The 95,905-nt window shown below is 34.6% G+C and carries 89 protein-coding genes (1 of these 89 cut by a window edge); 31 read left to right on the plus strand and 58 right to left on the minus strand.

The features are described from left to right. The 7 genes from BCR23_RS10755 to BCR23_RS10785 all read right to left on the minus strand — a co-directional run. Positions 1-830, minus strand: partial view of an ABC transporter ATP-binding protein gene (locus BCR23_RS10755; RefSeq protein ID WP_069635487.1) — the 5' portion only. Its footprint begins 736 nt before the window's first position; the window shows 830 of its 1,566 coding nt (coding positions 1-830); the start codon lies at positions 828-830; its stop codon lies beyond the left edge, outside the window. Positions 831-1,046: 216 nt separating this feature from the next. Further along, on the minus strand, positions 1,047-2,144 hold the full coding sequence (locus BCR23_RS10760) for a BMP family lipoprotein (RefSeq protein ID WP_069635488.1): 1,098 nt from the start codon (positions 2,142-2,144) through the stop codon (positions 1,047-1,049). A gap of 292 nt (positions 2,145-2,436) precedes the next feature. After that, positions 2,437-2,832: a cytidine deaminase gene (locus BCR23_RS10765; RefSeq protein WP_069635489.1), complete on the minus strand. Its 396-nt coding sequence runs from the start codon at positions 2,830-2,832 to the stop codon at positions 2,437-2,439. Between the two features lie 24 nt (positions 2,833-2,856). Then, positions 2,857-3,519, minus strand: coding sequence for a deoxyribose-phosphate aldolase (deoC, locus tag BCR23_RS10770; protein WP_069635490.1), 663 nt, complete (start codon positions 3,517-3,519; stop codon positions 2,857-2,859). Between the two features lie 17 nt (positions 3,520-3,536). After that, the gene (locus tag BCR23_RS10775) at positions 3,537-4,838 is read right to left on the minus strand and encodes a pyrimidine-nucleoside phosphorylase (protein ID WP_069635491.1); all 1,302 of its coding nucleotides are present in this window, start codon (positions 4,836-4,838) and stop codon (positions 3,537-3,539) included. 122 nt (positions 4,839-4,960) lie between these two features. Beyond that, positions 4,961-5,989, minus strand: coding sequence for a LacI family DNA-binding transcriptional regulator (locus BCR23_RS10780; protein WP_069635492.1), 1,029 nt, complete (start codon positions 5,987-5,989; stop codon positions 4,961-4,963). Between the two features lie 214 nt (positions 5,990-6,203). Next, positions 6,204-6,689: an AmiS/UreI family transporter gene (locus tag BCR23_RS10785; RefSeq protein WP_069635493.1), complete on the minus strand. Its 486-nt coding sequence runs from the start codon at positions 6,687-6,689 to the stop codon at positions 6,204-6,206. A gap of 172 nt (positions 6,690-6,861) precedes the next feature. Between BCR23_RS10785 and add the strand changes: the two genes are divergently transcribed. After that, entirely contained in the window at positions 6,862-7,878 is a 1,017-nt protein-coding gene (add, locus tag BCR23_RS10790) for an adenosine deaminase (RefSeq protein ID WP_141706737.1), read from the plus strand. Positions 7,879-8,005: 127 nt separating this feature from the next. Here add and BCR23_RS10795 read toward each other — a convergent pair whose 3' ends face one another. From BCR23_RS10795 to BCR23_RS10815, 5 genes are all read right to left on the minus strand, one after another. Next, positions 8,006-10,756 (minus strand): endo-beta-N-acetylglucosaminidase, encoded by a 2,751-nt coding sequence (locus BCR23_RS10795; RefSeq protein WP_069635495.1) that lies wholly within the window; start codon positions 10,754-10,756, stop codon positions 8,006-8,008. A gap of 193 nt (positions 10,757-10,949) precedes the next feature. After that, complete coding sequence (locus tag BCR23_RS10800; RefSeq protein WP_069635496.1) at positions 10,950-12,248, minus strand: family 20 glycosylhydrolase; 1,299 nt, start codon at positions 12,246-12,248, stop codon at positions 10,950-10,952. After that, positions 12,245-13,114 (minus strand): ROK family protein, encoded by an 870-nt coding sequence (locus BCR23_RS10805; RefSeq protein WP_069635497.1) that lies wholly within the window; start codon positions 13,112-13,114, stop codon positions 12,245-12,247. Before BCR23_RS10805 ends, BCR23_RS10800 begins: the two co-directional genes overlap by 4 nt. 13 nt (positions 13,115-13,127) lie before the next feature. Next, positions 13,128-15,818 (minus strand): alpha-mannosidase, encoded by a 2,691-nt coding sequence (locus BCR23_RS10810; protein WP_069635498.1) that lies wholly within the window; start codon positions 15,816-15,818, stop codon positions 13,128-13,130. Between the two features lie 24 nt (positions 15,819-15,842). Continuing rightward, on the minus strand, positions 15,843-17,132 hold the full coding sequence (locus tag BCR23_RS10815) for a glycoside hydrolase family 125 protein (protein WP_069635499.1): 1,290 nt from the start codon (positions 17,130-17,132) through the stop codon (positions 15,843-15,845). A 161-nt stretch (positions 17,133-17,293) separates the two neighbouring features. Here BCR23_RS10815 and BCR23_RS10820 point away from each other — a divergent pair, with 161 nt between their 5' ends. Both BCR23_RS10820 and BCR23_RS10825 read left to right on the plus strand, forming a co-directional pair. Then, positions 17,294-18,328 carry a GntR family transcriptional regulator gene (locus BCR23_RS10820; RefSeq protein ID WP_069635500.1) on the plus strand — a complete coding sequence of 345 codons (1,035 nt, stop codon included), beginning with the start codon at positions 17,294-17,296 and terminating at the stop codon, positions 18,326-18,328. Between the two features lie 3 nt (positions 18,329-18,331). Further along, positions 18,332-20,473: a GH92 family glycosyl hydrolase gene (locus BCR23_RS10825; RefSeq protein WP_069635501.1), complete on the plus strand. Its 2,142-nt coding sequence runs from the start codon at positions 18,332-18,334 to the stop codon at positions 20,471-20,473. Positions 20,474-20,543: 70 nt separating this feature from the next. Here the strand turns inward: BCR23_RS10825 and BCR23_RS10830 are convergent, their stop codons facing one another. The 9 genes from BCR23_RS10830 to BCR23_RS10870 all read right to left on the minus strand — a co-directional run bounded on the left by BCR23_RS10830 (position 20,544) and on the right by BCR23_RS10870 (position 33,242). After that, a complete protein-coding gene (locus BCR23_RS10830; protein WP_069635502.1) occupies positions 20,544-22,040 on the minus strand; it encodes a response regulator transcription factor in 1,497 nt (498 codons plus the stop codon). A 64-nt stretch (positions 22,041-22,104) separates the two neighbouring features. After that, positions 22,105-23,856, minus strand: a complete 1,752-nt coding sequence (locus tag BCR23_RS10835) for a sensor histidine kinase (RefSeq protein ID WP_240482551.1) — start codon at positions 23,854-23,856, stop codon at positions 22,105-22,107. Next, positions 23,828-24,442 carry a YesL family protein gene (locus BCR23_RS10840; protein ID WP_069635504.1) on the minus strand — a complete coding sequence of 205 codons (615 nt, stop codon included), beginning with the start codon at positions 24,440-24,442 and terminating at the stop codon, positions 23,828-23,830. The genes BCR23_RS10835 and BCR23_RS10840 overlap by 29 nt, the downstream gene beginning before the upstream one ends. Before the next feature lie 178 nt (positions 24,443-24,620). Then, positions 24,621-26,087 (minus strand): ABC transporter substrate-binding protein, encoded by a 1,467-nt coding sequence (locus BCR23_RS10845; RefSeq protein WP_069635505.1) that lies wholly within the window; start codon positions 26,085-26,087, stop codon positions 24,621-24,623. A 44-nt stretch (positions 26,088-26,131) separates the two neighbouring features. Continuing rightward, complete coding sequence (locus BCR23_RS10850; RefSeq protein WP_069635506.1) at positions 26,132-27,052, minus strand: carbohydrate ABC transporter permease; 921 nt, start codon at positions 27,050-27,052, stop codon at positions 26,132-26,134. 15 nt (positions 27,053-27,067) lie between these two features. Further along, positions 27,068-28,015: an ABC transporter permease gene (locus BCR23_RS10855; RefSeq protein WP_069635507.1), complete on the minus strand. Its 948-nt coding sequence runs from the start codon at positions 28,013-28,015 to the stop codon at positions 27,068-27,070. Between the two features lie 267 nt (positions 28,016-28,282). Further along, entirely contained in the window at positions 28,283-29,305 is a 1,023-nt protein-coding gene (locus tag BCR23_RS10860) for a WxLIP family cell surface protein (RefSeq protein ID WP_069635508.1), read from the minus strand. Positions 29,306-29,416: 111 nt separating this feature from the next. Further along, a complete protein-coding gene (locus BCR23_RS10865; RefSeq protein WP_069635509.1) occupies positions 29,417-30,046 on the minus strand; it encodes a WxL domain-containing protein in 630 nt (209 codons plus the stop codon). Positions 30,047-30,146: 100 nt separating this feature from the next. Next, the gene (locus tag BCR23_RS10870; protein WP_069635510.1) at positions 30,147-33,242 is read right to left on the minus strand and encodes a hypothetical protein; all 3,096 of its coding nucleotides are present in this window, start codon (positions 33,240-33,242) and stop codon (positions 30,147-30,149) included. A 166-nt stretch (positions 33,243-33,408) separates the two neighbouring features. On the opposite strand from BCR23_RS10870, the gene BCR23_RS10875 reads away from it, so the two are divergent. Beyond that, positions 33,409-34,848 carry a helix-turn-helix domain-containing protein gene (locus tag BCR23_RS10875; protein WP_069635511.1) on the plus strand — a complete coding sequence of 480 codons (1,440 nt, stop codon included), beginning with the start codon at positions 33,409-33,411 and terminating at the stop codon, positions 34,846-34,848. Positions 34,849-34,944: 96 nt separating this feature from the next. On the opposite strand, the gene BCR23_RS10880 is transcribed toward BCR23_RS10875, so the two are convergent. The 8 genes from BCR23_RS10880 to BCR23_RS10915 form a co-directional block, all read right to left on the minus strand. After that, positions 34,945-35,877, minus strand: a complete 933-nt coding sequence (locus BCR23_RS10880) for a D-ribose ABC transporter substrate-binding protein (protein ID WP_069635512.1) — start codon at positions 35,875-35,877, stop codon at positions 34,945-34,947. A gap of 20 nt (positions 35,878-35,897) precedes the next feature. Next, positions 35,898-36,842: an ABC transporter permease gene (locus tag BCR23_RS10885; protein WP_069635513.1), complete on the minus strand. Its 945-nt coding sequence runs from the start codon at positions 36,840-36,842 to the stop codon at positions 35,898-35,900. 2 nt (positions 36,843-36,844) lie between these two features. Then, positions 36,845-38,326, minus strand: coding sequence for a sugar ABC transporter ATP-binding protein (locus BCR23_RS10890; RefSeq protein WP_069635514.1), 1,482 nt, complete (start codon positions 38,324-38,326; stop codon positions 36,845-36,847). A 20-nt stretch (positions 38,327-38,346) separates the two neighbouring features. Further along, positions 38,347-38,736 (minus strand): D-ribose pyranase, encoded by a 390-nt coding sequence (gene rbsD, locus BCR23_RS10895; protein ID WP_069635515.1) that lies wholly within the window; start codon positions 38,734-38,736, stop codon positions 38,347-38,349. After that, on the minus strand, positions 38,733-39,614 hold the full coding sequence (gene rbsK / locus BCR23_RS10900; RefSeq protein ID WP_069635516.1) for a ribokinase: 882 nt from the start codon (positions 39,612-39,614) through the stop codon (positions 38,733-38,735). Before rbsK ends, rbsD begins: the two co-directional genes overlap by 4 nt. 79 nt (positions 39,615-39,693) lie before the next feature. After that, the gene (locus BCR23_RS10905; protein ID WP_069635517.1) at positions 39,694-40,653 is read right to left on the minus strand and encodes a LacI family DNA-binding transcriptional regulator; all 960 of its coding nucleotides are present in this window, start codon (positions 40,651-40,653) and stop codon (positions 39,694-39,696) included. Between the two features lie 145 nt (positions 40,654-40,798). Beyond that, the gene (locus BCR23_RS10910; RefSeq protein ID WP_069635518.1) at positions 40,799-41,404 is read right to left on the minus strand and encodes a class I SAM-dependent methyltransferase; all 606 of its coding nucleotides are present in this window, start codon (positions 41,402-41,404) and stop codon (positions 40,799-40,801) included. Positions 41,405-41,414: 10 nt separating this feature from the next. Continuing rightward, positions 41,415-42,005 (minus strand): SGNH/GDSL hydrolase family protein, encoded by a 591-nt coding sequence (locus tag BCR23_RS10915; protein ID WP_069635519.1) that lies wholly within the window; start codon positions 42,003-42,005, stop codon positions 41,415-41,417. A 285-nt stretch (positions 42,006-42,290) separates the two neighbouring features. On the opposite strand from BCR23_RS10915, the gene BCR23_RS10920 reads away from it, so the two are divergent. The 4 genes from BCR23_RS10920 (at position 42,291) to guaA (ending at position 47,001) form a co-directional block, all read left to right on the plus strand. Further along, positions 42,291-42,968 carry a YiiX/YebB-like N1pC/P60 family cysteine hydrolase gene (locus BCR23_RS10920; protein WP_083241948.1) on the plus strand — a complete coding sequence of 226 codons (678 nt, stop codon included), beginning with the start codon at positions 42,291-42,293 and terminating at the stop codon, positions 42,966-42,968. A gap of 2 nt (positions 42,969-42,970) precedes the next feature. After that, positions 42,971-44,062, plus strand: a complete 1,092-nt coding sequence (locus BCR23_RS10925; protein WP_069635520.1) for a hypothetical protein — start codon at positions 42,971-42,973, stop codon at positions 44,060-44,062. Between the two features lie 106 nt (positions 44,063-44,168). After that, a complete protein-coding gene (coaA, locus tag BCR23_RS10930; protein ID WP_069635521.1) occupies positions 44,169-45,092 on the plus strand; it encodes a type I pantothenate kinase in 924 nt (307 codons plus the stop codon). A gap of 352 nt (positions 45,093-45,444) precedes the next feature. Next, positions 45,445-47,001: a glutamine-hydrolyzing GMP synthase gene (gene guaA / locus BCR23_RS10935; RefSeq protein WP_069635522.1), complete on the plus strand. Its 1,557-nt coding sequence runs from the start codon at positions 45,445-45,447 to the stop codon at positions 46,999-47,001. 79 nt (positions 47,002-47,080) lie between these two features. Here the strand turns inward: guaA and BCR23_RS10940 are convergent, their stop codons facing one another. After that, positions 47,081-48,442, minus strand: a complete 1,362-nt coding sequence (locus BCR23_RS10940; RefSeq protein ID WP_069635523.1) for an SIR2 family protein — start codon at positions 48,440-48,442, stop codon at positions 47,081-47,083. 616 nt (positions 48,443-49,058) lie between these two features. Here BCR23_RS10940 and BCR23_RS10945 point away from each other — a divergent pair. The 3 genes from BCR23_RS10945 to BCR23_RS10955 all read left to right on the plus strand — a co-directional run bounded on the left by BCR23_RS10945 (position 49,059) and on the right by BCR23_RS10955 (position 53,891). Further along, on the plus strand, positions 49,059-50,219 hold the full coding sequence (locus BCR23_RS10945) for a Hachiman antiphage defense system protein HamA (protein WP_069635524.1): 1,161 nt from the start codon (positions 49,059-49,061) through the stop codon (positions 50,217-50,219). After that, positions 50,212-52,263 (plus strand): DEAD/DEAH box helicase, encoded by a 2,052-nt coding sequence (locus BCR23_RS10950; protein ID WP_069635525.1) that lies wholly within the window; start codon positions 50,212-50,214, stop codon positions 52,261-52,263. The genes BCR23_RS10945 and BCR23_RS10950 overlap by 8 nt, the downstream gene beginning before the upstream one ends. 356 nt (positions 52,264-52,619) lie before the next feature. Then, a complete protein-coding gene (locus tag BCR23_RS10955) occupies positions 52,620-53,891 on the plus strand; it encodes a TerB N-terminal domain-containing protein (RefSeq protein WP_069635526.1) in 1,272 nt (423 codons plus the stop codon). 329 nt (positions 53,892-54,220) lie between these two features. Here the strand turns inward: BCR23_RS10955 and BCR23_RS10960 are convergent, their stop codons facing one another. Next, on the minus strand, positions 54,221-54,451 hold the full coding sequence (locus tag BCR23_RS10960; protein WP_069635527.1) for a helix-turn-helix domain-containing protein: 231 nt from the start codon (positions 54,449-54,451) through the stop codon (positions 54,221-54,223). Positions 54,452-54,607: 156 nt separating this feature from the next. Here BCR23_RS10960 and BCR23_RS10965 point away from each other — a divergent pair, with 156 nt between their 5' ends. Further along, positions 54,608-54,835, plus strand: a complete 228-nt coding sequence (locus BCR23_RS10965) for a hypothetical protein (protein ID WP_069635528.1) — start codon at positions 54,608-54,610, stop codon at positions 54,833-54,835. 337 nt (positions 54,836-55,172) lie between these two features. Here BCR23_RS10965 and BCR23_RS10970 read toward each other — a convergent pair whose 3' ends face one another. Together BCR23_RS10970 and BCR23_RS10975 are read right to left on the minus strand one after the other, a co-directional pair. Further along, a complete protein-coding gene (locus tag BCR23_RS10970) occupies positions 55,173-56,162 on the minus strand; it encodes a trypsin-like serine peptidase (RefSeq protein WP_069635529.1) in 990 nt (329 codons plus the stop codon). 11 nt (positions 56,163-56,173) lie between these two features. Beyond that, a complete protein-coding gene (locus BCR23_RS10975; RefSeq protein WP_069635530.1) occupies positions 56,174-56,557 on the minus strand; it encodes a hypothetical protein in 384 nt (127 codons plus the stop codon). A 616-nt stretch (positions 56,558-57,173) separates the two neighbouring features. Between BCR23_RS10975 and BCR23_RS10980 the strand changes: the two genes are divergently transcribed. The 8 genes from BCR23_RS10980 to BCR23_RS11015 all read left to right on the plus strand — a co-directional run bounded on the left by BCR23_RS10980 (position 57,174) and on the right by BCR23_RS11015 (position 62,059). Continuing rightward, the gene (locus tag BCR23_RS10980; RefSeq protein WP_141706738.1) at positions 57,174-57,500 is read left to right on the plus strand and encodes a C40 family peptidase; all 327 of its coding nucleotides are present in this window, start codon (positions 57,174-57,176) and stop codon (positions 57,498-57,500) included. Between the two features lie 808 nt (positions 57,501-58,308). Then, complete coding sequence (locus BCR23_RS10985; protein ID WP_069635531.1) at positions 58,309-58,704, plus strand: hypothetical protein; 396 nt, start codon at positions 58,309-58,311, stop codon at positions 58,702-58,704. A gap of 114 nt (positions 58,705-58,818) precedes the next feature. Then, positions 58,819-59,232, plus strand: a complete 414-nt coding sequence (locus tag BCR23_RS10990) for a hypothetical protein (RefSeq protein WP_069635532.1) — start codon at positions 58,819-58,821, stop codon at positions 59,230-59,232. A 2-nt stretch (positions 59,233-59,234) separates the two neighbouring features. After that, positions 59,235-59,474, plus strand: a complete 240-nt coding sequence (locus tag BCR23_RS10995) for a hypothetical protein (protein WP_069635533.1) — start codon at positions 59,235-59,237, stop codon at positions 59,472-59,474. Between the two features lie 370 nt (positions 59,475-59,844). Next, positions 59,845-60,240, plus strand: a complete 396-nt coding sequence (locus tag BCR23_RS11000; RefSeq protein WP_069635534.1) for a hypothetical protein — start codon at positions 59,845-59,847, stop codon at positions 60,238-60,240. Beyond that, a complete protein-coding gene (locus tag BCR23_RS11005) occupies positions 60,240-61,454 on the plus strand; it encodes a hypothetical protein (protein ID WP_069635535.1) in 1,215 nt (404 codons plus the stop codon). Before BCR23_RS11000 ends, BCR23_RS11005 begins: the two co-directional genes overlap by 1 nt. Before the next feature lie 14 nt (positions 61,455-61,468). Further along, positions 61,469-61,777 carry a hypothetical protein gene (locus tag BCR23_RS11010; RefSeq protein WP_069635536.1) on the plus strand — a complete coding sequence of 103 codons (309 nt, stop codon included), beginning with the start codon at positions 61,469-61,471 and terminating at the stop codon, positions 61,775-61,777. Between the two features lie 12 nt (positions 61,778-61,789). Further along, the gene (locus BCR23_RS11015) at positions 61,790-62,059 is read left to right on the plus strand and encodes a hypothetical protein (protein WP_069635537.1); all 270 of its coding nucleotides are present in this window, start codon (positions 61,790-61,792) and stop codon (positions 62,057-62,059) included. Between the two features lie 520 nt (positions 62,060-62,579). Here the strand turns inward: BCR23_RS11015 and BCR23_RS11020 are convergent. Then, positions 62,580-63,116 (minus strand): ClbS/DfsB family four-helix bundle protein, encoded by a 537-nt coding sequence (locus BCR23_RS11020; RefSeq protein WP_069635538.1) that lies wholly within the window; start codon positions 63,114-63,116, stop codon positions 62,580-62,582. A gap of 38 nt (positions 63,117-63,154) precedes the next feature. Continuing rightward, entirely contained in the window at positions 63,155-63,535 is a 381-nt protein-coding gene (locus tag BCR23_RS11025; RefSeq protein WP_069635539.1) for a hypothetical protein, read from the minus strand. Positions 63,536-63,666: 131 nt separating this feature from the next. Between BCR23_RS11025 and BCR23_RS11030 the strand changes: the two genes are divergently transcribed. Next, positions 63,667-64,482: a MerR family transcriptional regulator gene (locus tag BCR23_RS11030; RefSeq protein ID WP_069635540.1), complete on the plus strand. Its 816-nt coding sequence runs from the start codon at positions 63,667-63,669 to the stop codon at positions 64,480-64,482. 104 nt (positions 64,483-64,586) lie between these two features. Here BCR23_RS11030 and BCR23_RS11035 read toward each other — a convergent pair whose 3' ends face one another. The 5 genes from BCR23_RS11035 to BCR23_RS11055 all read right to left on the minus strand — a co-directional run bounded on the left by BCR23_RS11035 (position 64,587) and on the right by BCR23_RS11055 (position 67,859). Then, positions 64,587-64,904, minus strand: coding sequence for a helix-turn-helix domain-containing protein (locus BCR23_RS11035; RefSeq protein WP_069635541.1), 318 nt, complete (start codon positions 64,902-64,904; stop codon positions 64,587-64,589). 240 nt (positions 64,905-65,144) lie between these two features. Then, on the minus strand, positions 65,145-66,401 hold the full coding sequence (locus BCR23_RS11040) for a hypothetical protein (protein ID WP_069635542.1): 1,257 nt from the start codon (positions 66,399-66,401) through the stop codon (positions 65,145-65,147). Next, a complete protein-coding gene (locus tag BCR23_RS11045; RefSeq protein ID WP_069635543.1) occupies positions 66,385-66,801 on the minus strand; it encodes a hypothetical protein in 417 nt (138 codons plus the stop codon). The genes BCR23_RS11040 and BCR23_RS11045 overlap by 17 nt, the downstream gene beginning before the upstream one ends. Positions 66,802-67,287: 486 nt before the next feature. After that, a complete protein-coding gene (locus BCR23_RS11050; RefSeq protein ID WP_069635544.1) occupies positions 67,288-67,530 on the minus strand; it encodes a helix-turn-helix domain-containing protein in 243 nt (80 codons plus the stop codon). 86 nt (positions 67,531-67,616) lie between these two features. Further along, the gene (locus BCR23_RS11055) at positions 67,617-67,859 is read right to left on the minus strand and encodes a helix-turn-helix domain-containing protein (RefSeq protein WP_069635545.1); all 243 of its coding nucleotides are present in this window, start codon (positions 67,857-67,859) and stop codon (positions 67,617-67,619) included. A 141-nt stretch (positions 67,860-68,000) separates the two neighbouring features. Here BCR23_RS11055 and BCR23_RS11060 point away from each other — a divergent pair, with 141 nt between their 5' ends. From BCR23_RS11060 to BCR23_RS11080, 5 genes are all read left to right on the plus strand, one after another. Then, positions 68,001-68,228: a hypothetical protein gene (locus BCR23_RS11060; RefSeq protein ID WP_069635546.1), complete on the plus strand. Its 228-nt coding sequence runs from the start codon at positions 68,001-68,003 to the stop codon at positions 68,226-68,228. A 158-nt stretch (positions 68,229-68,386) separates the two neighbouring features. Next, positions 68,387-68,599 carry a hypothetical protein gene (locus BCR23_RS11065; RefSeq protein ID WP_069635547.1) on the plus strand — a complete coding sequence of 71 codons (213 nt, stop codon included), beginning with the start codon at positions 68,387-68,389 and terminating at the stop codon, positions 68,597-68,599. 3 nt (positions 68,600-68,602) lie between these two features. Next, positions 68,603-69,202, plus strand: coding sequence for a Fic/DOC family protein (locus BCR23_RS11070; RefSeq protein ID WP_069635548.1), 600 nt, complete (start codon positions 68,603-68,605; stop codon positions 69,200-69,202). A gap of 178 nt (positions 69,203-69,380) precedes the next feature. Beyond that, on the plus strand, positions 69,381-70,154 hold the full coding sequence (locus BCR23_RS11075) for a helix-turn-helix domain-containing protein (RefSeq protein WP_069635549.1): 774 nt from the start codon (positions 69,381-69,383) through the stop codon (positions 70,152-70,154). Positions 70,155-70,218: 64 nt separating this feature from the next. Further along, positions 70,219-70,575, plus strand: coding sequence for a VOC family protein (locus tag BCR23_RS11080; protein WP_069635550.1), 357 nt, complete (start codon positions 70,219-70,221; stop codon positions 70,573-70,575). Positions 70,576-70,889: 314 nt separating this feature from the next. Here BCR23_RS11080 and BCR23_RS11085 read toward each other — a convergent pair whose 3' ends face one another. From BCR23_RS11085 to BCR23_RS11115, 7 genes are all read right to left on the minus strand, one after another. Further along, entirely contained in the window at positions 70,890-71,897 is a 1,008-nt protein-coding gene (locus BCR23_RS11085) for an alpha/beta hydrolase family protein (protein WP_211273116.1), read from the minus strand. After that, entirely contained in the window at positions 71,885-72,481 is a 597-nt protein-coding gene (locus BCR23_RS11090) for a GNAT family N-acetyltransferase (RefSeq protein ID WP_069635552.1), read from the minus strand. Before BCR23_RS11090 ends, BCR23_RS11085 begins: the two co-directional genes overlap by 13 nt. Then, entirely contained in the window at positions 72,478-73,212 is a 735-nt protein-coding gene (locus tag BCR23_RS11095) for a MerR family transcriptional regulator (RefSeq protein ID WP_069635553.1), read from the minus strand. The genes BCR23_RS11090 and BCR23_RS11095 overlap by 4 nt, the downstream gene beginning before the upstream one ends. A 294-nt stretch (positions 73,213-73,506) precedes the next feature. Then, positions 73,507-74,979, minus strand: coding sequence for a glycoside hydrolase family 1 protein (locus BCR23_RS11100; protein WP_069635554.1), 1,473 nt, complete (start codon positions 74,977-74,979; stop codon positions 73,507-73,509). Between the two features lie 15 nt (positions 74,980-74,994). Further along, positions 74,995-76,860 carry a beta-glucoside-specific PTS transporter subunit IIABC gene (locus BCR23_RS11105; protein ID WP_069635555.1) on the minus strand — a complete coding sequence of 622 codons (1,866 nt, stop codon included), beginning with the start codon at positions 76,858-76,860 and terminating at the stop codon, positions 74,995-74,997. Positions 76,861-77,096: 236 nt separating this feature from the next. Continuing rightward, the gene (licT, locus tag BCR23_RS11110) at positions 77,097-77,951 is read right to left on the minus strand and encodes a BglG family transcription antiterminator LicT (protein WP_069635556.1); all 855 of its coding nucleotides are present in this window, start codon (positions 77,949-77,951) and stop codon (positions 77,097-77,099) included. Positions 77,952-78,662: 711 nt separating this feature from the next. Then, entirely contained in the window at positions 78,663-80,171 is a 1,509-nt protein-coding gene (locus BCR23_RS11115; RefSeq protein WP_069635557.1) for a DUF1846 domain-containing protein, read from the minus strand. An 824-nt stretch (positions 80,172-80,995) separates the two neighbouring features. Between BCR23_RS11115 and BCR23_RS11120 the strand changes: the two genes are divergently transcribed. The 3 genes from BCR23_RS11120 (at position 80,996) to BCR23_RS11130 (ending at position 82,522) form a co-directional block, all read left to right on the plus strand. Next, a complete protein-coding gene (locus tag BCR23_RS11120; RefSeq protein WP_069635558.1) occupies positions 80,996-81,322 on the plus strand; it encodes a winged helix-turn-helix transcriptional regulator in 327 nt (108 codons plus the stop codon). 91 nt (positions 81,323-81,413) lie between these two features. After that, positions 81,414-82,022, plus strand: coding sequence for a hypothetical protein (locus BCR23_RS11125; RefSeq protein ID WP_069635559.1), 609 nt, complete (start codon positions 81,414-81,416; stop codon positions 82,020-82,022). 113 nt (positions 82,023-82,135) lie between these two features. Beyond that, entirely contained in the window at positions 82,136-82,522 is a 387-nt protein-coding gene (locus BCR23_RS11130; RefSeq protein WP_069635560.1) for a VOC family protein, read from the plus strand. A 134-nt stretch (positions 82,523-82,656) separates the two neighbouring features. Here BCR23_RS11130 and BCR23_RS11135 read toward each other — a convergent pair whose 3' ends face one another. Further along, entirely contained in the window at positions 82,657-84,591 is a 1,935-nt protein-coding gene (locus tag BCR23_RS11135) for a collagen binding domain-containing protein (RefSeq protein WP_083241951.1), read from the minus strand. 492 nt (positions 84,592-85,083) lie between these two features. Between BCR23_RS11135 and BCR23_RS11140 the strand changes: the two genes are divergently transcribed. Further along, the gene (locus tag BCR23_RS11140; protein ID WP_069635562.1) at positions 85,084-86,079 is read left to right on the plus strand and encodes a linear amide C-N hydrolase; all 996 of its coding nucleotides are present in this window, start codon (positions 85,084-85,086) and stop codon (positions 86,077-86,079) included. A gap of 212 nt (positions 86,080-86,291) precedes the next feature. Then, positions 86,292-88,748, plus strand: coding sequence for an FAD-dependent oxidoreductase (locus tag BCR23_RS11145; RefSeq protein ID WP_069635563.1), 2,457 nt, complete (start codon positions 86,292-86,294; stop codon positions 88,746-88,748). A 57-nt stretch (positions 88,749-88,805) separates the two neighbouring features. Here BCR23_RS11145 and BCR23_RS11150 read toward each other — a convergent pair whose 3' ends face one another. The 10 genes from BCR23_RS11150 to BCR23_RS11195 form a co-directional block, all read right to left on the minus strand. Continuing rightward, the gene (locus BCR23_RS11150; protein WP_069635564.1) at positions 88,806-89,543 is read right to left on the minus strand and encodes a helix-turn-helix domain-containing protein; all 738 of its coding nucleotides are present in this window, start codon (positions 89,541-89,543) and stop codon (positions 88,806-88,808) included. Between the two features lie 248 nt (positions 89,544-89,791). Continuing rightward, positions 89,792-90,643, minus strand: a complete 852-nt coding sequence (locus tag BCR23_RS11155) for an aldo/keto reductase (protein WP_069635565.1) — start codon at positions 90,641-90,643, stop codon at positions 89,792-89,794. Positions 90,644-90,737: 94 nt separating this feature from the next. Then, positions 90,738-91,151: a MerR family transcriptional regulator gene (locus BCR23_RS11160; protein ID WP_069635566.1), complete on the minus strand. Its 414-nt coding sequence runs from the start codon at positions 91,149-91,151 to the stop codon at positions 90,738-90,740. 22 nt (positions 91,152-91,173) lie between these two features. Next, positions 91,174-91,752, minus strand: a complete 579-nt coding sequence (locus BCR23_RS11165) for a histidine phosphatase family protein (RefSeq protein ID WP_069635567.1) — start codon at positions 91,750-91,752, stop codon at positions 91,174-91,176. Positions 91,753-91,850: 98 nt separating this feature from the next. Then, positions 91,851-92,768 carry a helix-turn-helix transcriptional regulator gene (locus BCR23_RS11170; protein ID WP_069635568.1) on the minus strand — a complete coding sequence of 306 codons (918 nt, stop codon included), beginning with the start codon at positions 92,766-92,768 and terminating at the stop codon, positions 91,851-91,853. A 94-nt stretch (positions 92,769-92,862) separates the two neighbouring features. After that, positions 92,863-93,357 (minus strand): YehS family protein, encoded by a 495-nt coding sequence (locus BCR23_RS11175; RefSeq protein WP_069635569.1) that lies wholly within the window; start codon positions 93,355-93,357, stop codon positions 92,863-92,865. Positions 93,358-93,759: 402 nt separating this feature from the next. Next, on the minus strand, positions 93,760-94,107 hold the full coding sequence (locus tag BCR23_RS11180; protein WP_069635570.1) for a dihydroorotate dehydrogenase (quinone): 348 nt from the start codon (positions 94,105-94,107) through the stop codon (positions 93,760-93,762). A 15-nt stretch (positions 94,108-94,122) separates the two neighbouring features. Then, positions 94,123-94,809 (minus strand): hypothetical protein, encoded by a 687-nt coding sequence (locus BCR23_RS14835; RefSeq protein ID WP_069635571.1) that lies wholly within the window; start codon positions 94,807-94,809, stop codon positions 94,123-94,125. A 245-nt stretch (positions 94,810-95,054) separates the two neighbouring features. After that, positions 95,055-95,363, minus strand: a complete 309-nt coding sequence (locus BCR23_RS14915) for a hypothetical protein (RefSeq protein WP_069635572.1) — start codon at positions 95,361-95,363, stop codon at positions 95,055-95,057. Between the two features lie 19 nt (positions 95,364-95,382). Continuing rightward, positions 95,383-95,905, minus strand: a 523-nt coding sequence (locus BCR23_RS11195; RefSeq protein WP_240482552.1) for an EndoU domain-containing protein, incomplete at its 5' end; no start/stop codon positions are given.

A 95,905-nucleotide genomic window follows, 5' to 3' on the forward strand; every position in this document is an offset into this window, starting at 1 on the left:
TTGACAGCATCCAATCCACGGCTTTCCTTCACAACTAAATCCTTAATCGAAAGAACGACTTCCTTAGGCTCAGATGCTTTCTTCTCTGTTTTAAATGAAACAGAGCGACCAACCATCATATCTGCTAATTGTTGTGAAGATACCTCTTTTACATTAACTGTGTCGATACTTTTCCCACGACGAATCACGGTACAGCGATCGGCCACTTTTTTGATTTCATCTAATTTGTGAGTAATCAAAATAATTGATTTTCCTTCATCCACAAGTCCACGCATGATTTCCATCAACTCATCAATTTCCTGCGGGGTCAAAACAGCCGTTGGTTCATCGAAAATTAACACATCCGCTCCTCGGTACAAGGTTTTTAATATTTCTACACGTTGTTGTGCGCCAACAGAGATATCACGAATATACGCTCCTGGATCTACTGACAGTCCATACTGTTCAGATACTCGTTCGATTTCGGCAGTGGCTTTTTTCCGATCCAATACACCAGCATTTGTAGGCTCACTTCCTAAAATGATGTTTTCTGTTACAGTGAATGCGTCTACCAACATAAAGTGTTGGTGAACCATCCCAATTCCTAATCGATTTGCCGCAGTTGGTCCATTAATTGATACTTTTGACCCATTCATAAATATTTCTCCAGACGTAGGTTCTAACAAACCGGATAAGATATTCATCAAGGTCGATTTTCCTGCGCCATTTTCTCCAAGCAAAGCATGAATTTCTCCCGGCCGGACAGTTAAGTTGATATTGTCATTGGCTTTGAAGGTTCCAAACTGCTTAGTGATATTACGCATCTCAATTACATAATTTTCTTGAGCCACATTTTTCACATCCTAACAATTTAATCATTGCATCCTCTGTTAACACAGTACTTCTCAAAAAATAAATAAAGTAGCTTTTAGGCTCTTAAAGAAAGAAAATGACTAGCTTACTATTTCGTTTTCCTTCTTTAAAAGGCTTAAGAAACGATTGATAAGATTAGGAACAAAAGAGTTTAGCTTTCTTTTGTTCCTAAAAATTCTCATCAAAGGTAACTATTATTCTTTTACTTCTTTAGGAGACTCTGGCACAGTGATTTCGCCAGCAATGATTTTCTCTTTTACTGTTTTAATTGCAGCTTCTGTATCATCTGTTAAATAACCTTTTGTTAAATCTACACCGCCATCTTTCAGACCGTAAACCAAGTGTTCACCACCAGGGAATTTGTCTTCTAATGCACGATTAGAAATATCTTGCACTGCAGCACCTACACCTTTAAGTGTTGATGTTAGTGTGAAATTGTCTTCTTTTCCGTCTTTTGTTTTATAAGCGCCCTCTTTATCTTGGTCGCTATCCACACCGATAACCCAAACTTTGTCTTTTGAACCAGTTTCATTCAAATCTTTTGCTTCTTGGAAAACACCTTGACCTGTACCGCCTGCAGCGTGATAAATAATATCAGCACCTTTTTGGTACATAGATGCAGCTAGAGCTTTTCCTTTTGCAGGATCGCCGAATGAAGCAGCGTATTCGACTTCAACTTTGATATCTTTTTTCAATTCTTTTGCCGTATCAATGACACCTTGATGGAATCCAGCCTCAAAGCGGTCAATAACAGCTCCTTCTTCACCACCGATAAAACCTACAGTGTTCGTCTTTGTTGTACGAGCTGCTGCTACACCCGCTAAGTATGAAGCTTCTTGGTCTTTAAATGTTGCAGATACAACATTATCTTTTCCTTCAATGACACTATCAATAATACCGAATTGTGTATCTGGATTTGCATCCGCTGCCGTACTGATAGAATCAGCTAGTAAGTATCCAATACCAAAAACTGTTTTAAAACCATTAGAAATTGCTGTATCAATATTTGTTACGTATTCCGAAGCATCGTTTGATTGAATATAATCAAACCCATCTGCTCCTTTTTTCAAATCGTGCTCTTTCCCCCATGCTTGTAAACCTTCCCAAGCTGATTGGTTGAACGAACGGTCATCTACACCGCCAATATCAGTAATTACTACTACGCTATGGTCTTTGCCATTGCCTTTTGAATCTCCACCTGTTGAATCTTTTTTACCTCCGCTACACGCTGCTAACACAACTGTTAATCCAAGTACAGCTAAGCTAAAACCAAATATTTTTGCTTTTTTCATCTCTGTAAAGCCCCCTAAAATAGTTTTATATTTTCAACAGCCGGATTGACTGAATGAAACAAGATAATAATTGAAACAACTCTCTTTTCGTCCACCTTGTACTTTTCAAACATCAACTTACTATGTTCTTTGCATTCCTAAGCAAGGCGGTACGAACTGCTTAGACCTCGAACAAATCAGCAAAATGATAGAAAGCTACTTTTCATCTTCCTAGTATTTTGTCTATTTGTTAAGAGGGTTTGGTTCATGTAGCTAGATCTTACAAAGTCACATGCAAGAGAATAATACAATGTTATAAATCTTTACCACTAAATGAATATGGCAGTAATTCTCCTACAGTCATTTCTTTTGTTACACCATGTTCTCCAACTAATGTAACCGGCATATCAGGCTCGCAAAATTCAGCCATCACTTGTCGACAAGCGCCACATGGAGAGATCGGCTCTGGTGTTTTCCCTGTAATAATTAAATGTTGGAACTCTCGTTCACCTTCTGAAACGGCTTTGAAAATTGCTGTTCGTTCAGCACAGTTAGTCAAGCCATAAGAAGCATTTTCGATATTGACACCTTGATAAGTTTTCCCTTCTTTAGTCACGAGACATGCTCCGACTGAAAAATGAGAATAAGGTACATACGTTTTGGTCAACGCATCCTGTGCGATTGTTAGCCATTCTTGTTTTGCTGTCATTTGCCCACTGCTTTCTTTTTTTATTTAATACCCTGTGCCTGTAGAACCTTCCACAATCGCAACCCCTGCGCTTGTTCCGATTCTTGTAGCCCCAGCTTCAATCATATTTCTAGCTTGTTCCTCATTATGAATGCCACCGGATGCTTTCACGCCCATATCAGGTCCTACTGTTGCACGCATTAATTTAATATCTGCCACTGTTGCACCCCCTGTTGAAAAACCAGTAGATGTCTTCACGAAATCAGCACCTGCTTCTTTAGCTAATTCGCAAACTTTAACTTTTTCTTCGTCTGTTAATAAAGCTGTCTCAATAATCACTTTAACTAACGCTTTACCTCTTGTTGCATCGACAACTGCTTGAATATCTTTTAGCACTTTTTTGTATTGCTTTGATTTCAACGCACCAATGTTAATGACCATATCGACTTCTGTTGCACCATTGTTGATTGCATCTGTTGTTTCGTACGCTTTAACTTCTGATGTATTCGCACCTAACGGAAAACCAATTACCGTACAAACAGCAACAGAGGTTTCAGTTAAGTGTTCATTTGCTAAGGCAACCCAGCATGGATTGATACAAACTGAGAAAAATTTGTATGTTTTGGCTTCTTCAACAATTCGTAAAATGTCCTCTTCCTTGGCATCTGCTTTTAAAATAGTGTGATCAATCATTTGATTTAATTCCATTATTTTCGACACATCCTTTATGCTGTTATTATATCATGAATCAGTGCAGGTTCTGTTCCAGAACTGCCGATTTCGATATTTTTATACAAGAGTTCTTTTACATCATTAATTGAGTCAGAGTTGGAATAAATAGTTAGTAATGACTCACCTGATTCGACAGGCATGCCGACTTTTTTATGCAATTTGATTCCTACTGCATAATCAATTTGGTCCTCTTTAGTCGCTCTTCCTGCACCTAAAAGCATCGCTGCGATACCGATTTCATTAGCAACGATTTTTTTCACAACACCTGACGTTTTTGCCGGTAATTCTATTTGATATTTTGCTGTTAACAGTTGTTCTGGATGATCAATGATCTTATCGTCTCCACCTTGATTACGAATCATTTCTCGGAATTTATTTAAAGCTTTGCCAGATTCTAACGCTTCTTCTAACATAGCTCTAGCTTCTTCTAATGTATCAGCTTTTTTCGCTAGAACTACCATCTGACTGCCTAATATATAACACATTTCAAGTAAATCTTCTGGGCCTTTCCCTTGAAGTGTTTCAATTGCTTCAACAACTTCCAAGCTATTGCCGATGGCTTCACCTAAAGGCTGGGACATATCTGAAATAACCGCCATAGTCTGACGATTCGCCAAACGGCCAATCCGAACCATTGTTTCTGCTAAACGGCGTGCTTCATCAATGTTCTTCATAAAAGCACCTTCACCAGTCGTTACATCTAGTACAATTGCATCCGCTCCAGCTGCGATTTTCTTACTCATGATGGAACTTGCAATCAATGGAATTGAATCCACGGTGGCTGTCACATCTCTTAAAGCATATAATTTTTTATCGGCTGGCGCTAAATCACCTGATTGACCGACAACTGCAACGTGGCTTTCATTTACTAAACGGACAAATTTTTCATCTGGTAATTCCACACGAAAGCCCGGTATCGCTTCTAATTTATCGATTGTGCCCCCTGTGTAACCAAGACCTCTTCCGGACATTTTAGCAACACTAACACCCACGCTAGCAACTAACGGGGCTAAAATCAAGGTTGTTGTATCACCAACACCTCCAGTAGAATGCTTATCTACTTTGATTCCTTGAATTGATGAAAGATCAATCATTTCTCCCGAGTTAGCCATAGCCAATGTCAGAGTGGTGATTTCTTCATCCGTCATATCTTTGTAAAAGATGGTCATTAAAAATGCACTCATTTGATAATCCGGAATATCTCCTTTAGTGTAACCAGAAATAATGAATTGAATCTCTTGATCTGTTAAAGCTTGTCCCTCACGTTTTTTCTCAATCAAATCTACCATTCTCATGCTTTTTTCCTCCGAATCAATCCCCAAGGATGTATTATACACTAAAATTGTTCTGGTTAAAACCTTTTAGTAAAACAGTTTACTAACGCTTTCATAAAATGTAAACGCTTATAACACGAACATTAAAGCAAAACATCTTGCTTGTCAATCGATTTAGTACTATTTCTTAAAATAAATGTTGTATCAAAAATTTTATTTGGTATTTTTCCCTCAGGATGATTGATTGCTTCCACTAAATATTGTGCAGCATAAAAACCAATATCAAAACTAGGCTGATAAACGGTAGTCAGTCCAGGTACCAAGTATTCTGAAATTTCCAATCCATCAAAACCGATAACAGAGATATCATCAGGAATTTTCTTGCCGCAACTCTCAATCGCTTGATATGCTCCCATGGCCATTTCATCGTTCCCACAAAAAATCGCTGTGATCTTCTGATTTTTCAACACATTTTTAGCTGCTGTATAACCGCCACCTAAATTCAAATCACCACTACACATATATTCTTCTCTAAGAGGAATACCATTGTCTTTTAGCGCATGTTGATAAGCAGTCACTCTTTCCGTCAATTGATAGTAACCATCATTTTCTTTTAACATGCCAATATGCCTATGTCCTTGCTTAATCAAGTAGCACACCGCTTGGTAAACGCCTTCATATTCTTTCACAATAAGCCGTCCAGTTTCACGAGGATTTATGCCGCGATCAACAAGAATGACCGGCACTTTACGTTGAGTTTTGTTTCGTAAAATGTGATTCGTCGGTAAAATATTAGGTGTTGCAAAAATAATCCCATCCACTGATCGATGAACCAACTCTGTCACGTATTGAGTCGCTTTTTCTTCATCGTGTTTTGAGTTGCATAATAAAATCATGTATCCTAAGGAATTCAGATACGTTTCCACACCTTCAATCACTTTAGCAAAGAAAAAATCAGTCACATCAGGTACCACCATGCCAATCGTTTTTGAATGCCGAGTAATTATATTAGAAGCAAAATAATCCGGTTTATAATCATATTCTTCAACAACAGCTAATACTTTCTTTCTGGTTTGCTCACTAAAACGACTCCCTTTATTATTTAGAATCTGAGACACCGTTGTTACCGACACACCGGACATATCTGCTATTTCTTTAATGGTCAACTTCATAATCCACTCTCCCTTTTATCGACAAACCCTACCAAATTTGTCAACGTTTTCAAAATACTTACTGAATGTTTCTATTTTATCAGAATTTGATGAAATAAAGTAGCTTAAGCGAATATAAAAAAAGACAACAAAAAAGGACTCTATCCAAAGAGCCCCTAAAAAAGAATACAGGTTTAGTAGTAAGCGCTACTTTTTGCTTTATACTAAAGTAGTACTACCAATTGTTAGTCAACATTAAAAGTCCTGGAATCCAACAAGTGACAATTCCTTCAAAAATAGCAAAATATAAGACAGGCTTTCCAATTTCTTTTTTCAAGACATATTCAATAAAACCAGTCAGCCATAAAATTCCCCAAGATAACCAAATCAAAGCAAAACGCCAGTCACCTTCTATGGTGTAAGATATGTACGCCGCTGGAATTGTATTTACTGCAACAAACAAAGCAAATATCCCATAAATACGCATATCTAAGTGAAAAACATAAATCACTCCAACCATCAAATATGTAAAGGCAAATAAATAACCTGTTCCAGCATCATAATATGCTCCTCGCCACAAGTAAATCGTATTGATAATAAACGAGAGGCTTCCTGTAAATAAATTCATCACACCTGTAGATTTTTTATCCACTCCAGCTAATCCGCAATAACCGTTACTAATCAATGTAATTGCTACAAACAATAGCCCTACTCCTAACAAAAAAATCCCTCCAATAGCTAATCGTTTTTCCACTGGACTATTTTACTTTAAATGACGCAAAAAAACTACTCTTATTGACAGCAGATGCTCCCCATGTTAAAGTCTTCAAAATACTTATCGAATGAACCTTGCTTATTGCAAAATAATTTTACAAAGAAGAAAGGATGATACGGTGAAACGTGAACTTGTCAAAAAACTACCTAAAATTGAGCTACATTGTCATTTAGATGGATCTATCCGTCCTGAGACCTTAAGAAAAATAGCAGAGCAACAAGATATTTCTTTGCCTACAGATGATGGCCAATTAAAACAACTATTGGTTGCACCTAAAGATTGTCAAGATTTAAATGACTACTTAAAACGATTTGAATTAGTTTTAACTTGTCTGCAAACAGAAACGGCTTTACAAACAGCAGCCTTTGACATTATCAGCCAAGCAGCTGAAGAAAATATTCAATATATTGAAGTTCGCTTTGCACCATCTCTTCACACTGAAAAAGGTCTTTCTTTACCGAAAATAGTCACCGCTGTTTTGGCTGGTCTTAATCAAGGTCAACAACAATTCGGTGTAAAAAGTAACGCACTTTTATGTGGCATGCGCCATGAAGCGTTAACAGAAATTGAAAAAATTGTCCACTTAGCTGAAGAATTCAAAGAAAGTGGTGTGGTAGGATTCGATCTTGCAGGAAATGAAGTAGATTTCCCACCGTATACCTTTGAGGAAACATTAGCATTAGCCAACCAATTAAACATCCCTTTAACACTTCATGCAGGTGAATGCGGTTGTGGAAAAAATGTTGCCGATGCTGTTTATTTAGGCGCTAAACGAATTGGGCATGGTATCGCCTTAAAAGACACGCCAGAATATTTTTCACTAATAAAAGAAAAAGATATTTTGATCGAAATGTGTCCCACAAGTAATTTCCAAACAAAAACAGTCACTGACTTAGCGGACTACCCTTTTCAATTGTTTCTTGATTCTGGTATCAAGGTTTGTATCAATACAGATAATCGTACAGTATCTGATACAACCTTGACTGATGAATTCATGAAACTGCATGAATGGTACGATATCACTTATACAGATATGGAACAATTGAATCGAAATGCCATCGAGGGGGCTTTTATCTCTAATAACGAGAAACAAGCACTTCACGAGCAATTGACGACTGGTTACCAATTAGATTAAAAACTCTATTACGAAAAAGCGTAATGAATCTTTATTAGATTTGTTACGTCTTTTTTACTGTAAATCCAAAAGACACTTTCCAACATCTGGAAAGTGCCTCTAACTATAGATTTACAGCATTTAACATCTACCCTCCAACAATCCCCATTTGATTAACACCAATAATTTGCCAATCATAAATTCTTGCTGTCTTTCCATTTTGCTCAGCTTTCTCTAAGGAAAGTTTCACGTATCTGGCTTCGACTAGCTTAATAGCATCTTTACTACTATCTTCCGTATTATTTCTACGTTGAACAACGGTCATCCAGTTGTTCCCATCACTACTTACTGAAATATCGTAATCTCTAGTATTCCACTCTGAACTTTCACCGCCTGCACCAGCGTGGAACAGTTCAAAACCAGCAATCGTTTTTTGCGCCCCTAGATCAGCAATCATCCAAGGTTTATCACTGCCATTATCACACCACTTTGTGTTTAAATGCCCATCTAAAGCAAAAGGATAACTTTCACGCTCATTTGTATACCCAGAACCTTGCGTAGCAGTTGTTGTTGGTAATACTGATAGATTTTCTATTTTAATTCCACTATTTTGATCATAGACATGCAAATAGTTTTCTTTAATAATCTCGGTCTCACCTGATGCATTGACTGCCGTTGCTTTTACTGTATAAATACCCGCCTTAGCAAAGCTCAAAGAGACTTCCGTACCAGACGTTTCTTGCGGCGTAGCTCCAAGCACTTCCCAGTTAACTGTTTCTGTTGATTTAGAAACAGTTGCTGATAAAGTAATGGTTTCTCCCACTGAAATCAGTGTACTGCTAGCATTGATCCCTATCTCTGGTTTTTTTAGTGATTCAAAAGTGTAAACTGCAGAAGCTCCCTTAGTTCTATCTTCCCGACCGTAATAATCAACTGGAATAACTTGATAATTTGCTATATCTCCTGTTCGTTTTTGATTTAATAATGTATACGCATTATTTGCTGTTTCACCTTCAAATTGTAATTGACCATCAACTTCTCGATAAATGCGATAAGAAACTGTATTTTTCCCTTTCGTGTCCCAACTCATGCGAATACTTTCTGTTAAATCATCAACGATTGTTTTACCAGTAAAACGAACACCACTAACACTGCTGACAGAAGTTGCTTTTTCTTTACCAATCATCATTTGACCTAAATGAATCGTCGCTGGTCCCGTCTGAGTGTTTTTCAAACTCAAACCAATCGTTGTAATGGTCTGACAAACAGCTGGTTTTAATGAATACGTGGTTTTCACCCAACCGTTCTCTAACATTTGCTGATTCCCTTTGATAACTAAAGGCTTGTCTTTTCCTTTCATTTCTATAACTAAAGAAGCCTCATCTACACCTTTTGTTACAACAGATGCCGTTTCAGAAGTACTAACTTTCACTTGAGAGGCATATAGTTTGATAGAGCTTGTTTTCTCTGCCGTCATCGGACCCGACAATTTGATAGAAGAACCCCCATTAAATGCGTCTTCATAACTGATTGTCGCGCCAAGTTGATTACCGGCATCATTATCAATGACCCAGCGATAGGTTGGCATAACATCTTGAATACTGCGATTATTGAACGTTCCGTCTTTGACTTTTGTTCCATTCTGATAAAAAGCATCCCCATTACCGACATTGAAATTCGTTAAAAACGGTGTACTTGTTATTGGTGATTTTTCAACAAAATAGCGAGAAACACCTTGCCATTCATTTTTAGTACTAGCTACTGAACGAGGGTCACCTTGCGGGTTGATCCACAGTAATTTTTCGTTCTCCCAGTATCGGTCAATATCATATTGTCCGCCATCCCGCAACGTCCAATCTGGAGCATAGAGTCCTAGAGAAACAAACGGTTGCCCATTGCTTCCTAAAATACTACTTGGTTTGCGCCAACTATTTACACCATTTGCTTGAACATCGATTCCAGCGAAAAGATCATATGGATCACGTTTTAATTCTGCCGCTTTTGTTCTAGACTCTTCCAATCCACGCCAACGAAAATCAATAAATAGTTTATCAGATACACGTTTTTTACCGTCTTGAAAATAGCCCTGATTTTGTTCATTCAGCGCACCTTGCCATGCGACGTTACCACTAGGGATCATGGAATCATACCAAATAACTTGTTGATTTTTCGGCTTACGCGCTTGCATATAACTTAAAAACTCTTTCATGGCACTAGCTGTTTGTGCATCAACATTGGTTTCTTGGTTGATGAACCACCCATCGAAACCATACGCTTTCGACATTTCCAAAAGCTTATCCGCCATCGGAAAATTGCCTTTGCGGTCTTTTTGTACAAGTTGTTCTACCCACTCACTTTTACCGCCATAAGCTTCTGGTGGAAAAAAGACTGTTCCAACTACAGGTACACCATTTCTATGAGCAGAATCAGTCACATCTCCGCTTGGCGGAACAATGATCCCTTCACCTGAAGAACCTGCCCAGGCAACTAGGGTATCCACATATTGCCAATTGGTAAAATTATAGATAGCTTTGTCTGTTCCTCCTTGTGATGGTGTTCCTTTTGTATGTCGATTCACTATTGCAATTGACAAAACTTTTGCATCGGTACTCTGATCAACATTGATTTTTTCCCCTTTAACCCGAGTTCTTAAAGGTACTTTAGAAACATTAAACAGCCCATCAGCATCAGTTTTAAAACTCCAATTTAACAATGTCTCGGGAAATAGTGCAGTCGATTCAGGCGTTCGATCGACTATAGGAATGCCCGTTTCTTGACCAATCCTAGTTTCAGATGCTTCCCCATAAACAGTTGACGCGAGCAGCACATTCGTTCCCAAGGCAAGTGCAATAGCTGCTGCTGAGTAACAAAACACATTTTTCCAATTTTTTTGTTTCAATGAATGAACCTCCTTTTGGTTATTTGCCTAAGTTTCAACATTATTCATTCTTACACAAAATGATAGCGCTTTCCAACCGAGTTATAAATAGACAAACTATAGTATTATTATCAAAAAGTATAGGTGTCATTTGATTTTAAAAAAACAATCGCTGAACTAACGAGTACTAAACTCCTTATTTCAGCGATTGCCGTTACTCCATCTTATAAAAATGATGAGAAATACCTTCCATTAGTTTGATAAGATCACTTAAGATTTCTTTTTCATTTTTAGCATCTGGTCTATCACACCAGACAGCTAAAGTTGCACCTTTAACTTGCATTCGATCCCTGGAAGAAACCCATTGATCTGACGCAAACATATTGGGGTGCCAATCGTCTTTTATTTTCTCAGACACAGGATAAGTATATCCAGCATTTTCACCAAGTACGTAATAAAGATAGTTATCATTGAAATTAATCACTGAATACCCTTTATCTAAAAACATTTGTACAGGTGCCATCTCCTTTTGCCATTTGGTCCAGTAGGTAATTTCAGCAGCTTTTGTCAATGAAGAAGATCCTTCATTTCTAAAAAAGGCATCGTTCCAGACTCTTGGTATAAATCCATGATCACTAACAAACGTTGCAACCTTATTAACATAGGCTTCAAATTTTTCCAAGCCATTATCAGCTAACGCCGGGTACTGCTCAAGTTGTTCAAAATCAACAAACTCATCTCCGCCAATATGAAAATAACGACTATCAGCAAACAAGTCCATATATTCTTGATACAACGAAAGTACAAAAGATACCCCTTGTTCATTTGTAATATCTAACGCTGACGGCACTTTTTGATACTCACCCTGTTTCGTTATCATGGTCAACTGCCACTCAGGATGCTTTTTCAGCAAGTGTTCCATATGCCCTGGTGTATCAAAATCAGGTATTATTTCAATGGATAGATAAGAAGCATATTGGATGAGCTCTTCTATCTCTGCAACGGTCAAAAACTCAGCCGAAACAACTTCTGGGTAATGCACGGACTCAATCCGAAAACCTGTATTTTCTGAAAAATGCAGTTGTAGATAATTAAACCCATATAATGACATTTGTTCTAACATCTGATGCAAAATTTCTGGAGAAAAATATTTCCTACCGATATCCAACATCACGATTCGTTCCGCTAAGCTCTCCTGCATTTTTCCTGACTCGATTTTAGCACCATTTTTTAATTGATTGGCTAAATGCATCATCCCTCGAAAAGCGGTTAAGGGATTTCCTGCTAGGATCATCAAAGAATCAGCGGCGTCTATAACAAAAGAATCCTCCATCTTCGATGAAAACAAAACGGTAACTTCCGCCTCTTCAATCGTATCAACAAAAGAGATTTTTTTATTTAATAACTGCTTATATAGATGGCTAACTCTATTTTTTTCTCCAGCAAACCTCGAATCTATAAAAAAATGAATCGTCTGCGCCTCATACAAAAGAGTAGACTTGTTTCCTTTCACTTTAGACTCTCCTGTTCTTTCGCCAACAATAAACATCCCATCGTCCCGCTATTATCACCTAGATCACAGCCGACAATGTATTCCTCTAAATCAGGCAACTCAACATAACCACCTAATTGTTTTACAAGAGATTCACGAATTTTGGGAAAGAGGTGCTGTTGTTTCATTACACCACCGCCCAAAATAATTTTCTCAGGCGATAGTATCAACGTGTAGTTCATTAAAGCTTGAGCTAGATAAAACGCTTCTATCGCCCAAACATCATGAGTCCCTTCCAACAATTGACCTTTCACGCCTGTTCTTTTTTCCAAAGCCGGACCAGCAGCTAACCCTTCTAGACAATGAGAATGATAAGGACAAGTACTTTCTAATGTATCATCTGGATGACGCGCAACAGAAATATGTCCCATCTCTGGATGACTAAACCCTTGCAATACATCGCCATTCACAACAGCACCACCACCAACTCCTGTTCCAACCGTCAAGTAGATGCAGCTTTGTGTATTTTTCCCAGCGCCTAAATGCATTTCGCCGTAAGCCGCTGCGTTAACATCTGTCGTCCAAGCAATTGGTATATCATAACGTTTTTTTAATGCGCCTAAGAAATCAACATTTTTCCACCCTAACTTTGGTGTAGATGTAATATAACCGTACGTACTTGATTGACGATTGACATCAATGGGGCCAAAAGACCCCACACCAAGAGCTTTTAATTGATAGGCATCAAAAAAAGCAAAGACTTGCGCTAGTGTTTCTTCTGGCAAAGTAGTTGGCAAACTGATTCGCTCAACAATCTGTAAGTCTTCATCCGCTACAGCGCAGACAAATTTAGTCCCGCCAGCTTCAATAGATCCATAGTATTCCATCTAAATCCTCTCCTTATCGATCAAACCCAATCGTACGAATTTCATATGGCTCCACTCTTGAGTCAACTACTTCATTTTGTCTTTCTTCCAACAAATTCAGTAAAGCATCCTCTTTTTTACCATTTTTCTCTATAATTACATCTTCTGCTTCTTCACTCATATTAAATCCTCTGACAACTAGACATTGATTGTTTTCGCTATTTTTCACCGCTGTTATCGCAAATGTATTTCCTTCAACCGTCAAATAAGCATCTTGTGCTTTCAGCTGACCTGAATGTCTTGTTGTTTGTTTGATACTAAAAGGAATTTGGGCAGCATATGCTCGTTGATAGGTAGCATAACGTTCTACGCCTGCTCCATGAAAATCAATTCCATAATTAAACGTATGCTCACCTAAACATTGCGCTTCAGGCGTTGGGAAATACCCCCAGTCACCCATCTCGCCAACTGATCGTAAAAGTGTCAAAGCAATCGTATTACTCTCAGGTAAAATTTCATATTCATTCAAACCAAAATTGGATACCGTTATTCCGCCTTTTTCATCGTGAATATTAACAAAAGCATGCTGATGTTGGGGATTTGTTGGATTCTCCCAACTTTGACTTACTTGATTTGGTCGTTTTACCACTTCATAAATACTGTCAGCTTCGTGGGTATCGGCTTGTAGCCCTGTAGGAAAAAGCATTCTCAGACGATGATCTTTCATTTGATTATCAAGAGTCGTTTCAAACTTCAAACCAGTAGAATTTTTTTCCATCGTTACAAGGGTTTCGACTGTTAATTCTTTCATTATTGCCGAGCGTCCCGCTTTTCGGTAGCGGAAATCAACAACAGCTTTTTGTTCTTGCTCTAATAACTCATCAGCGGATTTTGGAATCCTCATGCGTTGAATGATTTTTATTTGGGTCATAAAAGGTTCATCTTTTACAACAGAGATTTCCGCTGGATGACCACTTGATAAGATAGGCATTTCTCCTTCTGGCTGTTTAAAAATGTATTCATTTCCGATATCTCCCGTATCTTCAAGAGTTAGTAAATGATCATAGGTTTTTCCTGAATTTTTATCTATTACCTTCAAGGTGCCATCTTCATTGATTGTTACATGCAAGTAACTATTTTCCAGTATATGTTTCTCTGTATTTTTGAGCATAGATGTCGACTCTAGCTCTTTGACTTTCGTTTCTTGTAAGGCAAATGTTTTCCATGAGAATGCTGGCAGATCATCTATTGGTAATTGAATTTCCACATATTTAGCCATATAAGGTACTCTAAAACGATCTTTTGGCAACTCATAATCAAAACAAACTTCTGGTTGTGATATCGTTGCTGGTATTCTTTGACCTTGACTATCAACTACCTCAAAAATAGGTGTAACGCTATCTGCTAATTCTTGCCATAATTCATTTGGTACGCCTTCTTTAAAAAGTTTTCTAGCTATTTCTACTTTTATTTTTACAATTTCTGATTTCTGATAACCTGAAGTATTAAATACAACAAATGGGTAACTTGTTTCGGAGAATTCTTCTGTATTGACTGACTGTGTTAATTTTGACAACGCTTCTTCTGCCAAATATTTACCAACCTCATTCGCTTTTTCAAATCTCGGAACCATTTCCCGATGCACTTCATCCACTGAACAACCACAAATGCTGTCATGGGGGTGATTTTGCAACAATAGTTTCCAAGCGTACTCTAGCTGATCATGAGGATAATTCTGAGTTAAATCATACGCCATAGCTGCCAATGGTTCTGTTACATTTTCCAATTGTCGCTCTACTTTTGTATTCCATTGCTTTAAATAAACCCTTGCAGAAGCCGTATTGGCTAAGGTAAACCACCCATCTGTTTCTTGGCTAGTCAGCTCCCCATAAACGGTTCCAACTGTTTGTGGCAACTCTTGACGAACTTGCTTTAAGTACTCATCAAAATTTGAATGGACAAACTCATAGTCTGGGAATAATTCATTAGCTAAAGCAATTGCTTTGGTAATATCTTTTTGGACTGGCTGATGATCCACACCATTCATCATCAATAAATGATCAGTGGAAGCAAATTTTTCAGCATCTCCTAATTTTTCCGTCCAGAATGCTAATGCCTCTTCTTTTTCAGCAGGAATCTCATTCCCATTACTATACCAATTAGCAAATAGCAAACCTAAGACAGTACTGCCATCTGGTCCTTGCCACCACATTTCTGAATACTGAGACGTATAGTTTTCGTCATCTAAAACTTCATTGTTAAAGCCAACGGGTTTTACACCTCTACCAAAAGCCGCCGCATCCAAACCTGCTTGTTTCATCATTTGCGGCGTTTGCCCCATATTCCCAAATGTATCTGGGAAGTAGCCTAACTTCACAGGCGCTCCCCATTTTTCACTGTCCTTTTTACCAATCAGCATATTACGGACATTGGATTCAGAACTAATTAGAAAATCATCCTGTAAAATGTAAAATGGTCCTATTCGTAATTTCCCATCTGTGATTGCTTTTTGAACAGCAGATTTTCGTTCTGGTCTCACTTGCAAGTAATCATCTAAAATGATCGTCTGCCCATCTAAATGAAAACTTTCAAAAGCTGGATCAGATTCGATGAGTTCTAATACATCGTCCATCAACTCCACTAAACGCATATGGTGTTGTTCGTAAGGCATGTACCATTCACGATCCCAGTGAGAATGAGAGATAATATATACTTTTTTCTTCATGATTTCACGCTCCATTTTATTTTTTTATCGTTCAACACGAATATCGAAATAATCCATCACCAGCTCACAAAACATCATGTTCGCCCAAGAAAACCATTCACGTGTATAGTTTGAGGGATTATCTACGTCAAATCCTTCATGCATTAAATGTGTACCGCCATCATTTGCAACTAAAGAATTCAATATTCGTTCTTTCTCAGCTTTATCCTCTGTCGTCATGCCTTCCATCGCTAGAGCAATCGGCCAGATATAATTTTCTGGCGTGTGAGAACTCCCAATTCCTTTAGCGTATTTCCCTTCATAAAAATAAGGATTTTCGTCGCTCAAAATCGTTTTTCTTGTCGCTTGATAGGTGGGCTGATCGACCGATGTATAACCCAAATAAGGTGCTGAAAGTAAATTAGGAATATTGCTGTCATCCATAATACTGGCATTGCCTAAACCATCTACTTCATAAGCATACACAGATTCGCCTGCTTGGTTTTCTGTTTGACCAAATTTTTGGATTCCTGACTCGATTTCTTCTCTCAATTTTAACGCTTGCTTCACCACTTTTGGATCTGACAAGATTTCTGTAAAAATTTCTTCAATGTAACCTAAGATTACTACTGCAAACATATTTGAGGGGACTAAATACCCATAACGGCAAGCATCGTCACTAGGACGGAACCCTGACCATGTCATACCTGTTGGTTTGATTTGTGTCCCTCGTCCATTATTGGGAAGAGTATCTTCTAAGCGAGTAGTATCCCTCTCAAAGGTGTATGGCGAATGTTGATGATCTTGCTCCGTAGTGAATACAGTTAAAATCTTTTTCACTCCTTCAACAAAATTTTCATCAAATTGCGCTTTGCAACCAGTATTTTTAAATAATAAGTAGGCTAATTGCACGGGATAACAAAGTGAATCGATTTCATATTTTCTTTCCCATATCCATGGATTCATCTGTGTATGATCTGTTTGATGTCCGGCTTCGTTAGGTGCTTCGTTAAAAGCGTTCGCATAAGGATCGATAGTGATATAGAAAAATTGGCGTTGGACTAACCCACAAATCATCTCCGTTAATTCCTCATCTTCTTTTGCAACTACCAAATAAGGACGAACTTGAGCTGTTGAATCTCTTAACCACATCGCTGGAATATCTCCTGTGAGTAAAAATGTCGTACCGTCCGTTTGTTTTTTTACCGTTGTCGTTAATGTATTTGCAAAAGCGGCATTGAAATTTTCAGCCCAGCCAGCATGTTTTTCGCCACATAACTGAGTGATCCTATCCATAAAACCTTGAACTGAGTCTGGTATTTTTTGATAAGTCATAATTGCCTCCTAGTTAATTGATATATCATTTCACAACGAAAGTATATGCTAATGAAAGCGTTTTGTCTAGTGTTTATTCTGATGTTTTTAAATTGAACTCTTTTTCCATCTATGTTAAACTAACGATAATGATATATCATTTCACATTTAGGAGAACAACTATGTCAAAACCTTTATATAAAAAAATTATTGATGATTTATTGAAATCTATCGAGATTGGGGAATTACCAGAAAACGCACAACTCCCGACAGAAAAAGAACTATCTCAAAAATATGATGTCAGTCGGATCACATCTAAAAGAGCTCTTACAGAACTAGAAAATCAAGGGTTAATCTACCGAATTCAAGGCAAAGGTAGTTATGTCCAAAAACGTAAACCAATGAAGAAAAAAGTAGCTCGTATTTTATTTTTAATCCCATTTGTTAATGACCTTTCGTTGGGAAATTTCAATGAAGGTCTTGCACCCGTGACAAATGAACATCACTACGAAGTGATTATGTCTTCAGCAGAGTTCTTAATCAATAAACAAGCATCAGATATCATCGAAAATTTTGATGGAATGATTTACTACGCTCATAACACCGAGGACTTTCTGGATACTTTATTTGAGTTATCTATCCAGCAATTCCCCGTAATTATCTTAGATAAGAAAATTCATGATCTGCCTTATCCCACTGTTCAGTCAGATAACTTTTCAGGTGGTGAAATGGCAACAAACTATTTAGCCGCACAAGGCCATCAACGAATCGCCTATATTTTTGGCGAATCCACATTACCTCAATCTGTTAGACAGCGTTATTTGGGGTATATCCATGGAACGAAAGAACAAGATTTAACTTTCCACACAGCATTAACAGATAAACAAGCATGTTTAAATGATAATGTAATTGCCTATCTGCGTGAAAATGCCATTACAGGTGTTGTGTGTGAAAATGACTTAGTTGCGATTTCTTTGATGAATCAAGCCAAACGAGTAGGCCTTGATATACCAAATCAGTTGTCAGTCATTGGATTCGATAATATCCAAGCAGCTGCCTTAGTTGATCCATCACTAACAACTATTGCACAAGATTTCAAAGGAATGGGACAACTTGCTGGTAAGATGCTAATTGAGTGGATTGAAAAGCAAGTAATCCCTACAGATCAACAAGTCCCAGTCAAACAAATCATTCGACACTCAACAAAGGAGAACTAAAGAATGAAACAAACATTAATTGATACTAGGCATGGAACAGACAATCAACACTCTTTTTCAAATGGTAATTGTTTACCTTATACAGGTGTCCCTTGGGGCATGAATTATTTTGCCCCACAAACCAATGGAGAAAATGGCAGTTGGTGGTTCAACCCTCGTGATCGGGTCTTTCAAGGGTTTCGCTTAACTCATCAACCTAGCCCTTGGATGGGGGATTTTAGCTATTTCGTTATGCTACCTTTTAACGGCTCTCTAAAAGAGAAGACTGTATTTCATGCGCAGTCTTCTTACCGACCAGATGAAAGCGTTTTTAAACCTAGTTATTTAGAAATTACGGAGCAACGCTACCAGTTGACCACTCGCTTAATCCCTAGTATGTATGGCGGTGTCTTAACAGCAACATACACACAGCTAGCCGCAGGACTTTTACTTTCATTACCTGGAAAATATCAACTTACTATTGAGGATGCTCATACTGTTTCTGGCTCTATAATAAATTACGCAGGTTGCGAAGATTCCGATTTTTCTTTTTATTTTACTCTTCATTTTCAACAGCCATTATTTTGGGAAGAACCTATAGAAAAAGCGGGAGAAGATGACTGCATTACTTTTTCTTTTGGAGATATTAAAGAACAAGTCATCCAATTTGGCACCTCTTTTATCAGCTTAGAGCAAGCAAAGTTGAACTTATCTCGGGAGTCTCATTGGCAGCCTGAAGATTATCTTAAAAGTTCTCAGGAACAATGGGCACAATATTTGAATAAAATCGACATTCAAGATAAAAATCAGCAACGTCGCTCAACCTTTTATCATAATCTTTATCGAACACTTCTGTTTCCCCAAACGTTCTATGAAAAAGATTCAGAGGATAAAATTATCCACTATGATACTTTAGCTAAAAAGGTAAAACCTGGTTTTCTTTATACTAATAATGGTTTTTGGGACACTTACAAAACAGTTTATCCTTTATATTCATTGATTGCTCAGGAAAAATATGCAGAGATGCTAGAAGGCTTTTTAAACAGTTATCGAGAAAGCGGCTATTTACCTAAATGGTTATCGCCAGATGAACGAGGATTAATGCCTGGAACTTTAATTGATGCCGTGATCGCTGATGCTGCAGTGAAAAAAATCCGTCCTGATTTAATGCCAGAATTTTTGTCAGCTATGATTAAAGGCGCTACCGTTCAAAGTGAAAACCCTAATTATGGTCGTCAAGGAACGAAGGATTACTTGACCTATGGCTATGTTCCGGCAGATTACCATGAGTCAGTCAACCACACGCTGGATTACTGTTACAGCGACTTTTGTATTAGCCAAGTAGCCTCTTCTCTAAAGGACGACGAAGTAAGAGAACATTATAAAAAACAAGCAAAAAATTACTTAGCTATTTTTGATGAGAAAACAGGTTTTATGCGGGCGAAACAAACAGACGGGACATTCAAAAAAACTTTTAACAGTCATCGCTGGGGTGGAGATTACGCAGAAGGAAGTGCGTGGCAAAGTAGTTTTGCGGTATACCATGACTTTAAGGGACTAATCACAGCGTTTGGCGGAAATGAACGATTCCAAGAAAAATTAATTAATCTCTGTAATCAAGAACCCACATTCAATGTTGATGGCTATGGATTTGAAATTCACGAAATGAGTGAAATGGCTGCTACAGATTTCGGTCAATTGGCCATTTCAAACCAGCCAAGTTTTCATTTTCCGTATTTATTTAGTTATATAGGAAAACCAGAATTTGCTCAGCCTTTATTAAAGCAACTGATGGTTCAGGAATTTAATGATAGTCCTACTGGCTACCCAGGCGATGAAGACAATGGCAGTATGGCTGGTTGGTATATTTTCAGTTCATTAGGCTTTTACCCTGTGTGTCCTGGCTCAGGTGAGTATGTCATTGGAATGCCTTTATTTGATAAAGCGGTCATTCATTTATCTAATGGTGAAACATTAACCATCACCGCCAGTCCCAATAAAGAACAACAGCAATTCGTGGATCATATTTGTTCTAACGGAAAGATTCATGAAGAACTATTCTTCACTCATGAACAATTGATGCATGGCGGAACTATCGACTTTACTCTAGGAATCGTTCCTAGACCAAGAATGATTTCACAAACCCAACTTCCATTTAGTATGTAAGCCTAAAAAAACTGAATGAAAGGCTCTTAGATTTGAGCCTTTCCATTCAGTTCTTTCTGTCGATTCTCTGCTATTCTTCCCCAACAGAATGATAGCGATGTTTATACTTTTCCCGAAATTCTTTTGGCGTCAGATCATTCATCTTTTTAAACATCTGAGAAAAATACGTACTGTTGTTAAAGCCGATTTTGTCAGCGATCTCACTTACATTATCATCTGAATATAACAGTAAGTTTTGGGCTTTTTTCATACGATATTGATTCAAGTATTGAGAAAAGCTTTTTTTCGTTTCCTTCTTAAATAATTGACCCAAATACATCACATTTAAATGCAATGACTGAGCTACACATTTCAGTGTCAATTCACTGGCATATTCACAACGAATTTTATCAATCACGTTTTGAACATTTTCCGAATAGTCGTACGCCAACTTTTCACGAGTGATTTGTTTAATCGTAGTGGATAAAATCTCCCGAAGTTTATCTACATTTGATGAATGATTAATATCATCTAAAACTTGCTGATACTCCCCTTCATCTAAATGATTAAACCGACGATAAATATCCATAAATAGCATAAACGTTATATGACGGACATCTTCTGGACGAGCACCGATTTTTTGTGTCTTAGTATAGATGTCAGCGATCGTCGTTTCGATTGTTGTAAAATCACCGACCATCAATGTTTTATTAAAATTAATAATATCCGTAGAAAGATCAAAGTCATCTGAAAAAACGGAATACAGCAAGTTCCCCCCACTTGCTTCATAAAACTTATAGCGCTGCAAGGTTTGGCTTGCTTTTTCAAAACTATCTGGAACATCTTCCCAATCACTCACAGTCTCACCTACACTAATCAGCCAATTGTCGCCTTCATCCCCTTGTAAAGGATTAATTGCTAACAATTGATTCAACTGATACTTCCCGCCTTTAAAAATATGTACAAGTAGGCTTTTATCTCCTAAATTCCTTGAAAAAAACAGTGACTGTTGCTGTTCTTCTAACCATTTAACAACTTTAAGCTTTTGCTCACGAGCTATTTCAATCAACAAGACCGTCCAATCGGCTTTCTCTGAGGTATTGACTAATTGATCCAACTCTTGATAATTATCTATATCAATCTCACCATTGACCCATTGAGACAATAGAATTTCGCTATATAAGCCATCTCTGGTCTCTTGTTGATTACGACTATCCAATCGATTTTTCGCCTTTTTTACACTTTTCAGAAGCTCTAATTTATCTACTGGCTTCATCAAATAATTAATGGCTCCTAGCTGTAACCCTCCTTTTAAAAAATCAAATTCTTGGTAGCCAGACAGAATCATAAATTCAAATTGCCGTGCCTCTTTTTGAGCAGCTTCAATAAACTCTAAACCAGTCATTTCAGGCATTGTAATATCCGTGATCACTAAATCAATAGCTTCTGTTTCCATTATCGTCAAAGCTTCTTTAGCATTCCTCGACGTTCCTTTAATCGAGAAACCTTCCTCTTCCCAAGGTATAATTTTTTTCAAACCGTTAACAATCATATATTCATCATCGACTAGTAAAACATTATATGTCATTGTCTCACTCCTTTGCTGTACAACACAGCGGGTTCGTTATCGCCTAATTTTGTCTAAATCAGATTTAACTTGAAGAACTACAATCATTGAATGACAGTAAAATAGTAATTCCCTTTATCTCATTTGGCGTGATCGTCATCAAAAATGTAGGCCCAAAATACGCACGAAGTCGTTCATTTACATTTTGCAATCCAATCGAATCATGTAATTCTATTTGTTGACTCTCCAACTTTCTTCGGATAAGCATCAACTTTTGTTCTGATATCCCTTTGCCGTTATCACGAATCAAGATATTCACTTGTCCATCAATCAACTGAGCTTTCACACTGATAGCATTGTCGTTTCTTGAAAAATCAATCCCATGGACAAAGTAATTTTCAATCAAAGGTTGTATCGAAAATTTCGGTAAAATTAGCTCTTTTAATCCCTCATCGATCTCAAAGTGATAGGCCACTCGGTCAGGATATCTCATCTGATACAAATAGACATACTTTTCGCAAAAACTTAATTCTTTTTCTAACGTTGTTGTTTTAGCTTGATCCGTATTATTCCTTAACAAGGTTGAAAATGCGTAAACAACATCAGCAAGCTCTTCACTGCCTTCGCTTAATGCATACATTCGGATATATTCCAACGTGTTATATAAAAAATGTGGGCTAATTTGAGACTGTAACGCTCTCATATGTGCATCTTGCTGCTTGATTTCCAGCTTGTATATATCAGCAATATATCGCTCAATATTGTCCAACATCGTATTGATGCCGTTTGACAGCTCTCTTAATTCAAACTGAGTTGTCTCTTCATCGATTCGCGTATTCAACTCCCCTTTAGTGACTAATGCCATCGATTCCATAATAATATCAACCTGATGTGAATACTTCGTAAACGTTCGATACAGCAAATACAACAGGACTAAAATTAAAACCAATCCGCCTAACATTAAAATACGCAAGTCAAAAAAAACAGTGGTAATAATCTTTGACTTAGATATCGTAACCAAGATGTCAAAACCACTCGTTGTTTTCAAATGCTCCAACAAATTTTTCTCAGCCAACTTTTGAATCGGCAACATAGACGTTTCCTTCATATTTTGTTGGATTAACTGCCGGTCTGAGCTGTCATTTTTTTCCGTATACGTCAATAGTTGATACCCTGTATTGGAAAAGACATATGCGGACAATCCGTCAAAAGTAGTTAAATGAGTCAAACTATCAATAATATCTTTTTGAGAAAATTCAACGTAAAAACTTCCTAAAACTTCTAAGGTCACCGGATTGATAATCGGATAAGCTAAATAAAATTTATTATTTAAATGAGGTGTACCATTATTTTTTCCCCCACCTTTATCTTTAACTGTGGAAAGATAGTAACCATCATAATTATTCAAAACTATAATGACTGATTCAATATTGTCATACATGGTATAAAAATTTTTCACCTGACTAGGTAAAAATAAATAATTGCCTGTTTCTAGCTGCTGATCGTAGGAATAATTCAAATAATCCGGAATGGAAGAATCCATATAACGATTTAAGTTATTGATCTTCTCTTGATTATCCGTCAGTCCATTTAGCATTGTTTTCCCTTGCAAATTTTTATCACTGATAGATCGACCAATCATATCGACTGCTTCTTGTGCGGTCATTCTCCCTCTTCCCATCGATTGCCAATAAGTATTCATACCGATACTGAACATACCGATCAAAATCAAAGACACCAGAATCAAGGCATAATTTTTCAGCAGTCGGTTCAACAATGTTTTTTTGCTAAAGGAAGAAGGCAACTTTTTACGCATGAAGACCCAATCGTTGATCAATTGTTTGTCGCCAAGCCTTGGTTGCAGTATAACTCCAAATTTGCATCATAGAAAAAGTTCCAAATAAAATCAACCCTTTGAATTTCCAAGTAATAAACAAAATCAGACTGACTCCAATGGCAATTTTTAATAAATTCATAAAATTAGATAACGTCGAAATAAAAGCCAGCTTCAGCAAGTTTTTTAAACCGATTTCATAATAGCTGTCTAACAATAACCCATATTGAAATGTAACAAGACCATAAATCATAGCGAAAACTAAAAGAAAGTCAATCGCCAAAAATAGTAGTCCTTGAATTTGAACAGATAAAAATAAATTATACGCTAAAGCTGCTAACAACAATACCGTACCATAAAAGAGTAGATTTCCTCTAACAAAATTTTGCTTAAAATAATGCCAACCTTCCTTTAAAGTGATGTCCTTGTAATTAAATTCATGGCTGACAAATAAATCGTTGACTGTTTTCAAGGCTGGTCCAACGCCTGCTACAATCAATCCGCAACAACTAAACAACCAAAAGAATAAATTCAATTTTACAATGACCCAAATCTTGATAAATAACGTTTCCAACGCTTTTCCAATCATCTAACTCTTCCTTTCCAGTACTCTATTAGTATAATAAATAACTCTGGCGTATATTCCAAGTATAAAAGCTCCCTACTAAAAATATACTACGCAATTAATCTTGATTCTTATTTTTATAAAAGAACCAAGCAAAAACGATGAATCATCGAGTCACTTGGTTCTGGTTATTATTCATGTTCTATTTTTTCAAAAAGTCATCATATTGTTTTTGCATTTCAGTCAAGACTTTCTCGTAACCAGCATTATCAAGAGCTTCTTTCAATTTAGGTACTGTCACCTCTGGATCCACTGTTCCTGTATTTAAGCCATCCAGATATTGACTCATAACGTTTGCGATGTTACTTAGCTCTGTTTTTACATTAGATGTGACAAAGTTAAACCCTAAAATCGGTGATGTTTCTGCTTTAGCGATTGATTCATCACGCTCTTTGATCATATCATCCGTGATCGTATCTTGTGTGTATAAAATTTTGTTATTTCCAGTGTTCCAAGCAGGTAAATGTGTATTTGGTTTATATCCATCTAGTAATTTGATCTTATCTTTTTTATCAGGGATTTTTTCCCAAGCTTCTCCTTCAATTCCCCAAACTAAACCATTTAACAGTTCTGGGTCACTATTGATTTGCCCTAAAACTTCGACTGCTTTTTCTTTGTTTTTAGACGTATTTGAGACAACAAAGTTTGCCATTTGAGCTTGTGCTGTTGATTTCAATGGCGTTGTAAATGCTTTAGATACTAAAGTTTGACCAGCAGCATTACTTAAAATTGTATCACCATAATCGTAAGGTCCTTGTGTTTCTTGACGAATGAACCAAGTATTTCCTTCTAAAGGAAATTCAGTATTGCTTGTTGCAGCATCCGATGGAATGTAGCCAGCTTTATACCATTTATGCATTGTTTTTAAAACATCCATAAAATCTTTGTTTTCATATTGATTGACGATTTTTTTCGAGTCGCCATTTAAATCAATAGCGAATGGATAATTATTGCCAATCGGAAAATCAAAGTTCCCTTGTGCTTTAAATCCTTGACCAATCGCAAACGCTGCAATATTAGGTTCTTTTTCGTGGAAGGTTTTAAGCACGCTTTCTGCGTCTTTATATGACTTAATATCATCAATCGATAAGTTGTATTTATCCAAATATTGCTTATTGAAGGTCAACACTTGTTGAGAATACACATTACCGTTGACTGGAAAGGCATATAATTTTCCATCCACTAAGTTTCCTTTGATGTACGCTTCATCCAATTGATCATATGCATCTTTCGCAAATTTCGGTGCTAATTCTGTTAAATCCGCAAAAGCCCCTTTTTGTGCATTCGGCACATAATTATCTGCAAAGGCAATATCATAATTTTCGCCTGAAGATACGATGACGCTCATTTTTTTCTCGTAATCTCCCCAACCGATGTATTGGATATTTAATTTAACTCCTGTTTTTTCTTCGATTCTCTTGTTAGCAACTTCCATCAATGCATCATAATTATCTGGTTTATCACCAATTTGATACATCAATAACGTGTTCTCGTTCGCTTTTTTACTACTACCATCCGTCTGTTCTTTACTTCCACTACCACATGCTGTTAAAACACCTAAGAGAACTACTGCTGTACTTAAACCGGCTATTTTTTTCCAAGTCTTCATCTTTGTTCCTCCCTAATTTTAAAAGCTTTATGAGTTTTGTTATTTTACTCCTTAACTCCGCCAATCGTTAATCCTTTGACAAAATACTTTTGGAAAAATGGATAACTAACGGCAATTGGCAACGTGGAAATAACTACGATTGCCATACGGGCTGACTCACCAGGTATCGCCGCCATACCGCCAGATAGTTGACTACTGGCTCCAGCATTTTGTGTCAGATATTGAATATTATTTTGAATCTTCATCAACAAATACTGCAATGGTACTAAACTGTCTTTTTGAATATAAAGTAACGCATTAAACCAGTCATTCCAATAGCCTAATGCTGCAAATAAGCTAATCGTTGCGATTCCCGGCACGGCTAATGGCAACACGATTTGAATAAATATACGCATCTCAGAAGCACCATCGATCCTAGCTGACTCGATAATTGAATCAGATACTGAACGTTTGAAAAATGTCCGCATCACAATAATATTAAACGGACTAACTGCCATTGGCAAAATCAATGCCCAAATCGTATCTTTTAACTGAAGTAAATTCGTCATCACTAAATAATTCGCCACCATCCCAGGTGAAAATAACATAGTAATTAAACAAAATATAGTGAAAAAACGGCGAAAGGGAAAGTTAGATCTTGAGATCACGTAAGCATATAATGACGTTGCCGTGCTATTGATCAAAGTTCCCAGAACAGTAACCAAAACGGTCACAAATAATGCTTGAAAGATTTTTTCATGCATCTGATCAAACAAATAGGTGTACCCGAAAAAACTAAATTCTTTAGGCCAAAAACTATACCCGTGTGCCGCTAAAGCTGTCTCATTAGTAAATGAAATCGCCACAACAAATAAAAACGGCAAAATACAGGATAGTGCAAAAACAGCGATCAACAGGTTGAAAAATAAATTGACTGGTCGATTAAACGAGCGAATTTCTACTTTTGAAACTGACTTTTTCCTCAATGTTTTCACTCCTCCTTAGAATAATGCCGATTCACTGTCAAATCGACGAACAATCCCATTGGTAATCATCAATAAGACAAAACCAACTGTTGATTGATACAAACCAGCCGCTGCCGTCATACCAATATCCCCAGTAGCTGTCAAACCATTAAAGATATAGGTATCCAGAACAGAGGTGACTTGATATAAGGACCCCGAATTCCTAGGAACATTATAAAACAGACCAAAATCCGCTCTAAAAATATTCCCCACAGCCAAAATTGTCAAAATCGTCATCAAAGGTAATAATTGAGGAATCGTCACATTTTTGATTTGTTGCCATTTACTGGCACCATCCACCATTGCTGCCTCGTAATATGTAGGGTCAATCCCCATAACAGAAGCAAAATAAATAATACTATTATAGCCAATCCCTTTCCATGTACCTATGAAGACTAGGATAAACGGCCAAAATTTCGGTTCACTGTACCAATTAATTGGTGTTCCCCCACGACTCGTAATCCATTGATTGAAAATCCCTTTGTCTGGGCTTAAAAAAGCATACACAAAATACCCAATAATTACCCAAGATAAAAAGTAAGGCAACAGAGACATCGTTTGATACACTTTTACCAAACGTTTATTCCGCAACTCACTCATTACGATCGCAAAAAATACAGAAATAATCAGATTCAAAATAATAAACGTCACATTGTACAAGACTGTATTTTTAGTAATCAAAAACGCATCATTGGAAGAAAATAAAAACTTGAAATTCTCTAATCCAACCCAAGGACTTGCCTTCAAACTAGCGATAAATCCATCAGGAGAAATATGAAAATCCTTAAATGCCACAACGTTGGTCAATACTGGAATATAAAAGAAAAAAATCATCCATACCATCGCTGGGATTGCCATTAAAATCAATGCCTTGTACCGCCAAACATTGGAAATGAAAACTGAGCCTTTTGACTTTCTCTTCATTTACTCAACTCCTCTCCTCAAATTCTCTACATTAGAATTGTAGCGCTTACAAACGAAAATATAAATAAACAAAATATAGATATTTGTATAGAAAATATAGATGTTCAGAAAAATAAACTTAGACAATCTAATCTAAAAAAGTGCTTAGTTCTTAGATTTAGATCTAGTCAAAACACAGTCTCATCACTATTTTTGTACATTAGAACAAAAAAATAGTCAGGCATAAATATCCAAGATATTTGCGCCTAACTATTTTTAAGTTTTACTTTAGTTACGTTTCTTTTGGTAAACAATGTATCCTAGCAATCCAACTACGACAATTCCCATGCCTCCTACAACCCAAGGCCAGTAATTGGTTGGTTGTTTGACAATTTCTACAGCTTCTTTGTTAAGCTTGTCAGCGGCTTTTTTGTCCACTTTAAACTCTTTGGTGAAATTCCACTTCTCTTCACCACTTGTAACATTTATCTTTAACGTATAATCTCCTGCCATCAACTCTTCATTCTCTGCAGAAACATTGAAATCAAATACTGAATAAGGAGCCATTGCTAGTTTGTCTTTTTTAGTCGTATAAAGCAACTCATCTTTTTTGTATATTTTACCTTCGACAGTTGCCTTCTTTAACGTTGTTCCTTTGACATTTCTAAGTGTTGCTAAAAATGACGTTCTACCATTTACAAGACCAGCTTTCACCTCTCCCAGCTGAACTTCTGGTTTGACAACTTGATCTGTTTCAATTAATTTCACACCAATCGTATAAGAAAAGCGATTTTCCAATTGAACACCAGTTGCGCTTTCCTGCGTTTGTTGGGCATCCTGATCGGACTCTGATGAAGCATTGCCATTAAATTCACGAACAAAAAAACCACCCAAAATTTCTCCGTCAAAAGATGTCTCAGGCATCTTCAATTGAAAACTAACTTCCTTCTCTTCTTTTGGTTTCAACGTCACTACTTGTTTTTCTGAAACTAAGTCAGTAAAAGAATGAGGCATTGTTTGATCCAAGGTTGGATTATCGACACTATAGTCTATCATCCCATTATTGTTGGTAAATGCGTCACGAGGAATGACTTCAATTTCTAGCTGTTTATCGGAATAACTAATTAGCTTTAATTTTAGTTCTTGTTCTTGAGAAGGTTTCATTGTTAAATGAAAATAACTAACATCAGTCTTTTGGTTATCTGGCAGTACAGCTTGAACAGAATAAGCCATCTCTTCTGCATTTACCTCAGTAGTATCAATAAAACCAAGCATAAAAATAAGACCCAATACCATAATTAATTTTTTCATTTCAATAATTCCCTTCTACTCTTAAAATAATTTCTTATGTACAAATGGATTTGGAACAATAGCATTCACTGTCCCAAATCCATTTTCTTACTCTATATTACAAGCTAGTTATTACTCTTGTCCAGTTTCAGCATCAACTAAGTTCCAGCTAAGCTCGCCAGTGTAATCTCCAGCAACCACTTTTTTGTTTTTAGTGTATCCGAATGTCATCATCGCATTAGAAAGTCCGATTGTATTCACACCTAATCCAGATGTTTCATTATCAGAAACAATGTTCACGCCTACTTGATCGATAATGATTAAGTCTTGTGCTTTTGTCGTAGGTACTTCTTGACCTAAAATTTTTGATCCTTCAATTAATGGGTTTGCAAGCTTTTGTTCTTTATTTTCTGCATTAACAAACTCTGATAATTTTACATTTACTGTCCATTTTTCGTTAGAACCCAATAAATCGACAACTTGACCTTGGATGATTCCTGATTCATTTTCCATCGGTTTAGATTTGATAATTGAATTGATTGTTGTATTTCCATTTTCGTCAGTTGTTACTGCATCATTCAAGTCAAAATTAAAATTCACGTTATTTGTAAATCCTGTTAAATAAAGATCTCCACCTTTAACTGATGCTTCTGCTTTTGTTGTTGCTTCTTTGGCTGGTACTTCTGCTGCATTCGCTGTTACTGCAAACATGCTTCCTGTTGCTAATAAAATCATTCCTACTGTTAATTTGCTTGTTTTCATAATAAAATTCCTCCTAAGTTGTGTTTAACGAATTGATTATTTTAAAGATAGACGCTATCGGTTCTATCCATTTAAAACGAGTATAATGAATGTTTTCTTTCTATGGCACATCCATCAAATTCCAAGAAATTGTTCCTTGGTAATGCCCTTTGTTCATTGTTGGAGAAAGTTCAGCGTAAATTTTTTGCTCGCTTTTTTCTCCAAAAGTTAATTCTTTCATCCCTTTATGGCTAATGACAATACCATCTTCAAGAGATTGTTTTTGTTTACCTTCCTCAAAGAATAAAGGTAATAAATCGCCAGAATCATTTTTAATTTCTCCAGAAACTTGTAAGGTCCATTCATTACTGCCCACACGTGTATCTTGGATCTTTATGCTTAAATCTTCTGCGTATTTCTTTTGTACTTCTCTTTTTAATGTCCATTCTCCAAAGTTCAGCTCACCAGTTACATCGGCTATGGTTAACATTTCTTTTGGTTGAATCTTAGGCATTTTGATTTCTTTTACTACTTCAATGTCTTCTTCTGTTTTGTCAGTACCAAAAGCTGATGTCTGAACGACGATTGGTTCCTTTAGTTTGGAAGAATCTTTTGCTGCTTTTGCTTTTACTCGAATACGGTATTCTTCTTGAGGTAAAATATCCTTTTTAAAGCGAGCCATTGCCATTCTATGATAATTTTTCTTCGTCTGTTGTCCATCATCTTCTGATATAATGGCACATTCTACTTGACTATCTGGTAATGGTTGATTATTTTTGTCAAGAATCTGAATTTCTTCAAGTTCCAATCCTTCTTCTTCTGGAAACAGGTACTGTGCTTGCTTCCAAGCACCAGAATCAGTATCTTTAGCTATCGCCGAGTTACCAATCTTTCCTTCAAAAATCAGTTCATCATCTTCTTTGATTTCTTTATTTAACAATTGACCGTCTATATATGCTTTGGGGAAGTTTGTGACGGTTCCTTCATTTGCTAAACTAATTTCACTTTTTACTAACGGCTTATTGTAGCTATCTTTTTCATAAAAGCTTGCTTTGTTTATGATTGAAGCTAATTTCACTCCTAAACTGTCATCTTTAACGATTGCATCAAAGCTAAAGGTAATCACTTCGTTAAGAGCCATCGCACTGTCATAGGTGAGTGTCTGACCTTTGATTTGAACATTTGGTTTAGGGTCTCGTTTATTTTGGATATGAACTGACTTTTCATCTAGTGTTAAATACTTCGAAAATTCATTTTCCCAACGGAAGTAAATATTTTTACCTCTGTTTTCTAAATAAATCTCATAATGCAATCGATCACCAGGATGAACTTTAGATAGAAGACCATTTGTATTAGTGACTGTTGAGTCAAAAACATATTTTGTATCTTTTGAAACAATTCGGAATGTACGAGTGATTTTCTCTGATATGTTCCCATCGCTATCTTGAGCCATAAAAGTCAACGTGTGTTTGCCTACTTTATAGGCAGATAGATTGATTTTATCGATTGACCATTCATGTTTTTCGCCTTTATTTGCATTGTTGATCTCTTCAAATTTTGTATACTCGTTATCATCAATTGCATATAACAAATCAATGGTATTATTTCTGTCAGATTCTACTGTACCAATGAGGTTTTCCAAATTTTTACCTTCAAGTAAGCTAGCAGGAATATCAGACTGTAACTTAATTTCTGGTTTACTTATTTCATCTAAATGAATCGCATAAGACATTGTCCGTGTTTCTTGCAATTTAACTTTTTGCTTGTTCCACATCATTGCAAGAGCTGCATCTGAATAATGATCAACGATTTCACCGGGCTGACCATTGCTATCCTCTAGCCCATGAACTTCACCGCCAATAATTGAACGACTTTTGAAAAAGTCACCAGGTTCTGCATAGCGATACCACCAATGGATACCAATACTTAAATCTAGAAAAGTTGCTTTAGCAGACCCCCACTTATTGGGATTCGTTGTACTCATATTCTCTTTAGCCATTTTAAACTGAACTTTATATGGATCATTTTCAATGGAAAGGCCACGACCATTTCCGATGTAGGCAACGTCCGTGCTATCTCTATTGTTCAGCTTAGTATCAACAATTTCTGAAAAGCCGACGTTCATCGGTTGTGGATCACCTATTAGCGGTTTATCTACACGTTTAATCTCAATTTGCTTTTGAATGTCTCCCGTTGCATCATCAAAACTTAGCGTCACACGCACAACAACTTTATAGGAATAAACCAGATTGTGATCCAGAGTAAATTCTCCATATCCTCGAATTTGATTGCCTTTGACTGCTACTGTATTTAACGCAACATTCTCAACTGGTGTATAATCTCCTACTTTTTCAAACGAATAAAAACGAATTCCTCTGCTGTTGGATGAGTTACTTCCATTTCGATAATCAATGCGTTGTCCATTCGTATCTGTTAAGAAAATATTTGTAAGGAATAGATCTTCCTCTTTGGCAAAGCCATAAGAAACTTGGCTTCCTGAGGATAATGGTTCTGATAAAACAGTTTGTTTATTTAGCTGTATTTTCCAACCAGCCTCTCGATCTGCAATAATTTCTTGCATCAAATCGCCAGATCTTGCTTCTTTACTTTCTTTTCTTTGGGAAGCTTGCGTTGTGCTTTCTTTTGTTGTGCTAGTTTCAACATCACTGCTGATTTCAGTTTCTGTCGTCAAACTTGTTTCAGTTTCTGTTTGCGTTGTTTGTTCATCACCTGTTTCAGTTACTGAGGTTTCTTGACTTGTTTCTTGTGTTTCATTTTCTTGTACAGTTGTTTCGGTCGTTTCAGTAAAACTTTCGTCTAGTTGCAATTGGTAAGTAACCTTTTGATTGTTTTGCTCAACGACAACCTCTTGCTCTTTTACCTGACGTACGTCAAAATATAATTGGAAAGGTTCTGATCCTAGATAAACAAATGAAACCGTCTGTTTTTCTTCATTATTATGTAAATTTTGAATCATTTGTTTATTTTCCAAAGTAGTAACGTCAATTGGTGTCTGAGACTTGATTGTTACTTCTTGTCCTGAAACAACTTGTGGTAAAGTGACAACTGCTTGTTCTTTTTCATTTTTATGTATTTTCAAATATGTAGTCTGTTCATTCAATGTTTCTGCGAATACGATCATTGTGCTTTGACATAAGGGACTGACGATTAAAAAAATCACGAGCATCCATAAATTGAATCGTTTAACAACTCTCACTTAATCACCTCTTGTTTTTGTCAAAATTTTTCTGTATACAAAATATAAAAGAATTCAAGGTGAACTTCAAGATAATCTCGTATTAGCTTTTTTTAGTTATTTTTGTTTTTTTAATATGAAAAACATTTAAACCCGTTTATAATAAACAAATAAAGGTGGGATTGTTATGTTAATGACTCAATTAATTAAAAAGAACGAACAAATAAAATTAGATTTATTCACTAGAATCGTAAATAGCCAGATGATTGAAGCTGACGTTTTACAAACACAGGTCTCGTTATCTAAAAACCGGCTATATCATTTTATCCTTCAGCTAAATAGAGATTTAGCCATCTATCAAATGCCAATTACCATTAACTATAAAGAAAATAAGTATTTAATTGAGGAAAACACAAACGATCATCATCCTTCCTTATTAATATATGAATTAATCCAACATTACTTGCATTCTTCTGCTATGTTTCAACTGACTTATCTTTTTTTGCATGAAGAAGAACGCTCAATCACTGATATCGCATATGAATTACTTTTTTCTCAATCACATACTTATTATGTTATACGTCAGATTAATCCTTTTTTGGAACAGTTTAACTTGAAATTAACCGTGGCCAACAAGACTGTTTTTCTTAAAGGACGAGCTGCTGATATCTTTATCTTTCGTTTTTTAGTTTTTAGTTTTTTATTTTTTTACCGCTCACCTTATTCTGCGATAGAAGAGGAACGTAAAAAAAGTATTGCTAATAAAAAAACCGTTCCCTATGCAAAACAAATGACTTATTCTGAACTTCATAGTTTTAATTCGTTTTTCTATGTACTTGAGCACACACCAACTGATTTAGATCGCTTGTTAACGGAAATCCAGTCATCTTCTGTATTTCCACTAACGACTATTTTTGCAAAAAAAGAGAACGACCTAGATCATCCGTTTTTGCTCTTTTTCTTACGGATCTTTATTCCTAGAATTTATACATTTGAGGACATGTTTCATTTTGGTGAAACGCTAGAAGGGATGCTTGATTTTGATCTAGCAGTTCTTTCTAAACAGATGTTAGATGCTGTATTTGAAACCTTTACATTGGAGTCATTACCTCGTCTTCATAAAAATTATTATGCAAGTCTTTATATTTTGACTCTACATTTAAGTTACATTCAATTTTTTGGTCATGATATTAAAAATATCTTTTACTCTCAAGCTCTAACTACTGAAAGTCTTCAGAGTGATGCACTACTTTATGAACAGTTAATTGATTTTTATGATCAATTTCAGCCAACAATTCCTTGGTCGAAAAAAGAAGAAAGTAAGCAAGTACTCATCGACACTCTTTACTTAATCGTTTTAGGAGAGCATCAACAACAAGTCATGATTTATATCGATTTCGGTGGAAACATCGTCGCTGAGCTAGCATTAAAACGAAAATTGATGAAGATTCTCAACCCAGATACCTTTGTTTTTACGACAGACGATACACTCGCTAACGTAATCATTGCTAACTACGTCGCCCCCATCGAAAGAAAAGATACTGCCTTTTTACTGGTAGAAAACTTTAATGAGGCTGGAACGTGGAAAGCAATTTATACACAGCTATTACAGCTTGTAAAAGAATAACCACGCAAAAAAAGAGACCATAATACAACTTACAGAGTTGTATTATGGTCTCTTGGACTTCTGATACACTGTGGAATCAAAAGCAACGACTTCTAATTATTTTGCTTCTACTAATTCTAAAGGAGAATCAATCTTACTTTCTACTTTCTTTCCTTCAAAATGATCATAGGCCGCTTGCAATGCTAACTTACCCATTTCAACAGGTTGTTGCGCTACTGTTGCGGCTAATGTCCCAGCCTTTACAGCTTTTAATCCATCTTCATTACCATCAAATCCTACGACTAAGACATCTTTTTTGCCAGCTGATTTCAAAGCTTCAACTGCTCCTAAAGCCATCTCATCATTTTGAGCAAAGACTGCAGTGATATCAGAATTTGATTGCATGATATTTTCCATTACAGTCAACCCTTTAGCACGATCAAAATCAGCAGACTGGCTTTGAACAACATTTAAGTCTTTTTTAGCGATATTTTCAAATCCTTTGCCTCGTTCACGAGTTGCAGAAGCACCTGGTGTCCCTTCTAATTGAACGACTTTTGCCCCTTTACCAACTTTGTCGATAATAAAGTTCGCTGCCATTTCGCCACCTTTAACGTTATCAGAAGCAACCAAGGTTAAAATTTTACCGCCATCAGAACTTCTATCTAAAGTAATTACTGGAATATTCGCTTCGTTTGCTGCTTCTACTGCTGGTTGGATCGCAGATGAGTCAACGGGATTTACTAAAATAACGTCCACTTTTTGTTGAATTAAATCATCAATGTCATTGCTTTGTTTAGAAGCATCATTTTGCGCATCAGAAATGATTGTTTTGGTCTTATTTTCATCTGCCAATTTTGTAATCCCGTCTTTTACAGAAACAAAGAAAGGATTATTCAATGTAGAAATACTTACGCCTACTTTTAAATCTGCTGCTTTTTTCTCTTCTGTTTTTGTATCTGATTTTGTTTCATTGTCTCCTAATGTTGCTGCACCACACCCTGCTAAAAGCAAACCTACTGCCACCATCGAAACTAAAAATTTTTTCATACTGATTCTCTCCTTCGTTTCTATTTATTTTGTTTACGGTCTAACAACACTGCTACAATAATCACAAGTCCTTTAACAATTTGTTGATAAAAACTTGATACCCCTAATAAATTCAATCCATTGTTGATCGTCCCAATAATCAATGCCCCGATTAAGGTGCCAACCAAACGACCTTTTCCACCTGACAAGCTGGTACCGCCTAAAACAACTGCTGCAATGGCGTCCATTTCGTAAGACTGTCCAGCAGTCGGTTGCGCTGAGTTTAAACGTGAGGTAAGAATAATACCTGAAATAGAAGCCATCAATCCTGAAATGGTATAAATAATAATTTGAACTTTATCTGTTTTAACTCCGGCAATTTCTGCCGCTTTGATATTTCCTCCTACAGCATATGTTTTCTTACCAAACGCTGTTTTATGAAGCAACATATATAATAGTACGAAAAATAGCAACATTACGATGATTGGGAATGGAACACCGAATAAATAACCTTTTCCCATAAACTGAAAGATAAAACTTTTTCCGATACCAGTAATTGGATTACCATCTGTATAAACCAGCGTTGCTCCTCGATAGATTGTCATGGTTGCTAGTGTAGCAATAAAAGGCGCCATTTTTCCTTTAGTAATTAAAAGTCCATTGATCATTCCAAGAAAAGCACCTAATACTACTCCAAAAAGCATGGCTAGAATAGGCGAAAGTCCACTGGCAATCAATCCTGCTGTTAAAGCACCCGATAAGGCTAAGGTAGAACCTACAGAAAGATCAATTCCCCCAGTTAAGATGACAAAACTCATTCCAAAAGCGATCAATGCATTAATCGACACTTGTCTCAGTAAGTTCAATAAATTATTAGCTGTAATAAAACTAGGATTTAAAGCTGTCACCACAATCACTAACGCTATTAAGGCAAGTAATGGTCCTAATGAGCCAAGAGCAATTTTTTTCTTTGTTGTCTTTTCCATGATTAGTTTCCTCCTGTAGCTAGGTTCATAATTTTTTCTTGCGTTGCCTCTTCTTTGCTTACTTCTCCTGCAATTTGCCCTTCTCTTACCACAATCACTCGATCACTGACGCTCATAACTTCTGGTAAATCACTGGAGATCATAATAATTGCAACCCCTCGTTCAGCCAGTTCGTTCATCAATAGATAAATTTCTCTTTTCGCACCAACATCGACGCCTCTTGTAGGCTCATCCAAAATTAATACTTGAGGCCCGATGCCGATCCATTTAGCTAAAACAACTTTTTGCTGATTCCCTCCTGATAAACTGCTGGCAGGTACTTCCTTACTTTCAGCCTTCACCGTCAAACGTTTTAATAGCAGTTCAACAAATTCATCCATGGTTTTCTTTTCCAGTAGACCATGTTTGGCAAACTCATCTACAGAGGGCAATACAATATTATCTTCCAAACTAAAATCAAGAATCAGCCCTTCCTCTTTGCGGTCTTCCGTTAAAAAGCCAATCCCTTGTTTGATGGCATCAGAAGGCTTACGAATCGTTAGCTTTTCACCTTTTAAAAGAATCTCACCAGAATCATGTGAATCAATACCAAAAATCGCCCGCATGATCTCCGTACGCCCTGAACCCATCAATCCTGAGAATCCTAGAATCTCTCCTTCTCTCACTGAAAATGAAACATCATTGAACACTTGTTTTGATGTAAGATTTTTCACCTCAAACTTTACAGAGCCGATGGGGGTTGTTTTTTCTGGATAAAAATCACCAATGTCTCTCCCTACCATGTCACGAACAATTTGATTCACATCCACATCAGAAACTTGATAACAGCTAACCGAAACTCCATCTCGCATCACTGTGATTCGATCACATAAAGCAAAAATCTCCTCCATTCGATGTGAAATATAAACAATGGCTACCCCTTTTTCTTTCAAACCTCGAATAATGGTAAACAGATTAGCAATCTCCATTTCTGAAAGAGCAGCCGTTGGTTCATCCATGATCAGCACTTGCCCATTAAGCATCAATGATTTAGCAATTTCAAGCATTTGCTGTTGCCCAACAGAAAGTCGTCCCACCTGTTCATGTAAATCAAGGGAAATGTGCAACTCATCGAAAATAGCTTTGGCCTTTTCAGCCATTTTATTCGTATCAAGTAATCCAAAAGTTGTTTTTATTTCTCGGTTTAGGTACATATTTTCTAATACCGTCATTTCAGAAAACGTATTCATTTCTTGGTGAATAAATGTTAACCCAAATTCTTCTGCTTCTTTGGGATTTTTAAAGTACGTTTCTTTTCCATCAATATAGATTTTTCCAGCATCTTTTTTGTGCAGTCCAGTCAAAATATTCATCAACGTCGATTTCCCCGCACCATTTTCACCCATTAAAGCATGGATTTCTCCTGATTTTAATTCAAAATCAACGCCTTCCAAGACTTTATTTGTGCCAAAGCTTTTATTGATCCCTGTCATTTTCACTTCCATGAGAACACTCCTCTCACTTTCTAAAAAATCACTGCTGATTGTAAAATAATATTTGCGTATGGAGTATCTTCTCCTGTGCGGATAATTGCTTTTACCTCTTGACTCAATGTCTTAAACTCTTCATGTGAGACATAATCAATCGTAGAAAATAAACCGGTCATCTTGCCGTGGAGTTCTGAATTATTTTCCTTAATTTCTTCAGCCAATATTACTTTTTCAATTGCCACTTCTTCCAAGATTGTTTCCAATACAGAATAAAAAGAAGGCGTCCCTTGCTTTAAAGAAATATCAATTTGCTTCACATTATCTGGTACAGGCAGACCACAATCACCAATAATGATACGGTCTGTGTGGCGCAAATCATCTACAACTTTTGCGATTTCTGAGTTTAATAACCCTCTTTTTTTCATAATGTCTCTGCCACCTTTTCATATACTGGGATACCATCTTGCGCTCCTTTGGCTTGAATGGCCAGAGCCGATGCTGCATTTCCTAAAGCCAAGCTTTTTTCTAACGATAATCCGTCTAAAATTCCTTTGGCAAAGTAACCATTGAAGGTATCGCCAGCCCCTGTTGTATCCACGACTTTAGCTACCTTATGTGCTGGAATTAGTACTTCTTTTTCCCCATCGTAAAAAATAGCTCCCTGTTCACCTAGCGTTACAATCAATTTATTTGGATATCTTCTAAGAGATTTCTCCAATGACTCACCTTTGAATAATAAAGCTGTCTCATGTTCATTAGGTGTGATGTATGTGACTTTCTCAATAAATTCTTCATCAATCTCTTTGGCTGGTGCTGGATTGTAAATAGTCTTAATCTGGTGTTCAAAACAAAAGTCAATGATATGCTGAACAGTCTCCATAGGAATTTCATTTTGCAGAACAATTAGATCCATCGTCAGTAATTCTTTTTGATATTGCTTAATGACATCTATCGAAATTAGATTATTTGCACCTGGAATAATTACAATTCGATTGTCTCCATTATTTATCTGAATATGAGCAGATCCGCTTTCACTTTTAGCAACCGCTTGGATCATCTCAGTATTAACCGCATTCGTTTTTAAATTTTCCAACAACTCAATGCCAAAGCTATCCTCTCCAACTGCCCCTAACATGAAAACATCAATACCAGATCTACTTAAAGCAATTGCTTGATTGGCTCCTTTTCCACCAAAAAATGTTTGAAAACTTTCTCCAACAACGGTTTCTCCTTGATTTGGAATGACTTCTGTTGTCACAACGAAATCTGTGGAAATACTGCCTATGACTGCTGCTTTCTTCATTATTTCATCTCCATTCACAATGTGTAACCGGTTACTTATATGCGTACATTACCACTTTTTACCGAAAATGTAAACCTTTTCAACGCAAACTTTCTCCTTTTTGTAGAGAAACGGGTAATATTTTTTGTAGAGAACGAGTATTTTCTCCTGTCAGCATTTGGATCATGACATCTGCTGCCATCTCACCAATTTCATAAACTGGTTGTTTGATGGTTGTTAATTTTGGATAGGTCATATCTGCAAAGGGAATACCATCATAGCCAATGATTTGTAGATTTTCTGGAATACTCATCCCTCGTTGTTGTGCTTTTTGCATGATTTTTAAAGCCAAATAATCATTTGAAGCTATCACTGTATCAACCAATGGATACTGTTCAAAGAATGCATCCGATATTTTATCTACTTCATTTACATTGAAGGTGGATGTTTCATAAATCTCATAGTTTGTTGTCTTAGTGTCCAACACATCCGTTAACCCTTCCAATCGTTTCTTTGCGCTATTAAAAGACAGGCTACCTGTGATGATTAGGATATTTTTAAAGGCGGTTTTTAAAATCTCTTCACCAATCAATTTCCCACCTAAATAGTCATCAGGCAATACTTTATTGATGTCCCCTTCATAGACCCGATCAATTCCTACAACTGAAACATCTGGAAGAGCCTTAATGGGCAGGGCTGTAATAATTCCACTGACATTATTTTGAATAAATGTTGTGATATATTGATTTAATTGTTCTTCTGAATCCGACGTATTGGCCAAAAGCATCATATAGCCGTTTTTTATCAGCGTTTCTTCAATGCCTTTGGCTAATAATGGAAAATAAGGATTGGCGATATCTGGTAATAATACGCCGATGATTTTGGATTTTTTTTGAAACAATGACCGTGCCACTTCATTTGGTACATAATCCAGTGCTTGAATTGCTTCTGCAATCTTTTTTCCTGTTTCCGTTCGTACGTAGCCATTTTTATTGATATATCTAGAAACACTAGCCACAGATACCCCTGCGTGTTTTGCTACATCCTTGATTGTTACCACTCCATTCACTCCTGTCTTACTCCATTTTTTCTTGTATATCCATTTTAGAGGAAAGCGCTATAAAAAGATAGTTCAGACCTAGCAAAAAAGCAATGTCAACACTCCTTCTGGAATACTTGATCATTACTTTTTAGCTAGCTCAAACTTACGCTTCTTTGATACTTTTCAAAATATAATAGCCTTTGTCTTTTGTTACGATTTCAACATTACCAAAGACTTCTTCCATTCTTTTCTCAGCACTTGGTGCGCCTTGTTTCTTTTGGATCACCACAGTCAATGTACCACCGATAGCCAGTAAAGGATGTGCTTCGCTTAAAATTTCATGCACCACTTTTTTCCCCGCACGAATGGGCGGATTGCTGACGATTGCAGCATATTGGTTTTCATGAACATCCGCATAAATATTAGATGGGTGGATATCTACATTTTCGACACGATTTTTCTTAGCATTCTCTTTAGCTAAAGTAACAGCTCGTTGATTCACATCAATCATCTCTACTGTTCTACCAGTGATTGAAGCTAAAGTCAGCCCAATTGGACCATAACCACAACCCACATCAAGTAGTCTACCTTCCGGCAAAGTCTCCCATTCAAAGGCATCAATCAAAACCCTTGAACCAAAATCTACCGTATTCCGTGAAAACACACCACTATCCGTTAAAAACTGAAATTTCTTTCCTCTTAATTCAAATGACCATTGCTCTAAATCATGAGCAAGCTCTGGATTTTCTGTATAATAATGATTCGCCATTTTCTTCTTCCTAACTATTTTCTTTTGTCATCAGTCTACCTTTTATTTCTCGAACAATCAAGGCTGCTAATAAGTCATATCCAGTTTTTGAAAAATGCAATCCATCCCCTTGTAAAAATTCATCTGTTCCAGGATAAACAACCATCACTTTATATAGATCAATCACAGGGAGCTCGTATCTTTCACCGATTACTTTTACTCGTTCCGTATACTCACGAATACGATCATCATCCCGATTGGGTTTTCTAGCGCAATCAACGTAAGGAGGTGTTAGTAAAATAACCTTTTCTTTACCGATTTTATTTATCATTCTTTCAATATTGTCGGCATATTTTTCTAAAGGAACTAGATTATCTACATTAGTATCATTGGCACCAAAAAAGATCGTCACAATATCAGGATGTTCAGCAAGCACTTCTTTTTCTAGACGCTTCATTGCATCTTCTGTTGTATCTCCCGGCATACCTGCATTTACGATTGTAACCTCTTCAAGATTTAATGCAGCTAAATCGTCAACAATCAAGTTTTGTAAAATCGGTGTGATTGCTTCCTCACCATATCCTGCAGTAATACTATCACCAAATAAGACGATTTTCTTCATCGGACATTTTCCTTTCAACTATGGATTTTCTTTATTTATCATACCATTAAATAGCGACTTTTTACGAAGCAAAGAATTCTTTTAAGAATTGTCGAATGATAGGACACAATAGCTCTACTAAATTAAACAAAACACAAATTACAAACTTGTTAAATGATATTTTTAATAATTAGAAATTAGAAAATAACTAATTGTAATAATCAAATTGACACCAAAAACTTTCCGTTATATAATCAAATTCAACTAATTCGCGATTAGTAAAAAAATGACACAGGTGGTTATAAGATGAAAAACTTGATTTTGTTTGGGACTTGCATAGTTTCTGCATGTATACTGGCTTCTACACCAGCATATGCAATAAACGATGCTAAAATTGATACAACTAAAGAAATTAACAATTGGGATGATTTAAACTCAATATTCCCAGATAATGAAAAATGGGAAGAAGAAATGAAAAATGAAGCAAATAACGCTCCAATTGAAATAGATCCTAAGGCATTAGGACGTGCTAGAGCCGGTTCTTGGTCATGGCGTGACGGCGTCATTTGTATAACAGATTCGTATGCCTCTAGCCCCCACTTTAATAACGGACATGCAGGTATCATGGGCGCCAGCCGTTGGTATACTACGGTTGAAGCTAACCCGAATGACGGTGTTCAATTTAAAAGTGGTGACTGGCCGTCTCGTTTTGGCGGACAAATATGGCAAGTCGGTGTAAAAAGTACATCAGTTGCTCAAGACAAAAAAGCTGCATTATGGGCTGAAAAACAAGTCGGTAAAAAATACAATAAAAACTTTTTGGACAGAGGTACTAGAAGTTCATACTACTGCTCTCAACTAGTTTGGGCTGCCTATAAAGATACAGCAAATGTGGATTTAGATACATGGCGCTATGCTACTGCTATACATCCTTTTGAACTGCATCAAACAGATAAAACAATCTTGATTTATAGGAAGAAATGATTATGACTAAAAACATTTTAAGAATAATAGGGATAACATCTCTATTATTCTTAGCTCTGCTTAGCGGCTGTCAAAAAACAAATACTTTAAAAACAAAAGAATACGATTTAGCCGTTATTGACTCAAAAAATATCACCACATTTAAAAAAAAAGATGAACAACTAATAAAAGTTGAACAATTAAAAAGGACAGATGGAAACCTGAATTTTTGGCGCAATAATTTTTGGGAAATGGATAATAATTACTATACAAAAACATCTGAAAGCCCAAAACTTGAAGTATTCTTGGCTAAAATTGATAACGATTTATCAATTGATCTTGTCAAAGCCGAAGGAAATGATGCCTATACTTCAAATGTAGATGGGGAATTTTTTTATACAACAGCTTGTTTTAGTGATAGAACAGAATTTTATAAATATGATAAAAACTTGAAACTTAAGCTGAAAAAAGAAATCATAAAAAAAGAAAGTATTCTAACCAATCAATTAATCCCTTTAGGAGATTACCTCTATGTTTTATGCGGCTATAGTAACACAGATGATGGGACTAGTAAAAATATGTTGCTAAAAATGACGAAGGATTTTGAAGTGTTGGAAGAAATAAACTTAGGTGATGAAACCAGCTCCTATATGAGAATGGTTCAATTTCAAAACAAACTTTACATTACTGAAGGCAATGCTGGTATGCGTGTAGATGGTGAACCTGGTGAATCCAATCGAGTACTTGTATATGATTTAGCAACAAAAAACAAAGAGTACCTTACTTTGACTTATCCTTATCCAATGGAAATATATGTCGATACTCAAAACGAGAATCTAATTATTCGTCATTATGAATTGTACGTAAAAAGCTATACATGGACTGTGTATAATTTAAAAAATCAAACAGAATCCTTTATTCATTTTCCTGAATATGAAAAACTAGAAAAAGAAAAACATATCAATGCACCATTTTTTACTCAAAAAAATGGGTATTATTATTTCATGTTTGACGATCAAATTTCTACATTTGATCCTAAGGTGAATAAATCAACCAAACTTGATTTGTCTTCTTACAATTTTGAAGACACTACTGCTTTGATTATTAATAAATAAGAATATACAACAAAACTCTACTTTAACAACTCAGTAGGGTTTTGTTGTTTTATGAAAGATGCTATAATAAGCACAGAATGAAATGTTGGCTTTGGTGGAGGAACCGATGGACGATAAAATGAATTACTACCCCATTTCTAGAAAGGAATGGCAGGGCTTCTATCATAACGGCAAAGCGCCGCTGACAGAAGAAGAATTAGAAGATATTAAAGGGTTCAATGATCAGATCTCTTTACAAGATGTGCAGGACATTTATGTGCCACTGACCCATCTGATTCATTTATATATGAAAGAATTTGAGTCTTTGACTGTTAGCAAAGGGCTATTTTTGCATGAATATGTACCTGTTCCGCCATTTATCATCGGGATCGCTGGTAGTGTAGCTGTTGGGAAAAGTACCACTGCCCGCTTACTACAACTGATTTTATCCAGAACCTTTAAACGCCGCAATGTCCAACTAATTACGACCGATGGCTTCTTGTATCCAAATAAAGTCTTGGAAGCAAAAGGCATTATGGATCGTAAAGGATTTCCTGAAAGCTATGACATGGAAAAGTTGATCGACTTTTTAAACCAAGTCAAAAATAGCCAAGAAGAAATCAAAGCACCTCTTTATTCTCACAGTGTTTATGATATTGTTGACGGCGAATATGAAGTGATCCAACAACCTGATATTTTGATTGTTGAAGGAATCAACACACTGCAATTACCCGCGAATCAGCAAATTTACATCAGTGACTTTTTTGACTTTTCGGTCTTTGTGGATGCTGAACCGAAGTTGATTGAAAAATGGTACCTTGAACGTTTCGGTGCCTTACTCGATACGGCCTTTCTTGATCCAGATAATTACTATTATCAATACGCGATTGGGAACCGTGAAGATGCCTTTGCAATGGCTAAAAAAGTTTGGAAGACCGTGAATCTGAAAAACTTAGAGGAATATATCTTGCCAACACGAGGCAGAGCGGATATTATACTTCATAAGACTGAAAATCATATTATTGATGAGATTTTCATGCGTAAATATTAAAAGAAATGCTGAACGAACTCGTTCAGTGCTGACAGAAAAATAGGGAAAAATGATTGTGACGCTTTTTGCCACTAGCCTTTTTCATCTTTTTTCCGAAGCACTAGTTCGTGAAGCTAGATCACAAAGTATCACTTAACTTGATTCTAAAGGGGTCAGAACTTTCCTAACGGTAAGTTCTCCATAAACGGTGTAAAAAATGCAGGTTTCTTGCTTTAAAACACAAAGAGCCTAGCGATTTGATGTTGAAAAGTACAAGACGCAACATTTGCGTGTTGTTCCTACTTTGCTCGAACCTAAACGCTTTTTTTACAACCTCTTATTAGATAAATCTAAATGGATAGGGGTAATAAATGTGACCAATGTTGCCGATTTGACAACTGTCGAAAAAATTATTGTTTTAGACTTTGGTAGTCAATATAACCAATTGATTACTCGACGTATTCGTGAATTTGGCGTGTTCTCAGAATTATTGAGCCACCGAATCACAGCGGATGAAATTCGCGAAATGGCACCAAAAGGAATTATTTTCTCTGGTGGCCCAAATAGTGTTTATGATGAAAATGCATTCAGTATCGATCCTGAAATTTATGAATTAGGGATTCCAATTCTAGGGATTTGCTACGGTATGCAACTGATGATGCATAATCTAGGTGGAAAAGTTGAGCCAGCTGGCAACCGTGAATACGGCAAGTCAGAGCTATCGCTTTTGATCCCTGATTCTCCTATTTTTAAAGGAACACCTGAAAAACAAATCGCTTGGATGAGTCACGGTGACCTAGTCGCTGCCATCCCTGATGACTTTGAAACTGTGGCAACTAGTGCAGATTGTCCTTTTGCGGCAGTTCAAAATACAGCCCGCAACCTTTACGGTGTGCAATTCCATCCAGAAGTTCGTCATTCTGAATATGGTAACGACTTATTACGTCACTTTACTTTTGATATTTGTCACTGTGAAGGCGACTGGACAATGGGTAACTTCATCGAAATGGAAATCAACAAGATTCGTGAACAAGTCGGTGATAAAAAAGTTCTTCTTGGACTTTCAGGCGGCGTGGATTCAAGCGTTGTTGGTGTGCTTTTACAAAAAGCGATCGGCGATCAATTAACATGTATCTTTGTGGATCATGGTTTATTGCGTAAAGGTGAAGCAGAGCAAGTTATGGATAGTTTAGGTGGAAAATTTGGCTTGAATATCATTAAAGTAGATGCGAAAAAACGCTTCTTAGATAAATTAGCTGGCGTTTCTGATCCAGAGAAAAAACGTAAAATCATTGGAAATGAATTTGTTTATCTTTTTGACGATGAAGCAACAAAACTTGATGGTATTGATTTCTTAGCACAAGGAACCCTTTATACAGATATCGTAGAAAGCGGAACTGAAACAGCGCAAACAATCAAATCTCACCATAACGTGGGCGGATTGCCAGAAGATATGCAATTTGAATTGATCGAACCGTTGAATACTTTATTTAAAGATGAAGTTCGTGCATTAGGAATTGAATTAGGTATGCCAGAAGCCCTTGTTTGGCGCCAACCGTTCCCTGGTCCTGGTTTAGGGATTCGTGTTCTTGGTGAAATTACTGAAGATAAACTAGAAATCGTGCGTAACTCTGATGCGATTTTACGTGAAGAGATTGCTAATGCTGGTTTAGATCGTGATATTTGGCAGTACTTTACTGTGTTACCTGGCATCCGTAGTGTGGGTGTAATGGGTGATGGCCGTACGTATGATTATACTGTGGGTATTCGTGCAGTGACTTCGATTGATGGAATGACAGCTGATTTTGCTAGAATTCCTTGGGATGTTTTGCAGAAGATTTCTGTGAGGATCGTGAATGAAGTGGATCATGTGAATCGGATTGTTTATGATATTACGAGTAAGCCACCTGCTACTGTTGAGTGGGAGTAATTAAAGAAGCCTTGAACCCTTTGATATCAAAGGGTTCAAGGCTTCTTTTTTATTTTTCGTAACCATTTTGCAATCAACCTTAACAATACCAAGGATAAAAATGAGGAGTTGTGCCTTTTGGTACTTTTATCTCTTTTAAATAATGGTACATTTCAGAGTTTCTATTAGCTATTATAAAGTCAAATAGTTCTTTTTCCGTAGCAAAATTTTCACCTTCATATGTAAACAATGGTGGTATCAAGTATTCATTTGTTTTTAAAAATATTTCTAAATCAATCAACCCATCCTGATAACCTAAAGCATAGTACATTTGTAAATAATTTTTATTCTTTTCATGTTGGTCTACTAAATTGTGATATGAGGCTACTACATTGCTTAAATAGCTGGGAATCAAGTAATCACCTTTTTTCCTATTTGCATAACATCTTTGATATGCATGGATCACTCCATCTTGATACGCTATTGATAGCATTATCTCTGGATAAAAAGTGATTTTTTCATTAAAATCATCAATTTTATTAAGCCAATTTTTATGGAAATCGGAAGCAATTTGGTTTGCGTATCTTGCAAAATCATAGATGTCATTTTCTACAAGGTTCCCTTCTTCTACGAGTATGTTTCGTAAAGAATGAATAAAAAATTGTCCATCCGTTATGATGGGAATAATTCGAGAGTCTGTATTCTTTTCCCACGATCTGTCAACTGTTACTAAATAAAACTGATTAGCAAAATCATCTAGCCTTTCAGAAAGTATATCAATAATTTTATTTAAATCTTCATCACCAAAAGAAAAACCTATAAAAACTACACAATTACTTCCAAGTAAAGTTTTTAAACGATCACCTATCGGCTCATTAGATAATCTCTCATAACATTTATCATAATCATTAGTTGTAGCCACGATTGATCCAATATTATTTATTGACCCGTGAACCTTGAATACTCTTCGATCAAAAGTATTCCATAGTGCTACATCCTTATTATCTACAATAGAAGTAGCCAAGCATTCTTTTTCAAAGTAATCATCCCAATTAGTAGTCACGATAGTTTTGATTTGAGGAATTTCCGAAACCTTTTTATGAAATCTGGTAGCAGAGCTATACAGTTCTGGAAATGACTGAATCCTATCAAAACGTTCATATATTTTTCTTATTAATTGTTTTCTTCCATTAGGAACGATACTGCAAAATTTACTCATCAATTCTGAGAAAGTAATATCTGTATCTAAATTTAAGATATATTCGCTATTTAAGAAAGTCAATATATCCATGTAAAAAGATGTAGGCAAAACTGTTTTTGATTCTGTACTTATTCCTGCTCCACAAAATAGCACTAATTCATTTTTTTTAACTGATTCAATAATTTCATCAGGCATATCAAAGCTGTTATTATTTTGGCACATAAAACATCCGCAATTAACTGCACCTATTACTTTTTTCATAACTATCAGCTCCTTGAGTTTGGAATTTTCTCTTTTAAACAATGTATCATAGAAAGAGAATTATAACTTAAAATTTTCCATTTACTTTATATTCACTGTGGTAATATTGTTTCACTTCAAACACTTGGTTATCTCATCATATCCTTATGCCATATAAGTATGATGCTTAATTACATAACGTAAAGTATGCTTATTCGTCGGCAGTCTATTATAAGATAAAATATACTTTGAACCCCCGTTATTATAACATCATATATTCAATAACATAATACCATTCGATTTGATGACAGTTGACGACCTTTATCTAATAAAACTTTTTTTCCAAACGAAGTACACGTAGTTTTTTTGTTCCAACCTCTTTGATAACTGAAGCCAACTAAAAGTCATTAAAAGAAAAAACTATAGACCTCATCCTCTTTTTTTATTTTGTCCATAACCTGAAACAATCAAATAAATTTATTTGATTGTTTTTTAGTCATATAACACTATTTTTCTGTTTATTATGATAAAATATAATTATATTTTAAAACTGATATTTTACTTATTGATAAAAAGAAAGTTAGTATACTTGAAACATAATACTCTTTCTAAATTATTATATACGGGAGGTAATTACTTGCAAGTCTTACTTCATTATACAACTAATCGGAGAGTTTTTGATTATTTTGATAACAATAGCTATCCAGTCTTTGAAAAGGGCCAACTTATTGAAGTTAAGAAGTTTTATGAGAAATATAGACAATATCAAGAAAATTTATTTTTTATTGTATGTCATAGTTGTCCTGATAAACAAGTTCAATATAGTGTAGGAAAAATTTTAAAAAATTCATTCGTTGACTTTTTTTTCAGCAAAGTAAGTGATGAAATTAGAAGTACTGTGCTTCATGACTTAGGTCTTATAAATACTAATACTTACGAAAAAGATATATATTATAAAGAAAACACTCTCAAAGATAATGAATATTTTACAAATAAAACTATTGGTACACTTTTAAATAAAATAAGGCTTAAATACTTTGGTTGGGAAGAATTACTGAATAGTAAAGATATTCTTTTTGAAAAATTAAACAGTATTCTTTTTGATCAAACTATTGTTTTAGATATTGCCTCTTCTTACAATCCTAACATTAATACTTATGAAAATCGATTATTGAAAAAAAAATACTATAGTGCATTGCAATCAATCGGATTTATTAGTAAGCAAGAATTAGATACCGATTTATCTGTTTTACATGGGGATATCGGGGAATTTCTTATGCATCACTTAGTTAGTAACTATATAAGTGATGACAATTCTTTAACTTATTTATATCCAAAACTAGTTTTAAAGAGTACTCCCAAAATGCCTGCATACGGAAATGACGGTACTATTTACGTGCCATCTAAAAAGGAAATTTTTTATTTAGAAGCGAAATTTTATACAAATTTGACTAAAGCAATAAATAAAGCGGTAGATTCACTTAAAGAGCATAATGAAGTGACACAAGAAAATATTGATCACAAAACAGAACTATTTAGAAATGTTAAAACTAAAAATAAAGATGAAATTATTGAAATTACCGATGATGTCAATGAAAAATTAATACTTTTTTTAATTTGTGATAATATTTACAAAAAAGATGACGTACTTAAATGCCTTGAAAAAAACAATGGATTGATAGAACTGAAAAAAAATTTCGAAGTTATAATATTTGTGTTACCAATTTTAAGTAAGAGGGAATTTCTAGAAAGCTTCAAAAAGCAATCTACGTTGAAAGGAAATCAATATTATGTCTAGTGATGATTTGTTATTTTTAGATAGCTCCATACAAGAAATTAGAAACGAATTACTTTATGACATATACAATGAAAAACCAGTAAATAACGCTTTTTTAAGTTTTGCTGATTTGGACATATATTCTAAAGATTCTAGTTTTTTTAATAGAATGGGAAAGGCTATTCGACTATCTTTGTTAGATGACAGGATAACCCTTACTAATGAACAAGAAGAGTGCTTAAACCTACTTTCAAAAGAAAATTTATTTATAAGTGCACCCACAAGTTTTGGAAAAACCTTTATTGCTCTAGAATACATCGCTAGAAATAAAGATATGATAAATAACGTTGTATTTGTTGTTCCTACCATAGCTTTAATGAATGAGCTCAGAAAAAAATGCTTTTTATATTTTAAAGATACATATATCCTTATAACATCAGATTCAGAGCTAGAGCAATACTATTCATATACTAAAAAAATTATTATTGTTGTTCCTGAAAGAATAAGCGCTCAGCTATTTCAAAAATATTTAAATGAGCGAAATATTGATTTTTTAATTTATGATGAAATTTATAAGCTGAATATAGATAAAAATTCTAATAAAAATAATTCTCGACTTATTAAGATGAATTACATATACAAATACCTAATTGAGAGATCTAAAAAAGTTCTATTATTAGGACCGTTTATAAAAAACGTGAGTTTCTCTAGGTCAAAAATGAAAATACAAAAATTCATAACTAATCTAAATTTAGTCTATAATGATATAGAGTTTGATGAAAATTTTGATAGCTATTATGGAAGCTCAGAGGATAAAAGATTCATTTATTTTGACTCTCCTGACAATATTGTTAAATTTTTAAGAAAAATACCCCTAGAATTGCCTGACGTAGATTTTGACACAAAAATAATTGAATGGATATCAGAAAATATTCATCCTAACTGGTACTACGTTAGTTGTTTGAAAAAAGGAATTGGAATTCATCACGGAAAAACGCCCGTCTTCTTAAGAAAATACATTGAAGCTGAATACGCGCATGGTAACATTCATACAATGCTTTGTACAAGTACTTTGATTGAAGGTGTAAATACTCCTACTAATAGCTTAGTAGTTTATGATAAACCTCGAGGAGTTTTTGAACTTAACAATTTAATCGGAAGAGTTGGTAGATTAAATGTAGAGAATCCACAATCTGGAAAAATTTATATCACAAGCAAAGAAACGTGGGAATTATATGATCCTAATGAATGGATCGAGTTGAATATACTTTACGAAGAAGAAGAGATACTTACTAAAGATAAAGAAGATGAAAGCCTATATTTGGATAAAAAATCTAATACAGAAATAGATAATAATATTTCTGATTTGACTGAAATACTATCAAATAAATATAATATTCAATATTCAGATATAATTGAAGCTGGCATTGAATTTAAAATTCTTCAACGCTTTATTGATAACTATGACAGTATTACATTACAAGCTAAAGAATGGAATGTGATTTATAACATTAAGTATAAGCTGCTGAAAGAAGATAATAACTATCTCCGCCATTTAAAAATAGCCGAGTATTCCTTTGAAAATTCTGAAAGTAATAATAAAGAGTATCTTTCTATTGATCCTGTCTATCTACTTCTAATTTCAAATGATGGTATGAAAAGTGTAATTAAAGAATTCACAACTACCTTTCCTACCTGTACAACTACTGATATTAATCTATTTATAGATACTCTATTTAAGATCGATGAGTATATTAAATTTAAATTGACAAAAATAGTAGCAGTTTATGAATTGTTTGACAATAAAAACTTATTCAACCCAACTGATAATCGTGCCTTTATTCAAAGTATCAATATGATTAAAAATTATTCTAACTCTAGCGATGGCTATGAGCGTATATTAACAGATTTGGGGTTCCCTAAAGAAGATATTTTGAAAGTATGTAATCAGATTATAAGTTTTGAAGAAATTAACGGTACTGAGCACAAATTAAAACAATTACAACAAAAAAAAATATTTGAAGATTTATCACCTTTTGGGAAAAAAATAATTGAAGAGATATAACTTAAAAACAATTTTATCTGCAACCAACCAGACAATAACAAGCTAAACAAAAAAATCGAAAAGAGATTAAACCTTTTAAGATCTCTTCTTCCCACTCATTCAATTTCTATCGTTACAGAGTGGGAAGAATATACAGGCGAATCACTCACAAACCCATTGACTTATAAGGGGACTTACACCAATAGATTATTTCAAAAGAATAAAGTCATACAAATTGGTAGCTAGTCTGACCACATTTGTAGCCATTAAGTCAGTCAGAAATGGCTGGCTTTTTATATAATCAACATTAGCAAAATAATAATTTCTGCTTAAAAAATTTGATATAATTAAATAAATAGTAATTTGGAGGAATGAAGATGGGAATATTTGACTTATTCAAAAAGAAAAAAAGTTCTAAAACGCAAACCACTATCAAAACTAATTTAGATATTTACATTAAATCTATTCCACTTAATATAAGGAAGTTACTTTTCATTTCCGATACACTTAGTTCTGAAAGTGATTTTGAACCCTCAGAAATAATAACCACTCTGCCTGTAATTAAAGGAAAGGCTGAACCGTTAGGTTATTATCCATCCTATTATGAAATGTCACCTGAACAAAGGTATAACTATTTAACATTTTTAACAAATATCCAAGCAAATATAGATATTGGATATGTTTTTGTATATTACTATGGTTTAGAAAGAAAAATTTTCTTAGATGAAGATTTATACGAAGCAGTTGAAATGATAGCAACACTTCGAAAATACCATAACAACCGTTCTTTTATATCGTACTCTAATGACGCTATAATATACGCAGCAATGAAGAAAAAAGATCCTAGTATATTACTTAACATAAATCTGGATACTTTAAGACCTGAATTACTATTCCTAGTTAAAGGCTCTTTCATTGGAGAGTTTAGTGCTCAAGATTTAATGCTATTATCAAAGGGAGTAGGTTTTACCAATAACAGATATATAAAGACATCACCTGAAATATTCCAAACAAATCTGACTGAATTATTACTTAAAAAATTTGGTTTCGAAACTTATAAACTTAATAAATCAATGAAATTAGATACACACGAAAAAATAAGGTTTGCACTATCAAACATTTCTATAAAAAATAGAGAATTTGAATACCCAAATACTCTCCTAAACTCTGATATTCAATCTGATATCTACCTATTACTAAAAGAGAGCCATGAAAAAACGAAAGTAGATGTTGCCAATTTACGAAAATCTAACAAAAAAACATCGCCAGAAAAAATCACTACAGTAAAGCAACAAATAAAAGAAAAGCAATCAATTTTTGTTCCAACTGATAATTTAACTTTGAAAGAAAGAATACTCTTATCCAAAGAACCTTCATCAGATGGATTTGATGAAGAAATTAAAGGTATTAATTATTATAAACAAGAAAACTACAAAGACGCCGAGGAATGGTTATTACGCTCTGTAAAAGGTAATTTCGATGCTCCAGCGCTATATGAAAGACTAGGTATTCTATATCGTAAACAAAAACGCTACAATGATGAAGTGGAAATTTTAAAAATTGGCATAAAGAACGTTGGCTTTAATTCAAAATTAAACGAACGCCTTGCCAAAGCAATAGAACTCAACGAAAAAAGTAAATTAAAATAAGATGTTAGATCAGTTTGTAAAATAGTAAAAGCTAGTTTAATTTTAACCGGCTTTTTTATTTTGTCTAATAAAGCAATAGAGCGTTATCTCTTTGCTAAAACTGAAAATACCCATTTGAACATAAATCCTCTGTATCCTTAGACACCTGCTAAATATAAAGAAAGCAACTCACTCTTTTTTGAGTAGGTCACTTTCTTTATATTTAGTAAAAATAGACGAAATAAAAATTTTCGGTACTATAGCAACATGCTCGATTACATCACTACTAGGTAAGATGACGCCTTATAAAAAATGCTACAAAAGCTGGAAAATTAGTTAAAATATTTTCTTCAATAAATATCTTCAACATTCTTTAATTGAATAATCTCACCGATGTCATCTATATCCAAAGCTTCTGCAATTCTAATTAAATGATTGATTTGTATTCGCTGTCTTTTACCATTAGCTAGTTCGCTCAATCTTGCTACTTCAATATCAGATAACCTAGAAAGTTCGCTTAAAGAAATATTATGCTTATTTATCAAATCGTGAATTTTTATTTCTAATGTTTTCTCTTTCACAAAAATCTCTCCTCCTATTGCTTATATAGGCATGATAATATATAATAAGCACAAAGCCTTTGCTGATATAGGCAAAAACAGAAATATTAACAGCGTTAGGAAATGAGAAAAAAAAATTCTGTTTGAAAAATAAAACTATAAATTAGGAGGTTCAACATGGCTCACCCAGTAAAAATGATCACCTATCAAGACCTACATAAACTAAATAATTCAATCCAACAACTAAAGAACTGGCACAAAACATTCAGTTCACTAAAAAACAACACCCAAACTCATTCTATTCCCGATAACCTCTTTTATGAGCATGAGCGAATACTAAAAACATTAACTCAAGAAACACAAAAACTTAAAACCAAAGAGAAACTCAAAAATATTTTGATTTAAAATCCTAGCAGCAAATAGGATTTTAAAGTTCATCAGTATTAGCCGAACTGATACTGATGAATGATAGCATTAAGAACGTGGGACATAAATCAGAAAAAAATCTGATTATCACCCCACTTTTTTTGATTTTTATATACAAAAAAAATGATGCTAAAAATTTTTTTGTATCCCATATTCAAAATGTTCTTTAAGCATTCTAGGAAAATATACATATATAAGCACACAACAAAAAAACAAGCTCAATTTTGAAATATCATCAGAATCAGGCTTGTTTTATTTTGGAGAAGAACAATTGTTCCTCTCTCTATTCTAGAACACGTTTAAATTTTCAGTCTTATTATTTGAAAAAAGAGTCCGCTATTCTCGGTTGCATTTTTACAAATCTACTTAAACCATTTCCAGTATTGGAATTTATTCCTATCACTTCGTTTGATGCATTCATAACCGGACCTCCACTCATACCTCCTACGATTTGAATGTCAGAAGATTCGTATAACCAGCCATACCATTTTGGTTGTTTAGTAGATAGCATATTCCCAGAGCTTTTTGAAAAGGTAACTTGATTAACAGTTCCATTGTATCCATAGCTCATTCCATATCCACTATTAGGTGCATTTTTTTTAATTTTCAAATTAGCCGGTGCAGTTCCGGCATAGTGTCTTACTTTCAAATGACCAAAATCGGATCTCCAGGCATCCTGTAAAGGAGTTTGAATCCAATCATTATTTGTAATTTGTTGAGTAATACCATATAATGCCGTTGTAGTTATTCCACCTGTTGAGGATTTTTTACAGCCAAGTAGAACACTCCCCGAGCCAGCCCAGCCATACCCATGTTCCTTGTCATAGAATATATGACCTGCAGTTGCAAACCTATCATTAGCAACTTTAAATGCTGTTCCAGAAGCCATCGATACCTTACCGTTACTCAAAAAATAGTAAAGTTGAACTTTTCCGATACTACTATTTGGATTACCTGTTACTGGTGCGGATACACGCATTCTAGTACGAGGATCATTATATTCTCCAATTGTATCTTCAAACTTTATTTCTTTTGTGTCATCATCTATATCAAAAATTTTGACTTCGCCTTCATATTCCGGATATTTTTCTTTGTAAGCATCTTTTATCGTCTGGTCCCATTTATCTCCATCAATGACTATTTCTTGTTCTCCACTTCTAGTCATATTTTTACTCTTAATTACACTTTGACTAAAATCAATCGTTTCACTCTCATGTTGGCTAAGACTCTCATCAATCGATAATGCCTCAGCTTCTCTTCCTATAAATGAGAAACTCAACAAAAATAACAACAACAACTTTTTCATAATTCTCTCCCCTATCTCGTATATACTATACTTTTTTCTCTACTTTCATTTTCGAATTCATAATGAACAGTTACCTTAACTTCTTTTTCCTTAATCTGTGAAAGTCGATTGGTTAAATCTAACTCAGCCTCTTCATCGCTCAAAATATTTGTTGTAAACACCGTAAGACCATGAGTCTCATCACTTAACACCCATTTATTATTTTTCTTTGTTGAAAACTCAGTCTCAGAGTCTAAAATCGTAATAATATCTTTGGTATCATTTTTAATTAACAATTTCATTCCTTGAAACTTCAAATTAATCATTGACTCTTCATTCTTAGTATCCTTATCATTACTACTAATTTTTGAACAACCTACCAATAACAATAAACCTATTAAACAAAATTTTTTCATCCGTTCCCCTTTCTTTTTTGATTAAATTATATCACAATAAATACATTTTAAAATACAAATTCAAATTTATTGCTATCTTAAAGAAAGCAACGCTATATATCCAACCCACTATATCATTCTATTCCCAATAACCTCTTTTATGAGCATGAGAGAATACTAAAAACATTAGCTCAAGAAACCAAAAAACTGAAAAACATTTTGATTTGAAATCCTAGCCGCAAAATGGGATTTTAAAGTTCATCAGTATTAGCCGAACTGATACTGATGAACGATAGATTTAAACAAGCATCGATGGACTAATTCTAATGTTTCATGATATTCCTATAAATTATTCTAGTATAAAACACAACTTAATTTCCGCTCAAAAAAGTCTAGAAAAAATCCCTCTAAACCTCATAACAATTATTTCTCCTACTTTTTATAGTTATTTCTGTGAGAGCTATTGATAACTAATCTATTGAGCAAGTCAAAAAAATGAAATTACACATCGTTTCCAGTCGTAATTAAAGTTCATATAGAAATACCGTTGACAAAGAAAACGCTTTACAATACAATTATTTTTTAAAGGAATGGAACTATTTTAAGTATACAAGGTGGGGGATACACGCCTGCTGCAATGTCCATTATTGATTGGGCAAAAAAATATATGAGTAAAAAAGGACAATGGACTAAAATTTATAGACCTGCCGCTAAATATAAACCCAACACAGCTTATCAGTGGGCTATAAATAATTATAGAGGAAAAAATTATTCATATGGAATAAATACAAATATATGGTCTAAAAATCCAACCTATTGCTCTAAAATAGTTTGGCAAGCTTATTGGTATTCTTCTGCTACCGCTCAAGTAGGAGGTATGAAACAACCATTAGTAGTAAGTCCGTATGATTTACCAACATATTTTAACTCAAGACCTGCTCATGTAGGAACGTGGTCTGCATAGTTTATAAACAATGTAGTTAAAAATAAGAATGAAGAAGGATAGTTAAACTATGAATATATTAAGATTTTTTTTTATTACAGTTTGGGGAGTTCTTGCTTTTTTAATTTCATTTAGCGTATTACGCGTAATAACTAAAGCAAGTTATCATGATTTTTCTGGTAACGGTACAATTATTTATGCTACTACTGGCATAATTTATGTGATTATAACAATCATTTTATCTATACTCTATTCAAAAAAATATTTATACTTTTTAGTTTTGCTATCCATACTTTGCATTGTTTCCCCTTTCCTATTAATTTATTTGCTCAACAATTTCAAAATATAATATAAAACCAATCGTCTGAAATTAACTATAATTTCAGACGATTGGTTTTTGCAAAAGTTAATATAACTTATTCAGTAGTTTTTTTTAATTACAGATATCTGTGATGATAACAGTCTATTAAAAACTCTTCATTCAAAACAATTCAAACACCATCAAATCCTTTTATAATCGGCAAAATTACTTCATTGAATTTCGTTTATTTTTAATATTGCGCAATCATTTTACAACCAATCGACCAACAAGTAATTTTTATATTCAACCTTAAAACATTTTCATGAATTTTTCCGTACATTATTTTTCCTAATAAATCATTGCTTTTCCAATAACGAAGATGATTTATTATAAATCCATTTCTAACTATTTATCACAATTAAAACATTGACTCTTTTTAATTTAGTTGGGATAATTAATTTATAGTAACATTATTTTTACATATCTGTTTTTGCACTAACATCTTGATAATTAAAGGAGCATGAGGCTTTGAAAAAGAAAAAATGGTTGATTGTTTTACTTGTACTTATACCAATTGGAGGTGTTAGTTTGTTTACTTTTAATCAAAACGAGAAGCAAAGAAAAGAACAACAAATGATAGAAATGGAAACAATAACTGCAAAACAAATTAAAAATACATTTGCGAATGTGACGGAAATTGAATTCGATGAAGAATATGGTGAAGATAAATTGACTGGTTATACTTTAGTTATGGTTACTATAGCTAATAGTTTCGGAGAAAGTTCATATATTGGTGTAAACATGTCTATGAATAATAAAGATAGATTATTAAGGTCTTATGCTGGTAAAGTTGAATTTGAAAAAGGTATTACAGAAAATAAAGTTAAAGTGATTTTCTCAAATAAAGCCGAAGGGAGTTTATAATGACTACAGAAAAGATATGAATAAAGAGGTTTACAAAGTTGATCCTAACTATAAAGATAATGGGAATAAAATTAAATACACTGATAAAACAGATAGTAAAAGGAGCATGAGGCTTTGAAAAAGAAAAAATGGTTTATTGTTTTACTTGTACTTATATTAATTGGAGGTGTTAGTTTGTTTACTTTTAATCAAAATGCGAAGGAAAGAAAAGAACAGCAAGTTATAAAAATGGAGACAACTATTGTTAAACTAATAAAAGATAGATTTGCAGATGTGAAGGTTGTAGATTTTATTTCCGAAATGTCAGGAGGATACAATGAGAAAACTGGCTATTGGACTTTTACTGTGAATATTACAACTGACAAGGGCACTTCTAGTCCTGGAACAATCCATTTCTCTAGTAATCAACAAAAGGAGTTAGGTGCTTTCGGGCCCATTGACTCTGATTTCGATAAAATTGTACTGAATGGAAAGACAAAAGATAAAGTTAAGGTAATTTATTCAACTGGTTCTGAAGGTGAGGTGTAAACGTGGCTACAGAAGAACAGTTAAAAGACTTGAATGAAATTGTCTATTCAGTTGACCCCAATTTTAAAGATAACGGGAAACCAGTTAAGCAATTAGAAAAAAATACAATTTTTGAAACTACTGATAAGCAAAGGTTTAAATTACTTTCAGTCAAAAATGGTGATTACGGGTTTCAAGGCATGGCAGTAGCTCCCATAGTGATTGGTACTCCAGACAGTCGTTGCAGCAGGAACCTATCCTAGGACTCTGACGATTTAAAAGCAGCTGTAAAAAGGAATGTCTTCAAACGATTCTCCTAAAGCGAACATTGCTTTACAGTATGCAAGGTATCTTATTGGCAATAATCCCACTTGGACGATTAATCAGTTATCTGGTTATTCTCAATTTATTTAACTATTTAATTTCTTCCCCCCCACTCCTTCGTCGTGTACCTCATAACTAATTTATCTAGATTATCTAGAATCGGTTGAAACTTCTCAACATTTAAACCCATTTCTCACAATTAAAGCATTGACTCTTTTTAATTTAGTTGGGATAATTAGTTTATAGTAATATTATTTTTACATATCTATTCTTGTACTAACATCCTGATAATTAAAGGAGAATGAGGCTTTGAAAAAGAAAAAATGGTTTATTGTTTTACTTGTACTTATACTAATTGGAGGTGTTAGTTTGTTTACTTTTAATCAAAATGCGAAGGAAAGAAAAGAGCAACAAATAATAAAAATGGAAACAGTAACTGCAAAACAAATAAAAAATACATTTGCGAATGTGACGGAAATTAGGTTCGCAGAAAAATATTATGAAAATAGCCTTACTGGTTATACTTCAGTGGATATCACTATAACTACCAGTTATGGTGTGATTTCAGACATTGATGCTAGTATGTCTTTAAATAATAAAGCTAAACGCTTAGAATCTTATCCAGTTGATCCCAAACTGTTAGAAGGTGTAACGAATAATAAAATAAAAGTTATCTTTTCCAATAAAACAGAGGAGAACTTATAATGGCAACAGAAAAAGAGTTAAGAGATTTAAATGATAAAGTTTATCAAGTAGACCCTGATTACAAAGATAAAAAAATCAAATATACAGATAAACCCAATAATGAGTTGACAAAGAATGAGCGAAATGAATTGACTGCAGGAAATCAAGAGTTCAAAGTACTTTCGGTTAAAAACGGCGACTATGGTTTTCAAGGCATGGCAGTGGCTCCCATAGTGAATGGTACTCCAGACTATGGACAAGTAACAGTCGTTGCAGCTGGAACATACCCAGACGATTGGGATGACAAATTTGCTGCTGTACAAGGGATGTTTCCAAACGGTTCTCCTCAAGCAGACGTTGCTTTACAGTATGTGGGAGAACTTATTGATAATAATCCAAATTGGACGATTAATCAGTTATCTGGCTATTCCCAATCAGCTTATATGCTAAAAGTAGGCGCTCACTTTAAAATACCAACAACTGTTTTTAGCGGCTGGTTTCAATATCGTTCCTTAACACCCGCGGAGGAAAAATTTATGAAAGAAAATCCTCACTTATTTTTGAATTATCGCCAAAAAAATGACGATGTGACGAAATGGAACGATTTCAATTCTAAATGGGGAAATAGTGACGATTTTGGAACGATTGTATGGATAGATGGCAATAGTCACAAATTAACTAGCTGGGAATTTGATGAAAAAACAGGACAACTAAAAATTTCAGATAGTTCGGGCAATTCTGAAGGTGCTATGATACAAGCCAGTCATTTTCTTATGCGTGGATTTTTAACTCAATTGACTATGTTAGATCAACTAAAAGCTAAACTAACTGCCAGTGGTGGCGGACTATCAAAGAATGAAAAAATTTATTTAGATGACCAACAGGCGTTACTAGCCGTTAATACAGGACGAGCAGCTTATCAAAATGCGATGGCTAATGCCATAAAAGTGTATCAAAATGCCATTACAGAAGCAGAAGGTATCTGGCAAGAAACATTAAGGGAAGCCCGTTCTCAAATAGAAGTACTGTCTGATAATGAAATGAAGGATAGTTTATCAGCGATAGGAGCTACTGAACAACGAATAGTCGGTGAACCAACAGAATTTTTTCAGCAAAGAATCAATAAAGCAAAAACAATGGATGAAAAATTCGAATCGTTAGCGAAAGAAATCAAAAGTAAAATCGACAAAATAGTTCAAACAGATCAACAGCTAGCGCAACAATTAAAGCCTTAAAAAGGAGCTAACGTATGAAAGAGGAACAGATTACAGCCGATTATCAGCGAAAACGTCGTGAATTAGAAGAGGATGAAGATATTCTAAAAAATACGCAACGAAAAGGTGAACAATTGATACAAGAAACGTTGTCAGATATTTACCGCATTGTTCAACAGTCAGCTGTAGATAGCGAGCCTTTTGATCGTGCAAAACAGTCAATTATGCAAGTAGAAAATGACTATCACGAAGAGTTATCAAGAGCAAAAAAACAGCTGTATCAACAACAAGAAGAACTTGAACAAGACTATCGAAATGCCCTCCAGAAAACAAATAAAGAATAAGGAGTTGTTCTATTGGAAGAATTAGCAAAAAAGTTATTAAAAGATTTACAAAAAAAGTTAGAAAAGATATGTGTTCAAGCAATCGGCTCAGCCAAGATACAGAAATCTCATTCAAAGAAACAAGAAGCTAAGAAACAAGGTGAAACAGCAATAGAAAGTGCTAAAAAGGCATTGTCTTCTTCCTCTCAAACATTAGAGGGTGCTGTTAAAGGTCAGTTTGGAAAAAAAGTAACAGAAGCTTTTGAGAAGCAACAACAAACTTTAGATAAGCTATCTTCTTAGCATTCAATGATTAAATTGATAACACTTTGATAACACTCTACTAAAATTGAGTACATTTTAAACAAACTCAAATCACTTAAAATGGCGTAAAATCAACTATTACGTACCGTGTAAAACTAATTTATTTTTGAGTGGGAATAATATACAGGTGAATAACTCACAAACCCATTGATTTATAAGGGTTTCTGCACCATAGAATTATTCCAAAAGGATAAAATCAAACAAATTTGGTAGCTCGTGTGACCACGTTTGTAACCATAATGTCAGTCAGAAATGACTGGCTTTTTATTTTATTCAACTACTGACAATTTTGTATATTACCCTTTTTGGAAAAACTGAAAGTTCCAATCCAATCATAAATTTGTTGTGACCTTAGACACTGACTAAATATAAAGAAAAGCGACTTACTCTTTATTGAGCATGTCGTTTCAAACTGCAAACAATACTCAAAATTTAAGCATTTACTTATAGTCAGTCTGACCAGTCTTAACTGACTGGAGTTTTTGAGATATTTAACTAGTTAATTTTTCAAGGATTTTTTATATTTTCTTATTTTTTTCATAGCCCAATCATAATGACTTGAGGTAACAGATACAAAATAACTGCCTAAAGTACTACCTCCAACCCAATCAAAAACACCTTTAGAAAACAGCTCTTCATTTGAAAAAGTTTCTACAAGTGCCATTACCTGAGTGTGACTCTCTTTCAATGAATACAAAGAAACTTCATAAGAAGTATCTTGGTGTTTTTCCCAGAAGCCAACATTCATAGCGCCATAAGTTTTCCAATTGTATCCTTCTTCTAAAAACTGCTTTTTGATACCTTTTTGATTAGATGTTACCCAATTTAAGAGCAAGTTCTGCCACTCTAACAAATGGATGAGTATATCTCTAATATTTTTATCTCTTTTCCAATGGGCTTCCTTTTCACTTTCAATATTAAAATCAAATACACCCTTTAATTCTTTTTCTGACATAGAATCAAGTAACACTATTAATTTTTGATACTTCTCATTTCCTGCTTGAATTAAATCCTTTTTTGTTGTTGGTCTAGCCATAATTAAATCCTCCTATTTTTTATTTAACTATATCATATTTATTTCAAAAATAATGGTACTGAAATAATAAGTAACACACAAGAAATAATATTTAGATTTATTATCCTCTTTTCCTTGTTTTTTATACGTATTATGATTAATGAATTTGCAAGGGCTATTGGTAGCGCTAAAACATAATAATAAATTGCCAATATTGAAAAGCAAATATAAATTATCTCATTACTAATTGTTACATCTTTTGAAAAAATATCTTGATTGATGAAATAAATCAATAAGAATCCCAGTGCTAAACATAAATTGATATAGCCAGTTACTTTATGGAACCTACATAAGTTTATTTTTTTTCTCTTTACTATGATTCCTTCAATTAAATAAAATAATCCTCCTCCAACGATTGCATAACATAGTGTGATTAACATTATTTTCCTCCTTTTTTTATTATGGAGTAATACGTAGAGTAAGAGTCAATTACAATTTTTATGATTGACTCTTACCTTATGTATTGGTTTATACTATTAGTACGCTAGCTAGCAAATAAGGAGGAAATAAAATGTTTAAAATAGGTGAATTCTCAAAATTAACAAATCTAACAGTTAGGGCATTACATCATTATGAGGAATTAGAGATTTTGCTTCCTAAGGAAATTGATACTGTTACCAATTATCGATATTATTCAGCAGATCAATTGGCAGTAGTTAATAAAATTAAATTCTTACAACAAATTGGCTTGCCACTGAAAATAATCAAAACTATCATTCAAAGTAATGACATGAAACTATTAGAATCTCATTATGAGCTAAGAGAAACTGAAATTCATGATGAGCTGGAAGAATTAAAAAAGAAACAAAATATTGTGAAAATATTTAAAGAAAAAATGAAAGAAGGCAACTTTATGGAAAAATATAATGTTGAATTAAAAGTAATGCCAAAAAGAAGTGTCATGGCAATTAGAAAAATAGTTCCATCATTTGACGATGAACATGGGCTATGGACTGACTTATATGAAGAGTTTATGAAACAAAATGGAAAAATGGAAAATCCACCACTAGGAGTAACCATTTATCATGACAAAGAATACAAGGATAGCGATATTGATATTGAGGTACAAAGTAGTATTGTTGGTAACTATAAAGATACCGATGATGTTAAGTTTTATGAGACTTCTGAGTTTACACTAGCATCTGTGACATTCAATGGTAGTTATGAACAAATGCCAGAAGTTACGCAAGCAATTGCATCATGGATTGAAGCAAATGATTATGTTATTTCTGGGCCAATGGTAAATATTGCACATGTTTCTCCAGCACAAGATCCTAATCCAGATAATTGGATTACAGAGGCAGGTTACATGGTATGTACTGATTAAATAGATGTAGATAATTATTACCCCTTTTGGAAAAACCAGAAGTTCTAATTCAATCCTAAATTCGTTGTGGCCTTAGACACCGACTAAATAGAAAGAAAAGCGACTTACTCTTTATTGAGCACGTCGCTTATTTTTATACATTGAATGAGCAAATCCTCTTTTTCTTTAGGAGACAATTTTTTAAGTTTCTCTAGTTCATTATCTTCCTCAATCTCAAACTCAAAAAAGTCTTTATAAGACATTCCAAATGCTTCAATCAGTTTATCTAATGTAGGGACTGAAAGATTAAACTTTCCATTTTCTAACTTATTAACATATCTAGCATCTAGCGAAGCTGCTAATGATAACTTTTCTTGACTAATTCCTAAACGTTTGCGCAATATTTTTATTCTTTTTATTAGTATCGAATTTAAATCAGTCATTCTATCATCTCCTCACTATAATGCTAGTTGGTTATAATCAATAAAACTACTGGCAAATAAATTAATAAAACATAGTTATTTATGACTCTTTCCGGTAAAGTGAAGTAGTCAAATAGTGCACACATGACAATGTATACTAAACTAAATAGAAAAAACCGAAGAATTCTGGTTAATACAGAATTCTTCGGTTTTTTTATTCATAATTAAAATATAGATTACGCAAATAATTTACTCTTCATTCTACCAAAATGCTGTCATGCAAGTATTAGTCATATCCCCCCCATGAGCTGTAAAGTTAATATATCTTGCATTAATCGTCCAGCCATCTGCAATGATTAGAAAGTTTGAATTGGTGCCTTTTTTACCAATATGATAGCCTTGCACAACAACTGAATGACCTATATCTTGTCCAACGTTATAACCAAAAATGAAATTTTTATTACTTCTTAGGTAAGATTTCATTTGTGAAAACACGGGTTTGTAAATTTGAGCTGAATTTACAGTCTTATTTTTCGATTTCGCTAAACTATTCATGGCCGGAATAAGTTTATTATCGTAAGTTGATCCATAAGAAATAGTCTTTCCATTTTTTTTAGCAGTCTTATAAATTGATGTGCCAGAATCTTTCCAAAGTTTATTATAGGTTGCATTAATCGTTCTAGAATCATATGTTGCTCCTCTTGCGATACCAAGTTTTTCTGCCATAATACTCATTGCAGTAACTGAGCAAGCAAACTTACCTGCGTGGGCTTCTGCATCCTCTTGTAACATTGGAATAAATGCTCCTACTCCATAAGATTCGACATAAGAATATCCAGAATTAGAAGGGTAGCTGGTCATAACATCACCCGAATGTCCATAAGACCCTCCGTTGCTATATCTATATCCTTCCTGATTTTCTAACTCTTCAATGAAGCTCTCTGAATCTTCCACACCCGTAGCTGAACTAGCAACAACATCTTGAATATTCACGTTGTATACAGTAGCTTCATTTGAAATGATAACTTTATCCTCAATTGAAACATTATTTGTATCGACGTCAGATTTTTTATCTATTATTTCAACCAAATTATTAAATAGACTAGTAACATTTTCTTTTAAATTAAATTCTGATATATAATCATCTTTCAATCGATTATCAACTATTACATATCCATGATCTTTATTATCTACCTGCATCCGACAATCATACCCAATAAAATTTTTGTCGCCGTCATAAATAGGAATCATCTCTGAAATCTTAAAAACTTTTTCTACATCCATACTATTAGAAAATTCGAGTGCAATCTTTGCATAGGCTTCTTTATTTTCAAAATTCAGTGATCCAAAATTTTCAATATCTTTCTCTGAAATTATTTCATTAGAATATTTCTCCGTAGTATCTTCATTTAAAAAATCTTGAAATTCACTTGCTTCGACATATCCTGTTCCCATAAGTGAACAAATACCCATTAACCCAGCTACCAACAACGTTAATCTATTATTTTTCATTTTCATCTTTAGTACTCTCTCTGATTATATTTGAAATTCTGCTAATTTCTATTTGTTTGGTATTACTAATTCTATCCATCGGATAAAAAATAGAAATATGTTCTCCTATTCTAAGACTATCAATATACAGACGAATCTCCGAATCTTTTAGCAATGTATTTGATTCATCAAAAACTTCGTCAGAAAATCTAACCATGATAGAAGCACCTTTCGTTAAATCTTCTACATCTTCCGACAGCTTAATGGCAAACTTATTACTCCATTTTTCTTGAATTAGTCCTTGAATTTGTAGTGGAGGCAATTCATTTCGCGCAACTTCTTTTTGGCGATTTGCGTTCCAAATAAAATAGACAACAGCAATCATGATAATAGTAATTGATACTAAGCAAATTTTTTTTATATTCATCTGTCCTCCCTTCTTAAAGTTCGTTCAAAATTTAATCTTACTCCAACAACAACTTATCCTTTTTGTTAAACATAAGCTACATATAACGAATTCAGAATATTCTAAAAATTATATCATGTCAAGTAGTTTTTTATGTATACTGGGTGTAATTATGGAAGTTAACTTAGAAATCGTGCGTAACTCTGATGTGATTTTATGTAAAGAGATTGCCAATGCTGGTTTAGATCGTGATATTTAGTAGTATAGGTGTGATGGATAAAAATTCGAATCGTTAGCGAAAGAAATCAAAAGTAAAATCGACGAAATGGTTCAAACAGTTCAACAACTAGCACAACAATTAAAGCCTTAAAAGGGAGATAATAGATGAAAAAGGAACAGATTACAGCTGATTATCAGTGAAAAAGCCGTGTATTAGAATATAGTTGATAATTTATTTAATAAAAGAAAAAACCACGATTTTTAGAAATCGTGGCTTCACTAAAAAAATTATTCATCCTCAAATATTGTATTATTCATCTCTGGAAAATCCAACAATTCAGAAACCGTCATATCTAATCCCATTGCTAACTTATGCAAAGTTTTCAACTTAGGGTTTTTGGTCTTCCCTTTCATAATATTATCCACAGTAGATTGTGTTATACCTGATAAAGTTGCAAGTTTATTGATTGATATATTTCTTTCAGAACATAAATTGTTAAGTCGTAATCTAATTACATCAGAATAAGTCATAGCTCTCCTCCATTAACCTTGTATAGTTAACTCAAGTATAGCGAATGAAAATATATCACATTAACGTTACAAGGTTATATTTAGTATTACTCATCATCAAAAAGCGTTTCATTCATTTCTGGAAAATCTAACAGTTCAGAAACCGTCATATCTAATCCCATTGCTAATTTATGTAACGTTTTTAGTTTAGGATTTTTAGTATTCCCCTTCATAATGTTATCCAGTGTAGATTGAGTCACCCCTGATAACGTTGCAAGTTTATTTATTGAAATCCCTTTTTGTTCACATAATTTCTTAAGTCTAAAAACAATAATTTCTGAATATGTCATAATTCCCTCCGTTAACCTTGTACAGTTAACTGAAGTATATAATATTTCCATACAACTAATTAACCGCACACGGTTGACTCCGGATAATCCTTGTGATAAATTAACCTTATAAGGTTAAAAACTATCATTAGGAGGTTCAACATGGCTCACCCAGTAAAAATGATCACCTATCAAGACCTACATAAACTAAATAATTCAATCCAACAACTAAAGAACTGGCACGAAACATTCAGTTTAATAAAAAACAACACCCATAATCATTCTATTCCCGATAACCTCTTTTATGAGCATGAGCGAATACTAAAAACATTAACTCAAGAAACACAAAAACTTAAAACCAAAGAGAAACTCAAAAATATTTTGATTTAAAATCCTAGCAGCAAATAGGATTTTAAAGTTCATCAGTATTAGCCGAACTGATACTGATGAGCGATAGATTTAAACAAGTAGTTAACTATCTAACTACTTGTTTTTTTGAAAACAGCTAAAAAACATAGTATAATGAACAAACACAAGGAGGGGTTATTATGGCATTTCAAATTGAACTAAATGAACAAGAATTATCCATTCAAGGTGTACAATTTCAAACAAAAAAAGAATATACCATAATGAAGAACTCTTTAGGTTCAAGTATGTATGAGGGATTCGAGCCAACAAAAGACATGGTTCAGCTTCTAAAAGACATTCATGATGGAAAGAAAAGCAGAAATGATATTCTTACTTTTGTCTTAGGAAATTAACTCATGAATAACAATTATAACTATATAGATAACGAGAATCTTTACACTTACCCTAATTCAAAGGTTTTAAAAAATATTCCTGCTATTGACGATTTAGAAAAGTTACATTTAACTGAACATCTTTTTGTATCTAACAGGATAGCTGAATTAGCTGAAAAGCCCATTTTAGTCAATTCTATGGACTCTATTAAGGACATTCATAAGTATCTTTTTCAGGATATGTACACTTGGGCTGGTGAATATCGCAAAGTCAATATCAGTAAACAAGGTTATCCCTTCATGGCATTCCAATCTTTCCCACAAGGTCAGCAGTATATTAATGGTTTGATTCAAGAATTTTTATCTGGAAATCTCTCAAAAATAGAGATTAGTAAACAGCTTGCTACTATATTAGATGATTTAAACCATATGCACCCATTTCGAGAAGGAAATGGTCAAGGACAAAGAGAAGCTATTCGCTGTCTAGCATTAGAAAAAGGATATGTACTGGAATTGAATCCCGCAGATAAGGAAGAAGTTTATAAAGCATATATGGACGGTGTGATTCATTCCAATCTTGAACTTTTGGAGAAAGTTATCTTTGAAAACTTAGCACCACTTTGATACTAACTCTTATAAACTAACTGCTTTTTAAACTATTCAAATTAGCTTAAATCCTTTTAAACTGGTGATTTCCAGCTTATAGATTCTATTAGTTTATCGAGTGGGTGTGATACAAAAATCCTTGAAAATCCTTATTTATAGGAATTTTCAAGGATTTTTATTTAAAGGAGGAATAAAAATGAAAACGAAGATGCCTGAAATTCTTTCTTTCATTTCAGAAGAAGCTGTTAGTAGAAAAATGACGAGTGAGGAAATTGCCATTCACTTTGGTTATGATAAATATCACTTTAGTCGGAAATTTAAAGAAATAAATGGATTCAGTGTTGTAGAATTCCTCTCTAGTTTAAAAGTTGAAAAGGCGATTATTGAACTTGATGAAGAAAAGAGAGTCATCGACCTACAAGAACAGTCAGGTTTTGAAAGCAGTGGTAGTTTTACGAATACTTTTAAAAAATATACAGGTAGTTCACCTAGAAAGTACAAAACTGAAATGAGTGAACTTTTTTATGATATGAAACGTTTTGAAAATGATGATAAGGATCAGTCGATAGCCCATTTTGAAGGAAAGAGTCATTCTTTTTGTACAGTCACTATTGAAGTACCTGATGGATTTGAAAAAGGGATCATATTTATTGGACTTTTCCGTACACTTATACCAAATCATCTGCCTATATCTGGATTAGCTACTAAAAATTTAATAGGAAATCAATTGAAAAATATTCCAAGCGGAAACTATTATTTATTAGCTTGTGCTATCAGCCGTTCCAATAATGTTCTATCTTACTTTAATTTAGACAATAGTTTAAGGGGTAAAGTAGATGAACGTCTATCTTTTCCAAACTGTTCTGGCAATCATTACACGATTAAGCTGAGAGAACCAATACCAGAAGACCCACCCATATTAGTGAATGTGGGAAAACTTTTGATCTCCCGTTTAAAGAACACAATCTAGAATAATATTATTTGACCGTGAAATGATAACATAGTCGTAAGTTGATGGAATGGAGGAAATGGTTATGAGTTTAAATGTAAAGAGTGTCACTGTAGGTCTACCAGTAAGTAATTTGGAGGAATCTGCAATTTGGTATGAAAAAATTCTTATGAGTGATGAAAAAATTAATCCTGTTGAAGGCGTTATCGAGTATCCAATTGGTTCTATTTGGATTCAACTTTTCGAAGAAAAAATCAATGTTTCAGAGAACGGTTTACGCTTAGGAGTGGAAGATTTAGACACAGAATTTGAACGTTTAAAAACACTTGGCGTAATCGTTGACGAGGCGATAGAGGATGTACCAGGTATCATTCGATACGTTGATTTCTCTGATCCAGATGGCAATAAGTTATCGTTCTATTGTTTATACGCTCAAGAATAGATTTAAACAGTGTTTATATAAGGAAATAGTGTATAGCTCACACTTTTGTGAGCTACACACTATTTTCATTTTATTTTGTAATCTTCCAGTTGCTATCGCTTTAGTCTACTGGTCGAAATATTTCACTGACAGAGATTCCGTTATTTGATTATGCTTGCGCAGGAATTTCATATCCACGAACAGAAAAGAAAATCGAGTTCAATTTATAGTTATTAAGACTACAAAGTTTTACCAAGTCTATGAAAGTTAATGATTCTAAAAAAACAAAATGATTTAACCAACGCTTATTTTCAGGATAGATATTTCTTGCTTGATTACGAAGTTTGACCAGATACTATCTGTTCACAATAATCTAAATAATTTTTATTAATTAAACTATACTTTGGAAAAATTAATCCAGACAAGTTTATTAGAAAATCAGAATTTTCTATTTTTCTATTTAACATTTGATGAGATGCATTAGGGATAATTTTTACTTCCAAATCTTTTTTAGACATTTTCGATCGGTATATTTTCTCTGTTTCCAAAGAGTTTACATTCTTATCATTTTCAGCCAAGATCAAATAAGTTTTACCATGTACTTTAGATAATTCATCTGTAGCATCTTGATTCAAATTGTTTCGAACAAATAAATATCTATCAGAGGTCATTACCTCCGTCCCCCCATTATTTTTATATTTGCTGTATGAATCATTTTTTTCAATTAGCAGGCTGTCATTTCTAAAGTGTTGTTTTGCTTGAAGAATTTCTGTATTGGTTCCGCCAGAATCTTTGATTCGATTCTCAGTATCATATTCTCCCTGTCTTATCCAATTAATTGCTGGTGCTACCACTATTGAGAATTGAATATCCGGATTCTCACTCATAACTTTGGGAATTACCCATCCAGCTTGACTAGCTCCCCATAAACCAATTTTATTTGAATATTTTGGATATTTCACTTTCAACCACTCAATCACTTCTAGTACTTCTTTTGTACGATCATCCATTGTCTGTAGCAACCAATTACCACTAGAACGCCCTACTCCTAACTTATCCCATGAGACAGAGATATAGCCTTGCTGAGCAAATCTTTCCATTAGTGGTTTATACCCTCCGTCTTGCGTTGCTTCTTGCGCCCCATCTCCATGAACAAACACCATAATTCCTTTTACTTCTCCCTGTTTTGGAGAAGTAATTATTGTGGATAATGTTCCATCAGTCGTAGAAATACTTACTCTGTTCTCGTTCATTTGATAATTATTTCCAATAAAAAACAACCCCATTATTATGACAAGCATTCCTATAAAAATAATAAATACTCTCTTAATTATTGTTCCCATTTCATTAATCTCCATCCCCTTAAGCCTACGACTAATTCCATTATAAAACTTGATTGTTTTTTTATTATTTTAAAACCTAATTTACTATATAATTGATAAGCCCTATAATTTTGTTCCGCTACATGCAAAGTTAATTTCTTTTTCGGAAAGATATTTTTACAATGGGAAATTAGTGCTTTACCAATTCCCTTATTTCTAAATTCTGGTGCAACAGCCAGAAAATCAATGTAACTTTCATTATGCTGAGGCTTGTGAGAAAGCACGCTCAACAAAAGTGATAACCTAAGATATTGTGAAAAAGATAAGTTTTTTTTCAATGAATCATGTAAATCATGATACTTTTCTCCGCTTACTGTTAAAAATAAACAACCGCATAGTTTTCCATTATACTCTGAAACAAATAATTTCTCAGGTTTTATTAAAATTATATACTTGCAAAAAGCAGTAATTACATCTAACACTTCTTGATTATTAAATATTTTTTTGGTGAACTTAGATTGAAACCCTTCATAAACTAAGATTGAAATTTGTTCAACTTTATTTTCTACATTGCAATTATTTATACTCTTTATATTAATACTCATAATTTCATCTCGATTGAATACACCATTTTGTCATTGTATGCTAGCGAGCAATATATATTTTCATAGATAATAAATTCTTTAATCTCAGAATCCCTCACATTAATTATCGAATCACTCAAAAAATCACTTATTTGGTTTTCAATATCGATTTTATTTTCCACTACAAAGCTCTTGCATGCATAAGTTCCTGCCGGAAAGACATAGTCGCTGCATTCTTTTGTGCTTTTTAAACACACAATTGCAGACTGTTTTTCTGATAAAATAAAATAAGGCTCATCTAGGTGTACAAGCTCTTGTTCTATCGCTTTAGAATAATCTATTGAATCTCCTTCAATAATTTGTTCCATTAATTTTTTAAAGCATCGTTCTTCTCTTTCAACAAAAATAACTTTGTTCAATTCATACTTTCTTTGTGAATCAACAATTTTGTTGATTATTTTCTGAGTTGCCAGCAACTTATTTATTTCTCGTTGAACCTTAACTTCAGCTTCCTCAAACATTGACTTTATATTATCTAATGCTAAGCTTTCTTGTATCTCTTTAATAGAAAAACCAATTTCTCTCAAAGTACTAACTTGATATAATCGATAAATATCACTTTCTTCAAAAACATAATACTTATTTTCTTTATTTCTTTTTGGTTCTAATATACCTTTATCAATGTAATGTCTTATTTTGTATTTGGATATGTTAAACAATTTTGCCATCTCACCTGCTGTAAGTTGCTTCATCGTTTGTACCTCCTATGCGTTATACACTCATTATAAACTGCGTGGTAACCACTCAGTCAAGAGAATTATTGAAGGTTGGTATTCAACACCATTTGATAATTCTTTGATAACCACATCAATCCGGTCTTTGGGTTGGGCTTTGTTAAAGTCCTTTAGCGCTTTATTCAGTGTGCTTTTAATTTTTTAATAACTCATACTGCATAGCTTCTCTTTTATAAGACAATTAACAACCATAACAAACAAACACCATACGCAGTCCCCCAATCTGCGTATGGTGCTTAAAAATTTCTATTTTTATAAAACCGTCAACTCTGCTCCATTACTTTGAATCACTTTTTGATACCAATAAAACGAATCTTTTCTACTACGAGCCAACGTTCCGTTACCATCATCATCTTGATCGACATAGATAAAGCCATAACGTTTAGACATTTCAGAGGTACCAGAAGAAACAATATCAATCGAAGACCACGTCGTGTACCCAATTAAATCAACACCATCGATCAAGGCTTCTTTCATTTGTTCAAGATGCTTTTGTAAATACTCAATGCGGTATGTGTCATGAATACTGCCGTCCGCTTCTACTTTATCTTCAGCGCCAATGCCATTTTCTACAATAAATAACGGCACTTGATAGCGATCATACAGGTTATTTAATGTGTAACGCAACCCTTTCGGATCAATTTGCCAGCCCCATGCTGAACTTTCTAAATAAGGATTTTTTAGGCCTTTTTTCAAGTTAGCATCCGTCATTTCACCTTCATCTGGCTTCGCACTTGAAACATTAGACATATAGTAACTAAACGCTAAATAATCCGAAGTATACTCTTTTAATAGCTCTTTATCTCCAGCTGTCCAAACAATTGAAACACCATTTTCTTTAAAGAAGCGATTCATATAGCCAGGGTACGTCCCACGAAGCATCACGTCTGTATAGAAGAAGTTATCATATTGATCGTCATGCATCATTTGTAAAACATCGTCTGGCTTACACGTTGCTGCATAGGTTGTGAAGCGCGCAATCATACAACCCATTTTTCCAACTGGATTGATTTCATGCAATCGTTTAGTCACAAGCGCGGCTGCGAGAAATTGATGATGAACTGCTTGATAGCAATCTTGAATATAATTGTCTGTTTTATCTGCTACCACACCTGTAGATTTAAAGGTTGAAAAACGTCCTGCATTAATCTCATTAAATGAAATCCAGTAAGTCACACGTTTTCCAAAGTTCGTAAATAAGCAATCTGCAAAGCGAACAAATAAGTCAATGACTTTGCGATCTGTCCAGCCTTTGTATTTATTAACGAGTGCTAGAGGCATCTCAAAATGCGAAATCGTGACAAGTGGCTCCATACCATATTTTTCAATCTCTGTTAAAACAGCATCGTAGAAATCCAAACCTTCTTGATTTGGCGTCAATTCTTCCCCTGTTGGGAAAATACGACTCCAAGCCATTGAAAAACGAAATACTTTAAAGCCCATCTCCGCACATAAGGCGATATCTTCTTTATAACGATGATAGAAATCAATCCCATGGCGTTTAGGATAACGTGTTGTCCCTGGATCTTTCATTGCTTCTTCAATCTTTTCTGTTGTGACATTGCGATGCTTGGCTAAATCTTGACGGTCAATTTGACTATCAAAAAAGGAAATATCTGAAACCGCCATGCCACGGCCATATTGACCATATGCCCCTTCAGCTTGACAGGCTGCAATCGCGCCTCCCCATAAAAAATTCTCTGGAAATATATTTTCTTGTGTCATAAACGCCACTCCTTTTTATAGTAATGTAATCAAACGATCACCAGTATTTACTTGTGCTTGATCGCTGACTACAACATCTTCATAATTTGCTGTATTGGTAATAATAACTGGTGTTGTCACGTCAAAGCCAGCTGCTTTAATCGCTTCAATATCAAACACAACAAGTGGGTCGCCAGCTTTTACTGTTTGCCCTTGTGTTACTTTTAACTCAAAGTGTTTCCCATCTAATTGAACGGTATCTAACCCAATATGAATCAGTACTTCTGCACCATTTTCTGACGTTACACCAACCGCATGTCCTGTTGCAAATGCCATAGTGACCGTGCCATTTACTGGTGAAACAACTTCTCCTTTTGCTGGGGCGATCGCCAAACCTTGACCTAATGTTCCTGAAGCAAAGGCTTTGTCATTAATATTTTCTAGTAACACAATATCACCAGTTAGCGGGCTACTGATCACTTCTGATTTTACGCCAGCATGTTCAACTGTATTTGTTGCAGTTGTTTCTTTTGTAGCGGTTGTTGCTTCTGGAATATCCTCAAAACCAATGAAATAAGTTAAAACGGCTGCTAAAACAAAGGCTACTGCAACACCAATTAAGAAGCCTACAAACCCTTCTCCATTTGGTCCATAGAAAGCTGGAATCATTAAAATACTTGACGGACCTGCTGCATAGCCCATACTACCTGCATATCCGACAATACCACCACCAACAGCTGCTGAAATTACCCCAATAATAAACGGACGTTTTAATCTCAAGGTCACACCATAAACAGCTGGTTCAGTAATTCCGAATAAAGCAGTGACTACAGCAGACGCTGACAACGCTCTAAATTCTTTATTTTTCGTTTTTAACATAACGCCTAAAACCGCACCTGCTTGTGCAAATACTGAAATCGCTACACTTGGTTTTAGAGGATCTTTCCCCATTGTTGCAATATTGTTCATCATCACTGGCACAATCCCCCAGTGTAAACCAAACATTACAAGAATTTGCCATGAAGCGGCAATTAAGGCACCGGCAATAATTGGATTAAAGTTAATAACTGTAACCAACACATCTGCAATCGCATTCCCTACGTATACGCCAAATGGTCCAAAAATCATTAACGTTAAAGGAACAATCACAATTAAAAGAATCATTGGTGTAATAAAGTTTTTAATACTTTGATGTAAACGTTTGTTCAAGAATTTTTCTAGTACACTCATCGCATAAATTGCTAAAATGATCGGAATAACAGTCGATGTATATTTCACCATCACCACTGGAATCCCAAAGAAATCAGCCGAAACATCTGGCGCTGCTAAACCAATAATCGTTGGATACACAAGAGCACCTGCAATCGTTACTGCAACAAAGACGTTTGCTTTGAATTTCCTTGCTGCTGTGATCGCTAGTAAAACAGGTAAGAAGTAGAACAAACTATCCGCAATTGCACTTAAAATGATATAAGTTGACGTTTCTGGTACGACTAATTTTGTTGTCGTAGCAATAGAAAGTAATCCTTTTAAAATCCCAGCTCCTGCCATCACACCAAGTAAAGGCGTAAATAAGCTAGAAATCAAATCAACAAATTTACCAAAGATCGTTTCATTTTCATTTGAACCATTATCTGAACTGGTCTGATCACCAGTTAAATTAGAAATATTTCCAATTGCCTCATACACTTCAGGTACTGTATTCCCAATAACAACTTGGAATTGTCCTGCACTTTCCATAACCGTTACAACGCCGGGAATACTCTCCACAGCACTTTTATCAACACTATTTCTGTCTTTTAATTTAAATCTTAAGCGTGTCGCACAATGAACAAGTGATTGTACATTTTCTTCGCCACCGACTTCTTTCAATATTTTTTCTGCTAATTGATTCGTATCCATGATAAATCCTCCTAAGAACATACTTGCAAAAGGCTGTGTTTAACTGATTTAAAATAGTTCCGGATCTATTTTTGGCAAAATAAAAACCTAAACCTTTACTAAAAAATGCATACACTACCCCTGTGTGCAATTTCTTAGTAAAAGTTTAGGTGTCGCCTGCCGAACAGTCACAATCCACTAACCTGATACGTTATTTATTTATCTGTCTCAAATGATAGCACTTTCAAAAAAAGAAGTCAATCCTTTTTTGAAAGTGTTTTCTCTCTTGTATATAAACGTTTTAAATGAATCACAAGATATAACATTTCCTCAGAAGTTAAATCCATATGGAAAGTCGTATACACGTATTCCGCAATTTTATTCGCACAATCATAGGCTAATGGATACTTCTTTTTCATCAATAAATAAAGGTCATGGTCTTCACTATCGAGCAAGGTACCATTAGTAATCCGCTGTACAAAAAACTTAAGATGGGTCAGAAAACGATAAAAGTTCAATGACTCTTCATCATACTCAATCCCTAAATGATATTTCACAATTTTTAAAATAGCAGAGACTTCTTTCGTAATCGTAACGGTTGTATTCATTTCTTCGTTCATTTCCGCATTAATCAAATGCATCGCAATAAATCCTGCCTCATCGGCTGGCAATCTAACCTCTGTTTCCTGCTCAACCATATCCAGTAAGTCCTTAGCCAACTCAAATTCATTTGGATACAAACGATTAATTTCCCAAATTAAAGAATTGGTAATAGACTGTCCATTTTGATGTCTTTTTAACGCATGGTAAATATGATCCACAAGGGAAACGTGTAAACTTTCATTTAATTTTTGATTTAGCTTTTTCTTCGCCATATCAATAAATTCCTCTGTTACCTTTAGAATTGGATAAGGAACTTCATTACTAAGCGAATTAAAATGTTGTTGCAAACTAGCATCTTCTAAATGAAAAATTTTGTCGGCTTTTGTCATATCTAATGTTTCGCCTGCACTTTTTTTAAATCCAATTCCTTTACCCATAATCACTTGTTCTGTTCCGTCTTCATCTTTTGTGATAATCACGTTGTTGTTTAGTATTTTATATATTCTCATGACTTAACCTCCTCATTTTAGACCTGCTTCTTCAATTTGCTATTCTACGCTATGAGGCAAGAAAAAGAAAGACTTTGTTTTTTAGGAGAATACGTTTTACCGCTTAATATAGCTTCTAATGGCTATTTGAAGTTATGGCTTACAGCTGAATAAATATGACTTGTAAGAGAGGTTCACCATGGTCAATCTAGTAAAAATGAGCATAAGTAACTACTAAAAACGTTAGATCAAAAAGCAAAAAAACTGAAAAACATTTTGATTTAATATCCTAACAGAAAAAAATTTAAGAATATATGTCTTTTCTAGACTAATTATTGGGCTATTTCTTTTTACTTTTTTGATTGTTGTTAATCTTTTCTTTAGAGAGAGCAGTATCACTTGGATATTATTTATTGACTCTTGCCTTTTTCTTCTTCTGGTGCTCTATTTTATCTCATTGAAAAAACTTACTCATTTAATTGTTTCCTTCGGAGTTCCAACCAGTATGTTTAAAGAAAATAATAATATACAACTTTCTAACTCTCTGCTTCTTCTAGATAAATATGCTAAGCGAACTTTAAGTTATTGTATTAGTTCTTTGATTATGGTTTCACTCTTCTTGATACTATTTATATATGTATAAAAAAACAGCCGAAATCCGGCTGTTTTTTTGTTTTATATCTATGCATCTATTCATTCAACGTCAATGTTTTCAAAGTATAACCAACTAAGCTAAATATAATACAAATTCTCAGACGGATAAACCGCATCACTAGTAATATCTAACCCTAACTCTCTTAACGTTTGCTCATCATTCTTACTCAACATCACAGTAGAATGCGCTTGTACACCATTTAATTCAGATAATTTATCATAAGCCAATTGTGCCGTTGGGTTCGTAACCGCACTAATCGCTAATGCAATCAAAATTTCATTGGCTTTTAAAGCCGTTATTTTGCTGTGTAGCTCTTTCTTCTTCATGGTTTGAATGGTTTCAAGAATCACTGGAGATAATAATAAAATTTCATCTGAAATATTAGCTAACATTTTAACAGAATTCAAAATAGCCGATGAACAGGAATCCATTAATTTGCTTGTTCTCCCAGTTACAATTCGACCGTCTGACAACTCAAACGCAATCACTGCTGGCGTCTCACTGTTTTGGGTTTGTTCTCTTAATTGTTCTGAATACTGACGTGCAGGAAGTACGGCTTTTCTGTCTTCTTTTTTCAGCTCTACTTCTTCCATGATCAATTTAATACGGTTGACTGTTTCGTCATCAGTCAAGCCTTTTTTAAAATCGCATTCTGTGGCAAAACAACGACGGATAATTTCTTGCTTAGACGCTTCTTTTACTACGTCATCATTTATAATCCCAAAGCCAACACGGTTAACCCCCATATCAGTTGGTGATTGATAGACAGATTCTTCCCCTGTAATTTTTTCAATGATCCGTTTAATCACAGGGAACGTCTCCACATCACGATTATAATTGACCGCTACTTTTTGGTATTTATCAAAATGGAAAGAATCAATCATATTCACATCTTTTAAATCAACTGTTGCCGCTTCATAGGCAATATTTAAAGGATGTTTCAACGGAACATTCCAAACTGGGAAGGTTTCAAATTTTGAATAGCCGGCAGTTTTTCCGTTCCGACTTTCATGATAGAGTTGATTCAAACAAGTCGCTAATTTACCGCTACCTGGGCCTGGTGCTGTAACTACCACAATTGGTTTTGTTGTCGGAATATAATCATTTTTACCAAATCCTTCTTCGCTGACAATTTTCTCAAGATTTGATGGATAGTCTTCAATCGCTGCGTGTTTATAAACTTTGATATTTCTTCTTTCCAACTTGTTAATAAACATTTTTGTAGAAGGCTGTCCACTGTAACGTGTAATAACCACACTATTGACTGCTAAGCCATATTCTCTTAGTTCATCAATTTGGCGTAAAATATCCATATCATAGGTAATTCCGTAATCTCCACGAATTTTATTACGTTCAATATCGCCTGCATAAACACAAATCAAAATCTCGGCTTGATCTTTTAATTTTTGTAAAAGTTTAATTTTGGCATCTGCGTCAAAGCCTGGTAAAACCCGTTTCGCATGCATATCCCCGATTAATTTACCACCAAATTCTAAATATAATTTATCATAGTGATTGACTCTTTCAAGGATATATTTTGATTGTTCTTCGATGTACTTCTGTGGATCAAACCCCAATTGTTTCATGTGAGAACCCTCCGATATTTGTATACTGCCATCTATTATAAACTTATTTACTGCTGATTACGATATAGAATTTCATAATTTAACCGCTGAACCTGATTTACTGCATAATTGACTACTACTTGAATAAGTATATAGGAAACTGGATGTCATGGAAAATCAAAACAGTTACTTGACTAAAAAAAGAGCGAACCTTATAAGCAAAGCTTTTGTAAACATAGAAAATGGTTTAATAATACTCTTAAAACTGAGAATACCTTAATGCTAAAGGATTCACGGCTTCTTTTTATTGTTATAACTACTGTATAAAGTGAAATAGTTCATTCCTATCCTTCCATTACTTTGATATAATAATAATACGTTAAGAACTGGCTAAAGCTCTGAAAAAGGAGTTAATGCCATAAAGATATGTCTTTATCGCTTTTGTCCTGTTTTGTTTCATAGGAAAGGCGATCCTTGAAGAATTGGTTAAAAGATATTACTTCTAATTATTGTAGTAACGCTTGTTGCTTACTCTATTGTAGAAGTGATTAAAGTTTTTATCACTCTACTTTTTAAGTAAAAAAAGACCACTATCCTCTTGACTAAAGTGAGATAGCGGCAATTGTATAGAACCTTCGAGCTTTAGTCAAAACTCAACTGAAAAGTCAGTGTTAGCGCACTGGCTTTTTATCATATATCTAAATATACGTTCACGTTTAGTATAATTGCTTTTGTCTTTAGAATCAATTTCCCTAAATATAATTATCTATTTTCGATAACTAAAAATCCCTATACTAAACAATGGTACTATAGTCATAGACATAATACATAGGAGCTGATTTTCAATGATAAAAAAAGAAGACATGCCGCTTTGTGACGTCGCAACAACGGTTCAATTACTAGGAAGTAAATGGAAAACCTTAATCATACGAGACCTCATCACTGGTCCAAAAAGAAATGCTGAACTAAAACGCTCTTTATCTGGAATCTCCCAAAAAGTTTTGACTGAAAGTCTGAATTCAATGATCGTAGATGGTATTGTGGAGCGAATCGATTTTCAAAAAGTGCCACCTCATGTTGAATATCAGCTAACACCATTAGGAGAAACCTTATTACCCGTTATTGAGTCGATGAGACAGTGGGGGCAGTTTTACAAAAATCAGCTTAGTTAGATAGTTACAAATTAGTGCCTACTTAACTTTTTCTAAAAAGTTGTCTATACTTTTACTATAGATAAAAGTAGTTATTGAGGAGGATATCTAAATGAATAGTGAACTTACACCGATCGAAGCCGTTCATACTAAAGTTGAGCATGTGACTCTGAACGGGGAATCTGTTATTAGAGTTGTAAAAAAAGACAAGCTGATGGAATTTGATGAAAACACTTACGCTAAATTAATCGGTTCATCTTTCCATAATGGTGAAATCGAAGTTAAAATGTTAAGCCGATTGTTGCCTGATGCACCAGATTTCGCACGAGGCTTCATTGGTATTGCTTTTAGAATCAATGAAGATGATACAAAATTCGAATCTTTCTATGTACGTCCTACAAATGGTCGCATAGCAGATCCCGTACGAAAAAATCGTGGTGTCCAATATTTTTCTTATCCTAAATATACCTTTGATTATTTCAGAAATCTTTGGATAACTGATTTTGAGGGGCCAGCTGATATTGGCCTAGATGAATGGATCACCTTAAAAGCGGTGATTAATGGCTCTAAAGGTGAATTTTATTTGAATGGCAGCAAAGAACCTGTGTTAGTTGTTGAAGACATGAAACATGGTGCTGATGCAAATGGCGCAATTGGTCTGTTTGTGGATATTGGTACAGAAGCTTTCTTCAAAGATTTGAAGATTACAGCAACTGATTAAGACCTTCTTAAATTTTGTGTGTGTTCTTTATCTTTGTATAAAGTTAGTTGTTGAGCACATCAATTGAAATTCTTGTTAAACCTGTTATCGTACAGTTAAGGAGCGTGAATAAAATGAAACAGCCAATAACATTTATTTCGGTAACAGAACATGCAAAAGAACAAATGGATTTCTATGTTGATGTTTTCCCAAATACTACGATTCAATCGGTTACTTATTACGAGAATTATCCTGAACGTGTTTTGAATGGGCAGTTGGATTTGAATGGCATCTTGATTTACTTTTTGGAAATGGGGCCTGAAAATCCTGTTACGAATGGTTGGAATTTTTCTTTATTTGCGGAAATGGACAGTGAGGAAGAGTTTGACCGAATTTTCTCAGCACTTTCTGCTAAAGGCGTTGTTATAATGGGGCCTGAAGCTGCAGGGATTTTTCAAAAGGTCACTTGGCTAACTGATAAATTTGGTGTTACGTGGCAATTAGTATTCGGGGGAAAATAAACCTATTTCTACCTTATTAGAACCAAAATCAAGGTTAATCGCACTTGCCTTATTCTTTTACAAAACAAAATAATCTGTATAAGCAACTTGCCTAAACATGGCTGCTTATACAGATTATTCTTTTATACGTTGCTCTATTTTTTATGGAACGACTGTACTTTTTTACGGTTTAATACAAAAGCACCTAGAGTTAGTGTTATAACTGCAAATCCAGCAATCATTGCAACGTAACTATCTTTACTTCCAGCTTTAGGTAACTGTGCTTTTTCTTTTGCAGAGCTGTTTTTAGAAACATTTAAAAGCAGTTTATCTGCCTTTGGTTGTTTCTTTTCTTCTTTTACTGCTGTTAATTCATCTTCTATTTGCCCACTCGGTACAATATTGTCTTTTACGGATTTATCTTGGTGTACGTCCACTTTATTGCCCGTGATTTTAGGTTCCAATACTGGGATTTCAGTTACATCCACTGTCTCAGGTTCAAGCGGCTTGATTCGCTCTAACTCGCTTGATTCATCCTCATTTGTTTCTATTTGTTCACCAACATTTATTTCTGGCTGTTCTTCTTTGGCTTTGTTTAATTCTTCTTCTTTACTTTCTTTTGCTTGTTCCTGATCGATCGGTTGGATTTCTTCTAGTTCACTTGATTCATCCTCATTTGTTTCTATTTGTTCACCAACATGTATTTCTGGCTGTTCTTCTTTAGCTTTGTTTAATTCTTCTTCTTTACTTTCTTTTGCTTGTTCCTGATCGATCGGTTGGATTTCTTCTAGTTCACTTGATTCATCTTCTATGTGTTCTATTTGCTCATCAACATAGATTTTTGGCTGTTCTTCTTTAGCTTTGTTTAATTCTTCTTCTTTATTTTCTTTCGCTTGTTTTTGATCGATCGGTTGAATTTCTTCTAGTTCATCTAATTCATCTTCTATGTGCTCTACTTGTTCATCAACATAGATTTCTGGCTGTTCTTTTTTGGCTTTATTTAGATCCTCTTGTTTACCTTCAACGACTTTTTCTGGATCAAGCGGCGTGATTTCTTCTAATTTACTCGATTCATCTTCTATGATTTCCTCTTCTTGGATGCCTTCTTTAATCAACTGGTTTTCATCACCTGTGGCATTGCCATCTAAAAAGATATTTTTCACCTTGTGAGTCGCTTGTTCATTGCTTGGTTTTTGATACAAAATTTGATAATCAATTTGGCAATCATTTGTAAATGCCGCTTGTTTTTTCCCAGCATCTGTCATGGTTGCTGTGTACATAATAGTAAATGAAGCTAAACGTGCTTTTCTTCGATAAATGCGAATGGAAAAATCATTTCCAGAACCGAAGTCAACTGTGCCATATCCTTGATTTTCAAACTCTTCTAAACTCAAGTTTGACTGACCTAAATAATTATCAACAGTAAACACAAAACTATCCTTATTTAAGGTTTGACCACTCCCTGACTTATCTGTCAAAACAAGGTCATTAGCTAAGTCGCTCTTTGTTAAGTTGGCGCATAAAAACCAGCGGATTTGGCCTGATTTACCTAATAAATCGCCCGTTTTATAAAAGAACGGCAGTTGACCTTCTTCTCCATCGCCAGAGCGTCCATTAACAACAATATTTGGTATAGTGACAGACGTTCCCAAATTTGCAGGTATTTCCTTTACTGTATTTTCTTCAACGTTTGTCACACGAACCCCAAAAGTAAATTCGCCACGAACACGATCTAGTTGATTTACTTTTTCATTGAATGTACAAACAATTTTATCTTTATAAACGCGAGTTATTCCTAACCCATTCAAATCAATTTCTCGTGGTATACCACCTGATTCTGTTAACCCTTCAAGTTCTTCAGGCAGTGATAGCGTCAATTCGTCTCCAGCTTTTAGTTTTGTATTTGGTTTTTCACTAAAAGTTACTCGAATGGAGGTTAATTCACCATCCATCAGTTCTGTTTTTTCAAACTGGATTGTATCGACAAATCCTCCACTATTTAATTCTGCAGCTAATGACTTGTCACTAAACCCAAATAATCCTAAAACCCCTACAAACATTACAAAACACCATACTAATTTTTTTAACATCTTTTATACATCGTCCCTTTCCCACTATTGATATAGACCAATTCTCTAGTTACCTAGATAAAATAGCAACTTTTCCGATGGTAAACAATATCTAAACTCATGTCAAACCATATACGTTCGTACACATTATTTTATAATAATGCTCTTAATATACTCTATTTCCTTCAATTGAAAGCTATTCTACTCTTTTAAAACTTCCGTTTTTTTGTGTATACTACGGAGTTTTGCTCGTATTTATAATAAAAAAGCCACCTGAAATGTAGTGACCAAAAAAAGTTAGATTTTAAGGTCTAACTTTTTGGGGGCGGCTCATTCCAAATAAATCCCTATCCCTCCAATTATTTGTTTTGGAAATCAATCTTATAGTATTTATTTGATTATAAATTTAAACTACGTTAAACTTTTAGAAAGTTCACTTTGGATTATTTCATTTTATAATCTTATTTTTTTAGATATATTTTTTTATTTCATAAAAAGAGGGAGCGATAATTGATGTGCACAAGTATTACAATGACAACGAAAGATCAAAATGTTTTATTAGCTAGAACAATGGATTTTGCAGTTGTTTTAGATGCCGAACCAACTTTTATTCCAAGGAAGAAATTTGCTTTCACTAATGACGAAAACCACGATGGTAAAAATGAATACGCATTCGTGGGAATGGCTAGGCAATCTGATTTAGGAGAATTTATTTTTGCTGATGGCTTAAATGAAAAGGGTCTTTCTTGCGCTGCTCTTTATTTTTCAGGGTATGCTGATTATAACAGCCAAGACAGTGATAAAAAATATTCCTTAGCACCTCACGATGTCGTTCCATTTTTACTATCTAACTGTTCAAGCCTTGAAGAAGTAACTAAGACAATGGAAAATGCCCAAGTTGAAAATACTACTTTAGATTTTTTAGGCATCGTCTTACCTCTACATTGGGTCGTTACTGAAAAGACTGGCGAAAGTATTGTGATTGAATACACTGAACAGAAATTACACATTTATAAAAATGATATTGGTGTAATGACAAATAGCCCTGATTATAAATGGCACACCACAAATTTAAGAAATTACATTGGTTTACAGCCTGAGCAAAAATCAGAAGTTCATTTAAAAAATATGGTGATGAAGCCTTTCGGCGAAGGTGCAGGTGCCTTTGGTCTTCCAGGTGACTTTACTCCACCATCAAGATTTGTAAGAGCGTCTTTCTTAAAATCTTGTCTAGAGGATAGTCAAACAGAGATGGATGGCGTCATTTCAATGTTTCACGTTTTGTCTAACGTTGACATTCCTAAAGGGGTCGTAAAAACATCTCAAGCCTATGACTACACTCAATATACATCGATTATGGTAAACAGTTCTTTAAATTACTATTATAAAACATACAACAATCAACGCATACGTTGTATCCAATTGGATAATGAAGATTTTAATGCTACCACAGGAAAAATCTGGTCTACTGGTGATTCCGAAGATATCTTGTATAGAAATAAAAAATAATTGCTTGTTAAAGAATACGGTAAGGGAACAAATCTAATTTTTTAGATTTGTTCCCTTACCTATTTTTTTGCACAAATACCCACACAGGTATGAATTATACATTTAAGTGGATAAAAACAATAAAACGATTATAATAACCCTTTTAAAAAAACTAAATTTGACCAAAATACCCCCTATAGGTATAATGTTTAATTGTGAAAGGAGATTCAAACATGACTAAAAAAATTATTATTATCGGAGGCGTAGCTGGTGGCGCTACTGCTGCAACTAGACTTAGACGACTTAATGAACAAGATGACATCATTCTTTTTGAAAAGGGAGAGTATATTTCCTTTGCGAACTGCGGGCTTCCTTACCATATCGGTGGTACAATCAAAAATCGTGAAGACCTTTTACTTCAAACCGTTACAGGTATGAGTGAACAATACAACTTAGATATTCGCAATTTTTCTGAAGTTACCTCTATTGACCCAGGTAAAAAAACAGTGACTGTTACGAATCATCAAACACAAGAGACATATACGGAAACATTCGATAAATTGATTATTTCAACAGGAGCTAAAGCAATTGTTCCGCCTATCGAAGGTTTAGAAACCGCTAAAAATGTGTTTAGTTTAAGAAATATTCCTGATATGGATCAAATAAAAAGCTATATCAACGAACATCAAGTGAAGCAAGCAACAATTGTCGGCGGTGGGTTTATCGGTTTAGAAATGATGGAAAACTTAGTCGACCTAGGTATCCATGTTCATTTAGTGGAAATGTCCGATCAAGTTATGCCGAATATTGACTTTGAATTAGCTCAAATTTTGCATGCTCAAATGGATCTCCACGGGGTCGATTTAACTTTAGGCGATGGTCTTAAAGCTTTTAAAGATAATGGAAAAGAATTATTGTTAAATAGCGGAAAAACACTTCCATCTGACTTAACGATTCTTTCGATCGGTGTCGTTCCAGAAAGTACTTTGGCTAAAGAATGCGGGATTCAGTTAGGTATGAGAGGCGCTATTCAAGTAAATCAACAATTAGAAACCAATTATGAAGACATTTATGCAATCGGTGATGTGATCGAGGTAACTGACTTTGTCAACAAGCAACCAACCGTCATTCCTTTAGCATGGCCAGCCAATCGTCAAGGAAGATTAGTCGCTGATATTATTAACGGCATCGACGCTGCTTATCCAGGCACACAAGGTACTTCTGTTGCTAAAGTTTTTGAATTAACAGCTGCTTCAACAGGGAACTCTGAGAAATTACTAAAACGACTAGGCATTGAGTATCAAAGTATTCATATTCATCCAAATTCCCATGCTGGGTATTATCCAGATGCCAGTCCCATTGCGCTTAAACTACTTTTTGCACCAGATGGAAACATTTTAGGTGCCCAAGGTGTAGGAACTGAAGGCGTAGAAAAACGCATTGACGTGATTGCTACAGCAATGAAATTTGGTGCCAAAGCAAACGAATTGGCAAGTATTGAATTAGCTTATGCCCCGCCGTATTCCAGTGCCAAAGATCCAGTCAATATGCTTGGGTACACAGCTGATAATTTACTGAATGGAAATGTTCAAACAATCGGCTGGGAGGAGATTCCTTCATTGATTGAACAAAAAGCTTACTTGCTTGATATTCGTGAAGACTTTGAGCGTGCAGCAGGTGAATTGCCTCATAGTCACTTGATTCCTTTATCTCAATTAAGAAACCGACTAGATGAATTACCAAAAGATAAAGAAATCTACGTTTATTGTCAAGTTGGTTTACGGGGCTATAATGCAGCCAGAATATTGATGCAACATGGGTTTTCTGTAAAAAATATTGACGGTGGCTACAAAACGTATAAACAAGCGAACTACCAAGTAAAAACTAACAATACTGCTCCAACTGTAAACCAAAAAAATACAGTACCTAATGCTCCCAACAATGCTGAAACAATCAACATTGATGCATGTGGTCTTCAATGCCCTGGTCCAATCTTAAAGGTCAAAGAAGCCATTGATCAAATGGATAATGGACAAACGCTAGAAGTCCAAGCTAGTGATTTTGGTTTCGTTGCAGATATCGAAGCTTGGTGTAAAAATACTGGCAACACTCTAGTTGAGAATCAACTGCAAGGCTCAAAAGTCACTGCTCGAATCACAAAAGGACTGACTGCTTCTGAAATGGTCGATGGTATTTCAGCTCCAGTTGAAGGTGTTTTAAAAGAAACAAAAGACGGAGCAACAATGGTTGTTTTCAGTGGTGATTTAGACAAAGCTTTGGCTTCTATGATCATTGCTAGTGGTGCCGCCGCTATGGGGAAAAACGTTACGATTTTCTTCACTTTCTGGGGGCTAAGTGTTTTGAAAAAACAAAAAATCAAAAAACGCGGATTGGCTAAATTATTCGATATCATGTTGCCTAACGGTGCGAATCAACTCCCTGTTTCCACTATGAATATGGGAGGAATGGGCGCTAAAATGATCAAATCTGTGATGAAACAAAAAAATGTTGATTCTCTACCAACAATGATTGAAAAAGCCAACGAATTAGGAGTTAAATTTGTTGCCTGTACCATGAGTATGGATATCATGGGTATCGACAAATCTGAATTGTTTGATTTCGTGGAATATGGCGGAGTAGCAACATATTTAGGGGATAGTGAACAAGCGAATTTAAATTTGTTTATTTAATAAAGCAACAAAAAGCGAGACACGAAACTAAGAATCAGTTTTGTGTCTCGCTCTTTGTTAGCCAATAATTTCTTGTCTTTTGCCAACTGTCCGTTTTAATAACTCCACGTATTCTTTTTGATATTTTTTCAAATAATCTTTCAACGATTGTTCTTTTTTTGCAGACCACTTTGGATCACTTTTTAGTAAATTTCCCGATTCATCTACTTCTACCGTGGCATTATATGTTACTTTTGGATCATTCTCGCTTGAAATAATCACATATCGTTTATTGCCATTTTTAACTTCAACGACTAACTTATCTTTTCTAGCAATCACCCACGGATGGCTCTCTTTTAAAGGAACAGGATTAAAGCCTGTCTCTATAATATAAGTCGCATATAAAACGCCTTCTTCTTTTAAAGCATAACTCCCTGAAAATCTGTCATCATCCTGCTTCCAAGAATGTGCTGTAAGATTCTTTAAATAGCGCTGTTCATCCATTCTCATTTTGCCGTTAAACCCTACATAAATCAAAACAAGCGCTCCAACAACTATCAAAATCCTCTTGTAGTAGTTGTTCCATCTTACTTTTTTAGATAAGTCTTTTGCCATTTCCGTATCCTCCCGTAATAAGTTATCAAGAGAGATACCAAACAAATCGCTGATCGCTACAATCGTTTCTAAATCCGGATAATTTCTACCGACTTCCCAGCTTGAGACGGTGGAACGAGAAACATTTAATAAGTCACTTAACTGCTCTTGTGTCAGCTCTTTTTTTAGTCGTTGCTCTTTGATCTTGTCTCCAATGTTCATAGTATCGCCTCCTTCTTTTTTATTATCTTGATAACTGACGATAAAAGGTAGCCACTTTTCGTATCATATTAAAATTTTGTGCTGATACAATTCGTATCACGTTGATTTACCGCGGTTTCCAGGAATGTATACTTAAATAGTATAGCAAATAGTCTAATGATTTATTGGCTTTTCAAATAAAAAAATGACGTTCAAAAACTTATGAAATCCACGAAGTTTTTGAACGTATGTAGCTTTATATAATTATCTTATACTTTTATTTTTCTACTGGCCATCCATTTAATCATTGCAGGATCCGCATGAGAGAAAAATTGACTTTCACCTTCATTCAGTGTAGCAATAGCTGCTTTATCTTCTTCTGATAGTTCAAAATCAAAAACAGCCAAATTTTCAGCCATTCGTTCCGGTTTCACTGATTTCGCAAGAACAATAATGTCTTGCTCAATCAACCAGCGAACAATTACTTGAGCAACAGATTTATGATATTTTTCTCCAATAGTAGTGAGAATTTCATTTGTAAACACCCCATTTTTCCCTTCTGCAAAGGGTGCCCAAGCTTCTGGCATAATGCCTTCTGCTTTTAAAGCTTCGGTTGTTTTTGTTTGCTGGTTAAAGGGATTGATCTCAATCTGATTGACTTGGGGAACTACTTTATTGAACTCGGCTAAATCAACGGCTCGATCTACTGCAAAGTTTGAAATGCCAATCGCGCGTATTTCCCCCGCCTCTTGTAGCTCCTCCATTGCACGCCACGCACCATAAACATCATTGTATGGTTGGTGTAATAAAAGCAAGTCAACATAATCTAGACTTAAACGGGCAAGTGAACGTTTAAACGATTCTTTGACTCCTTCATATGAAGTATTTTCTACCCAAATTTTAGTGGTAATAAATAATTCCTCACGAGGAACGCCCGAAGCTTTAATCCCACGACCAACGGCTTCTTCATTCATGTACGATTGGGCTGTATCAATATGACGATAGCCCGCTTTGATTGCATCAACAACTGCTTGTTCTGCTTCTTTCGGCTCTGTGATTTGGTAGGTACCAAAACCTAAAATAGGAATTTCTACACCGTTATTTAATTTTACTGTTTGCATAAGTCTTTCCTCCAGCTCTTTTCGTTCTACTATTAGTAACAACTTCACTATAAACTACGGAGTCAGCTTCATGGCAAGTCTCTTACACTTCTCTTTAATAGTTTGCCTTCCACAGTTCTTCAACGTTCTCTGATGTCACTTCTCCTGATTTAAACTTAGCGATATGCTCATCATAAGTGTCGATTTTGTATCGAAGTAAATCTCGTGTTTTCGTCATTTTTTCTAGTTTTTCAGTAATCTCTTGCAGTTGATCTTGTAAAATTTGTTTTTGTGCTTGTTCAACATCGCCTCCAAGTTGAGAAAGCGTAGCAAATTCAATCAAGGACTCTATTGATACGCCAGCATGACGTAAACTTTTTGCCAAATAAATCCAATTGAGGTCTCTTGTTGTGTATACACGGTAGCCATTTTTATCTCGCTCAATTGGTGGAATAACACCGACACGTTCGTAATAACGAATCGTATCTGTAGTTAAACCAAACATTTCAGCTGCTTCTTTGCTATTCATTCAGGTAACCTCCTTTGATCGCTTATTCCAAACTCGAAAAATCGTGATTGATGATTTCTGCTAATTTAAATGTATTATGCTCAAATTCAAATTTCAAGATACAACAATTTCCTAGCCGATCTTTTTGATCGACTTCACTTGTATGCGCCCAGTTTCTCATAAATTGCCGACAAGCGGCTCCGTGAGACACAACTAAAACTGTTTCACCCGCTTCTTTCATGATCTCCATCAAGGTTTCAGATACTCGTTTTCTAAATTGTCTCTCTCCTTCTCCGCCATATCCAGTGAAGAAATCCCCGTACGGCAAAGGTGGATTCAATGATTCACTCTCTGATTCCAAACGACCAAAGTTCCATTCTTTCAAGCCTTTAACTCTTTTATACGATAGATCTGTCACCTGTTCTAAAGTGTCGCTTGCCCGTTCAGATGTTGAAGCGTATGCGCTATCAAAATTAATAGGATGATTGCGGAAATAATCTCTAGCAATTTGCGCCTGTTTGATGCCTTTTTCTGTAAGTGGAGAATCACACCAACCTTGGATTTTTTTCTGTTGATTGAATAATGTTTCGCCATGTCTCATGAGATACAGAGTTTTCATCATGTCTTTTCTCCTCATTTCTGTTTGTTATGTTTATAATAAACTATGGAGTGGACTCTAAGGCAAGAGAAAAAGCTGAACAACTGGAGGTCTTATCCAATTCAATATGTCTCATTCAAGTTACTAATTTCTTGTTTATGTAGCTCTTTTAATTCTTCTGGCGCAATCACTTTTACGCCATTGCCAAACATCAGTAGAAATGGCAGAATTGTTTTTGGTCGGTTCCCATGGATGGTTACATCCACACAGGTGTCTTTCACTTCAATTTCGTTTTCAGTATAATAATCATACAGTTTTCCTAAGTCTTCTTTTTTGAACCGTAGTTGAATGTTTTCTTCGTTCGGTTCGTTTAACTGCTTAGTTGAGTAGTCAACAGGCTCGAAATTAGCGATCTGAATAGCAAGTCGGCGAATTCTGGTTACTTTAAAATATCTAAACGATTCACGATTCTCACAAAATGAATAGATGTACCAGCTGCCGTTCATCAGCATTAATTCATAGGGATGAATCACTCGGTGTGTGTGTTCGCCTTTATTATCTACGTAATCAATCAAGATCTTTTTATTTTGTTTCAATGCAAGGTTGATTTGATTGATCTTAGCCTTTGTCTCTGCTTCGATCTCTGGTCGATGCATGGTTGGTGACTCAAATGAAAAATGATTTTTTTCTTTATTTTCTTGGGCTGTTTTTCCTCGCAACTGTGTAATCTTTTCTCTTATAATTTCCTGATCATCGATGATGCCGAACAATCCTTCTTTGACGTTCAACGCGCTTAAAATCGCTTCTTTCTCCGCTTCACTGTAAGTATAAGTCCGTAACTTAAATGAATTGATTATGGAAAAACCGCCATTGCGTCCTGAGTGAGAAATAATTGGAAACCCAGCCATTTCGATCGTTTCCAGATCTCTAAAAATCGTTCGTTTGGTTACCTCAAAACGTTGTGCTAACTGAGCTGTTGAGACAACTTCATTGTCTAAAAGCATCACGATAATCGCTAGTATTCGCTCGATTTTCTTCATGTTTTGCCTCCTTAACTTTTGCCATTTTGTTAATCAAGCTTAGAAAAAAAGACAAAACTTGCACGTTTGAGCTAGTTTTGTCCTAATCTGATTTTTATTCCCGATACTTGATTGCTAAACCTTTTAGAAAGTTTCTTGCGTAGCGGTCGCCACACTCTTTATAATTTCGGTGCCCTTCTTTTCGTAAAATGGCACTTAACTCACTATCAGAAGCATAAACTCCTGCAAGTCTCAGTACATCTAGCATATCATCACTTGTAAGAGTTAAAGCAATCTTGACTTTCTTAAGCAGCACATTATTGACGTTACTTTGGCTAGTAATCAAAAATGTTGGTTTAGGGGCTACACCATTTTTTACAGGTGGTTTACCTCTTTTATATGTAATCAAACCATTTAAAAAGGCTTCTAATGTATGATTATCACAAACCGCGTCACGCAAAAGTTCCTCTTCCTCATCTTGCTTAGTTAATAATACTCGAAGCTCTTCTCTTGTGACCTCTAAATCACCTAGTTTAAAAATCTTGATCATATCGGTATCTTTGATGTCTAACGCATAGCGTAAACGAATCAGTATATCATTATTATTCATCTTTTTCCTCCAAAAAACGTATCTTCATTTCTTTAGTATAAAGCTTTTTTTCAGAGAATGCACTCATTTGTTTCAATTTAGTAAAGAGTTATAAAAGGAACTGAATTCATAAACAATATTGACAGAATCAATAGGTTATTAAACATTAAAAATACTGCCACTACTATCTCAATCACTACACTCGTTAATTTTTGGATACATAAAAAAAGGTATCGGCATTTTCTATTTTTAATGCCACTTCAATAACTAGTATTCTCCAACTAAACTCACTATAATAACTAAATTTCTATAAAGTAATACAGCTAGCTTTAGTTGGCTATTGGCAACTTGATTAGTGAGTTTTGGCTTACTATCAAACCTTTACGATTCGGTGCCAATCGAGGAGTAGAGTGCCTTTTTATTTTATGTGTATTCTATAAAAATACCATTATTTGAATTATTTTTAAATAATTCTATTATTTTTGTCAATATCTCTTGAGAAACTTTATCCAACGTTGAATTATCAATTGACTCAAATTGTTTTAATGCTTCTTGATTGTTAGGAATTTCCCAAGGACTTTCATCATACCAACCTTCATACAAATTATAATAGTATGCTAAAGACTGCCATTCACCATTTACTGGTTGTATTGCTCTCATTATTTCATCAAAATATCCATCCCACATTTCTATACCCACTTTTTCATTTTTGGAAAAAGTATAAATATCAATTTCAGGGTTCCCTTCAAATCCTTCATAATAATTATCCATATATGATATTCCTTTCTATTCTTTCCAGTGACCATCTGTTAACATTTTATCTTGTTCGGGTGTACTAACACCATTTTTTCTATCTGTTATTGCTTTTTGCCAATCATTTTTACTAACCCATTTATCTTTCCCTACTAATACTTGTTGTGAACGGCGTTGACCATCTGCTGTTCCCGGAATATTTTTCTCAACAACAAATGTATTTCCTTGTCCTTCTGGTGCTCCTGGTGTTCTAGTATGCCAACGCACTTCAATTGTCTCTCCATTTTCTTTCCACTTATAAGATATTTGTTCATATCCATTTTTAGATTGAGCTTTTATGCTTGCATTTTCTGGAATATTTATTGGAGATTTTTTCTTATATTGATTGGCTAACTTTAACTGCTCTGCCTCATTTAAAGTAGAGAGTTTTGGTACAGCTCCACTAGCTTTCTTATAACCCGAACTTCCCTTACTTTTATCTCTATCTAATGTATAATTCTTCCCATCTTTACTTCCTTTTAAAACAGGATTTTTAGATGGTTTCGCCCCTTTACCAGTTAAACCTTTCGCTCCATAATGAGCACCAACTGCTACCACTGCGATCGCACTTGCAACGGCCGACCACCGTTGTGCTTTTTCTAAATCTGTTAATGGTTTACCCGTCTTTTGGTTAATCCCCGTTCTCAATTCTTCTGCGATTATTTTGAAATAATCATCCACGAGGTTATTCTCTGGTTTCATTAGGATATCTAGATAACCTTTATACTTCTGATTAAATTGTGACTTTCATCGGATTGGTTACCCACATCCACACGTAAGCACCTGTTGCTAACTGGACTCGGCAATATTGTCTGCCTTTCATCCCTTCCGCAAATTTCTTCGTGCGTTTATTTTCTAAATCTTCCGCTCAAGGCTATACTATCCGACGCCAATCAGATAGTATAGTGCCTTTTTATTTTACTAATTTAATTGTTCAATGCTTCCTTCGCATATGAAATATCCATCTCCAAATCTAAATCTGGAAATTTTTTCTGCAGTTTTTCTAATGTATCAATAAAATCTTCACTTTGTAGATTTTCCGATATATCTTCAAATATTTCGCTTATCCATTCTAATTGACTTTCAGGACAATTATTTAGATATTCAATCGTGGCTTTCTCATCTTCTGAAAATATTTTCGTCAATTCATCCCATATTTCATTAATTCTTGGGTCGTCGGGTAATAATTTTTTTCTTTCATTTATTAAATTTTCTATTTTTTCAGAAACAATCATTTTTAGCTCTCTCCTTCTTTTACGGTTGTCTAGAGTTATCAGGTATTATTGTTGTCAATTTTCCATCTTTCTTTATTATCCCCACTCTAACACCATCATAATCTCCAAATGCCCATTGACCATCAGGTAAGTTCTTATTCTGTGGAAGATTATTTATGTGATTACCAGCATCACGAATTTTAGAATCATTCCATTCTTTAGGAAACCATGACTGACCATTTCCTGTTCGTTTCATTTTATTTTTATGACTTGGAATATTCCCCGTTCTAACACCATTTGGATATTCTTTAACAATATTAAAATCTATATTATTTTCTTTCAAATAATCCATATTGCTTTGTCCATGACCACCATTAATCAACCTATTATTAGTATTGAAATCCCCTAAATCAGCATGTTTTAATGTTGAATCAAGTACATTGTTTTTCACATTAGCCCCACTGGCTTTCTTATAACCCGAACTTCCCTTACTTTTATCTCGATCCAGTGTATAATTCTTCCGATCTTTACTTCCTTTTAAAACAGAACTTTTAGATGGTTTC

The sequence above is a fragment of the Enterococcus quebecensis genome, from assembly GCF_001730365.1.
Lineage (GTDB): Bacteria > Bacillota > Bacilli > Lactobacillales > Enterococcaceae > Enterococcus_L > Enterococcus_L quebecensis.

Coding starts and splice junctions, on each gene's coding strand:
- BCR23_RS10760 (WP_069635488.1), bottom strand. CDS start 2,144: ATGAAAAAAGCAAAAATATTTGGTTTTAGCTTAGCTGTACTTGGATTA.
- BCR23_RS10765 (WP_069635489.1), bottom strand. CDS start 2,832: ATGACAGCAAAACAAGAATGGCTAACAATCGCACAGGATGCGTTGACC.
- deoC (WP_069635490.1), bottom strand. CDS start 3,519: ATGGAATTAAATCAAATGATTGATCACACTATTTTAAAAGCAGATGCC.
- BCR23_RS10775 (WP_069635491.1), bottom strand. CDS start 4,838: ATGAGAATGGTAGATTTGATTGAGAAAAAACGTGAGGGACAAGCTTTA.
- BCR23_RS10780 (WP_069635492.1), bottom strand. CDS start 5,989: ATGAAGTTGACCATTAAAGAAATAGCAGATATGTCCGGTGTGTCGGTA.
- BCR23_RS10805 (WP_069635497.1), bottom strand. CDS start 13,114: ATGGAATACTATGGATCTATTGAAGCTGGCGGGACTAAATTTGTCTGC.
- BCR23_RS10810 (WP_069635498.1), bottom strand. CDS start 15,818: ATGAAGAAAAAAGTATATATTATCTCTCATTCTCACTGGGATCGTGAA.
- BCR23_RS10815 (WP_069635499.1), bottom strand. CDS start 17,132: ATGACTTATCAAAAAATACCAGACTCAGTTCAAGGTTTTATGGATAGG.
- BCR23_RS10820 (WP_069635500.1), top strand. CDS start 17,294: ATGTCAAAACCTTTATATAAAAAAATTATTGATGATTTATTGAAATCT.
- BCR23_RS10825 (WP_069635501.1), top strand. CDS start 18,332: ATGAAACAAACATTAATTGATACTAGGCATGGAACAGACAATCAACAC.
- BCR23_RS10830 (WP_069635502.1), bottom strand. CDS start 22,040: ATGACATATAATGTTTTACTAGTCGATGATGAATATATGATTGTTAAC.
- BCR23_RS10840 (WP_069635504.1), bottom strand. CDS start 24,442: ATGATTGGAAAAGCGTTGGAAACGTTATTTATCAAGATTTGGGTCATT.
- BCR23_RS10845 (WP_069635505.1), bottom strand. CDS start 26,087: ATGAAGACTTGGAAAAAAATAGCCGGTTTAAGTACAGCAGTAGTTCTC.
- BCR23_RS10855 (WP_069635507.1), bottom strand. CDS start 28,015: ATGAAGAGAAAGTCAAAAGGCTCAGTTTTCATTTCCAATGTTTGGCGG.
- BCR23_RS10860 (WP_069635508.1), bottom strand. CDS start 29,305: ATGAAAAAATTAATTATGGTATTGGGTCTTATTTTTATGCTTGGTTTT.
- BCR23_RS10865 (WP_069635509.1), bottom strand. CDS start 30,046: ATGAAAACAAGCAAATTAACAGTAGGAATGATTTTATTAGCAACAGGA.
- BCR23_RS10875 (WP_069635511.1), top strand. CDS start 33,409: ATGTTAATGACTCAATTAATTAAAAAGAACGAACAAATAAAATTAGAT.
- BCR23_RS10880 (WP_069635512.1), bottom strand. CDS start 35,877: ATGAAAAAATTTTTAGTTTCGATGGTGGCAGTAGGTTTGCTTTTAGCA.
- BCR23_RS10885 (WP_069635513.1), bottom strand. CDS start 36,842: ATGGAAAAGACAACAAAGAAAAAAATTGCTCTTGGCTCATTAGGACCA.
- BCR23_RS10890 (WP_069635514.1), bottom strand. CDS start 38,326: ATGGAAGTGAAAATGACAGGGATCAATAAAAGCTTTGGCACAAATAAA.
- rbsD (WP_069635515.1), bottom strand. CDS start 38,736: ATGAAAAAAAGAGGGTTATTAAACTCAGAAATCGCAAAAGTTGTAGAT.
- rbsK (WP_069635516.1), bottom strand. CDS start 39,614: ATGAAGAAAGCAGCAGTCATAGGCAGTATTTCCACAGATTTCGTTGTG.
- BCR23_RS10910 (WP_069635518.1), bottom strand. CDS start 41,404: ATGGCGAATCATTATTATACAGAAAATCCAGAGCTTGCTCATGATTTA.
- BCR23_RS10915 (WP_069635519.1), bottom strand. CDS start 42,005: ATGAAGAAAATCGTCTTATTTGGTGATAGTATTACTGCAGGATATGGT.
- BCR23_RS10920 (WP_083241948.1), top strand. CDS start 42,291: ATGAAAAACTTGATTTTGTTTGGGACTTGCATAGTTTCTGCATGTATA.
- BCR23_RS10925 (WP_069635520.1), top strand. CDS start 42,971: ATGACTAAAAACATTTTAAGAATAATAGGGATAACATCTCTATTATTC.
- coaA (WP_069635521.1), top strand. CDS start 44,169: ATGGACGATAAAATGAATTACTACCCCATTTCTAGAAAGGAATGGCAG.
- BCR23_RS10940 (WP_069635523.1), bottom strand. CDS start 48,442: ATGAAAAAAGTAATAGGTGCAGTTAATTGCGGATGTTTTATGTGCCAA.
- BCR23_RS10950 (WP_069635525.1), top strand. CDS start 50,212: ATGTCTAGTGATGATTTGTTATTTTTAGATAGCTCCATACAAGAAATT.
- BCR23_RS10955 (WP_069635526.1), top strand. CDS start 52,620: ATGGGAATATTTGACTTATTCAAAAAGAAAAAAAGTTCTAAAACGCAA.
- BCR23_RS10965 (WP_069635528.1), top strand. CDS start 54,608: ATGGCTCACCCAGTAAAAATGATCACCTATCAAGACCTACATAAACTA.
- BCR23_RS10970 (WP_069635529.1), bottom strand. CDS start 56,162: ATGAAAAAGTTGTTGTTGTTATTTTTGTTGAGTTTCTCATTTATAGGA.
- BCR23_RS10975 (WP_069635530.1), bottom strand. CDS start 56,557: ATGAAAAAATTTTGTTTAATAGGTTTATTGTTATTGGTAGGTTGTTCA.
- BCR23_RS10980 (WP_141706738.1), top strand. CDS start 57,174: ATGTCCATTATTGATTGGGCAAAAAAATATATGAGTAAAAAAGGACAA.
- BCR23_RS11005 (WP_069635535.1), top strand. CDS start 60,240: ATGGCAACAGAAAAAGAGTTAAGAGATTTAAATGATAAAGTTTATCAA.
- BCR23_RS11010 (WP_069635536.1), top strand. CDS start 61,469: ATGAAAGAGGAACAGATTACAGCCGATTATCAGCGAAAACGTCGTGAA.
- BCR23_RS11020 (WP_069635538.1), bottom strand. CDS start 63,116: ATGGCTAGACCAACAACAAAAAAGGATTTAATTCAAGCAGGAAATGAG.
- BCR23_RS11025 (WP_069635539.1), bottom strand. CDS start 63,535: ATGTTAATCACACTATGTTATGCAATCGTTGGAGGAGGATTATTTTAT.
- BCR23_RS11030 (WP_069635540.1), top strand. CDS start 63,667: ATGTTTAAAATAGGTGAATTCTCAAAATTAACAAATCTAACAGTTAGG.
- BCR23_RS11035 (WP_069635541.1), bottom strand. CDS start 64,904: ATGACTGATTTAAATTCGATACTAATAAAAAGAATAAAAATATTGCGC.
- BCR23_RS11040 (WP_069635542.1), bottom strand. CDS start 66,401: ATGAAAATGAAAAATAATAGATTAACGTTGTTGGTAGCTGGGTTAATG.
- BCR23_RS11045 (WP_069635543.1), bottom strand. CDS start 66,801: ATGAATATAAAAAAAATTTGCTTAGTATCAATTACTATTATCATGATT.
- BCR23_RS11050 (WP_069635544.1), bottom strand. CDS start 67,530: ATGACTTATTCTGATGTAATTAGATTACGACTTAACAATTTATGTTCT.
- BCR23_RS11055 (WP_069635545.1), bottom strand. CDS start 67,859: ATGACATATTCAGAAATTATTGTTTTTAGACTTAAGAAATTATGTGAA.
- BCR23_RS11060 (WP_069635546.1), top strand. CDS start 68,001: ATGGCTCACCCAGTAAAAATGATCACCTATCAAGACCTACATAAACTA.
- BCR23_RS11065 (WP_069635547.1), top strand. CDS start 68,387: ATGGCATTTCAAATTGAACTAAATGAACAAGAATTATCCATTCAAGGT.
- BCR23_RS11070 (WP_069635548.1), top strand. CDS start 68,603: ATGAATAACAATTATAACTATATAGATAACGAGAATCTTTACACTTAC.
- BCR23_RS11075 (WP_069635549.1), top strand. CDS start 69,381: ATGAAAACGAAGATGCCTGAAATTCTTTCTTTCATTTCAGAAGAAGCT.
- BCR23_RS11080 (WP_069635550.1), top strand. CDS start 70,219: ATGAGTTTAAATGTAAAGAGTGTCACTGTAGGTCTACCAGTAAGTAAT.
- BCR23_RS11085 (WP_211273116.1), bottom strand. CDS start 71,897: ATGGGAACAATAATTAAGAGAGTATTTATTATTTTTATAGGAATGCTT.
- BCR23_RS11090 (WP_069635552.1), bottom strand. CDS start 72,481: ATGAGTATTAATATAAAGAGTATAAATAATTGCAATGTAGAAAATAAA.
- BCR23_RS11095 (WP_069635553.1), bottom strand. CDS start 73,212: ATGAAGCAACTTACAGCAGGTGAGATGGCAAAATTGTTTAACATATCC.
- BCR23_RS11100 (WP_069635554.1), bottom strand. CDS start 74,979: ATGACACAAGAAAATATATTTCCAGAGAATTTTTTATGGGGAGGCGCG.
- BCR23_RS11105 (WP_069635555.1), bottom strand. CDS start 76,860: ATGGATACGAATCAATTAGCAGAAAAAATATTGAAAGAAGTCGGTGGC.
- licT (WP_069635556.1), bottom strand. CDS start 77,951: ATGAGAATATATAAAATACTAAACAACAACGTGATTATCACAAAAGAT.
- BCR23_RS11115 (WP_069635557.1), bottom strand. CDS start 80,171: ATGAAACAATTGGGGTTTGATCCACAGAAGTACATCGAAGAACAATCA.
- BCR23_RS11120 (WP_069635558.1), top strand. CDS start 80,996: ATGATAAAAAAAGAAGACATGCCGCTTTGTGACGTCGCAACAACGGTT.
- BCR23_RS11125 (WP_069635559.1), top strand. CDS start 81,414: ATGAATAGTGAACTTACACCGATCGAAGCCGTTCATACTAAAGTTGAG.
- BCR23_RS11130 (WP_069635560.1), top strand. CDS start 82,136: ATGAAACAGCCAATAACATTTATTTCGGTAACAGAACATGCAAAAGAA.
- BCR23_RS11135 (WP_083241951.1), bottom strand. CDS start 84,591: ATGTTAAAAAAATTAGTATGGTGTTTTGTAATGTTTGTAGGGGTTTTA.
- BCR23_RS11140 (WP_069635562.1), top strand. CDS start 85,084: ATGTGCACAAGTATTACAATGACAACGAAAGATCAAAATGTTTTATTA.
- BCR23_RS11145 (WP_069635563.1), top strand. CDS start 86,292: ATGACTAAAAAAATTATTATTATCGGAGGCGTAGCTGGTGGCGCTACT.
- BCR23_RS11150 (WP_069635564.1), bottom strand. CDS start 89,543: ATGAACATTGGAGACAAGATCAAAGAGCAACGACTAAAAAAAGAGCTG.
- BCR23_RS11155 (WP_069635565.1), bottom strand. CDS start 90,643: ATGCAAACAGTAAAATTAAATAACGGTGTAGAAATTCCTATTTTAGGT.
- BCR23_RS11160 (WP_069635566.1), bottom strand. CDS start 91,151: ATGAATAGCAAAGAAGCAGCTGAAATGTTTGGTTTAACTACAGATACG.
- BCR23_RS11165 (WP_069635567.1), bottom strand. CDS start 91,752: ATGATGAAAACTCTGTATCTCATGAGACATGGCGAAACATTATTCAAT.
- BCR23_RS11170 (WP_069635568.1), bottom strand. CDS start 92,768: ATGAAGAAAATCGAGCGAATACTAGCGATTATCGTGATGCTTTTAGAC.
- BCR23_RS11175 (WP_069635569.1), bottom strand. CDS start 93,357: ATGAATAATAATGATATACTGATTCGTTTACGCTATGCGTTAGACATC.
- BCR23_RS11180 (WP_069635570.1), bottom strand. CDS start 94,107: ATGGATAATTATTATGAAGGATTTGAAGGGAACCCTGAAATTGATATT.
- BCR23_RS14915 (WP_069635572.1), bottom strand. CDS start 95,363: ATGATTGTTTCTGAAAAAATAGAAAATTTAATAAATGAAAGAAAAAAA.